Genomic DNA, 112,661 nt, shown 5'->3' with positions numbered 1-112,661 from the left:
ACATGGAGGAATGGGATCCGAACGCGTTGCCACCCACGATAATGACGACGCGCCAGTCGTGCTGATCGACGTGCTGGACGATGCCACACTGCTCGCGGCGGGCCAACTGGTCTGGGAAGGCAAAGGCAGTGGTGTGTTCACGGCATCCTCGTCCGGATTGCAATATGCGCTGACGGCGTACTGGCGTCAGCGCGGCTGGATTCCGCGGCAGACTGCCCTCCCCACCGCCAGGCCCGCATCGGTCATCGCGGTGGTGAGCGGCAGCTGCTCTCCGGTGACGGCTGCACAAATCGAGTGGGCTGCCCGCAATGGTTTTACCACCGAACGCGTGGACCTCTGGAAGATTCTGTGCGCCGAAACGGCGCCAGCGGAAATCGAGCGTGTGGTCGCGTTAGCCTGCAGCAGCGTCCGGCAGGGAATCAGCCCGCTTATCTACACCGCCATGGGACCGGACGACCCCGCCGTCGTCGGCTTCGAAGCGCTCGCACGCGACGCCGGCCGCACCCGGGCCGATGCGGTGCGTTTGGTGGGTACCACGCTGGGCGAGATCATGAAATGCCTGCTGGATCGCACCGAACTCAGGCGAGTCGTTGTGGCCGGTGGCGACAGTTCCGGAGGGGTGGCCAGTATGCTCGGCATCTCGGCACTGGCGGTCGAAGCCGCCATGGCACCGGGCGCCCCCCTTTGCCGCGCTTTTTCGCGTATGCCGCAACGGGACGGCCTGGAGATTGTTCTCAAGGGTGGTCAGATTGGCGACGATGCGTTCTTTGGCAAGGTTTTGACTGGCGGTTGATTCAGCAGCCATCATCCGCCGATCGCCGACGTGCGCCCGCAGACGCTCAAATGGCCGTTCCGCAGTAGAAAGCAGACATTCTCTCGCCAAACACCCTCGCTGCGTGATCGGCCGGCCCGGTCACACCACGCTGGCTGGCATTCGGGCGTTGCTGGTCGGCTTCACCGACAAAAGCGCGGTACTGCTTGGTGCCGCAGTACCAATACTGGGGGCGCGGCCATCATCGCCGACCGCGTCGATCCAGGCGCCCTGGGAATTCCGGGGCCGGCGCGTCCTTGAAAATCCGCAGCGCTTCGCGCGCCCGCTCAAGCTCCGCCGAGAGTTCGTGAGACGTTGTGCTTCGCTTTTCGAGGCCGGAGTCACCGCCTCCCCCGTCACGTCAAACGGCTCGGTCCCGTTGCTGTTTCAGCGAGTGCCTTTGAGGAACATGGTTTGGAGCACTCCCCGCCCGGGGTTACCTGGCGCCGGCGCCCAGTTCGTCTGCCTGGCCGGCGGAGATACTCTCAATCGTCATGAGCCTTGCGGTGTCGACCACGTCATTGAGCGCGTCGGCAGTCGGCGCCGCCGACACTGCCTGGCGGTGCACGTCGTGTGTCACGAAGCCGATGTCCCGGCTTGGAATGGCAAACCAGTCAGGATTGCCGAGCGAGCGGCGGATGTCCTCCAGCCCGCCCTCCCAATGCTCGCCAAGCGTGTCGGTGCTGAACTCATAGTCCTTGTAGTGTCCCTCGAAGGCCCTGTTCTTGTAGATCAGGTGGACCACATTGACCGCACTGCCATCCGCGACTTTCTGTGCCTTGCGCATCAGTGGATGGCTCTGGCGCACTTCCTCGGGAATATGTTCCAGCAGTTGCTTGATGAGACCGGCGTGCTTCTGCTCCGCCTCGAGAAAGGTGGTGATGGCCCGGGTCCGGCTCGAGTACTGGATATCCTTGGTCCGCTCTGAAATGTCAAGGAAGTTGCCCGGCAGCCTGCCACGCGCGCTCCACAGATCCACCTGGAATATCAGTGTGTCCTTGTGCTGCGATTCCCTGACAATTTCAGTGAGCGGCGTGTTCGAGACGAGGCCGCCGTCCCAATAGTATTCGCCATCGATTTCAACTGCGGGAAAACCGGGTGGTAGCGCTCCCGATGCCATGAAGTGCTCCGGCTTCAGGCGCATCTTCGTATTGTCGAAATAGATCAGGTTCCCGGTGCGGACATTGACCGCCCCCACGGAAACCCGAATATCGCCGTCGTTGATACGATCGAAGTCGGTGTACTTGAGCAGCGTGGCGCGCAAGGCGGCCGTATCGTAAAAGCTCACCTGGCTTGGATCTTTAGGTGCCAGCCCCGCGGCATGCAGGAGCGAGCGCGGTGCAAAGAACCCCTTCTGGCCTTCTGTCAGCGCGCGGCTGGCGGCCCACATGCTCGACCACTTGCGCGCAATATCCTTGAAACCCAACGTCGCCGGCCACCAGGCGCCCACGTGACCGATCAGGTCCGCAGGCTGGCAAATGGTGTTCCAGAAGCCGCGCAATGCTTCCACGCCGTCTTCAGGCGCATTGCCTGCGATGATGGCCGTATTCAATGCACCAATCGAAATTCCCGAGATCCAGGTAGGCCTGATGCCAGCTTCGGCCAGACCTTGATAAACGCCTGCCTGATAGGAGCCGAGCGCGCCGCCTCCCTGAAGGACCAATCCGATTTCGTCATAGGGGGGCAACTCTAGCTGATGGTCGCGATTGATTCTGCTGGTTCCGCTGCGGCGCAAGACTGACTCCTTGTATTTATTGCATGAACCAGCCGTGACTCACCACGACCGACTGCCCCGTCAACGCCGCCGACTCGAATCCGGCCAGGAAGGCAACCGTCCTGGCCACGTCAGCCACAGTCGTGAATTCCCCGTCCACGGTCTCCTTGAGCATCACGTTCCTGACGACTTCCGCTTCCGAAATTCCGAGGGCCTTGGCCTGCTCGGGAATTTGCTTGTCGACCAGCGGTGTACGGACAAAGCCCGGACATACCACGTTGGCACGCACGCCGCGCGAGCCGCCTTCCTTGGCGACGACGCGGGCAAGGCCAAGCAGCCCGTGCTTCGCTGTCACATAGGCCGACTTCAGCTTCGATGCCTCATGCGAGTGAACCGAGCCCATGTAAATGATGGAACCGCCCTTGCCTGCCGCATACATATGCCGGATGGCAGCTTTCGTTGTCAGGAAGGCGCCGTCCAGGTGAATGGCCAGCATCTTCTTCCAATCCGAGAATTCGTAGTCTTCAATCGGATTGACAATCTGGATACCGGCATTCGACACCAGCACATCGATGCTGCCGAGCTTGCTGACCGTTTCCTCGATTCCGGCGTTGACCGCGGCTTCGCTCGTCACGTCCATCGACACGGCAATTGCCTTGCCGCCCTCAGCGACGATCGCTTCCGCGACGTTCTGCGCATTCTGCAGATTCAGGTCGGCGATGACGACGGCGGCGCCATCCTGAGCCAGCTGGCGTGCGCATTGTTCACCAATACCACTTGCTGCGCCGGTAACGAGCGCGACTTTTCCTTGCAATGACATGGTTGCTCCTTGCGGGGTTACTGGTTGACGACAAGCCTCGGGGCCTGTGCAGGTGCGACGTAATCAAAGGCGACTTCGCCGATATCGAGGGTGAGATTGGCAATGACATGCCTCGCGCCCACGATCTTCCTGACCGGCAGTTCGGCAACGGGCGCCAGCGCGTGCGGGTGGAGTTCCAGCGCGGCGGGTCCTTCCCAGGCGCCGAGCACCGTCACGTCCTGCAGATAGAAGCGGACCAGCTCGCAGATCCGCGGCGAGCCATCGACGTGCGGGATCACCTTGAGCAGGTAGTTCGGCGTATCCGCCAGCTTCCGGCGTTCGGCCTCGATATCGAGCGGGCGGAATTTATAGCCCATCGTGCCGGTCGCGATCCGCTGCGTCCCATAGTCGAGGGTGCCAAGCAGCGTATCGTTACCATCAATGGCCAGGCGGGGCGAGGCGAGCTTCTTCGGAAACCCCCAGATTTCACGGCCGCCGGCGATCGGTCCTTCATCGTCCAGATACATCGCATGCGTGTAGTTGCCCTTCTGGCCCGATTCATCGATCACGGAAATCACCTGGCCGCTCTCGGTGTAGTCACCGAATCCGGATGAGTCCGGCATGCGGATGAACTCGTAGTGGACCAGAGCTGAATCGACCGTCAAGGGCTCGGGCACGACCGCTCGCAGGGCATCCAGGTCAGTTTCGTAGGTGATGATGAAATATTCGCGATGGAGGAATCGGAAAGGCGGGCGCGGATACGAGGGGCTGTGCAGCGGCATTGCGAAGGCGTTCTTGCGGATGTCATCTATCTTCACGGCAGAGGTCCTGTGAGTTGCGAAATCAGCACAATTCAACGATCTGAGTGCCTCAGGCAAGACGTAGACCGATTCCTGCGTCAGGAATTGCTGATTGGCACGCCTTGCCTGGCTTTGCGTGGCGAGGTTGCCCCAATGAATGTGGCAGATTTGTCGCGGCGCAGCATCAGCTGGACTATCCTACGGGTTTTCCCTTGGCAACAAAAGACGGCAAACATGAAATGGATTGTTTCGCCAGCAGGACAAAGGCGGTGTGCGCCAGGGACCTGGCGAAGGGACACTCCGTTCACCGCGATGCGCCGGCAGATCGTTCGTAAGCACCCAGTGAATCCGTCTTGAAGGAAAGCAAGAGAGCAAGGAGCATCGTGTCCATCCAAGTTCTGGGTGGACACGTGAACACTATCGAGGAGATCGCACCGGCACGACGTCGACGCCGGCACAGCGCCGAGTGCATGGCGGCCCACTGGGCGATTTCATGACAAGGTATTTGCGGAGCAGGACAATAGCTCAGGCGACCAACTTCGCTTCGGTCAGCGCCTGCAACCTCTCGAGCGTCATGCCGTCGACCATTTCAAGCACGCTCAAGCCAGCCGCCGTCACTTCCAGGACAGCCAGGTCCGTATAGATGCGCCTGACCACGCCGCGCGCTGTCAGCGGGAGCCGGCATCGGCGCAGCAGGCGCGGGCGCCCGTCCCGGGTGGTGTGCTCCATCAGCACCCAGATTTCCTGCGCGCCGAACGCCAGGTCCATCGCGCCGCCCACGGCTGGCGGTGTCTGCGGATCGCCCCGGGTCCAGTTGGCCAGGTCGCCGTTCTCGGCCACCTCGTAGGCGCCAAGGATCGCCAGGTTCAGATGGCCCCCGCGCATCATGGCGAAGCTCAGCGCCGAGTCGAAGATGGCCGCGCCCGTCTTCAGACTCACGGGCTGTTTGCTGGCATTGATCAGATCCGCGTCCTCCAGCGCCGCCGGAGGACGCGGGCCGAGGTGCAGGATGCCATTCTCGCTGTGCAGGAACACTTCGCGATCCGCCGGGATCAACTCACCCACCAGCGTTGGCAGGCCAATCCCCAGGTTGACATAGGCACCGGCGCGAATATCGCGTGCCGCGCGTTGCGCAATCTGTTCCCTTGTCAACGGCCCAATACGTCTCCGGTTCTCTTGACGATCCGATCAATAAAGATGCCGGGCGTGATCACGTGTTCCGGCGCGATCACGCCGGCGTCGACCGTGGCGTCGGCTTCGACCACGACAATGCCGGCGGCCGTTGCCATGACGGGATTGAAATTCCGCGCGCTGAGGCGATAGGTGAGGTTCCCGACCCGATCCGCATGCTGTGCGCGGATCAGTGCAAAATCAGCGCGCAAGGGCAGTTCGAGAACATACTCGACACCCGCGATGGTTTGCACGGACTTGCCGGCACCCAATTCCGTGCCTGCGGTGATCGGGCAGAGAAAGCCGCCGAGACCCGCCCCTGCACAGCGAATCCGCTCCACCAGCGTGCCCTGCGGCACCAGTTCCAGCTCGATATCCCGGCGGCGGTACGCGTCGCGGAATGCCGTTGCGCCAGCCGTCAGCGGATAGGAGCAGACGAGCTTGCGCACCCGGCTCTCCGCGATCAGTTGCGCAATGCCATAACCGTCATATCCGGCGTTGTTCGAAATCACCGTCAGGCCGCGCACACCACGCCTGAGCAGGGCCGCGAGCAGCTCGGAAGGAAGTCCTGCGCTGCCGAAACCGCCGACCATCACCGTCGCCCCGTCCTCCAGGCCGGCAAGTGCCTCGGCGCAGTTCCTGACGATCTTGTTCACCGTTTCCATACCGGCACATGCTCCCACTCAGGGCCCGAAGCTTGAGCGCGCCTCGATGCCCCAGCCGTCGTCCTGCAGCGTCATGACGTACATCGAGTCATAGACGCCGATGACGCTGTGGTCCTTGCGAAAGCGCGTATAGCTCAGCAGCACGTGTGCCTTGCGCGCGCTGAACTGCACGACCTCGCGCGATTCCCAGCGGCTGTATGACCAGCCGTCCGCGCGCTCGAGTTGCTGGAACAGATCCATCGGATTGTTGCCTGGCGCCTCGTAAACGGTGGTCTTGCCGTTGGCAAGCCGGGTATGGGGGAAATGCATGCAACGGTCCATGGCGGCGGCGTCGTGGTCGTTCAGCGCCTGCATGAAGGCGTCGAGGACAGCATTGCAGGCGCGCTGGATGTCTTCGCGTGTCAGCGTATTGCCCGTGTGTGGGTTCGGCATGGCGTGGGTATCCGGTTGAGTGTCAGTCCGCGGTGATGTTGGCCTGCCTGATGACGGCGCTCCATTTCCTGTCTTCCGCCGCCAGGAAGCCCGCATAGTCGGCGGGCGAACTGGATACCAGTTCCAGGCCCTGGTCGGCGAACTGCTTGCGGATAGCCGGGGCCCTCGCAAAGTCGACGATCTCCGAGTTCAGCCGGGCGACGACATCCGCCGGGGTCCTGCCGGGCACGAAGATGCCGTACCACGAAAGCATGCTGAAGTTGGCCACGCCAGCTTCGGCAAAAGTCGGCACATCTGGAATCAACGGGTTGCGCGCGGTGGACGTGATGGCCAGCGCGCGCAGTTTGCCGGCCTTGAGATTCGGCAGCGAGGTGATCAGGCTGTCGAACATGAAGCCGGTCTGCCCGCCCAGCAGGTCGTTCATCGCCGGCGACGATCCCTTGTAGGGAATGTGCGTGAACCGCGCGCCCGTGCGCTCGCTGAGCATGGCCGCGGCAAGGTGCGGCGAGGAGCCATTGCCATACGATCCGAAGGTGATCGTCTCGGGCGCCTTCTTCGCGGCGTTAAGCAGGTCGGCAAGGGTCTTGTAAGGGCTCGACGCGTTCACTACCAGCACGTTGGGTCCTTGCGCGATCAGAGAGACCGGCTTGATATCGGCCGCATTGTAGGGCAGCTTCTTGAGCAGGTGCGGGTTCACCACGGCCTGGCCGATTGCCGCCAGCAGAACCGTGTAGCCATCTGGCGCCGACTTTGCCACCGCGTCCGTGCCAATCACCCCACTGCCGCCAGCGCGGTTGTCCACGACCATGGTCTGGCCCATGGCCTGTTGCGCATGGTGGGCCAGGTTTCGGGCCAGGAGGTCAGTGATGCCGCCGGGCGGGAATGGCACCACCAGCCGGATCGGCTTCTCCGGGTAGGCCGCCTGCACCGGCGCCGGGCCGAGTGTCAGGCAGGCGCCGGCCAGCGTGGCGGCAATGCAGAGGATCCTCCTTGCGATCGGAACGTTCATGGCTGCTGTCTCCTTGCCGCTTGGGCTTGATGGAATGGGTAGTCAGTCGGTGGTTGCCGGCGCCGCTCAGCCGGCCGGCACGGCATCGGCCCTGGCAGGCACGGCGGGTGCGCCGAACCGGCCGAGCCCGGCCAGGGCCGCCCGCATCTCGGATTCAATGCGGGCGATGATGTCTTCCAGCGGCTCGATGCGATCCGCGAACGTCACGGCCTGACCGAGCGACAGGGCTCCCACGCTCGCGTCGCCGGTCTCATAGGCCTTGCGGCCGAGCACGCCCGCCACATGGGGGCGCAGCATCTCGAAATCCCCGGCATGGGTGCGCTCCAGTTCCAGCACCTTGTCGGTCGAGGTATTGCGCAGGGCGCGTACGGTGTTGCGCACGCTCTGCATGATCAGCGCGGTATCAGTCTCGCGCAGGCCCACCAGCACTTCCTTGTATTCGCGGCGCGCCCAGATCTCCTCGGCGACCAGGAAGCGGGTGCCGATGACCACGCCGTCGACGCCGAGCGCCAGCGCCGCGATGACCTGCGCACCAAGCCCGATGCCGCCGCCCAGCAAGACCGGAATATGAAGCTGGCTGCCGGCGAGCGCGCCCTGGACCATGCTCCCGACCAGGTCGATTCCGGGGTGCCCGCCGCATTCCGCCCCCACCACCGACACCGCGTCGACGCCGATCGCCTGGGCCTTGAGCGCGTGGCGCAGCGACGGCGCCTTGTGCAAGACCTTGATGCCCGCCGCGTGCAGCATCGGCAGATAGGGCTCAGGGTTGCGCCCCGAGGTTTCGACGAAACGCACGCCGGCGCGGGCCACCATGTCGAAGGTCTCCTCGACACGTTCGCCGGGCGTCGGCGCGGGCAGCATCGACACATTGACGCCAAACGGTCGTCCATCCGCCAGGTCCTGGCAACGTGCGATCTCGTCGCGCAGCGCGCCGACGTCGGGCAAGCTGGCCGCCGTGATAAACCCCATGATCCCGGCACGGGCAGCGGCAGCGACGTAGTTGGCGTCGGCCAGCCATTGCAGGCCGCCGGCGACGATGGGAAGGCGGATACCGAACAGTTCGGTGACCGGGGTGGTGAACGGCTGGGACATCGGGGACCTTTCGCGGCCAAGTGCGCTTAAATGGAACTACTGTTCCATTACAGTTTTGCGTCCTGCGCCATAAAAAGTCAAATCTTCTTTATCGTCAACACTTTGCGCCTTATACGATACTTGCAAAGCAAAAATTCCTTCTTATAATGGATCGAATGTTCCATTTAACAAACCAAGAACATGGCGACGAAGACGGCGACAGCCCCGGACAGCGAAGAGATCGACAAGGATCAGGTATCGGCGCTTGCGCGTGGCTTGATGTTGCTGGACTGCTTCCGCTCCAGTGAACGCTTCCTCGGCATCCAGGAACTGGTGGAGCGCACGGGATTGCCCAAGGCGACGGTTTCCCGGCTCGCCCATACGCTGCTGGCCAACGGCTATCTCGAGTATTCGCAGGCGCAGGCCAGGTTCTACCTGGGCACGCGCGTGGTATCGCTGGGTTTTTCGGTGCTTGGCTCGATGCGGGTCCGCCAGCTGGCGCGACCCCTGATGCGGGAGCTGGCCGACAACTGCTCTGCTTCCGTCGGCATCGGCATGCGCGACCGCCATACGATGATCTATGTCGAAAACGCGGCGAGCGCGGCCAACCAGAACTTCCGCCTCAATATCGGTTCGCGCGTCCCGCTGGCGACCTCGGCGATGGGCCAGGCCTACTACTGCGGGCTGACCGAGAGTGAGCGGGACGGGCTGCTGTCCGAGCTGTCGCAGCGCGCCCGGTCCGAGTTCGGGCAGATCCGCGACTCGCTCGAAGCCGGCCTGGAAACATTCCGGAAGCTGGGTTTTTGCATGTCGATCGGCGAGTGGCAGACCGACGTGAACGCGGTGGGCGTGCCTTACCGCTCGGACGATGGCACCGCCGTGCTGAGCTTCAATTGCTGCGGGCCCTCGTACCAGCTGACGCCGGGCGATCTGCTCGACAAGTGGGGACCGCGCCTGCTGAACCTGGTGCGCAACGTCGAGGCAGCGGTCCTGGCGGCCTAGTCCGCGAGCCCTTCTCTTCGCACTTCCTTTTTTACTACGCGGCAAGGCAATGGCGCCTCGCCGGGGCGGGCTTTCGCCATGTCACGGCACCGCCGAACACTCCAGCCAACCCAGATGCAGAGGATCAAGATGAGACAAGGTTCATTCAGCATTCCCCCGATGGAGCGCGTATTCTTCGGGCGGCCTTTCGTCGACGTGGTCATGGAGGAGGTCGAGCGGCTGGGTGCCAATCGCGTATTCCTGCTGGTCAGCAACACGCTCAACAACAAGACCGACGAGATCAGCAAGCTGCGCGATGCGCTCGGCGCGAAGTTCGCCGCCATCTACGACGATATTCCGGCCCATATCCCTCGCGATGCGGTATTGCGGGCGGCGGCGGTGGCGCGCGCTGCCGATGTTGACCTGATCGTGACCGTGGGCGGAGGCTCGATCACGGACGCGGGCAAGAACGTGCAGCTGTGCCTCGAGCACAATCTCACCGAGCTCGACCAGTTCGAACCGTTCCGGCTCAAGACCGACCCGGTTACCGGCGTGGTCGAAGCACCGGTATTCCGCGGACCCACGGTACGGCAGATCGCGGTGCCTACGACCTTGTCGGGCGGAGAATTCCACCAGAGCGGCGGCTCCAACGACCCCATCAAGAAACTGAAGCAGAGCATCCGCCATCCGCTGATGATCCCGCGCACGGTGGTGTTCGATCCGGAACTGACCCGGCATACGCCGCTGGGGCTGTGGCTGTCCACCGGCATGCGCGCAGTGGATCACGCGGTGGAATCGTTCTGTTCGCCCTATGGCAGTCCTTTCGTGGACGGGACCGCGCTGCAGGCCCTGCGCACGCTGCCCGATGCGCTAAGGCGCACCAGGAAGGATCCCGGCGACATGGAAGCCCGCGCCGACGCGCAGGCCGGCATGTGGCTGTCCCAGATGGGCATGTGGTCACTGGTGCCGATGGGCGCCAGCCACGGCATCGGCCACGTGCTTGCGGGCACGTTCCATGTACCGCATGGCCATTGCACCTGCGTGACCTTGCCGAGCGTGCTGCGCTTCAACAAGCCGGTGACCGAGGCAAAGCAGAAGCTGCTGAGCGAGGCGCTAGGCGACGCCAGCCGTGAAACCGCGGACCTGGTGGCCGAGCTGATCGACGATCTCGAGATGCCGAACCGCCTGCACAAGGTCGGGGTGGAGCGCAAGGATTTCGAACTGATTGCCCGCAATGCCTTGCTGGACCGCTGGACCCACAGCAATGCGCGCAAGTTTAAAGGGCCGGAAGAAATCATTGCGCTGCTCGAACAGGCCGCGTGAACCGGGAGGGCGCGCCGGCCACGACCGGGCAGGTAGTCACCCGGCCCGTTGCCCGTCCGGGCGACTGCCGGATCAATCCGGCTGGTAGTTGATGGACTTCAGCAGCGCGGCCTGTTGCTGGTACGCCTGCTTCAGGTCCGCCATCAACTCTTCCGAGGTGGCGGCACTCCCCTCCTCCATGCCCATGTCCTTGATGTGGTTCTGCACTGCGGGTTGCTTGAAATACGCCAGCGTCACCTCGCGGATCTTTTGCTGGACTGCCGCAGGGACATCCGGGCGCGACCACACGGCGAACCAGCCTGCTTGGGCCAGCTGCGGGTAGCCAAGCTCCTTGAAAGTCGGCACATCAGGCAATGCGGCAATCCGCGTCGGATAGTTCAACGCAATCGCCTTGATCTTTCCCGCCTTGATCAGCGGCAAGGAGGTGGTCACCCCATCGAACATCAGGGGCACGTGGCCGCCCATCAGGTCGTTCAATGCCGGGGGCGAGCCTTTGTAGCCGACATGGCGCAATGGCACGTGCGTGAGTTGCCCGAGCAATATGCCCGAGGTGTGGCCCTTCAATCCCGCTGCGTAAGACGCAAATACGAGTCCGTCCTTCTGCGCTTTGCCGTAGTCCACCAACTCCTTCAGGTTTGAAACGGGCACGTCCTTGTTGGCCACCAGCACCAACCCCGTGCGGCTGATCTGGGCGAGGGGCTTCAGGTCCGCAAAGGGCTTGTAATGAACCTTGTAGGCCAACGGGGCTTCGCTCACGACGCCGCCCTGGATGACCAGGAGGGTATGGCCGTCCTTGCCGTTGGACTGCAAATCGCTGATCGCCAGCGCGCCGGCGGCACCAGGCTTGTTTTCCACGATAACCGGCTTGCCCAGCTTCTTCTGCAGGCCTTCCGCCAGCAGCCGCGCCAACGCGTCGGCACTGCCACCGGCAGGCCCGCCCACCACCAGCCGGACAGGCTTGCTGGGCCAAGCCTCCTGGGCCTGGGCCACAGGCATCGCGCCGCAGACACCAATACCGATCGCCAAGGCGTAACCGCGCCACCAGAAGTTATTGGTTTGCTTCTTCATGTCAGTACTCTTTCGATTGCTTCGCTTTGCGTGTTTGGAAAGCCTTGTCGCCGACGGGATCGATGCGCTGGCTTTGCGGCGCATTTGCCCTTTGTCCATTCTCGGCGCGCACCGGGTCAGCCGGCATGACCGATCACGACACGTTGTTGTCAATTCGCGCAGACCGAGGGAAAACCCTCAGGGATATGGTGAGCACGCTGCCAAAGAGATCAAGTGCCCGTGCGTCAGCGGGCTACTGTCATTAAAGGCCAAGTTCGTGGCGTGCGAGGTAAAGCGGGAAGTCGCGCCAGGCCAGATGATCCGATCCGAGAAGTCCTGGTCGAGGCATCGTCAATGCGCTCTCCGCGCGATGATCAAAAGAAGGCGCCCGGCGATGCAGACGGCCAGCAGGCGGAACTGCTAGTCATGAGTTTCGAGAATCACTGGATGGAGACGGAATTGAACGTGTATACGAGTAACGCGATACCGGCCGAGCCGGTTGCGGCTACCACGGGTGCCCGCGCCTACGCGTGGGTGGTATTCGCATTGATGTTTTGCCTGCTGCTGTCTGACTACATGTCGCGGCAGGCGATCAATGCCTTGTTTCCGCTCCTGAAAGCGCAATGGCAGATATCCGACACACAGCTCGGTTCGATCAGCAGCGTGGTGCCATTGATGGTCGGCGTGCTGACCCTCCCCTTTTCCATCATCGCGGACCGGTGGGGACGTGTCAAAAGCATTGCCCTGATGGTTTCGGTGTGGAGTGTTGCCACGCTCGAATGCGCCATTGCCAGCAGCTACCATGAGATGTTCGTCGCACGCTTGTTCGTTGGTGTCGGCGAGGCTGCGTATGGAAGTGTCGGTTTTGCCATGCTCGTGAGCATCTTTCCAAAGCATATGCGGTCCACGGTCGCCGGCGGCTTTACGTCTGCCGCGGCTTTCGGGTCCGTGCTCGGTGTTTCGCTTTCCGGCATCATTGCGACGCACTTTGGCTGGCGCTGGTCGATGGGTCTGATGGCGATCATTGGCTTTGTGCTGGTGATCATCTATTACTTCGTGGTCACGGAAGAAAAGCTCGCACGTGCGCGGCCGGACCATGCGAGCGGAACTCCGGTGCACGGGCACGTGAAACTGACACCGCGTGCGTTTTTCTCTGGCCTGTTTCCGTCCCGTTCCGTGTTCTGTGCGTACCTCGGCTGCGCCCTGCAGATCTTCGTTCAGGGCACTTTGTTCGTATGGCTGCCCAGCTATCTGAATCGCTACTGGGGCATGCCTGTCAGCGAGGCAGCGGTACTGGCTGCCGGCCTTGTCCTTGTCAGCGGCCTGGGCCAACTCATGTGCGGTGTGATGACCGATCGGATCAGCGGGGATTCGTCGCTCAAGCGGTGGAACATGGCCATCGGCTATTGCTTCGTGCTGGGCACGCTGCTGGCGATCGCCTTCCGCTTGCCACCGGGCAATCTGCAACTCGCTCTCCTTGCGCCCGGTGTGTTCTTCCTTGCCAGTTCATTCGGCACATGCAGCGCGATCATTGCGGGTGCCACACCGCCGGCTATTCATGGCTCGGCATTCGCAACACTGACGTTGTTCAACAACATATTGGGCCTCGCGGCAGGTCCTTTTTTCACCGGCATGGTGGCGGACGCGGTGGGTCTTCAGGCCGCCTTGCGCTGGCTTCCGCTCGCCGCGGCGCTGCCTTTCATCGTGTTCCTTATCGGCAGATGGTGCTGCGTCGCGGAAGCGCGAGGCAGCTGAACCGGGTGGTGAGGCGATGGAGGACAAGCCGCTCTGGCTGCGCCCGCCAGGGCAGGACATCGGGCACTGAGCACTTGACTCAATGAAATGACATCAAGAGAAGAAATGAAGATGAGCAATGGCTTTGACACCGAATTCTTTGCCGCGCGCTTCGGCCTGCGCGGCCTGACGGCAATTGTTACCGGCGCTGGCTCGGGACTCGGGCGGCAGGCGGCAAGGACGCTGGCCGCCACCGGCGCGCATATCGCCCTGCTGGGCAGGCGGCCGGAGCCGCTGCAGGAAACCGCAGAGCTGATCGAACAGGCCGGTGGTACGGCGCGACCTTTTCCCGTCGATGTTGCCGACCAGGAAGCCGTGCGGCTTGTCCTGGATGCAATCCAGCAAAGCATGCCGCCGCTATGGGCGCTTGTGAACAATGCGGGCGTCGGAGGGCGCGCGGCGCTGCTCGACGTGGACGGGAAGATGTTCGACCGGGTATTCGACGTGAATACGAAGGCTGCGCTGCTGATGTCTACCGCGTTCGCACGCCGGCTCATCGACCGGCAGTTGCCTGGCCGCATCATCAACATCTGCTCTCTCGCCGCGCAGACGCACTCGCCGTACCTCGGCATCTACGGGGCCAGCAAGGCGGCGCTGGAGCATCTGACCCGCACGATGGCCCATGAATGGGCGTGCCACGGTATCAACGTCAACGCCATCAGTCCCGGCTTCATCGAGACTGACATCAACCGCGCCATGTTCCAGACCCCCGCGGGCAGGAAGATCGTAGAGAGTCTGCCACGCCAGCGCCTCGGTACGCCCGAGGCGCTCGATGGCGCGTTGCTGACGCTCGCTTCGCCGGCCGGCGCATTCATGACCGGCTCGACGCTCGTCGTGGATGATGGGCAAGGCTTCAGCATTGGCTAGGTCAAGCCCCTCCGGGCATCCCGTGACGCCGAGGTTCAGATTGCAAGAACAATGGTGTTTCGCTCTTGCCAACCGTCGCGCGACCGCGGCGTCTCCCATATTCAGGGAAGAATGCTGGAGGCTGCCAGTAATCCGGCTCTGTCCAGCCCCTTTGCGATGCGGCCCAGGTCCTCATTCCGGAAGGGCATACGGGCGATGTCGCCTGCGAACGAGTAATCCGGGTTGATGGCGATGAGCTCGTCCCAGACGCCGCGCGCTTCGTCGAGATAATCAAGGTTCCCGGGTGCCGCAGCGAGATAGGCCTGGCTCATGTCCGTCTGCGGGACAAGCAGGATGCGCTCTCGCAGGACCGTTATGGCCTTCTCATGGTCGCCGGCAAGGATATGGCGCCACGGTGGTCGAATCTCCGGGCAGCCATGCCGTGTACGAGTCGAAGCCGGCCGCCGTTGCGGCCATCATCGAGAAGGCCGCAACGTCGAAGAACTAGGCGCCTCGCGCAAAGCGCATGACGCCCTTCGAGCCCAGGCTTGAAGGGCGTTTTGCCTGGCGGGTACGATCGCTCCCTCCCCGAAGCCGCTGTCCGCTCATGCCGATGGCGTGGCCGCGGTCTCGGCAGCCTCTGCCCCGCCCGCCTTCAGGAAATCCACGAATGCCCGCAACGGCGCCGGCAGGTGACGACGGCCGGGATAGTAAAGAAACGGCCCCGGGAAGCACTGCCACCAGGGCTCAAGGACGGGCTCCAGCGCACCACTGTCGAGCTGCGGCCGCAGCTTGCCCTCGAACAGATGGATCACGCCTGTCCCCGCCACCGCGGCATCGATCGCCAGGTCGAAAGCGGCTCCAGGGCGGATCAGCAGACGGCTGGGCGGGTCCAGCCGCACGATTTCACCGTCGCGCTCGAATACCCACATTGGCATTGCGCCGCTGGCGAACTGGCCGCGCAGACAGGTGTATGCGAGCAGGTCGCGCGGGTGTGCCGGTCTGCCATGCTGGTCCAGATAGCGGGGTGCCGCCGCCGTAGCGAAGCGCTGCACACGCGGTCCGATCGGGACCGCGACCATATCCTGCTCAAGCCGCTCTTCGTACCGGATACCCGCATCGCAGCCAATGGCAAGCACATCGACGAATCCATCCTCCACCACGACCTCCACGCGGATGTCCGGGTAGGCCGCCAGGAACGACGCAAGGATGTCTGGCAACACCGTCCACGCGGCGCTCGATGGCACGTTCAGTTTCAGCGTGCCGGCGGGCTTGTCCCGAAAGGCGTTCAGTACATCGAGCGCTGACTCCATCTCGCTGAACAAGGGCGTCAGCCGCTCGATCAGGCGCAGACCGGCTTCCGTCGGGGCGACGCTGCGGGTGGTTCGGTTGAGCAAGCGCAGGCCCAGCTTCGATTCAAGGCGGCGCACGGCGATGCTGAGGCTGGACGCAGAGACGCCACTGATTCGTGCCGCATCCCGAAAGCCACCGGCGCGGGCGACCGAAACAAACGCCGCCAGGTCATTGAATTCCATGTCGCTGTTTAATTTTTGCAACAACCCATTCAATCTAGGCCGGATTATCAAACAGTGCAACGCTGACCATACTGGGCCCGAATGTTCGACAAGGGTTCACCAAGGAGAGCGCCATGCCCCAATCCAATCGTCCCACCAGTACCTACCAGCTTGCCGGCCGCACCGTGAAGCGCATTGGCTACGGTGCCATGCAACTAGCCGGACCGGGCGTGTTCGGCCCGCCCAGGGATCGTGATGCAGCGATCGCCGTGCTTCGCGAAGCCGTGTCGTCCGGCGTCAACCACATCGACACGAGTGACTTCTACGGACCCCACATCACCAATCAACTGATCCGCGAAGCCCTTCATCCCTACCCGGATGACCTGGTGATTGTCACCAAGGTAGGCGCCCGTCGCGGCGAAGACGCTTCATGGATCCCGGCCCTTGAGCCTGAGGATATCCGCAGCGGGGTCTACGACAACCTGCGCAATCTCGGCGTTGATACGCTGGACATCGTCAACCTGCGGAGCATGGGCGACATTCACGCGCCTGTGGAAGGGTCCATTGAAGAACAGGTGACCGTGCTCGCCGAGTTGCAGAGGCAGGGGCTTGTCCGCCACATCGGACTGAGCAATGTGACGTCGGCCCAGGTGGCCGAAGCGCAGAAGATCGCCCCGATCGTCTGCGTGCAGAACCAGTACAACCTTGTCCAGCGCGCGGATGACGCGCTGGTCGACGAACTGGCGGCCAAGGGTATCGCCTACGTGCCCTTCTTCCCGCTTGGCGGGTTCACGCCGATCCAGTCGACCGCATTGTCGGACATCGCCAAAACGATTGGTGCGACACCGATGCAGGTGGCGCTCGCCTGGCTGCTGCACCGGGCGCCAAATATCCTGCTGATCCCCGGTACCTCATCACTGCGGCACTTGCGCGAAAACATGCAGGCGGCGGAATGTGTGTTGACGCATGCGTTGCTTGCGGAGCTCGATCGGATGGGGCAAGGCATCAGCGAGCCCTTGCCGGCGGCTGCCAGATAGCCGCAGCCGCCAGGGGCTCGTCATTCAGGCGGGCGCCGCCTTTGCGGCCTGCTGGTCAATCTGCCGCCGCATTTCATCGGCCAGTGGATGCAGCCCGCTGGTGGAAGCGGCGGCGACCAGGCTGTAGCCCAGCCCCTGGTCCGCCCATGAGTATCCCGTAACGCCGGCCTGTTCGTGCGCCCTCATGGGCATGTCCCGTTCGACCTGCATGGGGCGCACCAGCATGGCCAGTCGGGTCCCGTGTCCGTCGTCATACATGAAGAGGCCGGCCGGCCCATGCTCAGTTGCCACCAGGCGCCCACCCATGTAGTGATAGCCAGCCTTGCTGAGATCCGGCAGGGAGACCGGACGCCGCAGGCGCGCGGATACCCAGCTGACCAGCGCAGCGCTGTCATTTGCGCTGATCTCCACCGGCCGGGTAGTGTCGGAGGCAAAAACCTGGTAACTGGCCGTGGCTTCGCGTGCGAGGGCAGCTATGCCGCCGGGCGCCGGCTCGGTCGCCCCGCGCCCGAGCCAGCCGCCCATGCCGCCTATGCAGAGGGCGACCAGGACGGAAGCTGCCATTTGCCAGGGACCGCCGGACCGCGTACGGCGAGCTTCAAGCATGTGGCGCAGGTTCAGCTCCGGCGGGATGGGCTCATGGACGATCGGGCCAAGCGCCGCACGCAACTGTTCGCGCTGCGCGATATAGCCCTTGATGCGACGAGCGACGTCCGGATGATGCCGCAGGTAGGCCTCGATCTCGCGTCGACGTGTGTCGTCCAGGGCGTTGTCCACATAGGCCAGCAGGTCTTCTTCCTGCACGGGCCGATTCTCGCTCATTTGACCCTCCGCAATACCGGCATAGAGGCTGCCGCTGGCACACCGGCGGCCATGATTCTCAGAAGCTTTTCCCGCGCGCGCGACAGGCGCGACATCACGGTGCCAATGGGAATTTCCAGCACGCGGGCAGCATCCGCGTACGACATGTCTTCTACCGAGACCAGCAACAGGACGCTACGCTGCTCCGCCGGAAGGGCGTCGAGTGCGCTCATGAGGTCGCGGTAGTGCAGCGCGTCCTCCTGCGTGGCGCGCACGACCATCTGGGATTCGGCCACCTCGTCAATGGCGACGTGCATGCCCTGGGTGCCGGCATGCTTGCGCAATGCGGTCATTGCCAGATTGTGCAGGATGGCAAAGACCCAGCTACGCGTGTCATCGTTGCTGCGGCGGGTGTTCCAGTAGGTGATGACTCTCTCCAGGCAGTCCTGCACCAGATCATCGGCGGCGGTCGTATCGCGCAACAGTGCGCGCGCATAGCGGCGCAGCGCCGGGATCATCGGCTCGACCTGGAGCAACATGTCCTTCACTGCGAAGTCCTTTTCCGGTACCTGTAGCCAACGGGTGGCAATACGGCGTCCGCGCGTCATACCTTCGCAGGCTGCCGCGCGGACGGTCCTTCGATTACAACCCCTGCACCTGGACCGGCGCCGCGGGCTTGCCGTTCCCGGCCGGGGCGATGACCAGGTAGCGCCGCGAATCGGCGCTTGCAACCCCTTGCACGATCTGCCGGATGGGGCCGATCGCATTGACGATGGCCGAGCCCGCCGGGTTCGTCATGAAGGTGGCGAGGGGCTCGAGCGTGCCGCTACCGTCTGGCCGGCTGCTTAGCGCCAGCACATAAGGTTGTTTAGGCTGCAGTCCGGTAGCGGACGCCTGCAGAACCTGGAGCAGACCCTGATCAAACAGCGTAACATTTGTTGGCGGGTTGTCCGTGACGACTGGCTTGCCATCGGCAACTTGCACCAGCGTCAACTGTGTGGTTTGTCCCGCCACCCCCAACTGCTGAAGACCCTGGGTTCCCGTCCCTTCGGGAACAGCATTGGGAACGTAGGCAATGGCCTGTGGCGCCTGGCCAACCGGGACATTGGCAATCACCTTGTTGGTGGCTGTGTCAATGGCGGCAAGGTTGTCCGCATTCTCAAGGCCGACGTAGACACGGGTCCCGTCGCCGGAGGGCCAGACGCCATGTGGCAGGCTACCTACAGGAATCGTCGCGACCAGCGAGAAATCATCGGTACGGAAGACCTTGACCTGATTCAAGCCACCGATCGTGATGTAGGCAAACGTGCCCGCTGCCGTGTGCGCAAAGTTCACATGGTTGGTAATGGGGCCGGTTTCCAGGGTCTTGATCAGGCGGAACGGGGGCCGGGCTTCAAAGACCTGAGCCTTGCCGATGTCCTTTAGCGTGAACCATACCTGCTTGCCGTCAGGCGTGGCAGCGATATTGGGACAGAACGGACTTTCCTGCTTCACGCGGCCCACGATCTTGTGGTCGGCAACGGTCACAACGGCTGTTTCCGGGTTGAACGACGAACAGATGTAGCCGTACCTGCCATCCGGCGAGAAGATCTGCATGCCCGGACCCGCGGCAACAGTGATGCGAGTCTTCTCCTCAAAGGTCCTGGCGTCAATGACGGAAATGTAGTTCTCGCCGCGAACCGTCACCCAGACTTCCTTGCCGTCCGGCGTGTAGAACGCCTCATGGGGTGAGCGCCCCACATAAGTCACATGCTTGACGGCATTGCTGGCCGTGTCGATAAAGGAAACGGAATTGGACCCGATGGACACAACCGCCAGCGTCCGGTGGTCCGGCGAGTAGCCCATGCCATGGACGAGGACCTGGCCGCGGTAGAGCGGGCTGAAATTGCCAGGCGCGGGGTCGCCCAGGCGGATGACGCCGAGCAGCTTGTTGTCAGCCGGATCCGTGACGGAAACCGTATTTGAGAATTGTTCGGCTGCGTAGATGCGGTCCCGGTGGCTGATGGGCACATCCGGGGCGCTCAATGCGCCAGGCGCCTGCCCGGCGAACGCCGGCCCGGCCACGCCGAGCAGGAGCGTGAGGTACAGGGCTCTTCTGAAAGGGCTTCGATTCATGGATTGGCCTTGCAATTAGTGTGTGTGCGCGGAATGGCCGTGGGAGACCGGTTGCGGGAGGGATTGACCGGGGCCGGTTGCCTGGGTGGGCGCCGGCTCGGAAGGCGGCAGCGGCTGGCCGAGCGCGAGGCGCATCGCAGCGATTTCCTGCAATTGCTCTACGACGATTTCCTGTGCGATGCGTCTGAGTTGCACATTCTTCCCGTAGCGCAACTCAGCCATTGCCATGTCAATGGCACCCTGGTGGTGCGGGATCATCATGGCCGCGAAATCCTCGTCAATGCTCCCACTTGGCTTCACGGTCATGCCATCCATCATCTTTGTCATGGCGGCCTCGTTCTCTGCCATGAACTTCTCTTCGTCTGACCCGGCTTGGGTTGCGGCAGCGACCGATATGGACAGTGGCGCCATCAACACCAGGGCGCCCCAGGCAAGCGCCCGCAATCGGCAAGAGCGGTGGCAGATCGTCATTATTTCCTCGTCGTCCAGAGCCCCGGAATGAGGGCCATTGCAAGGTAGACGAGTCGGGGCCAGGGCTTATTCCGGCGCGGATGAAATTTTCTTCGTGAACTGAAGCGGGAGCCTGCAACGTCCTCGCTAAATAGCGGATTTGAAAAGGGAAATCCATCCAGGGATCGAGCGCCAGCCGGCGCCGGTAGCAAGCATGAGCACATTTGGCATAACAATTTCGTAATTGTCTTAGCGCCCTTTTGTCAGTATCGCTCCCGCATAGTCGTGCCGAATCACTGTTCCGACAACGCTTGCGACCGCCATATCGGGAGGATGCACATGACCGGCCACTACCCTCCCAACCCCCGAGGCAGCCGCTGGCGGCCTGGTTTGCTGGCGCTCATTGCTGTGTCCGGCGTCTGTCATGCGCAAGCCTCAGTCACCGCGAGCGATCCCGCGCTCAGCACGCCACCGCCCTCCCTTGCCAGCTGTGTTTCGTGCCATGGCGTTTCAGGAGCCGGTACGGCAACTGGCGCACCAAGGCTCGCGGGAATGAATCCGGACTATCTTGCGCATGCGCTGTCCATGTTCAAGGCGGGAACCCGTGTGAGTGCTGTCATGCAAAGCGTTGCACACGACCTCTCCGACAGCGAGATACGCAGCCTCGCGGTGTTCTTTTCGGCCCGGCATCCTCCGCGTGTCGAGGGCGCACACCGTCCTCCGCCTGCAATGGTGATAGCCGGCAAGCGACTGGCCGAGTTGGGGGCCGCTCCGGACGTTCCCGCTTGCTTCTCCTGCCATGCGGCCAATGGAAAAGGCAATGGCGCGCGCTACCCTGCCATTGCCGGCGAACCGGCGGCATTTGTCATCAGCCGGCTCCATGCGTTCCAGGCCCGCGCGCAGGCGGGAACGTCAGCGCCGGGAACCATGACGGCCGTGGCGGCCACGCTGAACGAGCGGCAGATAGAGGAGGCTGCGGCCTACCTGTCGGTGATTGATCCGTGAGGCCACGGGCGCGTGTCCGAGGCATCGGCCAGCATCGGGAAGCGCCTTCCACATGTGGTGGAAGGCGCCCCCTCCCCTTGTCAATCGCGCATGAGAGACTTGCCTTACGGCAGGCTAACCGTGCTTGCGCATCCCGGCTTCGGTCAACGCACAAAGGGCAACGGCAGACCAGTCGTGCTCGGCACCAATGCCTTGCGCGCGCACAGCAAGAAAGCGATCGTGCACGAAGCTCGCAAGCGGGAGCGGCACCCCGAGCGCTTCGGCGGCCGCCAGCATCAGGCGGTTGTCCTTCTGGCCGAGCGGCAGTGAAAAGCCAGCCGGCTGGAACTGCTGCGACGCGATCATGGAACCATAGATCTTGTAGGGCGGCGCGTTGAAGTTCGCGTTGGTCAGGAGACTGACGAAGTGCATCGGGTCGATGCCCGCCTTGCCCGCCACCGCGCAGGCTTCGCCCAGCGTCTCGATGATCACGGACAGCATGAAGTTGCCGATCAGCTTCACGAGACTCGCCTGCGCAGGATCGGCGCCGACGATACCGACGGACTGCCCCAACTGTTCCAGCAGAGGCACTGCAATGTTCAGATGCTCGTCCGCGCCCGCGGCCATGATGAAGAGCTTGCGCGCCGCGGCCGCATCGGGCCGGCCAAACACCGGCGCCGAGATGAAGCCCAAGCCAGCTTCTCGATGCCGGACCGTGAGTGCCTGCGCCGTATCCACGCCGATCGTGCTCATCGAGATATGCACCGCCCCTGGTCGGAGTCCCGCGAGAATTCCAGTCTCGCCCAGCGTGACCGATGTCAGCGCGGCATCGTCGGCGACCATTGAGAAAACGACGTCAGCCTGATGCGCAGCCTCGGCCGGGCTCGCCGCCACTGTGGCCCCCGCCTTGCGCAAGGGTTCGGCACGAGCCGGGTTGCGGTTGAACACTTGCACCTGGTGCCCAGACTCGACCAGGTTCATGGCGATCGCGGCGCCCATTGAGCCAAGCCCAATAAATCCGATCTGCATGGTGAAACTCCGAAACGAAAAATGTTGACAAGGCAGCCCCCTGGCAATGCCACGGTGACGGACGAGGTCGCACGATCGCGTCGCCCGTCAGCTGCCACTCTGTAATAGTGTCCTGTTCCGCAAATACCTTGCCATGAAATCGCCCAGTTGGCCGCCACGCGTCGTTGCTCGTCGTTGCCATAGCTACGGCTATGGCGCCTCCTCGCGCCTAGCCTGACGACCAACTGGACGGTTTCATTCTGGCAAGTTATCTACGGAACAGGACACTAGCGCAGCGACGGCGCCATAAATTCCGGTCCGACCGGATCAGTCACATGCTGTGCGAGCAACACGTCGATGTCCGCCATGTCCTGCGCGCTCAGCTTCCATCCGAACGCGTCGCCGATGCCGCCCAACTGGTCCGGGCGACGCGCGCCCCACAGCGCAATCGTCGGGCCCTGGTCGAGGATCCAGCGGATCGCCAATGCCAGCACCGATTTGCCATGGCGCTCGCGGGCGAACGCCGCGAGCGCTTCCACGGCCGCCAGGTACTGCGCGAACCGCGGCTGCCGGAACTTCGGGTCGGCGTTACGCAGGTCATCTCCGTCGAACCTGGTGGATGCGCTCATCCGCCCGGACAGCAGGCCACGGCACAGCGCGCCATAGGCCAGCACGATCAGTCCCTGCTCGCGCGCGTAGGGCAATACGTCGGCTTCGATCGCACGCTCGAACAGGTTGTAAGGGGGCTGGACTGCCGCGAGCCGTGTCGCCACAGAGAACGCATCCATCTGCCGCGGAGAAAAATTGCTGACGCCGACGGCCAGGATCTTCCCTTCGACGCGAAGCTTCTCCAGCTCGGCCGCCGTGTCTTCAAAGGGCACCAGCGTGTCCGGCCAGTGCACCTGATACAGGTCAATGTAGTCGGTGCGCAGGCGGCGCAGCGAGTCCTCGATTTCCTGTCGGATGCGCGCCGGCGTGGCGTTGCGCCGCACGCCGCCATCGCCCCAGTCGAGCGCGACCTTGGTTGCGATCACCGCCTGCTGGCGCCTGCCAGCCAGCGCCTTGCCGACCACTTCTTCGGAATGGCCAAAGCCATACACGGGTGCGGTGTCGATCAGATTGATGCCATGGTCGAGCGCGCTGCAGATCGTCGCCACGGAGGCGTTGTCGTCGGCTCCGCCCCACATCCAGCCGCCTATCGCCCATGTGCCCAGCGCAACGCGCGATACCGCAACCGGGATGCCTTCAATTTGTATCGTCTCGACATTCATGCTCAGTGACTCCAATCGGTAAGTGCCGGCGAGCGTTGGACTGCACGTTCGGACTGCAATCGGCCACCGCTCGAGGCGTACAATCTAGCTCATTTATTGTTGAATTGGATTCAACGAATCATTGAGGCAAGCCACGCCACCTGTCTGCCATGCCCGCTTTTACCCGCACCGAGCTTGCCGATCTCAATGTGTTCATCACCATCTGCCGCCGCCGCAGTTTCCGGCAAGCGGCCGCCGAACTGGGGGTGTCGACGTCCGCGCTAAGCCACGCCATGCGCAATCTCGAAGCCCGCCTGGGCGTGAAGCTGCTCAATCGCACCAGCCGCTCGGTGGTGCCGACGGCGGCCGGCAGCGCGCTGGCGGAACAGCTCGGCAAGGGCTTTGAGACCATCGGCGCGGCGATCGACCAGCTTGACCGCTACCGCACATCGCCGGTCGGCCGCCTGCGTATCAACGTGCCGCGCGACGCGTCGCGCCTGCTGATCGGCCCGATCCTGCCAGCTTTCACCGGCGCATATCCGGAAATCCAGCTCGACATCACCGTCGACGATCGCCTGATCGACATCATTGCCGACGGCTACGACGCCGGCATCCGCTATGGCGACACGGTCGCACACGACATGATCGCAGTGCCGCTGACGCCACCGCTGCGCTGGGTCATTGTGGGTTCCCCCGCATACCTGGCGCGGCACGGACGCCCGACGAAGCCGGACGACCTGATGCGCCACGCGTGCATCCGCATCCGCATCGGCGACAACTCACTGTATCGGTGGGAGCTTGGCAATGGTCGCCGCGCACTCGAACTCGACGTACCTGGCCCGGTAAGCGCCAACGAGACGGACACTGCCGTCGATGCCGCGCTGAACGGCGTCGGGCTCGCATACTGCCTCGAACGCCGCGTGGCAGACGACATCGCTGCCGGCCGCCTTGAAGTGGTTCTGCCGGAATGGGCGGTCGCCGGTCCGCCGATGGTGATGTACTACCCCAGCCGGCGGCAGACCCTGCCCGGCCTGCGGCAACTGATCGACATGATCCGCGCGGCCAACACCTGACCGGCGACGGGCGCATGCGCGCTCCATGGCGCGCTGGATTTTCTCCCTTGACTATTAGTCTAGTTCTGGATAATCTGTCCATATGACGAAACGAACCATGGAGCAGCAAGCGCTGCTCGATCAACTCAAGCAAGTGGCGCAGGGCCTCGGCGAGACCCTGGCGCCGTTTTGCGAGGTCGTGGTCCACGACCTCCTGGATCCCAAGCACGCGATCCTGGCGATCCATAACAACCTGTCGGGTCGACAGCCTGGCGACCCGGCCACGGAACTCGGCCTGGCCCGTATCGCCGACCCGCAATACCAGCAAGTCATCGCCAACTACGCGAACCAGTTCGCCGATGGCCGCCAGGCCAAGAGCACCTCCATCGGCATCAAGGATTCCAGCGGGAAATACATCGCGGCGCTGTGCCTGAATGTCGATCTCTCCCTGTTTCGCGGCTTGCAGACCATGCTGGGACAGTTCGGCACGGTCGGCGCGGCCGCGGGCGTGACGGAGTCGCTCGATCCGGTCGGCGCGGATGCCATCCGGGATCGCATTGACCAGTTCGCGGCGCGGCTCGCCACCACCCCCCGTTCGCTCAAGGCGACGGACCGGCGCGCGCTGATGCGCGAGCTCAAGGAATCGGGTTGCATGGAGGTGCGCCGGGCCATGGAGGTCGTGGCAATGCATCTGGGTGTATCGCGAGCAACGGTGTACAGCGATGCCAAGTGACGCCCGCCTGCTGCTGCTCGACAAGGACGAGGTGCAGTCATTGCTGCTGCGCGACGACGTCCTGGAAGCCGTGCGCGAGGCCTTCGTGCTGCATAGCCAGGGCCAGGGCCGCGTCTTCCCGGTGGTGCGCGAGCCCCTGGTAACCGGCGGCGTCTTCGGCATCAAGTCCGGGGACGTGCAGGCACAAGGCTTGCTGGGCTTCAAGGCCGCGGGATTCTGGCCCGACAACCGTCGGCTTGGCGGTGAGCCGCACCAGGCCACCATCATGCTGATCGATCCCGCGACCGGGCGGCCCGTCTGCCTGCTCGACGGCAATGCGGTCACGACCATGCGCACCGGCGCCGCCGGTGGCCTGGGGCTGCAGCAGCTTGCACGGGCGGACAGCACCCGCTTGTGCGTGTTCGGCACCGGTGTCCAGGCGCGCGTCCAGCTCAGCTTCGCGCTGCGGTTGCTGCCAGCACTTGGCGAGGTCCACTATGCCTCGGTGGACGGCAAGCGCGACACAGATTTCGAGGCGCAGTTCGCGCACCGTTGCGACATCCTGCCTGTGCGCGAGCGCAATGCTGCCGTGTCGGAGAGCGACATCGTGATCACCGCAACCCCAGGAGCGGGCGCCTTGTTCGACACGCAGGCGGTGCGGCCAGGCACACACCTGAATTGTGTCGGCGCCGACACCAAAGGCAAGCGCGAGTTGCCCGAGGGCCTGCTGCAGCGGGTGCGCCTGTTCGTCGACGACCAGGCACAGGCACGCCAGATCGGCGAAACCCAATGGGCCTCCGATACGCCGTGCATCGAACTGGGCGACCTGCTGACGGGCAAGGCCCGTGTGGACCGGCAACCGACGGACATCACGGTATTTGACATGACCGGTCTCGCCCTGCAGGACCTGACCGTCGCCCGCCTGCTCCATCAGAGGGCTGGCGCGGCCGGCGTGGGCTCCAGCATCCCGTGGTCGTGGTAACGCTTTGATCGATGTTTGCATTATGTAGGAGCCGCTTGCTTTTCACGATGTCACCGTAGCCGCCGCGCGGCTTCGGCGCCTTGCCCGCGGCATGCCACTGATGCTACCGGACGGTCAAGGACCTCAATTCCTTCCTTTATGTCCGGAGATGGTTTCATGCGTCTCATCCCTGCCCTCACAGCGCTCGCATTGAGTGCTGCCTGTAGCTTCACTTGCGCCGCCCGGGCGGCCGACAACCCTTGGCCGCAAAAGCCGGTTACCGTTATTGTTGCCTCCGCTGCCGGTGGCTCGGCCGACGTATTGACCCGCGTTGTGCTGGCTCACCTGGCGAAAGAAACCAACGCCAACTTTGTCGTCGACAACCGCCCGGGCGCCGCCGGCAACATTGGCATGGCACAGGTCAAGCGCGCTGCGCCGGACGGGTACACGCTGGGCTATGGCAACATCAACACCCTGGCCATCAATCCGGCCCTGTTCACCAGGCTTCCCTATGATGTGCGGCAGGATTTTGTGCCTGTGGGCCGCATGTTCTCCATCTATAACTTGCTCCTGGTCCGTGCCGACTCCCCGATTAAGAACGTGTCCGAGCTGCTTGCACAGGCCAGGAAATCTCCGGGCAAGCTTTCCTACGCTGCAGCGGGCACTGGCAGCAGCGGCCACATGGGCGGCGAACTGCTCAAGAAGATGGCCGGCATCGACGTGTTGTTCATACCGTATAACGGCGATCCGGCGTCCCTGACCGATCTCGCCGGGGGCCGGCTCGACTACACCATTACCAATGCATCGGTGGCATGGCCGCTGGTCAAGAGCGGGAAGCTGCGCGCACTGGCGATCACCAGCCGCGAACGCGTCGCGCTGTATCCCGGCGTGCCGACGCTCAATGAGTCGGGCCTGAAGGGCTATGAAAATGTCTCGTGGGGTGGCCTGGTGTTTCCCAAGGGCACACCGCAGCCGATCGTCGACAAGCTCGGCACGGCGTTGGAAAAGGTGCTGAAGACCGACAGCCTGCGCCAGGACCTGGCCAATGCCAACGCCGTCGCCGCCACCGGCACCCGCGCAGAGTTCATCCAGTTCATCGCCAGCGAGCAGAAGAAGTGGGCCGACCTGATCATCACCGCGAAGATCCCCAAGCAGAACTGAGCCTGCCGCCGACCATGTCCAATCCACGCATCGCGATTCTCGGCTTTGCCATTGAATCGAACCGCTTTGCTCCAGTGTCCACGCGCGCCGACTTCGTGTCACGCGCCTATCTGGCCGGCAATGCCCTGCTGTCAGATGCCCGCGCCCCGGCGCCCGCCATGACGCCGGAGATCCCCGCCTTTGTCCGCCGCATGGATGCCGGCGGCCAGTGGCAGCCCGTCCCGATCCTGTTTGCCAATGCGGAGTCGGGCGGCCCGGTCGACCACGCCTTCTTCATGGACACGCTCGCCATCTTTGAGCGGGAGTTGCGCGCCGCGCTGCCGCTCGATGCCGTCTACATTTGCGAGCACGGTGCTGCCATCACCACCGAAGAGGATGATCCCGACGGCCTGGTCTTCCAGATGGTGAGGTCCATTGTCGGACCGACGGTGCCGATCGTCGCCACCATCGACCTGCATGCGAATGTGTCCGACCGCATGGTCGACGCGGTGGATACGCTGATCTCCTATCGCCGTAATCCGCATACCGACATGGCCGAGCGCGGCACGGATGCGGCTGACGTACTGATCGAGCTGATGCAAGGTGCGCGGTTCTGCGTCGCACATGTGCGCATGCCGGTTTGCGCACCCCCGACCCAGCTATTGACGGCGCCCGGCACCGGACCATACGCCGACATGATCGAGCAAGCGGAGGCACTGGCCGACGCGCGCATCGTCAATATTTCGGTGGTAGGCGGCTTTGCCTTCGGCGACACCCCGAAGAACGGCATGACGGTCATCGTCACGGCCCGCGATGATGCCGACTTCGCCAGGCAGACCGCCCGCGAGCTGGTGATGCCGGCGTGGACTGGCCGCGCCGCGTTCACGCCCGAGCTGACGTCTCTTGACGAGGCGGTCGCGCTGGCCAAGGCCGCTGGCGATGACCACGAAATGCCGCCCGTGTTGCTGGCCGATGTGGCGGACAACCCCGGCGGCGGCGGGCGCGGCAATACCCCCTTCCTGCTGCAGGCGCTGTTGCGCGCCGGCGTGCGCGATGCCGTGCTCGGTGTGGTCACCGATCCTGAGCTCGGCGCGCAGGCCCATGCCCTCGGCGCGGGCGCGGAGTTTACCGCCCACTTCAATCGCGGCGAGAGCACCGTATACTCCGAAGCCTTCAGCGCACCCGCGACGGTACTGCGGCTGCACGCGGGCCAGGGCGTGGGGCGACGGGGGCAGCTGGCCGGGTGCAGCTTCAACCTGGGTCCATCGGCCCTGCTCCAGGTGGGAGGCGTGAAGGTCGTGGTGATCACCAATCGCCATCAATGCCACGAGCCCGCCTTCTTCGAGATGTTCGGCATCGATATCGCGCAAGCCCGCACGGTGGTGGTGAAATCGCGAGGCCATTTCCGCGCGGCATTCGATGAGTTCTTTGCCCCGGCGCAGATCTACAGCGTCGATGCCCCGGGGCTGACATCGCCAATGTTGTCCCGGTTCGACTTCCAGCGCCTGCCGCGCCCCGTGGTCCCGCTCGATGCCATGACCGACTGGACGCCGCACATCCGGCTGTTGCACAAGCACGGCACGCTCCAGTGAACCCATTGCCAATCCAGCCAGACATGTCCACATCCATCGATACACTCGACTCCCTCGATACCCCGGCGGCCGTCATTGACCTGGCGCGCATGCAACGCAACATCGACCGGATGCAACAGCGCATGAACGCGTTGGGCGTGCGCTTCCGCCCGCACGTCAAGACTTCCAAATGCAGGCCCGTCGTGCGCGCCCAGCTTGCAGCCGGTGCGCAAGGCATCACGGTGTCCACCTTGAAGGAAGCCGAGTATTTCTTTGCCGAAGGCGTGACCGACATCGTCTATGCCGTCGGCATGGCGGCGCATCGGCTGCCGCAGGCGCTCGCGTTGCGGCGGCGCGGGTGCGACCTGAAGGTGCTGACCGACAACGTCGCTTCGGCGCAGGCGATTGCGGATTTCGGCCGCGCCAACGGCGAGGTATTCGATGTGCTGATCGAAGTCGACACGGACGGCCACCGCTCAGGCATCCGGCCCGACGATCCCGCGCTGCTGGAGGTGGGCCATGTGCTGCAAGCGGGCGGCATGCGCCTGGCGGGGGTGCTGACCCATGCCGGTTCCAGCTACGAGCTGAACACGCCCGAGGCACTGACCGCGCTGGCCGAGCAGGAACGCGCCGGCTGCGTGGGCGCCGCCGAGCGATTGCGCGCCGCGGGCCTGCCTTGCCCGGTTGTCAGCGTTGGCTCCACGCCCACAGCGCTTGCCGCCGCGCACCTGGATGGCGTCACCGAAGTGCGCGCAGGCGTGTATGTGTTCTTCGACCTGGTGATGCATAACGTGGGCGTCTGCGCCACCGACGACGTGGCGCTGAGCGTGCTGACCACGGTGATCGGCCATCAGGTCGACAAGGGCTGGGCAATCGTGGACGCGGGCTGGATGGCGATGAGCCGCGATCGCGGTACCCAGAAGCAGCAGCGGGACTATGGCTACGGGCAGGTCTGCAAAATGGACGGCACGGTGCTCCCCGGGTACGTGCTGAGCCAGGCCAACCAGGAGCACGGGATCGTGTCATGCCAGGGCGCGCCGGACCAGGACATTACCGCGAACTTCCCTCTGGGCACGCGGCTGCGCATCCTTCCGAACCATGCCTGTGCCACGGGTGCGCAGTTCCCCGAGTATCGGGCGCTTTCCGGTGACGGACAGCTGGCGGCGTGGGAGCGTTTGTATGGCTGGTAAGGCGAGCCGGTAGTCCCGCGTGGGTCTGCCGGAAGCGTGCACGGTTCTTCTACAATGGCGAGCATCGGTCCGCAGCAACGGACGTCCAGTGAAGAATATCCATGCCAGCAGACAAGAAGAAAGCCGTCAGGAAGCCCGCCGCCAGCATGCCGCAGAATGCGCTGAGCGCCATCGTGACGCGTATCGCCAGCATCCGCGACACGCTGGGGGCCACCGGGCAGCGCATTGTGGACTTCATCGCCAGCCATCCCGAGGAGGTGGTCCATATGTCAGTCAGTGAAGTGGCCGATCGCACCGGCGCCAGCGAGGGGAGTGTGGTAGGCGTATGCAAGACGCTCGGCGCGACCGGGTTTCAGCAGCTGAAGATCGCGCTCGCACAGGAAATCGTGCGGCCGGTACAGCTGATCCACGAAGACCTGGAGCCCGGCGACAATCCGGCCACGGTGGTGCGCAAGATCTTCCAGAGCAACGTGCAGACGCTGCACGAGACGCAGTCGGCCCTCGATGTCGGCGCGCTCGAGCGCGCCGTGCGCATCCTGAAGAAGGCAAAGCGAATCGAGATCTATGGCATCGGCAGCGCAGCCCCGATCGCGGAGGACGCGCACTACCGCATGCTCCGCATCGGCCTCAACGCCAAAGCCGTGGTCGATTCGCATGTGCAGGTCATCAGCGCATCGCTGACCGGGCCGGATGTCGCGGTATTGACGATTTCCCATTCCGGCAGCACGCATGAGACTGTAACGGCGACGCGGCTGGCCAAGGAAGCCGGCGCGCACACCATCTGCATTACCAATTTTGGAAAATCGCCGGTCCAGGCTTTCTCCGACGTGGTGCTGCTGACCATGGCGCGCGAAACGCAGTTCCGCACGGAAGCCATGACCAGCCGCCTGGCGCAGCTGGCGATCATCGATGTGTTGATCGCCTGCCTGTCCCTGACCGACTACGAGCACGCGGTCAAGACGATTCGCCACACCTTCGAGATACTGTCGCTCAAGCGCTATTGAGCCTGGCGTCCAGCGCCTTCCGGCCGGAGCACCATGTACCAAGCAGTTGCGCCGGGGTCTGCGCGTCAGCGCCAGGCCCCGTGCCAAGGAGCAGAAATGACATGCCCAGCGCGACGGCGCCCACGGCATCGGTCGCCGGGTTGTCGCCGATCATCAGCGCCTGCGCCGGTCTTGCCTGCAAGCGCCGCAGTCCTTCCCGGAACAGGACGGCAGAAGGCTTGCCGATGATGCAGTCAGGCCGCACCTGGGCACAGGCCGTCAGCGCAGCCAGCAACGTGCCGGTTTCGGGCACACAGGTGCCGTTGTCGCCGGGATGGCTGAGATCGGGATTCGTGACCACCAGCCGGGCCCCGGCGCGCAGCACATTCGCCGCCAGCGAAAGCTTGTCGTAGTCGAAGCGCGGGTCGCGCGCCAGCAGCACCACGTCAGGGTCTTGCTCGACCAGCCGGCAGCCCACCCGCATCGCATGGCGGCGCAGTGTCTGGCTGCCCAGCAAGAGCACGCGCGCATCGGGCGAGGTGCGCCACAGCCAGTTCACAGTCATTTCGCCGGCGAGCACCAACCGCGCCGGCGCAATCGCCAGACCCATGCGGCGCAGCTTGCGCGACAGGCCCGCTGCCGTGTCGGTCGAATTGTTCGACACGATGGCGTAGCGGCCCCGCAATGCCTCAAGCAGTGCGGCCGCGCCCGGCAATGCCGCACCGTTGCGGATCAGCGTGCCGTCGAGGTCGAGGATGTAACGCCACGGCGCCGCGCGCCAGGGTGGCAGCTCGGGCTCCGGAATGCCGACAACCTCGGCCGCACGTTGGTCGGAAAGGCATTGCCTGTTAATCGTCATGCATAAACCCGATTGCGTTGAACATTGTTCATTCTACAATCACATTTGATTGAGCGTTGTTCATTCAATTGTCATGTGGCGTGACTAGGATTCCTGTTGCTCCACCCCCAACCATGCGACACGGAACCCACCATGAAAACTTTGTGCACAAGATGTCTGGCTGCCATGGCCGGCGTTGTGATGACCATAGCGCTCACCGGCTGCGGCGGCGGCGAGGACTCCGCCTCCACGGCCACGCAAGCGCAGCCCGCATCGGTACAAGCGAATGCCAATGCAAACAAGCCGGCGGACACGCTGCACTGCGCCCCCTGATACCCCGCCTGTCTCTCCCTTCGCCCTCCGCCTACAGGTCAGCCACATGAAATCCAACGACAGACGCAATTTCCTCCGCGCCGCCACCCAGGCCATGGGTGCCACCGCCGCGCTCACCGTGCTTCCGCCCAGCATCCGCCGCGCGCTCGCCGTGCCCGCCGCGGTAGAGACCGGCACCATCAAGGACGTCAAGCACATCGTCATCCTGATGCAGGAAAACCGTGCCTTCAATCACTACTTCGGCACCATGAGCGGGGTACGGGGCTTCGGCGACCGTTTCCCGATTCCGCTCGAAAGCGGCAAACCGGTCTGGTACCAGTCGGACGGCACCAGGGAGATCCCGCCGTTCCACCTGGACAAGCAGACCATGAACGCGCTGCTGATGCCCAGCACGCCGCACTCCTACTCGGACGCGCAGGCTGCCTGGAACCAGGGCAAGTTCGGCATGTGGCCCAAGTACAAGAAGCCGTACTCGATGGGCTACTACAAGCGTGACGACATCCCCTTCCAGTTCGCGCTGGCCGAAGCCTTCACGATCTGTGACGCCTACCATTGCTCGATCACCACCGGCACGGATCCCAACCGCATCGTTTTCTTCTCGGGTTCCAACTTCAATCCGGACCTGCGTGCGCAAGGCATCAATTCCACTGATACGGACAGCGAGCCGAACAACCTGCGCTGCTGGATCAAGGGCGCGCTGCCGACACCGGGCTACACCTATGCCGGCTCGTCCTTCCGCTGGCCAACCATTCCCGATGTCCTGCAACAGGCCGGGATCAGCTGGCGCATCTACCAGAACCCGAACGACAACTGGACCGGTGCCATGCACGGTGGCCTGGCGTTCGACAGTTTCCGCTCGGCGCAGCCGGATTCGCCGATGTACAAGCAGGGCATGAGCCTGTGGACCATCGAGGACCTGCAGCGCGATGTGAAGAACGACACGCTGCCCGAGGTGGTGTGGGTATTGCCGACGCAGTTGCAGTCCGAGCACCCCGGCGCCCCGTCGAGCCCGCAGCACGGCGGCAACTTCACCGCGCAGGTGCTCAATGCGCTGACCTCGAACCCGGAGGTCTGGAGCAAGACCGTCTTTTTCCAGACCTTCGACGAGAACGACGGCTTGTTCGACCACGTCCCGCCGCCCGCCGTGCCCTCCTACAACCTGGACGGCACGCTTGCGGGAAAATCCACGCTGCCGCTGGAGGGCGAGTATTTCTCCGATCCGGCACACAAGTATCTGCACCCCGAGGACACCATCAGCGGCAACGTGCGCCCGTGGGGGCTGGGGCCGCGCGTGCCGATGTACGTGGTATCGCCATGGAGCAAGGGCGGCTGGGTGAATTCGCAGACGTTCGACCATACCTCGGTGGGGCGCTTCCTCGAACAGCGCTTCGGCATCACCATTCCCGGCATCAGCCCATGGCACCGCGCCGTCTCTGGCGACCTCACGTCGGCTTTCAACTTCGCCACGCCTAACGACCCGAAGTTCCCGGCGCTGCCGGACACCAGCGACTACGCGATCATCGAAGCCCAGCAGAAATCCATGCCGGCGCCGATGCCGCCCGCGACGCCGCAGCCGCTGTTCCAGGAAAGCGGAACCCGCTTTTCGCGCGCCCTGCCCTACGAGCTGCACACCAGCGCGCGCGTCGACGGTGGCAGCCGCAGCGTGACGCTGCTGTTCGCCAACAGCGGCGCGCAAGGCGCGGTGTTCCACGTCTACGACAAGCTGCACCTGGCCCGCATTCCGCGGCGCTACACCGTGGAAGCGGACAAGTCCTTGTCGGACGCGTGGGATGTGGTCGCGGACAACGGCAAGTACGACTTGTGGGTGCTCGGGCCGAACGGCTTCGTCCGGCATTTCACCGGGACCGTGGCCGGCGGCGGTGCGCAGCCGGAGTGCCAGGTCTGCTACGACCTGCAGAACGGACAGTTGTACCTGCATATGCGCAACCCCGGCAACGCCGCGTGCACCGTGACGGTAACAGCCAACGCTTACCGGAACGATGGCCCGTGGACGCTGACCGTCCCCCCGGGCGGCGAGGTCGTGGAACAGCGCTGGTCGCTGGAAAGGAGCGCGCGCTGGTACGACTTCAGCGTCGTGCGCACGGACGACGCGAGCTACCTGCGGCGCTTCGCCGGCCGTCTTGAAACCGGCAAGGACAGCGTCAGCGATCCGGCCATGGCCATGCCGGGAGCCTGACCGCTGTCGCTTGGCGGACGCTTGAACGACTGAGCGGGTGGCCTGCACGGATGCAGGCCACTTCGCATTCGCCGCCATCGAAGGCGGCCATGCCACCTACCGAGGGGAAGGACCCTATCATCATGAACCGCAAATTCCGCATCAGCGCCCTGCCGGCAATCGCCATCGCCTGCGCCGGTCTGTTCAGCAGCGCAACCGTGCTGGCCCAGGCGCAGCACGATGGCAGCGCGGCCAGGCCGTTGCGCGTCGTCCTGATTCCGGCCGACGGCGGCACCGAGGATGGCACGAAGAAGGATTTCGAGCCGATCTTCGGCGCCATCAGCCAGGCCACCGGCCTGAAGTTCGATATCAAGATCGGGCAGAGCTATGGCGCGGTCGTCGAAGCCATGTGCAACGGCGCCGCCGATATCGCCTGGTATGGCCCGGCGAGCTATCTGCAGGCGCGCGCGCGCGGCTGTGCGGAGCTGCTCGCGCTGGCCGTGCGCGATGGCGCATCGGTGTACTACTCGGGCATTTTCGCCCGCACCGATGCGGGCATCGACCGGATCACGGACCTGAAGGGCAAGAAGATCGCGCTGGGCGATGTGAACTCGACGTCGAGCTTCAATGTGCCCGTCGCCATGATGCTTGCATCCGGTGTCCGGCCGGCAAGCGACGCTGCCATGATCAGCATGGCCGGCAGCCACGCCAATGTGCTCAAGGCGTTGGCCGAAGGCCTGGTGGATGCGGGCGGTGCCTCGTTCGACTCCTTCGAAAAGGCCGCCAATGCCAAGGCCATCGATCCCGCCCGGGTCAAGGTGGTGGCCAAGAGCGCGCCGATCCCCTATCCCCCGCTGGCCATGCATCCGAAGCTGAGCGATGCGGTGAAGGCCAGGTTGCGCAATGCCTTCGATAACATCAGCAAATTGCCGGGCATCAGCAAGGACCAGATCCGCGGCTACGGCGGCACCAGGGTCGATGGTTACACCTCCAAGGTAAGCGAAGCCGACATGGCCGCCGCCGGCAAGATGTTCGATCTGGTGACCGATCAGGTCAAGACCGACATCATCAGGAAGGCCGGGGCGCGCTGATGATCGAGTTCCATAGCGTATCCAAGGTCTGGCCTGATGGCACGGCGGCCTTGTCCGACGTCAGCCTGTCGGTGCCGCGCGGGCAATTCTGCGTGGTGCTCGGACCTTCGGGCGCGGGCAAATCGACGCTGCTGCGCACCGTCAACGGGCTGATCAGGCCAAGCGCGGGGGGCGTGGCAGTCGACGGCATCGAGCTGACCCGCGCCACCGAGCGCCAGTTGCGCCGCCGGGTTGCCATGATCCATCAGCATTTCAACCTGACCCCGCGCATGAGCGTCGCGCGCAACGTGTTGGCCGGCGTGTTGCCGGAGGTATCGGCGTGGCGAGCGCTGCTGGGCTGGTTTGAGCCCCGGCATCGCGCCCGCGCGTGTGCCCTGCTGGCCGGCGTGGGCCTTGAGCCGGCGCACTTGGCACGCCGCGCCGGCGCACTCTCGGGCGGACAACAGCAGCGCGTGGGCATCGCCCGCGCCTTTATGCTCGACCCGGAAGTCATCCTGGCGGATGAGCCGGTCGCCAGCCTGGACCCTCGCATCTCCCGCGACATCCTGACCCTGATCCGGAGCGCCGCAATGGCCAGCAACAGCGCTGTCCTCTGCAGCCTGCACCAGCTGGATCTGGCGCGCGAGTTCGGCGACCGCATTGTCGGGATGCGCAGCGGCCGCATCGTGTTCGACGGAACACCCGCCGATTTCACGGATGAGGTGGTCGAGCGGTTGTATGGGGGCGTCCGCTGGGAAGAAGCCGCCCCCTCCCCCGAGATCTTGCTACCGCTTGCCGCATGAAGGACTCCGCCTTGAACAAACCTGCCTATCCAGCCATGCCCGGCACGCAAGCCGACTGGAAACTCGACCAACCTTACCGTGTGCGCCATTTGCTGATCGTCCTGGCTTTGCTGGCGGCCCTGCTCTATACCGGCCAGCGCACCGAAATGGACCGCATGGTCGCCATGACCGGGCAAGCCGTGGGCAACCTGCTCGGCTTGAGCCCCGACTCACAGGTGGTGCGCGGCCTGTCGCGCGTGGCCGAGTCGATGTGGCCACCGGCGCTTGGCGAAAAGGAAGAAGTCGCGCGCTTGCCCGGGCTCGATCGCCGGCACCTGCCCGTGCTGTCCCATATCGAAGTCCAGGAGAACCGCGAACAGCATCTGGATCCGCAATCGCTGCAATGGGAAACCAGGCTGGAACGCACCGAGTACCTGGTCAGGCCGATGGGCTATTTGTGGACCGTCCTTGTGAAGATGGCGGAGACCGTGGAGATCGCTATCTGGGGCACCTTGCTGTCTGTCCTGCTGTCGATGCCGCTGGCCTGCCTCGCCGCACGCAACTACACCCCGAACCGGTTCACCTACACGCTGGCGCGCGGCTCGATCAGCCTGTTGCGGTCGGCCCCCGAACTGATCGTCGCACTGTTCCTGGTCCTGGCCTATGGCTTCGGTCCGATCGCCGGCGTGCTGGCGCTGAGCCTGCATGCGGCCGGCTTTCTCGGCAAATTCTACGCGGAGGATATCGAGCACGCCGATCACAAGCCACAGGAGGCGCTGGAGGCCATCGGCGCGGGGAAATTGAAGACGCTGTGGTACGCGGTATTGCCGCAGGTACTGCCGCAATACACCGCCTACACCCTCTACATCCTGGATCGGAACGTGCGCATGGCGACCGTCATCGGACTGGTCGGTGCCGGAGGAATCGGACAGGAACTCAAGGGCCGCTTCGACATGTTCCAGTACGGCCATGTTGCGACCATCCTGATTGCGATCTTCATCGTGGTGTTCCTGCTCGACCAGTTCTCGGCGCGGGTGCGTGCGAGATTGATTTGACATGCTCCCCTCCCTAAAGGGAGGAGAGGAGCGCACCAGAGCGGGCCATCTCTATGAAAACGGAATCTCAGTCATTGCGCGCCAGGCCCGGGGTGGAAGCAGGCATCTTGCGCGCTGTTGCCGTAGGCTGCAGCCCCGTCTGCGCGTTGAATTTCGGCTCGGCCCATCCTCGACAACGTGAGCGCGGCCACGATTGTGCTCACCATTGCCTCGACCGGCGTGCCCGGGCCGAAGATCCCCTGCACGCCGCACTGGCGCAGCAAGCGCCTGTGGCCTGCCGGAACAATGCCGCCGACGAAGACCGGCACATCGAGCGCGCGCTGCCGCAGGGCGTGTAGCAACGCCGGCAGCAGTTCCAGATGTGCGCCGCCCAGCGTGGAGATGCCGATCGCATCGAAGTCGCCATCGCACGCTGAAGACGCAACCGCCTCGGCGGACTGGAACAGCGGTGTCAGTTCGACCACGAACCCGGCATCGGCAAGCCCGGCCGCCACCGCTTTCGCGCCGCGGTCGTGGCCGTCCTGGCCGAGCTTGGCCACGAGGATCCAGGGTGCGCGGCCAAGCCGTTCGCACAGCTCACTGACGCACTCGCAGGCCGCCAGCCATTCCGTGCTGCTGGCGCGAGCCGTGCCATACAGCGCTGCGTGGTAGGACGACCGGGCAGTATGGCGCGGCCAGACCTGGAGCAGCGCCCGGGTACATTCCCCGACGGTCGCGCGGCAGCGCATGGCATGGATTGCACACGCGAGCAGGTTACGGCCGCCGTGCCTGGCCGCGTCAGTCAGCACGGCCAGGGCATGCCTGACCGCGGCGTCATCGCGGCGGCTGCGCAGCACGACGAGGCGCCGTGCCTGTTGCGCGCGGACCTGGGTACCGTCGATCTCCAGGCACTCCTGGCGATCGTCGTCGGCATCGCGATAGCGGTTGACGCCTACCACCACTTCCTCCCTGGCATCGAGCCGCGCCTGTGTCCGCAGCGCATTCTGGTGGATGCGCCGCTGCACCCAGCCCGATTCCAGGGCCGCAACGATGCCACCCTGGGCATCGATCTGCGCCAGCACCGCGCGAACCTCCGTCACCATGCGGCCGGTCAGCGACTCGATCAGGTAGGAACCCGCCCATGGGTCCGCCACCTCGCACAGGCCAAATTCATGCTGGAGGATCAGTTGCGTATCGCGAGCCAGCCGCGAGGCCTGCGCGCCCGGCAATGCCAGCGCCTCGTCAAAGCCGTTGGTATGCAGCGACTGCGTACCGCCGAAGATCGCGGCCATCGCCTCGATCGTGGTGCGCGCGATATTGTTGAGCGGCTGCTGGGCGGCGAGGGTCCAGCCCGAAGTCTGGCAATGCATGCGCATGGCGGTGGCGCGCGCGCTGGTGCCACCCAGTTCGCACACGATGTCGTGCCACAGGAGCCGCGCGGCGCGCAGCTTGGCGATCTCGACGAAGAATGGCTTGCCGACCCCGAAGAAGAAGCTCAGTCCGCCGCAGAACGCGTCGACATCGAGGCCGCGCTCGCGCAGCAGGCCGACATAGGCCCTGGCATTGGCCAGTGTCAGCGCCAGTTCCAGCACCGGATCCGCGCCCGCTTCCTGGAAGTGATAGCCCGAGATCGACATGCCGTTGAACTTCGGCGCATGCGCGGCCAGCCATTCGACCACGTCGGCAGCGATGCGCAGCGACGGCTGCGGCGCATGGATCCAGGTGTTCCGGACCATGAACTCCTTGAGAATGTCGTTCTGGATGGTGCCGCGCAGTTGTTCGAACGGGACGCCCGATTCCTCGGCCGCGACAAGGAACGCCGCCAGTACGGGGAGCACCGCACCACTCATGGTCATCGATACCGACACGCGGTCCAGCGCAATGCCTTCGAACAGACGCCGCATATCTTCGACCGAGTCGATGGCCACGCCGGCCATGCCGACATCGGCCTGCGCCTGAGGGTCGTCGGAATCGTAGCCGCGATGGGTCGGCAGGTCGAAGGCCACCGACAAGCCCTGAGTGCCCTGCTTCAGGGCCTCGCGATAGGCGAGGTTCGACGTTGCGGCGTCACCGTATCCCCCGTACTGGCGGATGGTCCATGGCCTGCCGCGGTACATGGTGGAATAGGGGCCACGAACGAACGGGGCCTCGCCGGGCATGCCGCCCAGGTGGCCAAGGCCAGTCAGGTCGTCGGGCCCGTAGACCGGCTTCAGTTCGAGGGGACCTGCCGGGTCGTCCGGTTTCGCGTTCAACGTTGCCTCCAGCGTTTCTGCGTGACCACATCGGCGATCTTCTCGCCGTCGCGGCTGCGCCGGATCTCGCACCAGTGGCTCAATCCCTCCTCGTCCTCACGCAGCGCGGAGAAGGTCAGCTCCAGCGACTCACCGACATTGACGTTGCCGTGAAAGAACAGATCCCGCGCGAACACCGTGGGCGGATCCGCGTCGCGACGCCATTGCCATTCCGCGCGATCGACCAGGGCCTGGAAGCTGGCGAAGTACAGCAGGTCGGCGCCGTTGAAGTCGTTGTAGGGGCATGGCAGATACTCGGCGGCGTGGCAGACACGATGTCGGGTCTGGTCGAGCCCGAGATGCGTGCCCCAATCCCCGCAGCGAAAACGCCGTGCCAGTTGTGACAGTTCCGCCGCCTGTGACGACGGGCCGGCGCCGGCCCACTGCGCGGCCACGGTCGGCATGGTGCGCACGACCGAGCGGTTGTCCCGCTCACGCGTGCGGCGGATGAAGGTGGACAGCATCGTCACGCTGGCGCGCCGGTCGCCCGGCATGTCGACGGCATGTTCGCTGAGGTGCTTCACGCCACCCGCTGGCACGATGCGCGAACCGATGCTGAACTCGGCGTGCTCGCCGATCGTTTGCGGCGCGGCGTCGCACACGCGGATCGCGGTGAACGCCGCATACACCGGATGGCCCTCGGCATCGCGGAAGTCCGGCACCGCCAGGCCGGCGCCTGTGGCCAGCAGGCGCCAGTGCAGGTCGCCGCAGCGCTTCAGCAGCCAGTTCTCTGACAGGCCGGTGTATGCCAACTGGGGCATGCCGGCGACATGGCGCGAGACGACGGCTTCCATGTCAGGCGGCCAGCGCGGTGTCGCCCCGGCCTGCGGCGACCAGGGCGGCCAGGTACTCGGCGTCGCGCGCGATGCCGGAGAATCGCCCCGATCCCCACGTGTGCAGCCAGGGCAGGCCAAGGAAGTACAGGCCGGCGTGCGCGGTCACGCCGCGTTCGTGGCCTGGATAACCGCGGCCGTTGAACACCGGCACGTCGAGCCAGCTGAAATCCGGTCGGAAGCCGATGCACCAGATGATCGAACCAATGCCGGCTGCCCGGGGATCGAGTTCGGTGCGCTCGGCCGGCGGCGTCCACACGGGCTCATAGACGCTCGGCGGCGGCGCCTCGATGCCTCGCTCCGCGATGAACTTGTCGATGCTCGCGTTAATGCGGTTGTATGTCGCATCGGCATCGTCCAGGTTGCGACGCAGGTCCGGCGCAAAACGCAGTTGGCCGTCGAGGTAGTCGTCGAGCACGCCGTAGAGTTCCATGCCCTCGGTGGCAAACCTGCGCAGATCGATATCGCGCCCGCCGTCGCGGCCGGTGACATAGTGATTGGTGTTGTCGCGCACGCCCTCGCGCAGCGGATGCTCGGTGACCGGCAGGTCGTAGTACTTCATGTCCGCAAGCCAGTCCACGACGTCCCGCCCGCGATAGAAGCGCCCGCAACGCGGCGCCTCGCCGACGGCCAGATACACCTTGCGGCCGGCCAGGTGCAGGTCTTCGGCAATCTGCGCGCCCGACTGGCCCGAGCCGACCACGAGCACGGCACCCTCGGGCAGCGACCCGGGATTCCTGTATTCGGACGATTGCAACTGCCGGATCGACGCCGGCAGGCGCTCGGCCATGCGCGGGACGATCGGCGTGTGATAACCGCCCGAGGCCACCACCACCTGGTCCGCGGTGAATGCACCCTGGCTCGTCATCACGGAAAATCCCCCCTGCGCGCGCGCCCTCACTTGCCGCACCTCGGTATGTTCGAGCATGGGCGCGCCGACCGCCCGGATAAAGCCATCTAGATAGGCGGTGATCTCATCCTTCTTCATGAAGCCGTGCGGATCGTCACCCTGGTAGGGATAGCCTGGCAGTGCGCATTGCCAGTTCGGCGTCACCAGGCAGAACGCATCCCAGCGTTGCGTGCGCCAGGTATGCGTGACGGAGTGCTTCTCGATGACGAGATGATCGATGCCGGCCTGCTTCAGGAAGTAGCTCATCGATAGTCCGGCCTGGCCGCCGCCGACAATGATGACGCCGTGGTGCCTGGGATCCGCGGCCTGGCCCGGATTGGTGTTGATGAAGTGAGACATGTTGAATCCTTTGAGGCGAGGAATTTGCAAATCGGCTAGCTGCCAAAGCCGAGAAACCGGACGGTGGCTTCGTTCTGGCCCTGGAACCGCAGCGCGGCGACCTCCAGGATGCGGAGTTGGTCCATTGCGGAGGAGCAGGCGTAGCCATACGTGGCCCGCACCCGCTCGGAAGCGGCGCCCAGCGCGGTACGCGCGCGCTCGACAAACTCCTCCAGGGGATACGCCGTCCCGGCGACAAAGTGCTCCGTGACGATGGAGGACGGGGAATAGCAGGCCATCTCGGTCTGGTCAGGCCAGCGGATGCGGAAGTGGGTAACCGGCATGGCAGTTCTCAGGTTGGGGAATCAATCGGCGTGGCCAGGCGCGTCGGCAGGATGAACCCCGCCTCGCGGAAATCCCACAACGTGGCCCGCTCGCAGGCATACGTAAGCGTGGCGACGCACGAATCGTCGATGGCGCCGATCTGTGCGCAGGCGATGCCGCGATCGAGGAAGCGGCGCTCGATCGCCGGCGCATCGTCGTCATCGACGGCCAGCAGGAAGCCATAGCTGGGGAACGCCGTCAGCCATCGCTCCAGTGGCACGCCATCGGGCCGGGGAATGCGCTCCAGCGCGATTCTGGCGCCCACCCCGGAGCATTCGAGCAGCATTAGCGCGGTGCCCAGCGCACCCGCCATGCTGATGTCCTTGGCTGCGGCACAAAGGCCGTCTTCGGCCAGCACGGGCAAGAGTTCGAGATCCGCGCGCAGTCGTTCGCCCGGCGCGCCCGTCGAGGCGTTCCAGAACGGGTACGGCTCCGCGAACGCACCGCGCAGGTCCACCGCCATCAACAGGAGCTGGCCGGGACGCGCCGCGAAGCTCGACAGCAGCTTGCGCGCCCGGCCAACGATCGCCACGGCAAGCTGGCTTTGTTCGCTGCGCGCATTGCTGTGGCCGCCGACGATCGGCACGCCATAGGCGGCAGACGCCGCGGCCATGCCCTTGAGCACCTCGGCGGCATCATCAGCGCCGTGACTCCATAGCGCATCGACCACGGCCGTTGGCCTGCCGCCCATCGCATAGATATCGCTGACGTTCGCCATGACCGCGCTGTAGCCGGCGAACCACGGCATGGTACGGATGAAATCGCTGACCAGTCCTTCGATGGCGAACAGCAGGTAGCCGTCGCCATCCCGCCATGCCGCGCAGTCGTCGCCTACGTCCACGGCCATGGCCGCGTTGCGTCCGGCGGCCGCTGCGCCAAGCAGCGGCAGCATGGCCGGGATATCGGTCTTATGCGCAAAACCGCGGCTGCTGCGCAGGGTGTGTACGAGATCGTCGAGGCTCATCGCACGGCCCTGCCTTCGGTAATCAGGCCCGCGTGCGGGGTATGGCAAGGCGGGTAATGGTTCAGGTCTGCCTGCATCAGGTGGTGAGGCCGCCCGAGCAGCGTCTCCTCTGCCAGGACGTGCCAGTGCAAGCGCCTGAACAAGGGCACGTTCTGGCTCTGCACGTGCGCAAGGAAGCGCTGGCAGCCGATTGCGTGGGCGCTGCTCACCGCCAGGCGGATCAGCGTCGCGCCGATCTTGCCCTGGCTTCGGTATGCCGCATCCACCGCAAGCCGCGAGCCGAACCATACGCCCGGCTCGCTTTCGTGGATGCGGACGGTGCCGACCACGGTGCCAGGAAGGCCCGGCAACGCCGGCTCGAACCGCACCGCCACCAGCAATTGCGCCACGTCGTCCACCGCGTCCCGGTCGTCCCCCGCGAAGATGCCCTGCTCCTCGCAGAACACAGCCTGGCGCAGGCGGTAGGCCTGCTCCGACTCCCAGGCGTACTCCGCCCAGCGGATGCGGAACATCGGGATGCCTGGCACCTCGACGCAGAGATCGCTTTTCATGATGGCGCTCCGTCCGTCGCCGGTGCCGCTTCGCGCTCGTAGGTGGCCAGCGACGAGCACGCGCCGCACTTGCCGCAACCCGCCTTGATATCGGACGAGCGCATGCCGGCGGCGCTCAACATGGCGCCAAGCGGCTGCAGGATCGACTCCATGAAGGCCGGCGAGGGAGCCGGGTGGTCCTCCAGCGGCGTACCGGAGATCGGCACGAAAGGCACCACGAACGGATACACCCCGAGTTCGATCAGCTCGCGCGAGATCGACAGGATGGCCTCTGCGGTGTCGCCGAGTCCCGCGAGGATGTACGTGCTGACCTGGCCCCTGCCGAACACGGCAACGGCGGCCTTGAAAGCTTCCATGTAGCGGCTCAGCGGCACCGACGCCTTGCCCGGCATGATGCGCTCGCGCAGCGCCGGCGTGACGACCTCGAGGTGCATGCCGAGCGTGTCGATGCCGGCCGCCTTCATGCGCTCAAACCAGCGGTCGTCGTCGGGCGGCTCGCACTGCGCCTGGATCGGCAGGTCGACCGCCGCCTTGATGGCGAAGGCGCTCTCGCAAAGGACAGCCGCGCCCCGGTCCGGCGTCGGCGGCGTGCCGGTGGTCAGCACCATATGCCTGACGCCGTCGAGCAGCACCGCGGCACGCGCCACTTCGGCCAGTTGCTCCGGCGTCTTGCGCGCGATCGTGCGGCCCGCCGCCAGCGACTGGCCGATCGCGCAGAACTTGCAGGTCTTCCTGCGGCTCTCGTAGCGGATGCAGGTCTGCAGCACGGTGGTGGCCAGCACATCGGCGCCATGCAGCGTGGCGATATGCGAGTACGGGATGCCCTCCAGCGTCTGCAGCGCATGGAAACGCGGCGCCTTCGGAAAGCTGATGCTGGCAATCGGGATGGTGCCGCGCATCAGCGCGCTGCGCCCCGTTCCGTCGGGCGCCTGCGCCACGAACGGCGAGTGCCACGCCGTGCTCGTATGCACCGGCACCATGATGGTTACGCCATCGATGGTGACTGCCTTGTGGTCGGACGGACCCGCCCCGCCGCGGCGGCTGGCCGCGCCGGCATTCGGGTCTTCCAGGCGCAGCCCGACGGACTGCAGCTCAGTCATCAATTGCCGGCTCGAAGCCGGCACGGTCGCGCTGGATGTCATCGCGGATGCTCCCATGGAAGTTGGAGAAGGCGCCTGCCATCGGCACTGCCGTCAGCGCCGGCCGCTCGTTGATGGCCAGGCTGAGCAGTTCCGGGCGCGCGTAGTGGCCCACCGAATCCATCATTCGCTTGCGCTTGGTGATGAGCGACATGTCGAGGTCGGCGACGACCATGCCCTCACCCTCGCGCAACGGGGGCGCCAGGTGCTGGCCCTCCGGCGAGATGATTGCGGTGTTGCAGCCGCCGCGCAGCGCCTTTTGCAGCGCGGGATCGGTGGTCACGGAGGCAATCTGGTCCTCGGTCAGCCAGCCGGTGGCGTTGACGACGAAGCAGCCGGATTCCAGCGCGTGATGCCGGATAGTGACTTCGATCTGCTCGGCAAAGACCGGCCCGACCAGCGAGCCCGGGAACTGGCTGCAGTGGATTTCCTCGTGCTGGGTCATCAGCGCATAGCGGGCCAGCGGGTTGTAGTGCTCCCAGCACGCCAGTGCGCCGACGCGGCCAATCGCGGTGTCCGCGACCTTCAGGCCGGCCGCATCGCCCTGCCCCCAGATCATCCGCTCGTGGAAGGTGGGCGTGATCTTGCGGCGCTTCACCGCGAGGTTGCCCTCGGTGTCGAAGATAAGCTGGGTGTTGTACAGGCTGCCGTGGTCGCGCTCGTTCACGCCAAGCACCACGACCATGCCGTGCCGGCGTGCGCGCCCGCCGACGGCATCGGTGACCGGGCCGGGCACCACCACGGCCTGCTCATATAGCCGCATGTGGTCGCTGCCGGACTGCACCGGCGGCCGTACGAAGGAGAAGTACGGGTAGTACGGCACGAAGGTCTCCGGGAAGACGATCAGCTGCACGCCTTTCCCGGCGGCCTCGTCGATCGCCTCGCAGACCCTGGCCAGCGTGCCTTCGCCGCTCTCGAGGTCGGGCGCGATCTGGACCGCGGCCGCGCGCACAATGCGTTTCTGTGACATGGTGGCACCTGCCCTTTCGCTCAGACCGTCCAGGTGTCGATGATCAGCGCGTTCTCCTTGCGGTGCAGCAGCTTGAGGTCGAGCACATCGAGCGGATTGATCGGGCGGATACCCTCGATCAGCGAGGCCTCGCCGTGGCCGTACAGGGCCTGCAGGGCGAAGCGGCAGGCGTAGACCTTGCCGCCCTCTTCCATGAACTTGGTGAGCTGCTTGTTGAAGTTCATATGGCCGGGGAATGCCTCGTCGCCAAGCGTCGGGAAGCCGCGCTGAACGCCAAGGTTGACGCCGGGGCCGTACAGCAGGATCGAAGTCTCGAAGCCCTTGCGCAGCAGCCGCGTGGCCTGCAGCATGTTGACGAAGCCGATCGAGCCTTCGAAGGCGACGGTGTGGAAGGTCACCAGCGCCTTCTCGCCCGCTTCGGCCTTTACGTCCTCGAATACCTTCTCTTCATAGTCGACCAGGAAATCGCCCTTCTTGTGGGCTGGTTTACTGACAGCAGGCATGTTTCTCTCCGTTGCATTGATGGGCAGTGTGGTCGATCGATCCCTTGCCGATCGACCGTTCGGCGCCGGGCCGAACACGCCAGGATCAGCAACCGATATGCCACTCAATGCCCGCAGTCATGCGATCAATCTCCAATCAAGTCGAAGCCGGCCAAATGATCGGCCCAATGATCGCAACGGCGTTGACCATGGATGCCACCAGAGGTGCACAGCGCACGCCATGCCGGCTTCGCCACAATGCACGTTTTTGAACGGGAACCAGCCGCCTGGTGCGCACGCGTGGTGCATCCGCGCTGATATCGCACCATCATTGAGAACCTCTGATGCAATCGCTTGAGCGGCTTGGTGGGCGATCATTCGGGTGCTACCCTCAGGGCACTGAATGCCATCGCATCGCGCAGCGGGAGACCACGGTGTCCAACCTGACCAGCCATTGGGTAAAACGTATCGCCGGCAGTGCCAAGCCGGCCTATCTGCTGATTCCAGACCTGATCGAGGAGGCACTGGCCGACGGCCAGCTGCGCGCGCGCGACCGGCTGCCGCCGCTGCGCGACCTGGCCGAAGCGCTGCAACTGAACTACACCACCGTGGCGCGCGGCTACAGTGAAGCGAGGAAGCGGGGATTGATCGACACCAAGACAGGAAGTGGCACTTACGTGCGCGGACGTGCGCCCGCGATGCCGCTGCGCGGCGGCACGGGTGCGGAGATGACCATGAACATGCCGCCGGAGCCGCCCGCGATGACAGCGCGGCTTCGTGCCACCATGGCGCAACTGCTGGAGGCTGCCGATCCCTACACGCTGCTGCGCTACCAGGACTTCGGCGGAACCCCGGCCGACCGCTCGGTCGCCACGACATGGCTGCGCCGCCGGGTGCCGGCGTGCAGCGCGGACACCGTGCTGGTCACGCCCGGCATCCACAGCGCGCTGGTCGCACTGCTGTCGCAGCTCGCGCGCCCGGCGCAGACCATCTGTGCCGACACGCTGGCCTACCCCGGCATCAAGGCGATCGCCGCGCAGCTCAATATCCAGCTACAGGCGCTGCCCGGCGACGAAGATGGCCCGTTCGCCCACGCCTTCGAGGCCATGTGCAAGGCACAGAAGCCAGCGGCGCTCTATTGCAACCCGACCATCCAGAACCCGAGCACGCGCACCATGCCGCAGGCACGCCGCGAGCAGCTCGCCGAAGTCGCGCTGCGCTACAGCGTGCCGATCATCGAGGACGATGCCTACGGCATGCTGCCGCTGCGGGCACCGCAGACGTTTGCCGCGCTCGCCCCGGAACTCACGTATTACGTCACCGGCTTGTCCAAATGCCTGGGCGCCGGGCTGCGGATCGCATTCCTGCACGCCCCCACGGCCCGACAGGCGCAGCGCCTGGCGGGCACCCTGCGGGCAACGACGGTGATGGCGAGCCCCATCAATACCCTGCTCGCTACCGCATGGATCAAGGACGGAATGGTGGACGACATGCTTAAGGCCATCCGCGCCGAAAGCGCGGCGCGGCAGCTGATTGCGCGCCATGTGCTCGAGGGCCTGGCCTATGACGCGGACCCGGAAGGCTTTCACCTGTGGCTGCCGATCCCGTCGGCTTCCGCGTGGAGCCCGTCGGAACTGGCGCTGCACCTGCGCTCGCGCGGCATCGGCGCGGTATCGGCCGCCGCCTTCTCCACCGACGGCAACCCGCCCGATGCGCTTCGTGTCTGCCTGGGCGGCCCGGGCGAGCGTGACGAGATCGAGGAGTCGCTGCGGATCATCGCGGAGACGCTCGACAATCCGCATCACTTGCATTCCGCGATGCTGTAGTCGGACACACGGTCCTTGCCGCCGGCAGGAACGAAGCCGGAGGCTATGCGCGATCGGCGGTGCGCCGGCGTGCCTGGCGATTACGCTCGCTCCCGCCGTAGCACCTGGCCGGGCCGCGCGCCGGTGGTCTTGCCATCGCGCCACACGACGCTGCCGTTGACAAGCACGGTATCGATGCCTATGGCCGGCGCAATCGGCCTGGCAAATGACGCTCCCTCGCCAACGGTTTCGGGATCGAGAACGGTCAGGTCTGCGAAGGCCCCCTCCCGCACAACACCGCGGTCGGCGAGCCTGAAATTCCTGGCAGTCAGTCCGGTCATCTTATGGATCGCGGTCTCAAGCGAAAACAGGCCCAGCGACCGGCCGTAGTGGCCAAGCACACGTGGGAAGCTACCCCAAAGACGCGGATGCGGAGATTCGTCGTGGGGCAAGCCGTCCGAGCCGATCATTGTCTGGTCGAAGGCCAGTATGCGCTGCACATCCCGGTCGTCCATCATGTAGTAGATCGCACCGGCGGGGGACAGCCGGTCGACTACCTCTTCCAGTGTGCCACCGAGTTCGGCCATGATGTCGGCCAGATCCTTGCCGGCATACTGGGGCATGGGCTTTGACCAAGTCACGGTCGCCCGGGTCGCATTACGTGCGCGATGCGCGGACAGAATGGTGGACGACGCCGGATAAGGATAGCAGTCGAGGCAAACCTCCTGCTTTTCCATGTGTTCAGCAATGAACTTCAGCGTTTCTGCGGAGCGACCATAATTATTGACGCCGACCAGCTTATGATGCGAGATGACGACCGGTACACCGACTTCGCGACCGATGCGGAAGGTCTCCGTCAGTGATTGAATGATGTGGTCGCCCTCGTTGCGCATATGCGTGCAATAGACTCCGCCGTGCTCGCGTAGCGGCTCGCATATTTCAATGACTTCTTCCGTTGGCGCCGCGATCGAAGGTTCGTAGAACAGCCCGGTTGACACGCCAATCGCGCCGGCGCGCATGGCTTCATCGACCAGCGCGCGCATGGCTGCGATTTCGTCCGGATTTGCCGGCAGGGAAAGATCATTCATCGTCGCGACCCGCAATGTCGTATGGCCGACCAGCATGGCGCAATTCGTTGCAGCGGGCTGAGCGCGCAACGCTTCCAGATACTCCGCAAAGTGCTCGAACTGAAACCACGCCCCGCTATCGTCGAGCAAATTGAGCGGCGGAGTGACCGGATCGGGAATCTGCCGCGGCATCGGCGCCAGCGAAACGCCGCAATTGCCGCCGATCACGGTAGTGATCCCCTGGCTGACCTTGGGAGCCATGTCCCCACCAGAGAGCAGCAAGCGGTCGTCATGCGTGTGCGCATCGATAAAACCAGGCGCCACCACCAGGCCAGCCGCATCGATTTCCGTGGTTGCGCTGGCGCCCCGCAAATCGCCGATGCGCACGATACGGTCAGCTTTGATACCCACCTCGCCTGCATAACGTGGCGCTCCCGTTCCGTCGACAATCGAGGCATTGCGGATCATGACATCGTAACGCTCACTCATCGGGTACTCCCTGGTATCGTGTTCATCAATTGCTCCGGAAGCCTGGCTGTGTGGTGATGCATCGCGTCGCGGGACCAGTGACGCAACGGATGCATGCCAATCGTGGTCGCAGACCATCGGCATGGCAGTCAGAGCAGAGCGCCGCGCGCCGCAATCGGCCATAGCGCTTCGACCCTGCCATCGCGTATGCAGACCAGCGAATCATAAAGATTGACAGTGGGATCGCAATGACCGGGAATGAGCATCAGCTTTTCTCCCAGCTCCAATGAAGCGGGACTGGGGGTAGCAATTACGCCATGTTCGTCTGATGCCTTCAGGTATTTCAGATCGCTGCGTTTCCACACTAGTGGCATGCCGGAATCGACACTGGAGGCCTTCAGGCCTGCATCCACGATAGCCCTCTCGCCGGTGGCCCTGCTCATCACCGAAGTCAGGACAAAGAGCGCATGCTCGAAGGGAATGTCGTCCGGACCACGCGTATTCTCACCGTAATCGCGATCCATGAAGACATAGGAGCCGCACTGAAGCTCGTTATAGACACCGGAGTCGCGTTCGAGGAGGAAGGTGCCGGTGCCTGCGCCAGCGATAATCTCGACTGGAATGCCACGTGCCTCGATGATTTTCTTTGTCCACAGCGCCAGTTCAGCGGCATCGCGAATTGCGGCAGTACGCTCCTGCGGCGTGCGCAGATGCTGGGCCGGCCCGTGATAGCATTGCAGCCCGGCAAAGCGCAGCGGCGAGGAGACAATCAATTCTGCGAGATGCGCTGCTTCTTCACCTGGAGCGATGCCGCAGCGATGGGCGCCGACGTCGATTTCGATATAGACATCCACACTCTTCCCGGATGCTTGTGCGGCGGCCGCCAGGGCCTGTATCTGCGAGGCATGATCGACCAGAACCCCAATGCGGGCGGAGCCGGCAAGTTCCATCAGGTGGTGGATTTTCGCGGCACCGACGATCTCGTTGCTAATGAGGATGTCGGTGACGCCGGCCTGGACAAACACGGCAGCCTCGCTGACCTTCTGGCAGCAAATACCCACAGCGCCCAATGCGATCTGCCGCAAGGCGATCTCCGGACACTTGTGGCTCTTGGCGTGGGCACGCAGACGCACGTTTCGGCCGCGCAATGCGTCAGCCATTCGCTTCAGATTACGCTCGAATGCATCCAGGTCGAGCACGAGCGCGGGTGTATCGATGGCAACGGCGGGGTCGCCGACTTGGGCTGCTTTCCAGGGACTCATGGGGATTTCCTTTAATCGATCCTGGCACCGGAGAATTTCACGATCCCGGCCCACTTGGCTGTCTCGCGGCGGGAGAGGTCCAGGAACTCCTCAGGCGTGCTGGGCGCGATTTCCGCCCCCAGCAGTTTGAATCGCTCCCGCACGGCGGGGCTCGCCAGCGCGATGCGAATTTCGCGGTTGAGGCGGGTAACGATGTCTTTGGGCATGTGGGCCGGGCCGACGATGCCTCCCCACGCCGACACCTCGAACCCGGGCACGGATTCCGCGATCGCAGGAACGTCCGGATATGCAGGCAGACGCTGCGCCGAGGAGACGCCAAGCGCCCGCGCCTTGCCCGCCTTGGCCATCGGTCCGGAAACCGGCGTGTTGATCATCATGAGTTGTATGCCACCGCCGATCAGGTCCGTGACGGCCGAAGTCGCCGCGCGATAGGGCACATGCAGCATCTTGACGCCGGTCATCGCCTTGAAGAGTTCGACGCCCAGATGCGCCGTGGTGCCGTTGCCATCCGATCCAAAGGCCAGCTTGCCCGGATTCTTTTTCGCATAGGCAATCAGTTCGGGAATGGTCCTGACGGGCACACTGTCATTGACGATCATCATGTTGGACAGGCGCAGCGTGTTCGCGATCAGCGTCAGGTCTTTCTCGACGTCGTATGGCACCGACGGCAGCAACGACTTGTTGGTCGCCAGCGAGACGATATTGCCGTAAGCCAGCGTGTAGCCGTCGGGCGCGGACTTCACCAGTTCCATCGTGCCGATCACGTAGGAACCGCCAGGCTTGTTGTCAATCACGATGGACACGCCCAATTGCTGCGCCAGCTGTGGAGCGAGGGCCCGCATCAACGCATCCGGCGCACCGCCGGGGGCCGACGGCACAATCAGCCTGATCGGTTTGTCCGGATAAGCCGCGAATGCGGAAGCCGGCAACGCGGCACACAGCGCTAACACAAGCTTCACCAAAAAACGTCGGAAACTCATTGGGCCATCTCCAGTCTGTGATTCGCGTTTTCGAGTCATTCCATCAGCCCCAGGCAGAGCGCAGCCGCCCTCGAGCCTGCAACGCCTGCGCCGGACACGCGCCAGCGCGCATCGAAGTCCCATGGCTACGGTTTGCGTTCTAGACAAAATATACAGAACTGGATAGAATGTCAACCGAAGCAGGAAGTACGGAACAACTCGCGCCAGCGCCTTGCCCCAGCGCAAGTCGCACCCGGAGGCCAATATGGCTTGCGGCCTGCAGACCGCGGCCCCACGTCGCCAGTTGCTCACTGCGGACACTCAGATCACGCCCCAATAGGAAAGAGGCCCTTACGCATGGATCCGGTAATCCTGGTCGTGGCACTGGGAGCCATTGTTGCTGGCTTCGTACAAGGGCTTTCGGGCTTCGCCTTTGGTCTCACTGCAATGTCGTTCTGGGCGTGGTCGCTGGATCCCAGGCTGGCCGCGTCAATGGCGGTTTTTGGGGCGCTGACCGGGCAGATCATTGCCGTGGTAACCATGCGCCGAGGATTCAAGCTGGGCAGGCTATTGCCTTTCCTGATCGGCGGCCTGGCTGGCATACCCGTTGGCGTCGCGATTCTCCCGGCGCTCGACCTTCAACTCTTCAAGGCCTTCCTCGGTACGTTCCTGGTGCTGTGGTGCCCGACGATGCTTGCCGTACGAAACCTGCCGAAGATCACGGCGGGCGGGAGGTTGGCCGACGGGATCGTGGGCGGCATCGGCGGGATCATGGGTGGCATCGGCGGCTTCACCGGCACGATTCCCACACTGTGGTGCTCGCTGCGGGGATTCGACAAGGATGAACAGCGTGCGATCATTCAGAACTTCAATCTCGCCTTGCTGCTTGTGACCATGGCCATCTACGTGGAAAAGGGAATCGTGACACGTGCCACGCTGCCGATGCTCGCAATCGTCGGCCCGGCGATGCTGATTCCCACTATCCTGGGCGCCCGGTTGTATGTTGGGATTTCGGAAGCGACCTTCCGCAAGATTGTGTTGAGCCTGCTCGCGGCATCCGGGGTCGCGTTGCTGACATCGTCAGTCCCGCATTTGCTTCAGCGTTTGGCGTAGGGCTTCTGTCGCACCAACAGCGAGGCCGTGGAATTCGCGTGCCGGGATTGGTGCCAAGCGAACCTGCAGGCTAACAGTGTCTCGGTCCGCCTCTACCCTATTTCCGATGACGGACTGAACGAAGAACTCGGGTCGAGACAGCACTTCGTCGCACGGATGATGTGAGGCCATATGCTCGATGTAACGCTCATAGTCCGAAATGAATAGCGCCGAAAGGATGTCACGCCGCAGGCCAGTCAAACGGCTACATGCCGGCGCCTGCAGTGCCAGGCCCGGACTGGATCGCGGCCAGTTTGACGTACAACGTGCTCCGCGAAATTCCCAGTGTCCGGGCGGCCATGGACATATTGCCGTGGGAATTCGCGATCGCATCGAGTATCGCTTGTCTTTCCATTTCCTCAAGACGACCGCGCGGGACAGGCGTTGGCGTCGAGGTGGAAACAGAAACTGCGTCCTCTGGCGTCTGCGCGATGCCCGGGGGTAACAGAGACGCGTCGATGATGTGGCCTTCGCTGAGCGCGAACATCACCTCGAAGACATTGTGCAGTTCACGTATGTTGCCCGGCCAGCGATAGCGCAGCAGCGCCTGCCACACGGCGGGTTCAAGCTGCTTGGGCGCACAGCCATACTTGCACGCCAGTTTGCCGTTGAGATGCGCAATGATTGCCTCGATATCGCCGGGCCGGTCGCGCAGCGGCGGCAGCACCAGGCTGACAACGCAAAGACGGTGGTACAGGTCTTCGCGAAAGCGCCCGGCTGCGATCTCTTTCTGCAGATCACGGTTAGTGGCCGCGACAACGCGCACCGCGACGCGCCGCTCGCGGGTATCGCCCAGGCGCACCACAACGCCGTCCTGCAGCACGCGCAACAGGTGGGGCTGCATGTCCAGCGGCATCTCGCCGACCTCGTCCAGGAACAACGTACCGCCGTCGGCCTGCTCGAACTTGCCCGGAAGACCACCGCGGCGGGCACCCGTAAAAGCGCCGTCGGTATAACCGAAGAGTTCGCTGGCTAGCAGCTCACGGGTAAAGGCGCCGCAGTTGACGGCAACGAAAGGACCGTCGGGGCGGTTACCCGCCCGATGCAGCGCACGGGCAAAGAGTTCCTTCCCGGCGCCGGTCTCGCCAAGGAGCAGTACCGGCAGATCGAGAGGAGCGATACGGCGCGCGCGCGCCTTGATCGCCTCCAGCACGTCGCTTGCCCCAATGATCTCGTGGAATGCATCGTTGCCTGCCACTGTCGCCGTGACAGTGGCCGTGGGCAGCGATACAGCGGTTCGGTTCTGGCGCGCCCCGAGCGGGATCACCAGCACCGTACCCAGCATACCGTCATGGTCCTTCACCGGGTGCAGCCATTCGGCGCGCAGCCAGCCCTGCCGTTGGCAGGACCGATCCATCTCGGACAGTGCGAGGTTGAGTCCCGGCACCTGGCTGCCAATTTCCGAGGGCAGCCGCACGTCATAGCTCTCCCGCGCCGCCTGCGCGTTGCCGTTGGTACGGACAATGCGCCCACGGCTGTCGACGAGCACAACGTAGTCGCTCGCGTAACGGATGAAATGATCGATGGCTCGGGTCAGCAGCCGCTCATGCAGGGCAACGTCGCGGCGGGCCAGTTCGCTTTCGATCTGCCTGGCTGCGGTCACCACCAGGCCCAGGGTGTGGCCATGGAACGTTTCCTTGACGCCGGAAACATCCACGACGCCCAGCAGGGTGCGGCTAAAGGGGTCAAGAATGGGCGCCGCGGCGCAGGTCCAGCGCTTGACGTCCAGGCAGAAATGCTCGTCTGCATGGATCTGAACCGGAGTGGCGGTGGCGATCGCGGTGCCGATGGCATTGGTGCCGATGACATCCTCATTCCAGCAGCCGCCGGTGGCCAGGTTGATCCCCTCGCCAACGCTGCGGGCCCTGGTCTCGCCGTTGAGGTGGAGAACGGTGCCGCCCGGGTCGCAGAGCATGATGAGGGTCCCGCATTCGCGCAGGATATCGCGCAGGCTCTCGAGTGCCGGACGCGCGGCATCGCAGAGCTCCCGGTTCTGCCGCTGCAACTGGCGGACACGTTCGGCGGCCGCCCCCGGCGCGGAGTGCCTGGCGGGGTCAACGGCCTCGGAACGGCACCGCTGCCACGACGCCAGGACGACGCTGCGCACACCCGCCACGTCCAGGGGCTGGTCCTGCACAAAACGCTCCCAGGCGGAGGCCACGACGGGTTCGTCGCCTGCGCGGGGGATCAGGGTGCCGCAACGAGAAAACGGCATGGGGCGATCGCTCTCAATTGACTGGAGTAACCGTATCCGCGTGCCCACACCAAGTCAATAAATCTCTTTTCAAATCAATAATTTGTGCTTTGCAGCAAACCGCCCGAAGGTGTCCGGTTTCCGGTCATTGCAGCCGCAGGTGTCCGGAAACCGGACAGTCGCGACAAGCGCGGCAGCAGTAGCCGCGAGCCGCCTGACAACCTTGAACGCGGCAGCCAGCACATCGCTTGCCCGGAATTTCCATACATCGATCTGGTCACTGCGGCTCTCGCCGTATAAGCACCACATACAGAAGTGCTCGCAATTATTGGAAATCAGGCGATAGCGATCCTCGCCGATGCGGGAGTAGGCGCGTTGGACCACTTCCACACCAACGAACCTGGCGCCGGGGCTTTGCCGGAACCAGACCGGATGCCCATGCGCGAACTCCGCGAGCGTGACCTCGTCCACCGGGCCGCGACGCAGCGACCGCGACAGACCCGCGTAATGCACGACCTTGCCGGCCCCCGCGTAGACGCCATGATGCGTGTACCAAAGCCGATCGGTGACGAGATGGGTGCCGATTGCCAGGTCCATGCCGGCAACCGCTTCGATGATCAGGCGCCCTGACCCCACTGAGTTCTTCATGAGCTTCACCACGTTCCGCTGCCATTCGCGTGAAACCAGCGCATAGCGCGTGCCAGCGCCTGGCGCGCTCCGCGTCGGACAACCATCAGGTCTCCAGCGGCCAAATCCCGGGGCTTGCCTGATGCCAATCGCATCGGTCGCTGTCCGGAAAGCGTCCGGATCCCGGACACCGCCGCACAGGGCGTCGGGAATCCGGACAGCGGCGGCAGGCGCCCCGCGGCCTGTGATGTGGCCAGGGAATACCGGCAACTCGTTGATTTCCATCGCGTTGCGGGGCTGCCTCCTGGTGCCGGCCAGGCATGGCACAAGCCTTGCCATGGATGGGTTGTGGGAAATCCCACCATGACTACATCAATGACAGGAGGCAGTATGCAATCGCAGTCCACCGTACAGGTGATGGGCATCGATGCCGGCGGCACGATGACCGACACATTCTTCGTGCGCTCCGATGGCCGCTTCGTGGTCGGCAAGGCGCAGAGCAATCCCGGCGACGAATCCCTTGCCATCTTCAACTCTTCCGAAGACGCCCTTGCCCACTGGGACCGGACCGTTGACGACGTCTATCCGGAGTTGGTGACCTGCGTCTACTCCGGGACGGCCATGCTCAATCGCATTCTCATGCGCAAGGGCCTCGACGTTGGCCTCATCTGCAACCGCGGCTTCGAGCAGATCCATTCGATGGGCCGTGCGCTGCAGAGCTACCTGGGCTATGCGCTGGAGGACCGCATTCACCTGAACACCCACCGCTACGACGAGCCGCTGGTGCCCGTCTCGCGCACGCGGGGCGTCACCGAGCGTACCGACGTGCAGGGGAAGGTCGTCATCCCCCTGCGGGAAGACGAGGTTCGCCAGGCTACCCGGGAACTGGTGGAGGCCGGCTCGCAAGCCATCGTCATTTGCCTGCTGCAATCCCACAAGAATGAATCGAGCGAGCAACGCGCCCGTGATGTGGTAAGGGAAGAACTGCAAAAGCTGAAGGTGGATATCCCCGTCTTCGCCTCGGTGGACTATTACCCGTCGCGCAAGGAAAGCCACCGCATGAATACCACCATCCTTGAGGCCTATGGCGCAGAGCCTTCGCGCCAGACCTTGAAGAAGGTGAGCGACCGGTTCAAGAAGCACGGCGCCAGGTTCGACCTGCGGGTGATGGCCACGCACGGCGGCACCATCAGCTGGAAGGCCAAGGAACTCGCACGCACGATCGTTTCCGGTCCCATCGGCGGCGTCATCGGCTCCAGGCTGCTGGGCGAGTACCTGGGCGACGAGAACATCGCCTGCTCCGACATCGGCGGCACCAGCTTCGACGTGGCCCTGATCACCAAGGGCAATTTCGCCATCAAGTCCGACCCCGACATGGCCCGCCTGGTGCTCTCCCTGCCGCTGGTGGCGATGGATTCGGTCGGCGCCGGCGCCGGCAGCTTCGTGCGCCTCGACCCCTACAGCAAGTCGATCAAGCTCGGCCCCGACAGCGCCGGCTACCGCGTCGGCACCTGCTGGCCGGAAAGCGGGCTCGATACGGTGTCCGTCTCCGACTGCCACGTCGTGCTCGGCTACCTGAACCCGGACAATTTCCTGGGCGGTGCCATCAAGCTCGACGTGCAGCGTGCGCGCGACCACATCAAGGCGCAGATCGCCGACCCGCTCGGCCTGTCGGTCGAGGATGCCGCCGCCGGCGTCATCGAGCTGCTCGATCTCACCCTCTCCGAGTACCTGCGCGCCAACATCAGTGCCAAGGGCTACAACCCGGCGGAATTCACCTGCTTCTCCTACGGCGGCGCCGGCCCGGTGCACACCTACGGCTACACCGGGGGCGTCGGCTTCAAGGATGTCGTCGTGCCCGCCTGGGCGGCCGGTTTCTCGGCCTTCGGCTGCGCCTGCGCCGACTTCGAGTACCGCTACGACAAGTCAGTGGACCTTGGTGTGGCCCAGCACGCCCCCGACGCCAACAAGGAAGGCGCCTGCCAGAGCCTGCAGGAAGCCTGGTCTGAACTGGCCGTCAAGGTCATCGACGAATTCGTCCTCAACGGCTACAAGCCCGAGGACGTGCTGCTGATCCCCGGCTACAAGATGCAGTACATGGGCCAGCTGAATGACCTCGAAATCGTCTCGCCGGTGACCAGCGCCGCCACCGCGGCCGACTGGGACCAGATCGTCGAGGCCTTCGAGAACACCTACGGCCGCGTCTACGCGAGCTCCGCCCGCTCGCCGGAACTGGGCTTCTCGATCACCGGCGCCATCCTGCGCGGCACCGTCGTGACCCAGAAGCCGGTGCTGCCCGAAGACACGGACGCCGGCCCGACGCCGCCCAAAATGGCCTATCTCGGCACCCGTCCCTTCTACCGCCACAAGAGGTGGGTGGACGCCGCACTCTGGAAGATGGAAGCCCTCAAGGCCGGCAACCACATCGTGGGTCCCGCCATCATCGAATCCGACGCCACGACCTTCGTCGTGCCCGACGGCTTCGAAACCACGATCGACAAGCACCGCCTGTTCCATCTCAAGGAAGTGAAGTAAGGAGACCCGCCATGAATATGATGAGCAATAAAGAAATCGGCTTCGCCGACCTGCTGCAGAACGGCCAGACGCTCAAGCAGCACCGCGACGGCATCATCGAGCGCACCAAGGCCACCGGCCACTACAACGGCCTCGAGAAGCTGGAATTCCGTGACAGCGACCCGATCGGCTACGAGAAGCTGTTCTCCAAGCTGCGCGGCGGCCTGGTCCATGCCCGTGAAACCGCCAAGAAGATTGCCGCCAGCCCGATCGTCGAGCAGGAAGGCGAACTCTGCTTCACGCTCTACAACGCTGTGGGCGACTGCGTGCTGACCTCCACCGGCATCATCATCCACGTCGGCACCATGGGCGCCGCAATCAAGTACATGATCGAGAACCAGTGGGAACTCAACCCCGGCATCAATCCGGGGGACATGTTCACCAACAACGACTGCGCCATCGGCAACGTGCACCCCTGCGATATCGCCACCATCGTGCCGATCTTCTGGGAGGGCCGCCTGATCGGCTGGGTGGGCGGCGTCACTCACGTCATCGACACCGGGTCGGTGACGCCGGGTTCCATGTCCACCGGGCAGACCCAGCGCTTCGGCGACGGCTACATGATCACCTGCCGCAAGACCGGCGTGAACGACGAACCGCTGCGCGACTGGCTGCACGAGTCCCAGCGCTCAGTGCGCACGCCCAAGTACTGGATTCTCGACGAAAAGACCCGCATCGCCGGCTGCCACATGATCCGCGACCTGGTGGAGGAGGTGATTCGTGCCGACGGCATCGAGGCTTACGAGCAATTCACCTACGAGGTCATCGAAGAAGGCCGCCGCGGACTGCAGAGCCGTATCAAGGCCATGACCCTGCCGGGCAAGTACCGCAAGGTCTCCTTTGTCGACGTGCCGTACAAGCACGAGGATGTGCAAGTCTCCAACGCCTTCGCCAAGCTCGACTCCATCATGCACTCGCCGGTGGAGATGACCATCAAGCCGGACGGCAAGTGGCGCCTCGACTTCGAAGGCGCAAGCCGCTGGGGCTGGCATACCTTCAACGCCCACCAGGTGGCGTTTACTTCCGGCATCTGGGTGATGATGTGCCAGACCCTGGTGCCCACCCAGCGCATCAACGACGGCGCTTACTTTGCCACCGAATTCCGCCTGCCAAAGGGAACCTGGTGCAACCCGGATGACCGCCGCACCGGCCACGCCTACGCCTGGCACTTCCTGGTTTCCGGCTGGGCGGCCCTGTGGCGCGGTCTTTCACAATCCTATTTCAGCCGCGGCTATCTGGAAGAGGTCAATGCCGGTAACGCCAACACCTCCAACTGGCTGCAAGGTGGCGGCATCAATCAGGATGGCGAGATCCACGCGGTCAACAGCTTCGAGGCCAGCTCCTGCGGTACGGGTGCCTGCGCCGTCAAGGACGGCCTCAACCACGCCGCAGCCATCTGGAACCCGGAAGGCGACATGGGCGACATCGAGATCTGGGAGATGGCCGAGCCACTGCTCTACCTTGGCCGGAACGTCAAGGCCAACTCCGGCGGGTATGGCAAGTACCGTGGCGGTTGCGGCTTCGAGACGCTGCGCATGGTGTGGAACGCCCAGGACTGGACCATGTTCTTCATGGGCAACGGCTTCATGAACAGCGACTGGGGCATGATGGGCGGCTATCCCTCAGCCACCGGCTACCGCTTCGAGGCCCACAAGACGGGGCTTGACCAGCGTATCGCCATCGGCGACTCCCTGCCCCTGGGCGGCGACATCGATCCGGGCAACCCGGACTTCGAGCGCCACATCGATGCCACCGCCGTGGTCAAGCGTGACAAGCAGTGCATCACCACCGAGGACTGCTACGCCAACCACGACCTGTACCTCAACTACCTGCGCGGCGGCCCGGGCTTTGGTGACCCGATCGACCGGGATCCGAAAGCCATCGAGGCGGACCTCAACCAGAAATTCCTGCTGCCGGAATATGCGCAGAAGGTCTATGGCGCCGTCTTCACCCGGGACGCCAGGGGCGTGTTCACCGTGGATGCAGCCAAGACCCAGGCCCGTCGCGCCGAGATTCGCAAGGAGCGCCTCGCCCGAGCCCTGCCGACGCGCGAATGGATGAAGGAAGAGCGCGAACGCATCCTCAACAAGCACGCTTCCCTCCAGGTGCAACACATGTTCGCCACCAGCTTCGGCCTGTCGGAGAAGTTCACGCGGGAATTCAAGGCATTCTGGAATCTCCCCGCGGACTGGCAGTTGCTGGAGGAAGAACTGGGCGTGCCGTCCTACGGTGCCAAGCACCGCATGGACCTCTCCCTGCTGCCCGACGTCACCACCGTCGTCCAGGTCGAAGAGTAATCACCGAATCAAGGAGCTGAACAATGTCTGCCTATACCAATGAACAGGTCGCCCACCTCGTCGAGGGCTCCCTGGACTGGGAAACCACCTTCCGCATGCTCTCGATGCCCAAGGATGACAGCCGGTTCCAGCAGTACCTGGCGGCCCTGCAGGCCAAGGTAAGCTTTCCGGACCGCATCGTGCTGCCGCTCGGCCCGCATATGCATATCGTGCAATCGGCCAGCACCATGAAGTGGGTGGTCAAGTGCGATTGCGGCCACGAGTTCTGCGACTACCGCGAGAACTGGAAACTGCATGCCTCGATCTACGTGCGCGACACCGAGGAGGCGATGACGGAGGTCTATCCCAGGCTCATGGCCCCCGACACCCAGTGGCAGGTATATCGCGAGTATTACTGCCCGGCGTGCGGCACCATGCACGACGTCGAGGCGCCCACCCCGTGGTATCCGGTGATCCACGACTTCGAGCCGGACATCGAGGCCTTCTATAAGGAATGGGTGCACCTGCCGGTTCCGGAGCGCGCCCCGGACTGATCGTAGCGTGAAACGCGGGGGCAGGCACTGCCTGTCCCCTGCAGACAACGACAAAAACGGGAGGCAGCATGAACCCCAACCTTGCGCAAATGCTCGTCCGCACGGCCCGCGCCTATCCCGATCAGCCAGCGCTCTATCTCGGCACCGAGCCGCTATTTACCTTCCGGCAACTCGCCGACCGCGTGGCACGCTGCGCCTGCGGCCTGCGTGACTGGCTCGGGCTGCATGCCGGGGACCAGGTCGCGTTGGTCATGAAGAACTGCCCACAGTATGTCGAGCTTCTGTACGGCATCTGGCACGCGGGCTTGTGTGCCGTACCGATCAACGCCAGGCTGCATCCGCGCGAAATCCAGGGCATCCTGCAGGACAGCGGCGCCCGCCTCAGCTTCGCCGCCGACGCCGAGGCAGTGTCTGGCGCCCGGACCATCGTGGTCGGTTCCACCGACTACCATGCCCTGTTTGCGGCACACGGCATGCCGGTTACCGATGTGTCCGAAGACGCCCTCGCCTGGCTGTTCTACACCAGCGGCACGACCGGCAAGCCCAAAGGGGTCATGCTCTCGCACCGCAATCTAGGCGCCATGTCCCGCGCCTATGCCAGCGCGGTCACCCGCATCCTTCCAGGCGACAGCCTGATTCATGCGGCGCCAATGTCCCATGGGTCGGGACTCTACGTGGTCCCCCACCTTGCCGAAGGTGCGAGTCAGGTGATTCCACCTTCAGGCGGCTTCGACGCCGCCGAACTGGCGGGCCTGATCGCCACGCACCAGCGCCCGAGCTTTTTCGCCGCGCCGACCATGCTCAAGCGCCTGGTCGAATACGCACGCCGGACCCGGGCCGACCTCGCCAATCTCAAGCTCGTGGTCTGCGGCGGTGCGCCCCTCTATGTGGAGGACGAGGTCGCCGCAATCGAATGCCTGGGCCCCCGCATCGCGCAGATCTACGGCCAGGGCGAAAGCCCGATGACCATCACCGCCCATTCGTCCCACGAGATCGGCCGCGCCTACGCCGACGGCAACCTCAAGGCGCTGGCTTCGGTCGGGCGTACCCTGCCCGGCGTGGAGATTCGTATCGCCGACGCCGAGGACCGTGCGCTCCCGGCGGGGGCAATCGGTGAAGTCCTGGTGCGCGGGCCCACGGTGATGCAAGGCTATTGGAATAATCCGGAGGCCAGTGCCGCGACGCTGCGCAATGGCTGGCTGCATACCGGCGATGTCGGGTGCCTGGACGAGCAGGGGCAGCTCACGCTGAAGGACCGCAGCAAGGACACGATTATCAGCGGTGGCTCCAACATCTACCCGCGTGAGGTGGAGGACGCCCTGCTCGCCCATGCCGCTGTGGCTGAAGTCTCCGTGCTCGGTCGCAGCCATCCCGTCTGGGGCGAAGAAGTGGTGGCCGTCGTCGTGCTGAAGGCCGGGATGCGGATGACCCAGTCCGAACTGGATCAGTGGTGCCTGCAACGGATCGCCAGATTCAAGCGGCCGAAAGCCTATCTGTTCGTCAATGCATTGCCGAGGAACAGCAACGGCAAGGTACTCAAGACGGCGCTACGCGAACTGCTGGCCCAAGGTGGCGAACCGGCGAATGCCAGGACCTGGCGCTGGCAGCTTGCATAAAGCGCGCTAGACGTGCTAGCAGCCCCGCTACGTTCAACGCGCAAAGCGCCATGGCCGGCCAGTCGTGCTCGGCCCCGATGCCGAGCAGGAACGTCGCCGAGACTTACAACTCTGTCATCAAGCAGCAATGCATCGGTTGGCATCGGATACCTAGACTGCTTTGCACGGCGCGACGATCCGCACGCCGCACGACTCAACTGGAGAATGTCATGTTGCCTACCCGCCGAATCCTCACTACCGCCCTGCTGCTCACGGTACTTGCGTCCGCCGCGCCCTTTGCCTCAGCGGCTGTCGATCCCTCCAACGGGCCCAACGGGGCGATCGCCGACCAGGTCCACCGCCAGCGCGACCCCTTCACGGACGGCGCCAACAATGGCGCGCGCGACCCTTACCTCGATGGCGCTCACCTGCCTGCCCAAGCCTGAGTCACTGGCCCAGGTCCGCGCGGGCCGGAAAGATCAGCCGGAAGCAGGTCACTTGCCCCGGTGTCGATTCCGCCTGTGCGGTGCCATGGTGCAGATCCATGATGGTCCTGACGATGGCGAGCCCGATGCCTGACGACTCGCCGGAGTTGGCCCGTGCAGGGTCCGCACGGAAAAACCGGTCGAACAGCTTCGGCAGATCCTCTGCCGCAATGCCCGGGCCCGGGTTCGACACCTCGATCCGCACCTGCGCGCCCGCCTCGCGCGCCCACAGGCGCACCTGCGAACCGGTGGGCGCGTACCGGACCGCATTGGAGATCAGGTTGCCGACGGCGCGCCGCAGCAGCGTGGGATCCGCATGGACCTGGCCCCGCGCATCGACGAGAATGGTGATCCCGCGGGCGTCCGCCAGCAGTTCGAAGTAGTCCGCCTGCCGCTCCAGCTCGGTGGCGAGGTCCAGCTCGGCGTAGCGCACCGCCACGCGCGCGTTGTCGGCGCGGGCCAGGAACAGCATGTTCTCGATCATCCGCCCAAGGCGTTCGTATTCCTCCACGTTTGATACCAGCAGCGCCTGGTATTCCTCGACCGGACGGTCGCTGCCAAGCGCCACTTGCGTCTGTCCGAGCAGGTTGTTGATCGGCGTGCGGAAGTCATGCGCCAGGTCTGCCGAGAACTGCGACAAGCGCTCGTAGCGCTCGCGCAGCCGCTCGATCATCTGCTGCAACGCCAGCGCCAGCTCATTGAGTTCCACGGGAAGCAGCGACGGATCGACGGGCAGTGCTCCGCTGGTGAACGTCACGGCCCGGGTGCCGGCCGCCATGCGGCGCAGCGGCGCCATGCCGGCACGCAGCGCGGCATAGCCAAGCGCGCCCGCGGCCAGGGCACCGAGGCACGTCGCCATGACCAGCTTCCAGCGATAGGCGCGCAACAGTGCCATGCGCGATGCAGCAATCTGGTAGACCGTGACCTGCACCGGCAGCCCCTGCGCCCCGGCGTGCGCAAGCATCGAAATGCCGCGCACAGGCAGCCCGTCGGCGCGGCTCCATGTGCGGATCGATGCGAGCTCGATCGGCGCCCCTGGCGGCAGCGCCGCAGCTTCGGGCTGCACGCCCGGCTCTGCTCCCGCCGCCACTACCGGCGTGCCGTCGGGCGCGCTGGCGAGCAGGCCGTACTCGGCATTTCCGGCGACCACGCCGCCGAGCTCGCGCCATCGCTCGGCATCGCTCCCTCGCGTCTCGGCCAGTTCGGTGCGGGCGCGGGCGGCCTTGCGCAGGAGCTCCGCGTCGTCCCGCTCGATGATCTGCATGGCCAGCGCGTGATAGAGGTATAGCCCGACCCCGGCAAAGGCGGCCCCCGCAATCAGCGCAAAGGCCAGCGCAAGCCGCGCGGTGAGCGAACCGGCTGACTTCACGGCTGGCGCGTTTCGAGGACGTAGCCAATGCCCCGCACGCTGTGGATCAGCTTCGGTGCGAAATGGTCATCCATCTTGGCGCGCAGCCGCCGGACGGCAACGTCGACCACGTTGGTGTCGCTGTCGAAGTTCATGTCCCACACGTGCGACGCAATCTGGGTGCGGCTCAGCACCTCGCCATGCCGCCGCGCAAGAAAGTGCAGCAGCGCGAATTCGCGCGGCGTCAGGTCGATGCGCTGCCCGCCACGGGTAACGCGGTGGCGAATCAAGTCGACTTCCAGGTCCGCGATCTCGATCCGGTCGGCCTCGCGCGAGGGCCCTCGCCGCAGCAAGGTGCGCACGCGTGCCAGCAACTCCACGAACGCGAACGGCTTGGCCAGGTAGTCGTCGCCGCCAAGCTCCAGGCCGCGCACGCGGTCTTCCAGGTCGTCGCGGGCGGTCAGGAACAAAACCGGCGTGTCCTTGTGCTCGCGCAGCTGCCTGAGCAGGTCCCAGCCGTTCATCCCGGGGAGCATGACGTCGAGGATGACCAGGTCATAGGCATGCTCCATGGCCTGATGCAGCCCATCGGCGCCCGTCACCGCGACATCCACCACGAAGGCCGATTCCGTCAGGCCTTTGCGCAGGTACGCCGCCGTCTTGGGCTCGTCTTCCACCACCAGGATCTTCATTGCCTTGCGCTCCCTGTCGCCGCGGTCTGGATTGCATGCAGTGATCATATGCCCGGCGCACCCTGCGCGGAATGACAAGACTGTAATCGTTCCGACCGCGTTTGATGCCTTGCCGCATTCCAAAGAAAGTGGATTGTGATGCCCGCGCTGCGGCATCCCGCCGCGATCCCTTCATTAATTCGCCGGCAACTGGAAAAGTGCACATTCAATCTCATGCATGCCATTTCGACGCGCCGGCACCCGTTTGGTCGACCGCATTTATTTGCATCGACTGATTGCCCGCAGATATTGGTCAGGCGTTTAATCTTCAGAAGGTGCGCCGGGGCGAGTGAGGTTGTATGCGCTGCTCGAGCTGCGGATTCGAGAACTCTGCCGGGGCCAGATTCTGCGAGGGGTGTGGCGCCGGGCTGGCACGCGTGTGTTCGCGCTGCGGCCACGAGTCGGGCCCGGCCGCAAAATTCTGCAGTGAATGTGGTGCGCCCCTGGGCGCCTGGCCACAAACGTCGCCCGCCGCCCCGATCCAGTACACCCCTCCCTACCTGGCCGAGCGCATCCTGGCCGAGCAGGCTGCGCTGGAAGCGCGCGGCGGCGACACGTCCGGGGCCGGCGAACGCAAGACCATCACCGTCCTGTTCGCCGACATGGCCGGCTCGACGGCGTTGATACACGATCTCGACCCGGAAGACGTCGACCGCCTGATCGCCCCCGTCGTCGCCCTGATGATGGAGGCCGTGCACCACTACGGGGGCTACGTGGCAAAGTCGCTGGGCGACGGGATCCTGGCCCTGTTCGGCGCCCCCATCGCCCATGAGGACCATCCTCAGCGGGCGCTGTATGCGGCGCTGCGCATGCAGGACGCCATCCAACGCCACAGTGACCGGATGCGCCAGGAGCAAGGCATCCCGCTGCAGATCCGGGTGGGCATCCACACGGGTGAGGTTGTGGTGCGCTGGATCCGCAAGGACGACCTGCACACGGACTACGAGCCGGTTGGGCACACGACCCACATCGCCTCCCGGATGGAGACGATTGCGGCGCCTTCTTCCATCCTGGTGAGCGCGTCGACCCATAAGCTGGCCGAGGGGTATTTCGAGTTCAAGACCCTGGGCGACACCCAGGTCAAAGGCATCCCCGAGCCGCTCACCGTCTACGAGTTGCTTGGCCTGGGGCCATTGCGCACGCGCCTGCAAGTGGCGGAGCGCCGTGGCCTGGCCCGGTTTGTGGGCCGCCAGAGCGAACTGGAGCAGCTGCAGCGGGCGCTGGACCAGGCCAGGGCGGGACACGGGCAGGTCGTCGGGGTGCTGGGGGAAGCCGGGGTCGGAAAATCGCGGCTGTTCCATGAATTCAAAGCGCGCTCCCGGCGAGACTGCCTGGTGCTCGAAGTTTTTTCGATTTCGCACGGCAAGTCCTTTGCCTGCTTGCCCCTGATCGAGCTCTTGAAGAACTATTTCCAGATCACCGCCCAGGACGACGAGCAACGGTGCCGGGAAAAGGTCATGGGCAAGGTGCTGACGCTCGAGCGCAGTCTGGAAGATCTCTTGCCCTACCTGCTGTATCTGCTGGGCATCGGCGATCCGGGTTCGGCGCTGCCGAACATGGACCCGCGCATCCGGCGGCAGCGCACGTTCGAGGCAATCATGCGCCTGCTGGTGCGCGAGAGCGTCAATCAGCCCATCGAGCTCGTGTTCGAGGACCTGCAATGGCTGGACAGCGACACGGAGGCCTTCCTGGCGTTCCTCGTCGACACCGTGACAACTGCCCGGATCCTCGTCCTCGTGAACTACCGGCCCGAGTATCAGCATGGCCTGGGGTGCCATCGCTACTATACCCAGATGCGGCTCGACCCTCTGGGCCCCGTGGAAGCCCAGGACATACTCAGCGTCCTGCTGGGGGACGATCCCGGACTGACGCGCGTCAAGCAGCTCATCCTGGAGAAGACCGAACGCAATCCCTTCTTCATGGAAGAGGTTGTCCAGACCCTGGCCGAGGAGAAAGCGCTGCTCGGCAAGCCCGGAGATTACCGGATCGAGACGACGCCGACCGCGATTCGTATCCCGCCCACCGTGCAGGGCGTGCTCGCGGCTCGCATGGATCGGCTCCCCGGTGAGGAGAAGGGGCTGCTGCAGACTCTTGCCGTGCTCGGCACGGAGTTTTCCTGGAGTCTGATACAGGCGGTCGCCGGGCGGCCTGAAGGCGATCTGCGCCGCCTGCTGTCCCGACTGGAGGCCGGCGAATTCCTCTACGAACGGCCCGCGTTCCCGGAGGTGGAATACACGTTCAAACATGCACTGACGCAGGAGGTTGCCAGGAACTCGATGCTCACGGAACAGCGCAGCGTGCTGCATGAACGCACTGCGCGGGCGATCGAGGCGTTGTACCCTACCCGGCTCAAGGAATACTGCAGCGAACTGGCGCACCATTACAGCCAAAGCGGCAACGTTCCGAAAGCCGTGGCGTATCTGCACTGTGCGGGGCAACAGGCCTTCCAGCGTTCGGCCAGTCTCGAAGCGATCCGGCACCTCGGTTCGGCGCTGGAACTGCTCAAGCGCCTGCCCGACACACCCGAACGCGCTGAGCAGGAGCTCGCACTGCAGCTTGCCATCGGTCCGGCCCTGATGGCCGCCCGGGGTTACGCCGCCCCGGAGGTGGAGGCGACCTACACGCGCGCGCTGGCGCTGTGCGAACAGGCCGGGGAAGCTTCGCAAATGTTCCCGGCGCTGCTGGGACTGCGGACCTATTATCAGTTGCGTGCAGAGTACGCGACCGCGCGCGAACTGGGTGAGCGGCTGCTCCGCATCGCGCGCAATGCGCGGGACCCGGCGTTGCAGGTGGAAGCCCATAGCGCACTGGGAGCGACCCTGTTCTTTCAAGGTGAATTCGCCACCGCCCTGGCCCACCACCAGCAGGTGCTCGCGCTCTACGGGCCCGGGCAGCACCACACTCACGCGCTGGTTTCCAGGCTGGATCCGGGCATACGTAGCCTGACCTTTGTGGCCTGGATCCTGTGGTACCAGGGCCATGCCGGTCAGGCCGGCAAACCGGCCCAGGAGGCGCTTGCCCTGGCCAGGAAGATGTCTCATCCATTTGGTCTGGTCCACTGCCTGGTCTTTGCGGCAGAGCTCCATCAGTTTCAGCGTGACGCACAGCAGGCCCGGGAATTGGCCGAGGCTGCCATGGCGCTCTCAACCGAACAGGGATTTCCGTTCTGGCTGGCGTGGGCGCCGATCCTTCGCGGCTGGGCGCTGGCGGTGCAGGGGCAAAGCGAGGAGGGAATCGCCCAGATCCTCCAGGGTCTTGCCGCCTACCGGGCCACCGGGGCTGAGCGGGAGCGCTCGTATTTCCTGGCCCTGTTGGCCGAATGCTACGGGAACGCGGGGCAGGCGGACGCCGGGCTGAACGTGCTGGACGAGGCGTTGGCCATCGTCAACAGGACGGGGGAGCGCTTCCATGAAGCGGAACTGCACAGGCTCAAAGGGGAGTTGATGCTCCATGCGTACGGCATGGCAGGCGGCCCGTCCACGCATGCCGGAGACGCCGAGGCGTGTTTTCACCAGGCGATCGCAGTCGCCCGCCACCAGGGTGCGAAGTCGCTGGAATTGCGCGCAACACTGAGCCTGGCTCGACTATGGCAGCGACAGGGAAAGGCAGAAGCAGCCCGGCAACACCTGGCGCAGATCTGTGGCGCGTTCACGGAAGGCTTCGACACCAGTGACTTGCCGCTGGCGAAAGCGCTGCTCGACGACCTGCCATAGTGCCGCGCGTCATCGAAATAATTGCAACTGGCGTCGACCGCAATCACCGCCATCGGCAAATAAAAAGCCGGCATTGCGGCCGGCCAAACGTCCTTGCCCCAGTTCGAAGTCAAGGTCGATATGAGCGTTCGTCACTCATCCGGGGAGCGCGGCAGCGCCCACGGCAATACGGATCAGAAGCGGTGACGCATGCCGACCATGGCGCCGGTCTGGTTCTGCCCCGGCAAGGTATTGGCGGTTCCAGTCACGCCGAAGGTCGCATTCCCTTTGTTGGCGACGTATCCGAGCAGTACATAGGCGTCGGTGCGCCTGGACAGGGCATAGTCGGCGTTCACCACAAACATCCATGAATCCTTGTTGTCAGTGCGGGCGTCGGTGTAATAGGCCGCACCGGTCAGGGAGAAGGCCGGCGTGAGCTTGTACAGCGCACCAAGCCAATACAGGTTGTCGTGACGCGCCGTATCCGTGGTGACTTCATCGCGCATCCAGCGATAGCCTGCGAACGCCTTGGCGGCGCCAATGGCATATGAGGCGCCGACCGCGGCGCGCCTGGCAGCGAGGCCCGCCGTGGCAAGGGTACTGCCCTGGTACTGGTCATAGGCGACGCCGACCGAAAACGGTCCGTTCGCGTACGCCAGGCCACCGCCGAAGTTGGTGCCGACCCTGAAGTGGCCCGGAACTTCGCCGCCGAGGCCCGAGGTAACGTCGCGACCGAAGCTGTAGAAGCCCGTTGCCGTCAGCCCCCCGATCTTGCCGGTGTACTTGATGGCATTGTCGGCGCGGCCGTTGAATTGATTGTCGACCGCGTTGAGCGAGTAGACAGGGCCAAGCGCCATCGGGTCGTAGGCAGCGAACAGGTCGTACAGGGCGTTCTGCTGACGACCGAGCGTGACGGCACCGAAGTCGCCCTGCAAGCCAGCATAGGCCTGGCGGCCGAACAGTCTGCCGCTCTGGGCAGATTTGCCGGTGGCGAGATCGAAGCCGCTTTCCAGCACGAAGATGCCCTTCAGGTTATTGCCCAGATCCTCGACCCCACGCAGGCCCCAGCGCGAACTGGACAGGCCACCCGAAGTCACGCCAACTTGCGAGCCGCTCCCGCTGGAGCCGCCACTCACGTGGTTTTGAAAGCTGATGCCGGCATCGGCGACACCGTACAGCGTGACGCTGGTCTGAGCGAACACGCCGAGCGACAACGAGCCAAGTGCCATACCGACAGCAGCGCCTTTAATCTTCCTCATAGGGTCTCCAGTATCCCTTGTTTCCCAAACAATGAATCAACCAACAGCGGGACAAAGTCTAGGATCAGCGGGATTACGCGAGCATTGCAATGCAGTTACATCCACAAGCCCTTGCAACCCTGGAGACAGCAGCTGACGTGACCCAGGCCCTGCTGCCGCGTTCCGGGTATTTGGTTCGCTACCGGAACGCGTAGGGTGCAGCAGCATCGGCGTGTTACGCGCCGTTGTAGAACGAGCTGCGGACGTCATCAATCCTGGGTTGGACGGTCCCTGACGGCAAAGCCGCCTGCATATGCTCGTGTGCCTGCGGTTGCGCACTTGCAGCGGCACCCGTGGCCGCCGCGGCATCCTCCGCCTGCACCCTGGCTTCGGCCGCCTGGATGCCTTCGGGATATGTCGCGTTATCGGTGCCAGGCTTGTAGCCGGCCTGTTCCAGCCGGATCAGATCGGTGCGGACTTCGGCACGGGTGATCGGTGCCTGCACGCTTTGCGCGAACGACAGTGCCGGCGCTGCCAGAGCGCAGGAGATCAGTACAGTTCGAATGAGTGCTTTCATGATGCGTTACCTCTTTCGGTTGGATTGCCTCCGGTAGCGCCGGAGCCGCCGCACCGTCATCCGTATGATGAAGATGCTGCAGTCAGTATTGGCTCCGCCCAGGGACGGCAGCCTGACCAATCCATTACGATCGCATTACATCTGCTCTCAGGCGCGCGCACGCCGAGCCGCGCTAGCCGCCAGCAACGCCGTCAGTCCCACTGCGAACAACGGCGCCGCCTGCGCGGCGGCGACGGCATGCAATGCGCGGATCTCCCAGGCAGCCAGCACCCAGGCCACCACGCCGATGGCCAGCCACCCGTCGTCCACAAACAGTCCCATCACTTCCTCGACCCCCTTCGCCAGGCCGCGGCGAGCGGGCGTATGCGCGCCGGCGGCTGCCTTCGGCCGCGTCCGGGAGGTCCCGCGCAGTCGCCTGCAGAGGTGAACCATTGCCAGCGCGACGACAACAAAGACGCCGATCAGAGCCAGGATCGCCCAGTCGTCACCCGGCCACAACAGGCCGATGCCCTCGCCTGCCCAGAACGTGCCGAAGGCGGCAAGCATGACACCGACGCCGAACTTGAGTGAGTTCTCCGGAACATTCGCCAACGGTCGATGCAGCCATACGCCGAGTGCCACTACCACAAGCAATGCCAGGCCGGCACCAATGGACGCAGGCAGGATCAAGCGCCCGCTCGCGCCGATGGCAATGACGATAAACACCACCTCAATGCCTTCAAGCATCACGATCTTGAAGGCGGTCGCGAATGCCACCGCATCGATCGACTTGTCGGATGGCCCGGCTTGCCGGCGCAAGGCTTCGGTTTGCGTGGTGAACGCCTGAGCTTCATCGTGCATCGGCAAGATGCCCGCCGCCCGCAGCACCGCCTTGCGCAGCCAGCGCATGCCGAACAGCAGCAACAGCGTGCCAACGACCAGCTGGGCCACCGGCAGCGGAATCCTGGCGAGTGCAGGGCCAGCTACTGCCACCAGCAGCATCAGGGCGGCCAGCGAAGCTGCCGTCCCCAGCAGCGCCGAGCGCCAGCCGCGGACGGCACCAACCGCCAGCACGATGGTGAGTGCCTCCACGAACTCGACCAGCGAGGCCATGAACGCTGCAAGCACGGAAGGTCCTGCCGAAGTCCATTCATGCATGTCCCGCTCCAGTTTTCCAGGGTGAAAGGGTTCGCTCGCCGAGGCGAGCTCCGGCCGGCGTCGTTCGCGTACGACGGCGTGGATTCTAGTTAGTGCGGGGGCCTGTAACGCTGTCAATTGGATTACGGATTTGTCATTCGTCATTCGCCGCGTTCCCCGCACATTAACAACTGTTAATGAACCGCCAACCCAGCCTTCATCCGCGATCGCGCAGAGTGCAACCACCCGCCCTTCACAACCCACCGGGATGGAGCCTTGTTGATGAATTCGCACAAAACACTTCGGCGCAGTGCCGGTCTGGCCGTCACGCTGGCTGTTCTCGCGCTCGCGGGCTGCGGTCCCGCAATACCAGCGAGTCCAAAGTCAGCGGCGCCGGAAGTCACGGTGGTCACGGTCAGACGGACCAGTGTTCCGGTCTCGGTGGAACTCCCCGGCCGCACTTCGGCCTACCTCATTGCACAGGTCAGGGCCCGGGTTGACGGCATCGTGCAAAAACGCAGCTTCCAGGAAGGCGCGGACGTCAAGGCGAACCAGACGCTGTACCAGATCGATCCGGCACAGTATCGCGCCGCCTTGAACAGTGCGTCGGCGGCACTGCAGAAGGCGGAAGCGAATCTCGCCACCACCACCGCCCAGGCGGAGCGTTACCAGACCCTCATCGCCGGCAACGCGATCAGCAAACAGGCTTATGACAACGCCGTCGCGGCGCGCAAGCAGGCCGCCGCCGATGTTGCCGCCAGCAAGGCCGCCGTCGAGATGGCAAGGCTCAACCTGGGATACACCGATGTCGTGGCGCCGATTGCGGGACGCAGCGGTATTTCGCAGGTCACCCAGGGCGCCTACGTGCAGGGCAGCGCGGCGACGCTGCTGACCACGATCCAGCAGATCGATCCGATCTACGTGAACCTCAACCAGGCAAGCGTCGCCGGCTTGCAGCTTCGGCGCGAGGTCGCCAGCGGGCAGGTAAAGCCGCACGGCCTGGACCAGGCCCGGGTGACGCTCACGCTGGAGGACGGTACGCAGTATCCGCTGGCCGGCAAGCTTGAATTCAGCGGTGTTACGGTCGATCCGGCCACTGGCTCGGTAACAGTGCGCGCGATATTCCCGAATCCGAACAATGTCCTGCTCCCCGGCATGTTCGTGCGCGCCCGCCTCGAGCAAGGGGTCAATGACAACGCATACCTGGTGCCTGTCCCTGCCGTCGGCCATAACCCGCAGGGGCAGGCGACCGCGCTGGTGGTGGGCCCCGACAGCAAGGTCGTTCAACGAACCATCCAGGCACAAAGCACGCTCGGCGACAAGTGGATTGTCACCGGCGGCCTGAACGATGGCGAGCGAATCGTCGTGGCCGGCGGCCAGAAAGTGCAACCCGGGATGCTGGTACAGGCAGTGGAAGCGCCAGGCCGGGCGGCGCAGGCTGCGGCCAAGGCAGACACCGGCGGCGCGTCCGCGATGCGACAGCCACCTGTGCTTGCGCAGGCTAGCTAAGGACGGACCCAGACATGGCACGCTTCTTCATCGACCGCCCCATCTTCGCGATCGTCCTCTCCCTGCTCATCATGCTGGCGGGAGGACTGGCTATCCAGTCCCTGCCGATCGAGCAGTTTCCGCCAGTAGCGCCGCCCTCGGTGCAGATCAGCACCACGTACCCCGGGGCTTCCGCGACGACCGTGCAAAACACCGTGGTCCAGGTGATCGAACAGCAGATGAGCGGGGTTGACAACCTGCTCTACATGTCGTCGACCAGCGACGATACCGGCCAGTCGACCACGACGCTCACGTTTGCCAGCGGCACCGACCCCAATATCGCCCAGGTGCAGGTGCAGAACAAGCTGCAGCTCGCCGTGCCGTTGCTGCCGGCCCAGGTCCAGCAGTCGGGTGTGCGCGTCACCAAATCCACCAACGCGTTTCTCATGGTGATCGGCTTTGTGTCGGCTGACAACAGCATGAACAAGTTCGACATCGCCAACTACGTGGTCTCGAACGTCCAGGACCCGATCAGCCGGATCAACGGCGTCGGCAACATGAACGTGTTCGGTACGCAGTACGCGATGCGGATCTGGATCGACCCGAACAAGCTCAATAGCTACGCCCTCGGCCCCAATGACGTCACCGCGGCGCTGCAAAGCCAGAACGTGCAGATTTCCGGCGGCCAGCTTGGTGGAACGCCGGCCGTGCAGGGCCAGCAACTGAGCGCGACCATCACTGAATCGACGCTGCTGCGCACCAGCGAGGACTTCGGCAATGTACTGCTCAAGGTGCTGCCGGACGGCTCGCAGGTAAGGCTGCGTGACGTCGCGCGCATCAATCTCGGTGCGGAGAGCTTCAATGTCGACAACAAGTACAGTGGCCAGCCCGCCTCCGGCATCGGCATCCAGCTCGCGCCCGGCGGCAACGCGCTGGTCACCGCCGCCGCGATACGCGCCCGCGTCAAGGAACTGGAACCGTATTTTCCGCATGGACTGAAGGTGGTCTACCCGAACGACGTCACGCCGTTCGTCAAGATCTCGATCGAAGAAGTGATCAAGACCCTGCTGGAGGGCATCGTCCTGGTGTTCCTGGTGATGTACCTGTTCCTGCAGAGTTTGCGCGCCACACTGATCCCCTCGATCACGGTGCCGGTGGTCCTGCTGGGAACGTTCGGCGTGATGTCGGCGCTAGGCTTCACCATCAATACGCTGTCGATGTTCGGCCTGGTGCTGGCCATCGGCCTGCTGGTGGACGATGCCATCGTGGTGGTCGAAAACGTCGAGCGCGTAATGCACGAGGAAGGACTGTCTCCGCTTGAGGCGACCCGCAAGGCGATGGGGCAGATCAGCAGCGCCCTGATTGGCGTGGCGATGGTGCTGTGCGCGGTATTCGTGCCGGTGGCGTTCTCCAGCGGCACGGTCGGCGGGATCTACCGCCAGTTCTCGCTCACCATTGTTTCATCGATGCTGCTGTCGGTGTTCGTTGCGCTCTCGCTCACGCCCGCCTTGTGCGCCATGCTGTTGAAGCCACCGCGCGAGGACCATGCCGAGAAGAAGGGATTCTTTGGCTGGTTCAACCGCACTTTCGACAAGGGCCGGGACCAGTATGTGCACGGCGTGCGGCACGTCGCGGCCCGCTCCGGTCGCTGGCTGATCATCTATGCGGCCATCGTGGCTGCCGTGGGCATCATGTTTGTCAAGCTGCCGACATCGTTCCTGCCGAACGAGGACCAGGGCTTCATGTTCGTGCAGGTCCAGACGCCGCCTGGGGCCACGCAGGCGCGCACCGGCGCGGTCCTCGACGAGGTCAGCAATTACCTGCTGAAGGATGAGGGGGCGATGGTCGACGCCACCTTCATGGTCAATGGCATCAACAATGCCGGCCGCGGCCAGAGCCAGGGCCAGTTGTTCGTCCGCTTCAAGGACTGGAGCCAGCGCAACAGTCCCGACCTGACCGCCAAGGCCCTTTCCGAGCGCATCATCAAGCGCTATGCCACCTACAAGGATGCCGTCGTCTTCCCCGTCAGCCCACCGCCGATCCGCGGCCTGGGCGTCGCAGCCGGCTTTGACTTCGAGCTCGAGGATCGCGGCGGACTCGGCCATGACGCGCTCGCCAGGGCGCGCGACCAGCTCCTCGCGCTGGCCAGGCAGGATCCTGACCTTGCACAGGTGCGCTTCAACGGGCAACTGGACAACCCGACCTTCAAGGTCAATATCGATCGCGAGAAAGCCGCCGCGCTCGGCGTCAGCCTCAGCGACGTCGACCAGGCTTTCTCGACTGCCTGGGGCTCGCGCTATGTCAACAACTTCCTCGATACCGACGGACGCATCAAGAAGGTATATGTGCAGGCCGACGCGCCCTATCGCATGAATCCCGACGACATCAGCCTGCTCTATGTACGCAACAGCGGCGGCACCATGGTGCCCTTCTCCACGTTCGCGACGACTGCATGGACCTACGGCCCACCCGTCCTGCAGCGCTATAACGGCGTCGAAGCAATGGAGATCCAGGGCCAGGCCGCGCCGGGCAAGAGCTCCGGGCAGGCAATGCTGGCGATGGAACGGCTGGCGAAACAACTCCCTGCGGGAATCGGCTTCGAGTGGACGGGCACCTCGCTGGAGCAGAAGCAATCGAGTTCGCAGGCTCCCCTGCTCTACGGCCTGTCGATCCTGGTGGTGTTCCTGAGCCTGGCCGCCCTGTATGAGAGCTGGTCGATCCCGGTCTCCGTCATCATGGTGGTGCCGCTCGGCATCCTGGGCGCACTCGGCGCAACGTCACTGATGGGCTTGTCCAACGACGTGTACTTCCAGGTCGGGCTGCTGACCACCATTGGCCTGTCGGCAAAGAACGCCATCCTGGTCGTCGAATTCGCACGCGAGCGTCACGCCCAGGGCCTCACGGCGCTGCAGGCGGCCATTGAAGCGGCGCATATGCGCATGCGGCCAATCGTGATGACCTCGATGGCGTTCATGCTGGGCGTGCTGCCGCTCGCGCTGGCAAGCGGAGCAGGCTCCGCCAGCCAGAACGCCATCGGCACCGGGGTGATCGGCGGGATGCTGACCGCCACCTTTGTTGCCACCTTCCTGATCCCGATGTTCTATGTCGTGGTCAGCAGCAAGCTTGGCAGGAAGAAGCCGGCCGGGCCGGCAGCATCGACGATGGCCGCGGCCGGCCAGGGTACCGGAGATCACTGACATGAAGCGATACAGATGCATCGCCAGCGCACTGCTCGTAACCCTTGTCGCAGGCTGCTCGCTGCAGCCCGTCTACCAGCGACCGGGAGCGCCGGTGTCGGCCGCGTTTCCCGCGGGCGAGGCCTACCAGACCGCTGCAGCCAGGACAGCCAGTGCAACGCTGCCTGCCGCGGACATCGGCTGGCGCGACTTCCTTGCCGATCCCCGCCTGCAGCGGCTGGTTGAACTCGCGCTGCGCAACAACCGGGATCTGCGTGTCGCGGCGCTGAACGTCGAAAAAGTCCAGGCGCAATACCGCATCCAGCACGCGGCAATGTTTCCGCAGGTGGACGCCGGCGCGAGCGCGTCGGCCACGGGCACTTCGACCAGCCGTTCCGGCACCGGCGCGAACACCTCCCGCAACTATTCGGTGGCGGTTTCAGCGTCCTGGGAGATTGACTTCTTCGGGCGCGTGCGCAGCCTCTCGGATGCGGCGTTCGAGCAATACCTGGCAAGCGCCTATGCGCGCAAGGCGGCAGAGATCCTGCTGGTGTCCGAGATCGCGGACCAGTACCTGACCACGCTTGCTTACGACGAGCAGCTCGCGGTGACCCGGAGCACGCTGGAGACCGCGCAGGCAGCATACAAGATCGTGAAACTGCAATTCGACACCGGCATTGCGTCCGAACTGGACCTGCGCCTGTCGGAGACCACCGTTGAGCAGGCACAGGCAAATTACGCCGCCCAGGTCCGGTTGCGCGCGCAGGCCGAGAATGCGCTGGTTCTGCTGATCGGCCAGCCGCTGCCGCCCGACCTGCCTCCCCCCGTCAGGCTCGGCGCCCAGCAAATCCTCACCGACATTCCCGCCGGCATGCCCTCGGACCTGCTGCAACGCCGCCCCGATATCCTGCAGGCCGAAGCGTCCCTGCGCTCGGAGAATGCGAACATCGGCGCCGCGCGTGCGGCATTCTTTCCGCGCATCTCGCTGACGGGCACCTTTGGCACGGCCAGCGCGGCACTCGGTGGCTTGTTTGCGGCCGGGTCCAGCGCATGGTCCTTCGTTCCCTCGCTGGCCATGCCGATCTTTACCGCTGGCGCGAACCAGGCCAACCTGGATGTAGCGACGGTCCAGAAGGACATCGGCATCGCGCAATACGAGAAGGCTGTCCAGACCGCCTTCCGCGAGGTTGCCGACGGGCTGGCGGCGCGCGGCACCTATGACAACCAGCTGGCGGCGCAGCAGCGCTACACCGATACCCAGCAGCGCCGCCTGGAGCTGGCCAACATGCTGTACACGAGCGGCACCGACAGTTACCTGAGTGTGCTGACCGCGCAGACCGACTTGTACAACGCGCAACTGGCGCTGGTCACGACGCGCCTGAACCGCCTGACCAGTCTTGTCGACCTGTACCGCTCGCTCGGCGGAGGCTGGATCCAGCGCAGCGGCGATGCGCCGCGGCCGGCGCAAAGTGTCTCATAATCCCGGAATTGCAAGGATGGACGGACGGATCGCCAGCGAGCTGGCAACCGGATCGCGCTGTGCCTAATATTTCACCAGGGCATGCCTGGAGACCAGCGATTGCGCGGGCGAGGTCCCTCGCATTCACAATGGCGAAGCCGGACTTATCATGAAGCTACTGATCGTCGAGGACAACGAGCGCGTCGCCCAGTTCCTCAGGAAGGGACTGAGCGAAGCGGGACACACCACGGATCACGCCGACAACGGCCGCGACGGCATGTTCCTCGCCGCAAGCGAGCCCTATGACGCGATCATCATGGACCGGATGTTGCCAGGCGGCATTGATGGCCTGGCGATCATCGAGGCGTTGCGCAGGACCGGAAGCAAGGTCCCGATCCTGATCCTGAGCGCCCTTGCCGATGTGGATGATCGCATCCGGGGCCTCAAGAGCGGCGGGGACGACTACCTTGTCAAGCCCTTCGCGTTTGGCGAACTACTGGCGCGGCTTGACGCCCTGCTGCGGCGTTCGCAGGAGGGCCGGGCCGAGACCACGCTCACGCTGGGCGACCTCACCATGGACCTGCTCGCCCATAAGGTCACGCGGGCGGGCAAGGCCGTCGCGCTCCAGCCGCGTGAATTCAAGCTGCTCGAATACCTGATGCGCCACGCAAACCAGGTCGTGACACGGACCATGCTGCTTGAAAACGTCTGGGACTATCATTTCGACCCGCAGACCAATGTCATCGACGTGCACGTCAGCAAGCTGCGGCAGAAGATCGATGACGGCAGCGGACGGCAACTGCTGCGGACCATTCGCAATGCCGGCTACATGCTGACGGCAGATGATTAAGCGCTTGCGCTTTTCGGCGCTGAACGTCGGGCTTGGCTACGTTGCCGTGAGCCTGGTCGTACTCACCCTGTTCGCCACGCCGCTGCTGTACGCCTGGCACAACACCATCGAGCAAAGCCGGACCGAGGTGCTGCAGGCCGATGCACAGAATATGGCGGACCTCTTTGCCAGGCACGGACCCGATGCCCTGGCATCGGCAATTGGAACGCGAGTCGGTGGGCAACTCGAGGACGTGGAAAACACCATCATCCTGTTCGCCGATCCGGCGCTGGCCAAGCTTGCCGGCAATCTGCCGGCGTGGCCCCGCGGGGTACCGGCATCGGCAGGCGTGCACGCAGCATCGATCGACGTGCGCAACCGGGTGGCAAGAGTCGTGCTGATACACAAGTTCCTTCCCGGCGGGTATCACCTCCTGCTGGGGCGGGACGTCAGCCGGTTTGAAAAGCTGGAAACGCTGTTCCTGTCCGCACTGGCAGGCGCGGGCTGCATGGTCCTGGTGCTCGGCGTAGCGGGCGGGTTGCTGGTCCGGCGCACGCTGCTCGCCAAGGTGCACGACATCAACCAGGCATCCGCGGCCATCATGCAGGGAGATCTCGCACATCGCTTGCCTGCCTATGGCGGCGAAAGCGAACTCAATACGCTGGTGGAGACCCAGAACCGCATGCTCGACCAGATCGAGCACCTGGTCGATGGCGTCCGGAACGTGTCCAATGCGATTGCGCACGATCTGCGCACGCCGCTGGCGGAATTGCGTTCGCGCCTGGAAGAGTTGTCGGTGACCCGGCCGCGCCCGGAACAGACCTTTGCCGAGATCGACAGCGCCATCGCCGACGTAGATCGCGTCATGGGCATCTTCAACGCGCTGCTGCGCCTGGCGGAGATTGACTCCGGCACGCGCCGCTCCGGATTCATCGAAGTCGATGCCGCCGCCGTGGCAGGCGAGGCCGCCGAATTCTATCAACCCGTGGCGGAACTGCAGGGCGTTGCACTGTCGTTCGCGTCCTCCGGGCCGCTCCCGCTGGCTGGCGATCCCCTGTTGCTGGCGCAGGCGGTCGGGAATCTTATCGACAACGCGCTCAAGTATGCCCAGAAGCGCGGGACGATCTCCGTCGAGGCGTCACGCCGCGCCGACGGAGCGGTTGCAATCTCCGTATCGGATGATGGGCCGGGCATCCCCGATGGCGAGAAGCAGAAGGTTCTCGAACGCTTCTACCGCGGCGACGCCAGCCGCAGTACCCCGGGCGTGGGATTGGGACTCAGCCTCGTGGCCGCCGTTGCAAGGCTGCATGGCGGCGCCATTGAGCTGACCGACAATCACCCGGGGTTGAGGGCAACACTGGTCCTTTCGTCCTAGGGCCTGTTCACATATAAAACGTGCGCGCACGTTTTATATGTGAACAGGCCCCTAGGTATCAGCATTTCTGGAAGAGTTGGTGGCTCCTGGCCCGGAAGACGAGGCTGAAGGCCGTCCTCACGCGCCGCATCGGCGCCAACATGCCGCCGCACTGCGCGTGGCCGCTGAGCTTGCACGCAAACTCACACCTCGAACGAGCCGCATCGGCAGCGAGGGCGGCGCTAGACACCCCTGCGAGGGGTAGCCATTCTCGCCCGCGAAGACCTGGGAAGACTGGCTGAATTCCAGCGATTCAGAAGCCGACGGAATCCTCCATCGCCGGACCTCAGCCGTGTCGTCCTGCGACAACTCAGCCTGCGACGTAGGCCGTTTTCACCGTCGTGTAGAACTCGGCCGCGTAGCTGCCTTGCTCGCGCGGACCCAGGCTGGAGCCCTTGCGCCCCCCGAATGGCACGTGGTAATCAACGCCCGCGGTGGGCACGTTGACCATCACCATGCCGGCCTGCGCATGCCGCTTGAAGTGCTGCACGTGCTTGAGCGAGGTGGAACAGATGCCAGTGGCAAGACCGAACTCGGTGTCGTTGGCAAGCTCGAGAGCATGCTCATAGTCTCTGGCCGGGATCACGGCAGCGACCGGTCCAAAGATCTCTTCGCGGCAGATGCGCATCTCGTTGCTGCAATCCGCAAAGATTGCCGGCGTCAGATAGTGTCCCGGCGTGGCACGCGTCACCGTCTCGCCGCCGCACACCAGGCGGGCGCCTTCCTGCTGCCCGATGGCGAGATAGCGCAAGTCCTGCTCGAACTGCTCGGCGCTGGCCACAGGGCCGATATCGGTGCCGGCGGTGAGTGCATGGTCGATCCTGAGCGCCGCGGTGCGCTCCTGCATGCGCTTGATAAAGCGCGCGTAAATGCCCTCCTCCACGATGAGCCGGCTCGATGCCGTACAGCGCTGGCCGGTGGAAAAGAACGCACTCTGCACCGCGCATTCCACTGCCACGTCCAGGTCTGCGTCATTGAGCACTACCATCGGGTTCTTGCCGCCCATCTCGAGCTGGATCTTGGCCAGGCGCTGCGCGGCAGCCTGGGCCACGCGGGTGCCGGTGGCAACGGAGCCGGTGAACGAGATCGCGTCGATGCGCCGGTCGTCAAGCATGGCCTGGCCGACTTGCGAGCCGCGGCCCATCAGCAGGTTGAACGTACCCGCCGGCAACCCCGCACGACTGATGATTTCCGCCAGCGCCCAGGCACAGCCGGGCACCAGCTCCGCCGGCTTGAACACCACTGCGTTGCCAAACGCCAGCGCGGGGGCGATCTTCCAGGCCGGGATGGCCATCGGAAAGTTCCACGGCGCGATGATCCCGACCGTGCCCACCGGCTCGCGCGTGACCTCGATCTCCACCCCGGGGCGTACCGAGGCCAGCTTGTCGCCACGCTGGCGCAACGCTTCGCCGGCAAAGAACTTGAAGATGTTGCCCGCGCGCGTGACCTCGCCGATGCCCTCCGGCAAGGTTTTGCCTTCCTCGCGCGAGAGCAGCGCGCCGAGTTCTTCGCGGCGCGCCAGGATCTCGCTGCCGATCTTGTCGAGCGCGTCGGCGCGCTGCTGTGGCGTGCTGCGCGCCCACAGCGGCGCGGCCGCATGGGCGGCCGCGATGGCTTCGTCCGCCTGGGCGGCATCAGCGTGGGCATAGTAGTCGATCACGTCGGCGGTGTCGGACGGATTGATATTGGCGACGCTGGCTGCGCCCTCCAGCCATTGGCCGGCGATATAGTTGTGCTTCATTAGAATATTTTCACTGTTTCGGATGGATGGATCGGACGAAAACCCTCCCCTCTCCCGCATGCGCGGGAAAGGTGATGACAAGCTATCGGACTGGATTGGCGTGCCGGATTGAGGTCCGCTGGTCAGGTATCGAGCAAGGACAACTCCACCTGCTTCAGCCGGTGCACGATGCCTCTGACGAACTCATGGGTGACGTTGGACAGCGCGCGCTGGTTCGGTATGACGATGCCAACTCTGAGCGCGTTGATATTGGGCTCGTCGAACGGACGCCATACCACTTCGCCCTTTTCGATTTCGTCGAGAAAGGCCAGCTTCGAGAAGAACGAAATGCCGCGCCCCGAGGCCACCAGCCGCTTGAGCAAGGTGGTCGAATTGCAGGTGACGCTGGGCGTCAGCATCTCCCAGAACTCGGCAAACCTGGGCGACACCACGCCCTGCATCGGCGAGCGTCCCTCCAGGCGCAGGAAGGCATGGTTGCGGCAGTCGGCAAAGTTCAGGCGCTCCAGCTTGGCCAGGGGATGCGATGAGGCCATCACCACGCCAGGAGGCAACGCCACTTGCGCCACCACGTCCAGTCCCGCGGGCAGCTTGGCGATGAAGGTGACGCCGACATCGTATTCGCCGCCCAGCACCTTGGGCGCCACGTCCCACGGCGTGACCGCTGCGATAGCGTATGTCACGGCCGGGTAAAGCTCCGAGAAATCCTCGACCGCCGCGGGCAGGAAATCGACAAACAGCGAATCCATCGCCGCCACCGACACGTGACCCTTGCGCTCGTCCTTGAGTTCGTCGAGCTCGCTGCGCATCAGGTGGAAGTCGTTCAGCGTCGCGCGGATATGCTGCAGCATCCGCTCTCCCGCAGCATTCAGGCGGATGCCGTTGGGCAGGCGGTCGAACAGGTCAGTGCCCATTTCGGCTTCGAGCTTGAGGATCTGCCGGTTGACTGCGCTCGACGCCACGAAAAGATTCTGCGCAGCCTTGCGGATCGACCCGCAGCGGGCGACCTCGACAAAGTACTTCAGAATACTGGCGTGCATGTCCTGTTCTCTCGAATTACGCTGCCGGCGCGATTGGCTTACCCGCCCGTCCTGGCCGGATACGCCGCCACCAGCGGATGGTCACAAGCCAGCGGGCCGACATAGTCGGCGCCGCCGGGCGAGCCGATGCCGCTCACCCCGCTGGCAAAGAAGCCGCGGTTGATGTCGGCAAATGCCGCTTCGGCCGGCGGCAGTTCCACATCTTCATAGATCGCTTCGGTCGGGCACACCGACACGCACACCCCGCAACTGATGCATTCGTCCGGGTGGATATAGAGGGTGCGCCCGCCTTCATAGATGCAATCGACCGGACAGCATTTTACGCAGGCGCCGTCCTTGACGTCGATGCAGCCCGAGGCAATGACGTAGGCCATCAGCAACCCCGCCACTGTGGCTTGCGCTTTTGCTGGAAGGCCAGCACGCCTTCGTGCGCGTCCTCGGACTGCAGCGCGGCTACCAGCGCCGGCAGGCGCAGCGCCTGGGCGTCGGCGGGCGACAGCGTCGAGGTGCGCCGCACTACCTGCTTGATCGCCTGCTGCGACAGCGGCGCGCAGGCCAGCAGCGCATCGATCCAGCGCTGCACCGCCGCATCCAGCCCGGCACGCGGCACCACCTCGTTGATCAGGCCGATCTCGGCGGCTTCGCGTGCCGGCATGCGCTGTCCCGTCAGCAGCATCGCCATCGCCTTGCGGAAGGGGATCTGGCGTTGCAGCAGGGTCATGCCGCCGTCCAGCGGCATGCGCCCGACCAGGGCTTCCGGCAGGCCGAAGCTGGCCTCCTCGCAGGCCACCACGATATCGCAGCCCAGCACCATCTCGAAGCCGCCGCCAAGCGCAAAGCCGTTCACACGGGCGATCACCGGCACGTTCAGCGACTCGCGCAGGGCAATGCCGCCGAAGCCGCCGGGTCGCGCCGCGCCCCAGTACTCCAGGCCGGTGGTGGACGGATTCTTCAGGTCGGCACCGACGCAGAAGGCACGCTCGCCTTCACCGGTCAGCACCACCACGCGCACGTCGCGGCGGCCCTCCAGCTCGGTCCAGATACGCTGCAGCTCGGCCTCGGTGGCGAGGTCGATCGCGTTGAGCACATCGGGGCGCGACAGGGTCACCGAGGCAACATAGTTCTCGACTTGCAGATGGACGCTCATGCTGCCTCCACCTTTGCGCTGGCCAGTTCGCCCAGAACTTCGTCATTGTGCTGGCCCAGGCGCGGCGGCGCCCGGCGCAGGCTGACGCGCGCGCGCGACATGCTGATCGGGCTGCCGATGAACCGGACCGCCCGCCCTTCGCCCTGGCCTTCCAGCAGGATCTGGTTGTGCAGCGTCTGCGGGTCCACCAGCGCCTCGCGCAGGTCGCGCACCGGCGCGCACAGGATGTCCTGCGTTTCCAGGCGCGCCAGCCAGTGCTCGCGCGTATTGGCGGCAAAGCGTTCGCGCAGCATGGCCTGCAAGGTGGCCTTGTTGCGGAACTGCTGGTTCAGGTCGCAGTAGCGCGGATCGGCCGACAAGTCTTCGAGCTCGAGTGCGGCGCAGATGTCGCGCAGCGGATTCTCCTTGAAGGCGCCGACCATGACCAGCGGCCCGCTCCGGGTGTCGAACACGCCGGACAGCGGCATGGCGGCCCAGTTGACCTCTGAATCCTCCATCATGATCATGGCCGCTTCCTGCATCTGCATGGCCAGCATGGAGTTGTACAGCGACACGCTGATCTTCTGCCCCTCGCCGGTGCGGGCGCGGTGCAGCAGGGCCAGCAGCACGCCCTGCACCATATGCATGCCGGCCGAGTAGTCGGCCAGTGCCGTCGGGTAGACCGAGACCGGCACCGACTCGTCGGCGCGGCGCGCCATGACGCCGCTGACGGCTTGCGCCAGCACATCCTGCCCGCCCTTGTGCGCGTAAGGCCCGCTCTCGCCGAAGCCGGTGCCGACGGCGTAGATGATGCGCGGGTTGAGTTCACGGCAGGCCTCGTAGCCCAGGCCCATGCGCTCCATCACGCCAGCACGGAAATTGTTGACGACCACGTCCGCACCGGCGATCAGCGTTTTCACCTGCGCCATCGCGGCCGGATCGCGCAGGTCAAGCGCAAGGCTGCGCTTGTTGCGGTTCAGGCTGCAGAAAATCGGGTTATCGGTGCCCGCCACCGGCTCGAAGGTCGAGCGGCTCAGATCGCCCGCGCCCTTGCGCTCGATCTTGATCACATCGGCGCCGTAGTCGGCCAGCGTCTGCGTGCACACCGGGCCCATCATGACCTGGGTGAAATCGATCACCCGGATACCCGTCAGCGGCATGTCTTGCTGCATAGTTCCTGTCTCCATCTCGTTCATGCTGCCTGTGCCTGCGGGATATAGGCGGCCAGCGCCGGAATATCGGCGTTGCGGCCTGCCTGGTTGCCGGGATCGGCACCCTGGGCGCGCAGGGCCTTCTGCACGCTGCCCACGTCCACGTTGCGCACCGACACACCGGCGTTGAGCGCCAGCGCCGCGGCCACACCGGCGGCTTCGCCCATCGCCATGCACGGCGGGATCTCGCGCGAGATCTTCTGCGCCTGCGAGGTGGCCGAGTAGTGGCGACCGGCTACCAGCAGGTTGTCGACCTGTTTGGGCAGCAGCACGCGATAAGGCATATAGTAGTCACGGCCGCGTGCGATGCTGTCGTCAAAGCGCAAGCGCTGCGCCACGTCCTCCTTGCTCATCACATACTCGCCTTCGAGCAGGCGGGTCTGGCGCACGCCCGTCTGCGGCGCGACGTCGATCACAAAGCAATGCTCGAAGCCGGGCAGCTTGTCGCGCACGAACTCGACCACGGCGTGGATGTGCTGGCGCCCCTGGATCTCGGCGCGGGTCAGGTCCTCCGCCTTGAGGCCGTCGATGCCGGCCATGTGCGGGCAGTTGCACCACACCACGCCGGGAAGCGGCGTCTTGAGCCACCACAGGCCCCACGAGCCGCCGAGAATACGCTTGATCTGGCGGTCGAGCTGGGCGTAGGCCTCCGGCTCTTCCTGCTCGAAGCGTTCAGCGGCTTCGGTATCGACTCCGCCCAGGCGGAACACGGTGGTGGTGATATAGCTGCCGCCGATGTGCGGCGCGCCGGCCGATGCGGCCACGTCCAGGTCGCCGGTGGCATCGATCACCACGTCGGCCAGGATGGCTTCGCGCCCGCTCTTGGTTTCGCAGATCACGCCCTTGACCTGCCCGTCCTCGACCAGGGTCTGCGAGAACCAGGAGTGCAGCCGCAGCTGGATGCCGGCTTGCTGCACCATGTCGAGCGCAACGCGCTTGTAGGCGTCGGGATCGAAGGCCGCGGCAAAGCAGACCGGATGCGGCGTCTTCTGGCTGTGGAAGTCGAAGGTGCCCCAGCGGCCCCAGCGCCGGTATGCGGCGGGGTCCTCGCCCCACTCGTTGGCGCGCGGGAACCTTGCCAGGCCCAGCGCGGCCATGCGCTCGATCATGGTCAGGCAGTTGCCGCGCACCGAGATTTCCTGCAGGTGGCTGTCCCACATATCGTCCAGCACCAGCACCATGCCGCCCGAGGCCAGGCCGCCCAGGTGGTTGTAGCGCTCGAGCAGGATGGTCTCGGCACCGTTGCGCGCGGCCGCCAGCGCGGCCGACAGGCCCGCCGGGCCGCCGCCCACCACCACCACATTGGCCTTGGCCGCGACACGCACGTCTTGGGCCGGCTGGCGGATCCAGTCACTGATCTTGGTCATTGCTATCCTCGAAATTGTTGTTGTAGTGCCGTGCTCAATGGGCGTTCTCGGGTTGCCACTTGATGAGCCAGCGCTCGGTCGCCGCGATCGCCAGGAAGAAGGTCCCGGACATCACCGCGCACATGACGATTGCCGCGTACAGCAGGGCTGAGTCGAACGCATAGGTGGCCTGGATGATCATGGCGCCGATGCCTTCGGTGGCGCCGACCCATTCACCGACCACCGCGCCGATCACCGACATCGACGCGGCGATGCGCAGCGCGGAAAACAGATAGGGAAGCGAGTTGAACAGGCGCAGCTTGAAGAAAATCTCGCGCTTGCTGGCCGACAACACCTGCATCAGCTCCAGCGACTGCGGATTGACGGCCTCCAGCCCGCGCACCATGTTCACCAGCGTGGGGAAGAAGCACACGATGGCGGCGATGGTGATCTTCGGCTCGATGCCGTTGCCCATGATCAGCACCAGGATCGGCGCCTTGGCCACCACCGGGATGGAATTGATTATGACCGCGACCGGGTAGAAGATCTCCTGCAGCGTCTTGTTGTGGACAAAGACCGTTGCCAGCAGGATGGCAAGCAGATTGCCCAGCAGGAAGCCGCCGGCCGCTTCGATCGCGGTGGGAATCAGGTTGTGCAGCAGCACGTCGCGCTTGTCGAACAAGGTCTGCAGCACCAGGCCGGGAGATGGCGCGATAAAGGGCTTGATGCCAAAGCCCACCACCACCGCCCACCAGGCGAACAGCAGTCCGGCAATGCCCAACGCGGGCATTGCACGCGCGCGCCAGATACGGCGGCGGCGGCTGGCGAACCAGGCGTCGGCTTCGGTGTCCGGGCCTACGCCTGGCAAGTCAAGCTTCATTTCCGATGTACTCATCAGCAGGTCTCCAGCACGCGCCGCAGATGCGCGCTAAGTTGTACGAATTCAGGCGTCTCGCGGATATCGAGGGTGCGGTCCTCGGGCAGGGTGACCGGCACGATCTCCCTGACCCGGCCCGGATTGGCCGCCAGCAGCAGCACGCGCTGGCCGAGGAACGCGGCCTCGTGGATACTGTGGGTCACGAACAGGATGGTCAGCCCCATTTCCCGCCAGACCCGGCGCAGTTCCTCGTTGAGCCGGTCGCGCGTAATCTCGTCGAGCGCGCCGAACGGCTCGTCCATCAGCAGCACTTTCGGATCGCTGACCAACGCCCGGGCAATCGCCACGCGCTGCCGCATGCCGCCCGACATTTCGTGCGGGAAGGCATCCTCGCGCCCCTTCAGGCCGACCAGTTCCAGCAGCTCGCGCGGTGTCGCGCGGCCGGCGCGCGCGCGGCCGTTGGCAACCTCGAGCGGCAACTCGACGTTCTGCAGCGCGGTGCGCCATGGCAGCAGTGCGGCGTCCTGGAACACAAAGCCGATGTCGCGTCGCGCCCGCGCCACCTGCGGCGCCGCGTCGAGCACGCGGATCTCGCCACGGCTGGGCTTGACCAGGTCGGCCACCACGCGCAGGAAAGTGGACTTGCCGCAGCCCGAAGGGCCGAGCAGCGTGAGGAACTCTCCGCTGGCCACGTCGAGGCTCAGGCCCGCAATGGCGGTGGTGCTGCGGCGGTCGGTGAAGAAGCGGACGTTGATATCGCGGCAACTGATCGACAGCGGCACGCGCTCGGAATTGGATTGAGTAGCTAGCATGGTTTACACCGTCAGTCGGGCGGACTTGGTGGCCTGCAGGATGTCCAGCGTCATGACATCCTCCAGCCTGGGCGCGCGCGCACGGAACTGCCCGAGCTGCGCGTACAGCGAGATCTGCTCCTGCCATACGGCCGGGTCCATGGCGCCCCAGCCTTGGGTGCCGCTTTCCTTGTTGAAGGCATAGCCCATCAGCGAATCAATGGAGGCACGCTCGTCCGCGTGGTTCAGGCTGGGGTAATCCTTGAGCAGCAGCTCGACCGCCTGGTCACGGTTCTTGTTGGCGTAGAGCCAACCGCGCGCGGTCGCGCGCAGGAAGCGCTGCAGCACCTCCGGATGGTTGCGCAGGGTGTTGGTGTGCGCGTAATAGGGGAGCGCATAGAGGCGCACGCCCGAGTCCCACAGGCTCAGGTCGACGCGGTCCGCACCCAGCGCCTTGAGCGCCGAAATGTTGGTCTGCCAGCCGGTCACCGCATCGACCCGTCCGCTCAGCAGCGGCATCATGTCGGCACCGATCGGCACGATGTTGACCTGGCTCTCGGTGATCTTGTGCTTGGCCAGCAGGGCCTTGAGCAGCACCAGGCCGGTAGCCTGGATGCCGATGCGCTTGCCGATCATGTCTTGCGGAGAACGGATCGGCGTCTTCTTGAGCGAGAAGAAAGCATAGGGGTGCTGCTGCAGGCCGACCGCGAAGCATTTGACCGGCAGCCCTTCCGACACCGCCAGCATCACCGAAGGGCTGGAAGATATCTGCCCGACCTCGCCGCGCCCCGAGGCCACGATGGCTACTCCATCGATATTGGGGCCGCCGGGCTGGATCTTGAAGTCGATGCCCTCCTGCTCGTAGTAGCCGAGGCGCTTGGCCACCACCTCGCCCACCTGATTGCCGCCGGGCACCCAGCCCAGCTGCATGCTGACCGCGGCGCGCTCGGTGGCGAGCGCGCGCACCGACAGCAACGCACCGGAGGCAGCCAGCCCGCCCGCCAACAAGGACGTTTGCAGCACACGGCGGCGACCAGGATTCTCTAATCGTGGCATCTCCATCTCCTTTAATAGCTGTCTCATTGCGCTGGCCTGGCAGTGCCAGCGGGATCTCGTGTTGAGGCTATTTTGAGGTTGAGGTGGTGCTCTAACAAGAACTGATTTTAGAGCGCAAGCGATGCCAAAATTAGAGCGCTATTTCCGTGCACGCCCTGCACCAGAAGCGCTCCGTGCCACGCCATCATGGTGCACAAAGCTGAGCACTACAGGTCACGCCGAGCGAATAATTCGCTCGGCGGTGACAAAAATCGGTGCTTCCTGCGGCGGTTCTTCTGCGTGGAGAATGCTCTTCAAATCTCACCAATAAAGAGATTCGAGAGGAAGAAACATGACAAGAGCATTTCGCCGCACGGCCCCGCCGTTTCATGGATTGATCCGCCCATAGCGGGCACGCCCCTCTCCCCCAATCCAGCTCCCGTCTCTACCTGATCCCCTGTGCACCCGATGCACACGGGGAGGGCTGCGCTTATTCATCACTCGACAGGAAAGTCACCATGAAGCGATGTGTCATAGCCGCCACCGCCACGCTACTGGCGTGCCCGGCATCTCATGCAGAAAGCGGCGTGAATCTGTATGGCCTGATTTCGACTGGCATCCTGTATGCCAATAACCAGAACGGCCATTCCCAGGTGCAGTTGGCGAACGGCCCAATGCAGACGCCGCGCTGGGGCCTGCGGGGAACGGAAGAGCTGGGGGGCGGGAACACTGCCTTCTATACGCTGGAGGGTGGCTTCGCCATCGACACCGGTACCTTGTCGCAAGGCGGCCGCCTGTTTGGCCGGCAGGCATTCGTCGGCATGTCGTCGCCGACCCTTGGCGCCATCAGCCTGGGCCGGCAGTATGACCTGCCCGCGGCGACATTGTGGTCCTATGAATCGGCTACGCAGTTCGCCGCGTTCGGCACGCACATCGGCGACAGCGACAACGTCTTCAATACCTTCCGCGTCAACAACACGATCGCCTACAAGAGCCCTTCCTACGGCGGCCTGCAATTCGCCGGCATGATGAGTCTCGGCGAAAAGCCGGACGACTTCCGCTCCAACAACGCGTACAGCCTCGGGGTTTCCTACAAGCGCAATGATCTTTCGCTGGGCATTGCCTACGAGGAGCTGAACACGCCCAACAGCGCGAGCAACCAGTCGGGCGCGGTGGTTGGCGACTATGGCTTCACTTCTCCGTTCGTGACGAGCAAAGCCAGCGGGGCCAAGGTCGACCATCAGCGCATCTTCGGCGCTGGAGGCGCCTACCAGTTTGGCAAGGTGGGGGTATCGGCGCTGTATACCAATGTGCGCTTCGACTACCTGGACAATACAAGGCTGACGGTCAACAACGGCGAGATCTCCGTGACCGACTACATCACGCCCAACCTGCTGCTGGGTGCCGCCTATATCTACACCTGGGGCGAGTACCAGCCCGGCGGCAGCCAGCCGAAATGGCACCAGGTCAACCTTGGCGCGGACTACTTCCTGTCCAAGCGTACTGACCTGTTCCTGGTCGGGATCTATCAGCGGGCGGCGGGAGACGCGACCTACGCGCAGATCTATACGCTCTCGCCGTCGTCCACCAAGTCGCAGGTAACTGCAGTGGCAGGGATCCGGCATAAGTTCTGACCGACTGAGACTGCTCAGGGCAAACAGTGAGCGCAATTGCTGCGTGCCCTTTACCCTTCCACGATGGCGCACCCCCATATGGCCGAACCGGGGCTTGTTGACGCGAGGCATGTGCTCACCTAGGCGGCGCCCGCGAGTCATCCCGGGCGCCGGCACATCGTGTTAGTTGCAGATCCGAAACGGCAGTGGCCGCATCGCCATGGCGCGCTCAACCCGCAGCGGTCTGGTAACGGCTGGCCGCGATGGTTTCCGCCTCGTTCAGGGCGTCCTGCAGCACAAAGTCAAAGCGAACCCGGCTGAACGGTCCCGTCACGCCGAGCGATGCATAGTCGGTCGAACGCTCCACCTTTTCCAGTGACACGATCAGGCCGTCACGGGTAGCGAAGGCAAAATCGTCGTCCAGGAAGGTATCGCCGGGGATATTGACCTGCGTCGTCAGTGCCCGCTTGCCACGGCCCGAGACCAGGAAATGGATGTGGGCGGGCCGGTTGCCATGCCTGCCCAGCAGCGCGAACAGCTCGGACACCGGGCTGTCCGGCGGAATCGCGTAGCCCGGCGGCAGGAAGCTGCGGAAGCGGTAGTTGCCCTCGGCATCCGTTTCGATGCAGCGGCGCAGGTTGTAGTCGGGCTGGCTCGGGTCGAAGTGAGAATAGCGACCCAGCTCGTTGCAATGCCAGACATCGACCATCGCGTACGGCACTGGCTGGCCGTCCAGTCCGAGCACGCGGCCTTCCATCACCAGCAGCTCGCCCTTGCCTTCGTTACCTTCATCCAGTCGCACTTCGCGCTGGGATACCGGTGCGCCCGCAACATAAAGCGGACCTTCGATGGCGCGCGGCGTGCCTTGCGAGCGTGCGGCCGCCTGGTCAGCCTCCTCCTCGAGAATGTCAAGGAGGCGATCGAAGCCGAGGCCGGCGGTAATCAAGCCCACCATGTCGGCCTGGCCCAGGCGGGTCAGCCACTTCATGGCAGACCAGAATTCGTCGGGCCTCACCTCAAATGCCTCGATGGTCCGGAACAGGTCGGCAACAATGCGGGCCGTAATGGCGCGCACACGCTCATCGCCAGCGCTGACCTGGCTGGAATTGACCAGCGCCAGAAGTTCGGAAGGGGTGTATTCAGCCATGATGTTTAATCTCCTCAGGTGTTGGAACTTGCAGGGTTTCGCGGGGCATCGGCCATCCTGGCGGTGCCTGCGGCTTTGCCCGGCCCGGCGGCCGCCGAGGCGGACCGGCCGTGGTCAATCATCAGCACCGCCACCGCCGCGACCAGCCCGGGCACGGCGATGGCAATGAAGTTCTGCGCAAGCGGCAAGCCCATCGCAACCAGGATGCCAATCACGATCGGCGCCAGGATGGCACCGCCCCGGCCCATGCCAAGGGTCCAGCCGATACCCGTGGCGCGGATGCCGTTGGGATAGAACTGGCCGGCGTATGCACATCCGACGATCTGCGTGCCGATGGTGGAGGCTCCGGCAAGGCCGACCAGCAGATACAGCCAACCGGTCGACACGGGATGCCCCAGCAGCGTGATCGACACCGCGGCGAGTACGTACATGCCGATCAGCACGTACTTGATATGGAATCTGTCCGCCAGCCAGCCGCCCCCAATGGCACCGATCATGCCGCCGAGATTGAGCACCAGCACAAACGTCAACGCGGATCCCAGGCTATAGCCGGCGCTGGCCATCAGCTTGGTCAACCAGGAGCTGAGCGCGTAGACCATGAACAGGCACATGAAGCAAGACAGCCAGAACATCAGCGTGCTTAACGCGCGCCCTTGCTGGAAGAGCTGGTTGATGGGCGCCGCGGGTGCCGCGCCCGCCACGTCGGCGTCGACGGCAACGAAGCGGTCGCTGGCGTCGGCCCGATAAGCCGGGTCGATGCTGGCCGCGAGGCGCTTGAGCTCGTCAGTGCGGCCGCGCCGGATCAGGTATGGCACGGATTCCGGCATGGATTTCAGGACCAGCGGAATCAGCAGCAGCGGCAAGCCGGCGGCCAGGAACACCGACTGCCAGCCGTAGCGTTCGATCAGGTTCTTGCCGAGCACCGCCGCCAGCATGCCGCCGACCGAGTAGCCGCTGAACATCAGCGTGACCATCGTGCTGCGCACGCGCTGCGGCGCGTATTCCGTCATCTGTGCAATCACGTTCGGCATGACGCCGCCGATGCCGACGCCGGCCAGGAAGCGCGCCGCGCCGAACAACAGCGGGTTGCTGCAGAGACCCGCGGCGGCGGTGAACACGCTGAACAGCGCGATGCAGACGGCAATGGCCCAGCGCCGGCCGATCCGGTCGGCAATGGTGCCGAGCAGGATATTGCCGAACATCATGCCGAACAGCGCGGTACTTACCAGCAAGCCAGCCTGCCCCGGCCGGATCTCCATTTCCTTCATGATCGACGGCAAGGCAATGCCGGCTACGGCCAGATCATAGCCGTCGAAAATGATGATGAGCGCGCACCAGCCCAGCACGCCATAGTGAAAGGCATTGAGCCTGGCCTCGCTGGCCATTCGTTGGATGTCGATCTGTCTCATGGTCTCCTCGTTTTTTTCTGAGTATCTGACTGCGTGACCGAATGCGGCCCGGCGGGCACCCTCAGAGCTTTGCCAGGGACACGCCCGGATCGGCGAGGTCCTGCGCCGTGACCGGCGTTCGCTTCTCGATCAGGCGGCGCGCGAAGCGCAGGTCGCGCGCGGCGTTGCCTCCCAGCGCAGCCATCACCCGCTCGCCCTCGAGATAGAAGAAGACAAAGCTGCCGGTCGCCGGATCACCGCGCACCACCACCTGGTGCGAGGGCAACGGCACGCCGTAGATCTGAAGATTGGTGCCATGCTGGTCGGACCAGAACCAGGGCAGCGGGTCGTAATGGATATCGCGCCCCAGCGCGGATCTGGCAGCGGCAATGCCTTGCTCCTGGGCGTTCTGCCAGGATTCAAGCCGCAATCTGCGCCCGGCCCAGCTGTTGCGCGCGACGGCGACGTCGCCGGCGGCGAAGATATCGGGGTCGGACGTACGGCATTGCGCGTCGACCAGAACGCCGCCTTCGCAGTCCAGCCCGGCGCCGCGCGCCAGTTCGTCGTTGGGCACCAGGCCAATGCCGACCACCGCGGCGTCGCAGCCGATCGCGCGGCCATCGGACAGCATGACATCGAGCCCGCCAGCCGCGCCAGGGGCAAAGCTCGCCACCGCTGCGCCCAGCAGCACTTCCACGCCCTGAGCGGCATGCAGCGCCTGCAGGTGCGCAGACAAGGCCTCCGGCACGCTGCGCTCGCACAGCCTGCCCATGGTCTCGATCACGGTGACGACGGCGCCGCGCTGGCTCGCAGTTGCCGCCACTTCCAGCCCGATCCAGCCGCCGCCCACGACGGCCACGCGCGCACCGCGCCGCAGCGCGGGCCCCAGCCGTTGCGCGTCGTCGATGGTGCGCAGCGTATGCACGCCCGGCAGGCTGGCGCCAGGCACGTCAAGCGCACGCGCCCTGCCGCCGGTACAAAGAATCAGCTTGTCATAGCGGATTGCGCCACCGTCGGCCAGCAGCACCCGCCGGTCCGTCCGGTCCAGCCGCACCACCTGTGTGTTTGGCTGCCATTCGATCGACAAGGCGGCCAGCGCCGTGGCATCGAGCAGGTGCAGGCTTTCAGGTGCGGCCTCACCGGCCAGCACCGCCTTGGAAAGTGGCGGACGCTCGTAGGGCGGGTGCGGCTCGTCGCCAATCAGCAGCAAGCGGCCATCGAAGCCCTCGTCGCGCAGCGTGCGCGCCGCCCAGGCGCCAGCCTGGCCGGCACCGATGATGATAATGGTCGTCGGTTCCTTATGCATGACGGTCCTCCGCCCTCAGGACAAGGCAACCACGGGCGGCAGCACCTGGATCAGCACCCTGCCCTCTGCCACCTGCACCGGATAGGTCTGGACCGGCGTCACGCAGGGGGCCTTGCGCGCCGCGCCGGTGCGAAGGTCGAACAGGCCCTGGTGCAGCGGGCACTCAACGCAGCCATCCTCGACAAAGCCTTCGGACAAGGGCACTCGCTCATGGGTGCACAGGTCGTGCAGCGCAAACAGCTCGTCCCCGACGCGGAACACGGCAATCGATATGCCCGCCGCCTCGACCGCGCGCGGCTCTTCGTCTATGAATTCGTCGGTCCCGCCGACGTCATGCCAGTTGCTCATGGTGATGCGCTCCTAGATCGGCGTAGCCAGAAGGGTCTGGACTCGCGAGGTGTCGTAGATGACCCGCTTTTCCCGGTAGCGCCATGCGCCGTCCTGCCTGACGACGATGTCGCGGTAGACCCCGGCCTGGTACACGGTAGAATCGCCCGCCGCACCGGTGTTGACGACGATATAGCTCGATACCGTGCGGATCTCGTCGTCGGTCGCGGATTCGATCACCAGCCCGCCCAGCGCATGCCGGTAGCCGTGCGCTTCATAGATGTTGGCGTGACGCAGCGCCACCACGCGGTCGCGCATCATCTTCTGGTTGCGGCAATGAATGATGGGCGCGGGCAGGCCCCGGTCCGCGTTCTCGCGCGAAATGATGGTGTACGTGCCGTCCTCGGTGAAGAAGGCTGGCCAGGTCTCCAGCAGGTCGTTGTCAATGGCGTGAACGTAGCGGTGTTGCAGCGCGCTCAGTTCCGCCCATAGCTGCAGGTTGTTTTCCATCTCAGTACCCCATTGCACGCTGATAGCCGGCCCAGAAGCGGCGAATCAGGTTTTCCGTGATATTGCTGTTGGTCTGCTCGGGCGCATCCAGGCCCATGCCCATGTAGGAGGTCTTGTCACCATCCCGCACGGTGCCCCGCTGCACCAGTTCGGTGGCTTCGGTGTCCTCCATCGAGATGTAGCCTGCCGGCCCCACCAGGTTGGCCTGCAGCAGGCGCAGCTCGCGCAGCTCGGGGGTGTCGTCCTCGTAGCCGAAGAAGTGGAACACCAGCTCGAAACTGTTGGGACCCTTGGGCAGCAGCTGGCGTGCCACCAGCGTGTTGTGGATCTGCTGGATAACCAGTTGCGGAAAGATCGGCTGAATGTGGTTGGTGCAGTCTTCCTCGAACTCCGGGACCTGTGCCAGTACGTACGGGTCCTCCAGCGCGAAGCCGTCCTGCATCGAGCGGATCTTCTGGTCGGTATAGGCTGCCGCGGTGTCGGCGTCGACCTTCGGCTTGGTCACCGTGATCAGGCTATGCAGGCCATGCGCGGCATCCGGGATGGAGCGAGCGCTCATGCCGACCCGGAAGATGTTGAAGGTGGTGTGGAAGAGGTGCAGCAGGCTGGCGTGGTACGGGTCCTTGACGTTCTCGAAGTAGAGCTTCCAGTTCGACTTCGAGTACTGGCGCGTGCAGCCCAGGTAGACGACAGGCTTGTGAAAGACACGGTCGACCCACGGACGCATCTCGGGGCCGATGTAGTCGGCCAGCGGGGGTGCCTCGTCGCTGAACGTGGCGAACAGCAGCCCCCGGTATTCTTCCACGCGCAGTTTCTGCAGTCCGTGCCGCGACGCATCGAAGGCCTTGGCCATCCCGGCGAGGGTGATGGTGCCCTGCTTCTGTCCGCGGCGGAATGGCACGCCCTGCAGGTCGCCCTCGCAGGAGTAATTCCACTGATGGTAGACACAGGTATGCGACTCGGCGTTGCCATGCTTCTCGCGGCATACCATCGCACCGCGGTGCGCGCAGCGGTTGACCCAGCAAGCGAAACCGCTTGCCGTGCGCGTGACCACCACGGGCGTGTCGCCGACAAAGGTGCTCTTGAAGTCGTTGAGATTGGGAATCTCGCTGGCCAGGGCCACAAAGCTCCAGTACGGCCCGCGATAGATTCGCTCCTGCTCCCGCTCGTAGACCTCCTGCGAGCTGAACACACTGTAGGGGACGCACGAGCCGTCTGGCTGCGGGAACGAAACCTTCCGGCTGCTAGCGCATCCGGCCACCTGGGAGGAATCTGACATGGCTGTCTCCGCGAATTGATGGGTGTTGGGGGATGGGCTGAGTGTAGGAAGCCACTGCCCGCCGGCCTATCCGGAATCGGTGAACTTTCGCGGCTGCGCGGTCCGTTTCTGGCGGCCGCCACGCGGCCTGTCCGGAAATGGCATGCAATGCGCCGCCGGCAGTCCGATTCAGGCAGGATTGGCAAGTCGGTCACCGGGCGGCGCTACCCATGCCGCCGGCGCTATGGCAAGATGCGATGCATAAAACGGGGCAGTCGACCCCTGCAGACCATTCCGGGCTTCACGGCGGTTTCAGCGCAGTGGCGTATGTGCTACTTCGACACTGCCGCAAAGCCGGAATACGGGGACAGAACATGCCACTTTCACCGCGGACCCCCGCCCTTGCCGCGCTTTACAGCAATCCGCTGTTTCAATCGGATTTGCGCGTAGAGGCGCACGACCACGTCGCCCGCGAACTCACCGACCACGTGCTGCGCTGGAAGTCCGGCGCGCCTGACGCGGCCATGTTCAAGGGCGAGCTCGACCGGCTGAGAATCTATGCGCTCCGCTACGGCCCCGAGGTCGAGGTGTCCGCGCGACCGTTCGAACAATTCTCCCTGGTGCATACCTCGCTCGGCGCCGGTGCGGAGATCGAGTGTGACGGTGAACGGCTGTGGGTCGCGGAAGGCCGCACAGCAGTGCTCTCCCCGAAAGACCGTATCCGGCTGCGCTGGAGTCCTGGCAATCAGCAGTTCATTGTCAGGGTCCCGCACAGCCTGCTGGTCGAGGCCAGCGGCGGTGAAACCGATAAAACCCCGTTACTCGCATCCGGATTCCTCCTGCCGCGTGCGCTGGAAGCCCAGTGGGAACTGATCGCGCATGCGCTGCTGAACCTGCTGTCGTGCGGGGGGGATTCGCCGATCCACGCCAACTGGGTGGGACACCTGGAACGCAACCTTGCCCTGTTTCTGCTCTTGCACCAGCCGGCCGGCGCCTCGTCGCTCCCCCTGCCGCTGCAGGCGGCACTCCACGGCCAGCCGGCGCCAGGACAGGAGCACGCCCGCGGCACCCGCCAGATGGACGCGCTGGTCGCTTACATTGAATCGCACCTGGGCGCGCCGGTCTCGCTCGAAGACCTGGCGCGTGCCGCGGGCATCAGCGGGCGCACGCTGAACGGGTTGTGCCACCGCTACTTCGGCATATCGCCGATGGAGTTGCTGCGCAATGCGCGACTGGACGCGGTGCGCGCCCGCCTGCTGCTCGACCCTGCCGCCAGCGTCACGGAAACCGCCCTGGAGCTCGGCTTTGGCCACCTGGGCCGCTTTGCCGGCTACTACGCGGCACGTTTCAACGAGCTGCCGAGCGATACGCAGAAGCGTCAGGCATAGCGACGCACAAGCGCGGCCGCGGCTGGCGAACTCGCGGGTGGCCTTTGCCACGCCCGCAAGGCATTGGGTGAAGCGGATAGCCACCGGGGCCACGCAGCCTCGTCTGCTTGGCAACAATCGAGCGCGTTCCAGAACCGCAACATGGTTTTCAATCCGCCGTGCCTTGCTCAGCCAGAGAACATTGCATCATTGTGGGACGTGTGCGAGCCAGCGGAATTTGCTCGCGCAACGACAATGGATAACCGCCAGGAGACACAATGAATGCCGAAACCATCGCCCAGTTGCCCACCGCCGCGCGCGGGGCGGCCTCTCGCGTCAGATGGCTTGTATTGCTGGTTGCGTGGGCCGCCCTGGTCCTGTCAACCGTCTGTCGGCTGGCGTGGGGAACGCTGGCAATTCCCCTGGGCCAGTCGCTATCCCTGCCGCTCGCGGCGCTTGGCATGTTCGTGACGGCATTCTATGTCGGGTACGTACTCTCCAACTTCGTCTGCGGTTTCGCCACGGACCGCCTTGGCGGCCGCGTCGCGCTCTCTGCATCGCTGGTTGGCCTTGCCGTCGCAACGTACGCCTTCTCCTATACCCCGACCCTGACGGTTGGCCTGATCTTGCAGGCGCTGATGGGCCTGACCGCTGGCGCGGACTATGCTGCAGGCGTCAAGCTGGTGACTACGTGGTTCGAGAAAAAAGAGCGCGGCAGGGCTGTGGGTCTTCTCATGAGCGCGTCGTCGGTTGCCGTCATCGCAACCAACGCCATCCTGCCAACGCTGGTGGAGACCTATGGCTGGCGCACGAGCTATCGCCTCCTGGGCATCCTTGCCGTGGTTCTGGCAGTGGGCTGCGCCTTGATTCTTCGTGACCGCGAGCAGCCCGGCGATGCGGTGCAGCCCGGCGCGACCGGCGCCAGCGCACAGAACTCCCACAGCGGGTTCCGTGCAGGCGCGGGTGCCCTGATGACGCGAAACTTCCTGTTGCTGGCGCTGGCAGGATGTGGCGCGTTCTGGGGAACCCTCGGATTTACCTCCTGGGCTATCCCGCTGATGGGGAAGGCACATCATATTTCGCCGGTACAGGCAGGCTATATCCTGGCGGTCGCCGGGATCGCCGGCCTCATCTCAAAGCCCACCATTGGGTGGCTCTCCGATTACTTTGGCGCCCGGCGCAAGACGCTGGCAATCATCTCTCTCGTTTTCTTCTGCCTGGTACTGCTGGCCTTCGGGCAACTCAGCGATTTGCCCGCCTTCCGCCTCGCCGCACCCTTCATTGGTGTCGGCGCATTTATCTATAGCCCGCTACTGGTCACGATGGCGGCCGAGCACGCCGGACCGTCGAATGCGGGATCGGCCGCCGGCGTCGCAAACGCTGTATGGCAGATCGGATCGGCACTGTCCCCGGCGCTGGTTGGCCTGGTATATCAGGCCCAGCATTCGTTCTCGCTGGCATTCGCCGTGCTTGCCGCCGGGCCACTCTTCGGGGCGATCTGCCTGGCATTTATCAAGGAGGGCCAGCGCCAATGACTGGTGCGGCCCGCAAGTGCTACTTCTGCAAGACATCGAAGGAATCTGGACACCATGAAACACATCACTCACATCACTGACACGCCGTGGATTCCGCATCAGATCGAAGGATCCAGGGGGTTCGAGTTCATCTTCAATATTCTGGGTGGGGAGTACACCGATGCGTATTCCATGGACATCGTCCGGGTAGCCGAGGGGGGCTACTCGCCTCAGCACATTGACCCGGACAACCATGCGTTCTACATCCTCAGCGGAGAAGCCGATATCGACATCGCAGACTCGTGCCATCGCGTGCAGCCCGGCGCGATCGTGCGAATTCCTCGCGGCGTCGTACATGCCGTTCGCAACGTGGGGGATGGCGAGCTGGTGCTGTTGACGATCTACGACCCGCCGCGGGTACGCAAAGCCAGGGATGGCATCGTACTTCCCGTGGACCATGTCGATGCAATTTGAGCACACGTCGTCCGGCTTCCACCCGCTTGATTGCACTCGGGTGGAAACACAACGGCGCCCACTCCGGTTATTCCGGGGGGCGCCGTTGAATATCGAAAGACTATCTGCATAGCCAGCGTCGAGCGCGCCGGCGTCGCTAACCCAGCCTCCCGGAACGACCCATTCCGGGGGGCTTGGGGACTACCGCCGTCAAGTCACGGTTGCCGCCGCGGGCTTGTCCGAGTGCACGACACTCTCCCAGCGCTCGGCGCGATGCGAACCATCGCAATATGGCTTGCAGGCGGACAATCCACAGCGGCACAGCGAAAAGATCCCCTTGTGGGGGTAATGGTTGCCGTCGGCGTCGACGAGATTGAACTCCCCGGTCACATGGAGGGGGCCTGAGTTCATAACGCGGATTTTGGTAGTGGACATAGGGACTCCGGGGCGCTGTATCGCCCTTAACCAATGGACGCCGTGGCCGGCGCACGCGGGCAGCTGCGGAAGCCGGCCTCGCTGTGGGATGCATCGCAAAACGGCGGGCGCTGCGTGTGTCCGCAACGGCAAAGCCAGAGTGACTTGCGCCGGCGAAATGGCATCCCGGCGTCATCAACCATCTCGAAATCGCCGCTGACCTCGAGCGGGCCATCGTCTTTCAGGGTAATCGTGGTAGTCATGCTTCAATCGTCCGTGAAGGGAAAGGACAGGCCTCAGGCCGTCGCGGTCTGGCTCAGGGTATCCGGGTGTACCACTTCGACCTTTTCGCCAAGGACGTGGAACTCCCCCCGGCTGCAAACCAGAGGGCGGTCGTCGGTCCGCTGAATCTTCAGCGCCTCACCAACCAGGATGGTATGGTCCCCGCCATCATAGGCAGCCCAGCGTCGGCACACGAACCAGCCCATCGTCCCGACCAGCACGGGTGCTCCTTCGTGCCATTCGTAGCTGGGATTCCACCTCTCGGTCATACGGTTTGCAAAGTAATGACCGTGGAACGCCTGGCGCTCTCCCAGGATGTTGATCGCATAGGGACCCTCGGCAGACAGGAGCGCGTGGGACTTGGCCGTCTTTGCGACGCTCACTGCGACAAGCTGCGGCTCAATGGATACGGCGGCAAAAGAGCTCGCGGTCATCGCGTGCATGCCGCCATGGCCGTCGTCCATGGAAACGACTGTCACGCCGGTCGTGAACGCGCGCAGGCCCTTGCGAAACTCTTCCGGATCAATATGTAGTGATCGCGTCATGTCTCCTCCTTGTGTCTTTCCGATTTGAAATACCTGGGTCTATCGTCGCAAGACGCGGGTGACCAGACAAGACACGGCCATGGAAAGCGACGTTCCGATGCGGGAACAACATCCCGCTGCTTCTGGTCCGGATACTGCGTCATGGCAAACACTGGTTGACGCTTCTTTTGGAGGCCGTTATAGACAGAGAAGCGTTTGCCTTGAAGCTGCGGCGCCATGGGCATGACGCTGGCCTCCACCCCGTAGCCAAGGCAGCAAGGACCTCCAACAGACGCCCCTTATTTATGATGGAAATTGTCGACATCAGAGTATTTGCAAAGATCAGTGAGCTGATGAGCCTCAGCGCGGCGGCGAATGTTCTCGGCATGCCAAAATCGTCGGTAAGCCGCAGCCTGACGCGATTGGAAAAGCATCTCGGCGTTGCATTGCTGTATCGCTCAAACCGGAAGCTTGCACTGACAGAAACGGGCCTGCTGTTCGCCGAGGACGCACGCCGGATCCTCTCCGATGTTGAGGAGGCAGAACAGAAGGTAGGCCAGATCAGGCATACGCCGCAGGGGCTCCTGCGCGTCAGTGCGCCCGTTACGCCGGGTCAGTGGATGATCGCCCCGCTGGTTCCCGACTACCTGGCGCGCTACCCCGAAATGAAGGTCGAACTGACGCTGACAAGCCACAAGGTCGAGCCCATGGCCGAAGAAATCGACGTGGTGATCCGCACCGGCAGCCTTGAAGACAGCCGGCTCGCAGCGAGGCGGTTGGGGACCGTGGCCCTGAAGCTGGTGGCGACACCATCCTATCTGGCCACCCGTGGCACCCCCGCGGTACCGGCGGACCTTGCCGGGCACGCGCTCCTCGATATTTTTGCAGGCAGCGTGGAATGGCGACTGTACAGAGGCTCGGAGGTCGAGACGGTCCACGTGCATATGCGTTTCTCGGCCAATGACACCAGCACAATCCGCACGGTGTTGCTGGGCGGAACGGGCATTGGCTGGCTTCCTGATTATCTTTGCCGGACGGACCTCGAATCCGGAGCCCTGGTGCATGTGCTGCCGCAGTGGGGCCGCGGCGACCGCGATATCCACGCCGTGTTCCCGCAGCACCGGACGGTTTCCCCTAAGGTCCGGTCTTTCGTGGATTTTTTATGCGAGCGCTTCGAGAGCTCTGCCACCCCTCGCTAGCCTTCCGTCGCGGCACGGCTCCGAGCATCAGTCCAGGCTGATTCCGCGCGTCCGGATCAGCAACTTCCAGCGGGCAACATCATCCTGGACGGTCCTGGCAAACGATTCCGGCGTCGAAGCGACCACCTCCATGAACTGGGTGCGCAGCTTCTCGCGTGTCTCAGCCTGAGATAGCACCTGCGCAATCTCGCTTCGCAAGCGTTTGATGACTGGTGCCGGGGTTCCCGCGGGCGCGATGACACCCATCCAGGAGTTTGCTTCGATACCGGGCATCCCGAGCTCCCCCAGCGTCGGAACATCGGCCAGCACAAGCGAACGCTTTGCCGAAGCCACCGCAAGCGCACGGAGCTTTCCTGCCCGGACCTGGGCAGCCACGGCTTGCTCGGGAAGGCAGCCCATATCGACCTCCCCACTAATTATCGCCAACATGGCCTGGGGCGTACCTGCGTAGCTGACTCGCGTAATGCTGGTGGCACTTTGCTGAGCAACGAGCTCCATGCAGAGACGGTTGATGGAACCGGCACCGATGGCTGCATACGTGTACTTTCCTGGCTGCCTCGCCAGCATCGGCACCAGCTGGGCCATATCTTTCACATTGAGCGCGCTACGGACGACCAGGACATTGGCTTGCGTCACCGCCAGCGTCACCATGGCCAGGTCCCGGGCAGGGTCATAAGGAAGGCGCTTCTGCAGCAGTGTGTCGGCACCGATCGGACCGGGAGGCGTAATCCCGAACGTATAACCATCGGGGGATGCCTTGGCGACGAAATTCGCTGCGACCGCGCCTCCGGCACCTGGCTTATTGTCCACCACGATGGTCCCGCCAATTCTCGCATGCAGCGCATCGGCCAGGATGCGGGCAAAGATATCGGGCGTCGAGCCTGCCGTGGACGGAACCACCAGCTTGATCGGCCGACTTGGCCAGTCCTCGGCATATGCCATCAGGCAAGCGCATAGTGCTGCCATCCCAACCGCGGCTTGCCGCCCCAAGTTTCGCCACCCACGCTTGCTCATCATCGCTCCATCGTCCCTGGTTCATCACCCCGCTCCGGGGGCCGCGCGTGTCGAATCAGCTTCTCTTGCGACGCCGGGGCGGATCGTAGATCGCGAGAAACTCCAGTGGCGTACCGCCATGGTTGCGCAATTCATGCAAGGACCCTTGCGGCACCTTCACGATATCGCCCCGCTGGAAATTGAATGCCTGGCCGTCGATGACCATGCAGCCCTGCCCCTCGAGAATGGCAAAGGCATGCCTGCCATGGTCCGTATGCGCAGCGGAAAACCCTCCCTCAGCCACGCGCATCAGATCTACGCTATACGCATTGGTAAGCTCGTCACCGAGAATCATGGGCTTCAGTTCATACCCTTCCACGCCTTCGGCTTCAAAGGCCTTCCAGGCAAGGGCTGCGGTTGCCACGACTTCGGCAGCCTTCCCGCATTCCCCTCCCGATCGCGGCCGGGCCGACTCCAGTCGTGCACTGGCCCCAGCAGCGCCAGCCTCCAGCTCCAGCGGCGGGTCATGAATCGTGAGGAGCCACATGGGCACCGCGCCGGTATTGCGTAGTTCGTGGAGAACACCACTTGGAATCTTGATGATTGAACCCCGGCAAACGTCGCTGTCTTCTGCGTCGAGCGAGGCAATGCCTTCCCCATCGATCACGAAGAGCGCCTGGTTACGCACGCTGACGGCGGCTGGTGTTCGCCCACCCGGATCGACACGGGCCAGCCCAAGGGAATACGCGTCGGTGTACTCCTGTCCGATCAGTCCGGAACGGATTGCGTAGCCTGCCGAAATCGTCGTAGACGGCGACCAGTAGAAATTGGATATTGCTGTAATGACATGCATTGAACTTGACTCTTTCAAATCGCCAGCCTCCCAATGGGTAAGAGCCCTTGGGTGGCACACTGCTTGTGTCGCCCAGGCATCAGAACACGTGTTTGATGCCTATGCCGCCTGCCGTCGAACGGGGATTGCCGGGGCCCACGGAATTGGCAACCTGCTGCACACCACCACTGCCCAATGCGTACATCGATCCGTTTCGGTTATCAATCGTGCCAACGGATCCATATAGCGTGGTACGCCGGGACAGTGAATACTCGGCGCCCACGGCGAACCACGTAGCATTTCTGCTTCCCGGATTCACTTGATAGGTCGAGTGGTCGTTAACCCGGACCACTTGCGCAATCGCGGTAAAGCGTCCGATAGGAACACGGACACCCAGGTTGGTCAGCCTGAACTCGCTCACCGAAGCCCTGAAGCTGTCTGCGGCACGGGCCAGCGAACCTGTACAAGTGGTACAGGAATTCTTTTCATCAGTGAAGCCGAGATAGACCTTGGCAAGCCGAAAGTCGTAGCTCCCGCCCAGGGAATATGAGGTGATATGGCCTGTGGCACCGTTTCCGCCGTCCTGGCGCCCCCAACCCGCATTCAGGTCCCACGCCCCCTGGAGGTAGCGCGCCGATAGTCCGTAGGTGCTGCCAAGTTGGGGAGACTTCTCTCCCGGCGCATACAACGCCGAGAACGACAGCGCTTTCCACTCTTCAGGCGAGTAGTACTTGATGGCGTTATCGGCGCGCGCGGAAACGACCTGGGGGAGAACTTGCTGGGCCGCCGTCGCACCGCTACGGGTCAGTGAGATCAGGGCGCCGCTGCCCATCCAGTAAAAGGCATCAACAAATGAGTTTGTCAGCGAAACAGGGGTTGGCTGCCGCCCCAGCAGGAGACTCCCGGCATCTCGCCTGACCAGGCCGACCGCCGCCTCCCGGCCGAACAGACGTCCGCCCTGCCCCATCTGGCCGTCGTCCGCACTGAATCCGCCGACGAGACGGAAAGTGGCGCTGAGCCCCTGACCGAGTTCTTCCGTCCCATCGATCCCCCACCGGCTGCCGGCGGCCCCGCCGGAGATCACCCGAGTCTGAGTGCCCTTGCCCGCACTGCTGACTTCCACACCCGCATCGACAAGGCCAAACACGCGGACACCTGATTCGGCATGCGCCTCGCTGAGGCTGACAGCGGCAAGAAGCATCGCATACCGAAAAAACCATCGCACCCTAGTTCTTTCCAAAATCCGCGCCTCCCCTTCACCTGGTTTCGTTAGTTCCGAGAATCTGAACAGCGCCGGCCGCCATCGGAGGCTTTATGAATCCGCGGGGCACTATCTGTTCTGATTGAACGAGCAAAGTCTAGGTTGCAACGATTGGCCCAAACAAGGGTGCGCCATGGGCCATCGTGTTCCCGCCTGGGAACGGGATATCTCGTTTACACGGATTGATATCGCCACAACAGAACCAGGAGCGGCCATTTCACGGCATGCCTCTCCCCATGGAGAGGCATGCTCCACAGGGCCGCGTCAGGCGGCAGCGCGTTCCTCGTGGAATGGATAGTCGACGTAGCCGACGTCCGTACCGCCGAAGAAGGTGTCGCGGTCGTAGGCGTTCAGCGGCAGCCTGCGGCGCAGCCGTTCAGGCAGGTCAGGGTTGGCAATGAAGTCCCGGCCGAAAGCCACCAGGTCGGCGTCGCCCGCGGCGATGATCGCCTCGGCGCTCTCGCCCTTGAAGCCACCTGCGGCGATGATGGTGCCGCGGTAGAACTTGCGGATCAGTTGCGAGGCCACCGGGTCGGGGTTCCGGCTCTCGTCCTCGACATTCCCCCGCACACGCGGCTCGATCAGGTGCAGGTAGGCGAGATCGAGCTTGCCCAGTTCGGCGGCCACGTAGGTGAACAGGCCTTCCGGATCGCGGTCGGACATGTCTCCAAACGAACCGCTCGGGCCCAGGCGCACCGCGACCCGGTTGCTGCCCCAGACAGAGATCACCGCCCGGGTGGCTTCGAGCAGGAAGCGCGCGCGGTTCTCGAACGAACCGCCGTAGCGGTCGGTGCGCTTGTTGCTGCCGTCCTGGAGGAACTGGTCGAACAGGTAGCCATTGGCGGCGTGCAACTCGACACCGTCGAATCCGGCTTCGAGGCCACGCTCGGCGGCACGGCGGAAGCTTTCAACAAGCTCCGCGATCTCTTCGATCGCCAGTGCGCGATTCGGCGTGTTGGGCACCCAGCCCGACCTCGTATAGGCTACGCCGCCGTGCGGGATCTCCGACGGCCCCACCGGTTGGCTGCCCGGCGGCTGGACTTCCGCATTCGACTGGCGCCCCGCGTGGTAGAGCTGCAGGAAGATCCGGCCGCCCCTTGCATGCACGGCATCGGTGACCAGGCGCCAGCCCGCGATCTGGCTGTCGTCATAAAGGCCGGGTGCGCCAAGGTAGCCGTTGCCATTGGGCGCGGCGATGGTGGCTTCACTGATCAGCAGTGCACCGGGCGAGGTGCGCTGAGCATAGTACTCGGCCATCAGCGGACCGGGGATTGCACCGTCCCCGGCGCGCATGCGCGTAAGGGGCGCCAGCACGACACGGTGCTTGAACTCGTAGGCACCGACCTGGATGGGTGTGAACAGACTGGACATCGATAACTCCTGCTTGTGATGGAACTGGCGTGCGTGCCAGGGGCACGCGACAAGGACAATGTAAGGAAGGATGTGGCGCCGAAAGCCGCGGACCGGCTCCGGACGTTCCGGGCTTCCGTGTCCGCAATCAGGATGCGGATCAGCCCGGAACAATGGTGAGCAATCAGCCGACGGTGGCCATCATGCGGGCGTGCCTGACGCCACGACCCTGGCGTTGCGGGCCAGGATCGCCAACGTCACCGCTACGGATGCCAGCTCAAAGAATCCGCCGACCAGCCCCAGATTGGCGACCTGACTCCGGGCCATCGTCATGCCGCCCACCGCCGCGCCGACGGAGAAGCCGATATACATGAACGAAGCATTGAGCGACAGCACGATCGACGCGACCTTGACGCCGGCCAGGTCTATCAGGCGTGCCTGCTGGGCGGGGTAGAACGCCCAGGCGCACACGCCCCAGACGATCAGCGCGACAAGCACCGGGCCCATCGCATGTTCCGGCTGCACCAGCCGAGCGATAAGGGAAAAGCCCAGGAAGGCCAGTCCCATGATCGCGACGGCCGGCACGATCACGCGCGGCGGCCCCAGCCTGTCGCTCAGGCTGCCGCCAAGGAACACGCCCACGGCGGCCGCGATGCCCCATGTCAGCATCACCAGGCTGATCTGCGTATCGGGCACGGTGGTCAGCCTGGTGACCAGCGGCGACAGGTACGTGTAGACCGTGTACGAGCCGGTCGCCCACAGCGTGGTAGCCAGCAGCGTTCCCAGCACGACTGGCCGGACGGCGACCGAGACGCGCTCGCGCAATGTCGCCGTGGCAATGCCTTGCCCGATCTCGCGCGGCACGCCGGCATATACCCCGATCGCCGCAATCGTCGACAGAACCGCGACACCGGCGAACGTCATGCGCCAGCCAAACGCGTGGCCGATGACGGCGCCCATCGGTACGCCGAGCGTCAGCGCCACCGTGATGCCGGCATTGACGAGAGCGATCGCACGGCCGCGCAACGCTGGGTGGACCACCGCACCCGCCAGCGCGTTCGCGCCCGGCACGAACAGCCCGGCCGAAAGCGCCAGCAGTACGCGCGCACCCATCAGCCACCAGAACCCGGGGGCAAAGCAGGCAAGCAGGTTGGACAGCGCGAAGACGACCATGCTCGCCAGCAGCAGCGTGCGGCGCCTGACGTTTCCGGTGGCAGCCGTGAGCACCGGTGAGCTGATGCCGTAGGCCAGCGCGAATACGGAAACGAGTTGCCCCGCCTGCTCGATGGACACGCCAAAATCGGCGGCCAGGCCCGGGAGCAGCGGGGAAATCATGAAGCCTTCGGTGCCGATGGCGAAGGCGCCGAGAGCGAGCAGGTAGACAGCGTTCGGAATCTTGCTTGCGGTAGCCATGTCGAGGTCCTTGGTGCGTACTGCCGGGGTTGGCGCCTCAACCGGCAGCCATGGAATCGTTGAACTCGTTGACCCAGGCGTGCTCGTTTGGTCCCGGATTGGCGCGCATGTCCACCGCGGGCCCCACCAGTATTTCGTTGGCGTCCGTGCCCAGTTGTTCGATCGCGCCCGCGATGAATGCCTCGAGCGGCATCGCGCGCTCCTCCTCGCTGCTGTTCAGCAGCTCGGTGCGGACCCAGGGTGGCGCGATCTCGATGACCGAGACCTTGCTGTCCTTAAGCAGATAGCGTTGGGAGAGCGTGTACGAATGCAGCGCCGCCTTGCTCGCGCTGTACACGGCTGTGAAGGCCAGGGGCACAAAGCCGAGTACCGAGCTGACATTGGCCACGACCGCGCCCTCTTGCGTCTTCAGGTGCTCGATCAGCGCCGAGGTCATGCGTATCGGCCCGAGCAGATTGGTTTCGACGGTGGACGTCAGCAGGTCGTCGTCGACCGGGCCGCCGGCGCCATCGGGCAGCATGATGCCCGCGTTGTTGATCAGCACGTTGAGCCCGGGATGATCGGCAATCAACCTGGCGGCGACCCTGGCGATATCCGCCGGATCGGTGATGTCGAGCGATACCGCCTGCATGCCGGGGTTCGCTTCGATCGTCGCCTGCAGACGCTCCGCGCGTCGGCCCGAGATGATGACCTGGTTGCCAAGCTTGTGCAGCGCTTCAGCGAGGCCGCGGCCAATGCCCGAACCGCCGCCGGTGATGAATACGGTGTTGCCTGCGAGTTTCATGATGTCTCCGACAGAGATAAGTGCTGGAAGCAGGGAATCAGCGCGGAAAGCTGTTCCCGAACATGGGCAGGCCGCTTTTCGACTCGGCCGCGGTGGCCTCGTCCTGCAGCACGTCCCAATGCTCGGCGAACACGCCATCGGCAATCCGCAGGATGTCGGCGGCAATCCAGGCCGCGGGGCGGCCATGGCCGGAGAAGCGTCCGTGGATGATCACGTAGTCGCCATCCGCCACGATCACGCCGGGCTCATACCGCAAGGTCGGCGGCAGGGCCTTGATGAGGTTGAACAGGCCGTCGCGGCCCGGCTCGATATGCGCGCTGTGCTGGATGTAGCCGGGCGACCAGAATCGTTCGGCGGCGGCGTAGTTGCGTTGATTGAAGAGCGTGTCGAATGCTTCAAGCACAAGCGCCTTATTGGCGGCTTCGGTGGTGGTGGTCAAGTGGATGCTCCTTGGGGTTGGCGTGGTTGGCTTGAGCAAGGCCTGGTGACGTTCGATGTACATGTGGGCCCCTGTGGTCTTCGTTCACCCAAACACGATGGTGATTGACATTGAGTTTTCGCGATCGCGCAGGAAAAGTCAAGGTCGATCACCATTGTCCTTGTCAGGCCGTCTATACTTGGGGTGACAACCGCACAAAGGAGCACTGAGCGATGGGCGTTTCAAAGCAGCAGGCGGCCGAGAACCGCAAAGCCATCATTGCGGCTTCGGAGAAGCTGTTCCGCGAGCACGGAATCGATGGAGTCGGCCTGAGCGCGCTGATGAAGGCTGCCGGCTTTACCCAGGGCGGCTTCTACAACCACTTCGAATCGAAGGAGGCGCTGGCGGCCGAAGTCGTGGCGACTGCGATGGACAAAGCCAACCACGATCTGCAGGAAGCCATTGCAGCGCCAATTGCGCCAGGCGGCAGCCGTTTGCGGCGACAGATCGACTATTACCTGTCCGGCACGCATTGCGGCGATATCGAGCAGGGATGCGCGGTAGCCGGCCTTACCGCGGACGTGCGCCGGCTAGGCCACGAGGCGCAAGCGCGCTTTGCCCGGGGCTTGCAGGAGATGATTGAAATCCTGACGGCGCTCGTCGCAGAGCAGCACGCCGAAGGCATGGACAGCCAGCAAGCGCGCCGGGAGGCAATCGCGTTCTACAACGAGATGGTAGGGGCGATCATGCTCGCGCGCGCGGTAGCCAGCGCCAACCCCCGGCTTGGGGAGGAAATACTTGGCGCCAGCCGGCTGTCGCTTCTGAAGGAATTCGCACTGGAAGAGGCAGAGGACAAGCGGTAATCGGAGCATGTCCCGAGCGGATTGCGGCGGAAGACTCGCCATCCCGATACCTGGCAAGTAGCAGTGATGCCCTTTCTCGGAACTTCAGCGCATTCACCATAAAGACCAGGGACGATCCTGGTCCGCCCGCAGGCTCAGTGACCAAGACCGCTCCTGGCGATCTGCTGCTCCACGAACTGGGCGAAGAGCGCATGCATACGTGTCGTCGGATGAAGGTTGTCGGCAAACATGTATGTCTGATCGGCATTGGCCGTCACGTAGGTAGCCGGCGAGCACAGCAATGCCGTCGCATGCGGGGTTTTCGCCGGGTCGCAGGCGACGCTGGTGTTTGACACGGCGAAGCCATTGGCCTGAAAGTTCGCGACAATCTGAGTCACCCATGTATAAGAATCGACCTGGATGACGCTGCCTTGCGGCGCATTGGCCGGCAAGGCAGTGTTCAGTCTGTCGTTGAAGATTTGCGATAACTGGGACAGGTTTGCCCCGCCGTCGGCCGAGCTGACGCCTTTGGGCGATAGGCCGACATTCGGCACATTGATCAACACAACATGCGTGGCGCCATGCTGGACGATCTGCCCGACCAGCTGAGCGAGGATGGTTGCCGCCGTCTGCACCGTCTGCGCCGCGGCCGGAAGTGCCCCGGCGCGAAGCACGTCGTTGGAACCAGCCCAGACCAGCACCAGTTGGTTGGAACCGAAGCTGCCATGCGCGGACAGGTAGCTCGAAACCTGCTGGCTGACGGGCATTTCGATATTGCCGATCACGTCGGTGAGAAAGTCGTTCATGTTTGCCGGGGTCGCCACCGTGGCGCCGCCCTCCGCATAGCCGAGTCCGCCTTGCGCAGTCAGGCCATGCGTGAAGTCGATGGTAAACGCCGCGTTCAGCGTATCGCCGTAGTATTGCGCGACATCCTGAGTCCACACTTGCCCCGGGTTGGTCGTGAAACGTCCGCCGCCCACCGCGCTCGCGATCGGCGCATAGGTCCCGACGTCGGACAGGCTGTCGCCGAACGAGACAACCTGAAGATGAATGCCACCTGGCGGGGTAGCCACGCCGCTGTCGTGACTCGCCTCCCCGCCATCCCCACCGCATGCGGCAAGCAATGAAAGCGCCACGGCAAGCATTGCTGCGCGAATCTTGTCATTGAATCCTTGCATGGTTCCTCCCTCGCCGGCCGGCTGGGCAGTTGCGCTCACATGGCGGGCTCATCCTACTTGCGTTGACTAAGCATAGGACGCGCTGCCTTCGCCTTGCCATGGCGTCTCTCAGTCAGCAGCCGGCCTGATTTCCGACTACACCATGATGAGGCCGTGCCGCATGCCTTGCATGACGGCCTCGGTGCGGCTGCTTGCGCCGAGCTTGCCGAAAATGGACGAGAGGTGGAACTTCACCGTGTTTTCCGACAGGTCGAGCTGGCGCGCGATCTCCTTGTTGCCAAGCCCTTCGGCGAGCATGGTCAGCACTTCAATCTCGCGTGGCGTGAGCATTTCGACAAGCGCCGCGGATGCCACCTCGCGAGGCCCCTTGCGCTCCGCCAGCAGCCTGGCAAGGACCTCCGGAGACAGCACGTAAAGGCCCGCCGCCACGGCTTCGATCGCGGCGATGATTTCGTCGGGCGTCGCGCTGCGCGGCAGCAACGCCGTGGCGCCGCCTGTGCCTGCCAATGCCTCACGGATCCAGGCACTGTCCGCCTCGTCTGTGAGCAGAACCAGCGCCGGCGTTGCAGGATCGCGGTTCGCCCCCGGCGCCGGCAAGTCGCCGGCCTGCGGCTCCAGGTCGACCAGGACCACATCCGGCAGTTCACCGGCAAAGGGTTCGGCGATCACCGCGGCGTCGGCCGCGCTGCCGGCGAAATCGAGCGTCGGCGCCGCCTCGACAAGCGCCTGCAGG

At 64.3% G+C, this 112,661-nt stretch carries 102 protein-coding genes and 1 pseudogene (2 of these 103 cut by a window edge); 37 read left to right on the top strand and 66 right to left on the bottom strand.

Annotation, left to right across the window (positions count from 1 at the left end):
- Positions 1-793, top strand: the 3' portion of a protein-coding gene (gene oiaK, locus ACZ5MJ_RS32075) for a 3-oxo-isoapionate kinase OiaK (RefSeq protein WP_464225116.1). The gene continues 581 nt to the left of window position 1, outside the view; only the last 793 of its 1,374 coding nucleotides appear in the window; the start codon falls outside the window, past its left edge; its stop codon occupies positions 791-793.
- 454 nt (positions 794-1,247) lie between these two features.
- Here oiaK and ACZ5MJ_RS32070 read toward each other — a convergent pair whose 3' ends face one another.
- The 8 genes from ACZ5MJ_RS32070 to ACZ5MJ_RS32035 all read right to left on the bottom strand — a co-directional run bounded on the left by ACZ5MJ_RS32070 (position 1,248) and on the right by ACZ5MJ_RS32035 (position 8,492).
- Positions 1,248-2,546: a DUF3734 domain-containing protein gene (locus tag ACZ5MJ_RS32070; protein ID WP_464225115.1), complete on the bottom strand. Its 1,299-nt coding sequence runs from the start codon at positions 2,544-2,546 to the stop codon at positions 1,248-1,250.
- A gap of 16 nt (positions 2,547-2,562) precedes the next feature.
- Entirely contained in the window at positions 2,563-3,345 is a 783-nt protein-coding gene (locus ACZ5MJ_RS32065; RefSeq protein ID WP_464225114.1) for a 3-hydroxybutyrate dehydrogenase, read from the bottom strand.
- A 17-nt stretch (positions 3,346-3,362) separates the two neighbouring features.
- Positions 3,363-4,142 (bottom strand): acetoacetate decarboxylase, encoded by a 780-nt coding sequence (locus tag ACZ5MJ_RS32060; RefSeq protein ID WP_464225113.1) that lies wholly within the window; start codon positions 4,140-4,142, stop codon positions 3,363-3,365.
- Positions 4,143-4,649: 507 nt separating this feature from the next.
- Positions 4,650-5,285, bottom strand: a complete 636-nt coding sequence (locus ACZ5MJ_RS32055) for a 3-oxoacid CoA-transferase subunit B (protein WP_464226666.1) — start codon at positions 5,283-5,285, stop codon at positions 4,650-4,652.
- A complete protein-coding gene (locus tag ACZ5MJ_RS32050) occupies positions 5,273-5,959 on the bottom strand; it encodes a CoA transferase subunit A (RefSeq protein ID WP_464225112.1) in 687 nt (228 codons plus the stop codon). Before ACZ5MJ_RS32050 ends, ACZ5MJ_RS32055 begins: the two co-directional genes overlap by 13 nt.
- A gap of 18 nt (positions 5,960-5,977) precedes the next feature.
- The gene (locus tag ACZ5MJ_RS32045) at positions 5,978-6,391 is read right to left on the bottom strand and encodes a hypothetical protein (protein ID WP_464225111.1); all 414 of its coding nucleotides are present in this window, start codon (positions 6,389-6,391) and stop codon (positions 5,978-5,980) included.
- Between the two features lie 22 nt (positions 6,392-6,413).
- On the bottom strand, positions 6,414-7,400 hold the full coding sequence (locus ACZ5MJ_RS32040; protein WP_464225110.1) for a Bug family tripartite tricarboxylate transporter substrate binding protein: 987 nt from the start codon (positions 7,398-7,400) through the stop codon (positions 6,414-6,416).
- Between the two features lie 66 nt (positions 7,401-7,466).
- Complete coding sequence (locus tag ACZ5MJ_RS32035; protein WP_464225108.1) at positions 7,467-8,492, bottom strand: NAD(P)H-dependent flavin oxidoreductase; 1,026 nt, start codon at positions 8,490-8,492, stop codon at positions 7,467-7,469.
- Positions 8,493-8,672: 180 nt separating this feature from the next.
- On the opposite strand from ACZ5MJ_RS32035, the gene ACZ5MJ_RS32030 reads away from it, so the two are divergent.
- The gene (locus ACZ5MJ_RS32030; RefSeq protein ID WP_464225107.1) at positions 8,673-9,473 is read left to right on the top strand and encodes an IclR family transcriptional regulator; all 801 of its coding nucleotides are present in this window, start codon (positions 8,673-8,675) and stop codon (positions 9,471-9,473) included.
- 129 nt (positions 9,474-9,602) lie between these two features.
- Positions 9,603-10,775 (top strand): iron-containing alcohol dehydrogenase, encoded by a 1,173-nt coding sequence (locus ACZ5MJ_RS32025; protein WP_464225104.1) that lies wholly within the window; start codon positions 9,603-9,605, stop codon positions 10,773-10,775.
- A 72-nt stretch (positions 10,776-10,847) separates the two neighbouring features.
- Here ACZ5MJ_RS32025 and ACZ5MJ_RS32020 read toward each other — a convergent pair whose 3' ends face one another.
- The gene (locus tag ACZ5MJ_RS32020) at positions 10,848-11,843 is read right to left on the bottom strand and encodes a Bug family tripartite tricarboxylate transporter substrate binding protein (RefSeq protein ID WP_464225103.1); all 996 of its coding nucleotides are present in this window, start codon (positions 11,841-11,843) and stop codon (positions 10,848-10,850) included.
- A 333-nt stretch (positions 11,844-12,176) separates the two neighbouring features.
- Between ACZ5MJ_RS32020 and ACZ5MJ_RS32015 the strand changes: the two genes are divergently transcribed.
- A complete protein-coding gene (locus tag ACZ5MJ_RS32015; RefSeq protein ID WP_464225102.1) occupies positions 12,177-13,577 on the top strand; it encodes an MFS transporter in 1,401 nt (466 codons plus the stop codon).
- Between the two features lie 111 nt (positions 13,578-13,688).
- The gene (locus ACZ5MJ_RS32010) at positions 13,689-14,483 is read left to right on the top strand and encodes an SDR family NAD(P)-dependent oxidoreductase (RefSeq protein ID WP_464225101.1); all 795 of its coding nucleotides are present in this window, start codon (positions 13,689-13,691) and stop codon (positions 14,481-14,483) included.
- A 101-nt stretch (positions 14,484-14,584) separates the two neighbouring features.
- Here the strand turns inward: ACZ5MJ_RS32010 and ACZ5MJ_RS32005 are convergent, their stop codons facing one another.
- Entirely contained in the window at positions 14,585-14,794 is a 210-nt protein-coding gene (locus tag ACZ5MJ_RS32005) for a hypothetical protein (protein ID WP_464225100.1), read from the bottom strand.
- A 273-nt stretch (positions 14,795-15,067) separates the two neighbouring features.
- Positions 15,068-15,997 carry a LysR family transcriptional regulator gene (locus ACZ5MJ_RS32000; RefSeq protein ID WP_464226665.1) on the bottom strand — a complete coding sequence of 310 codons (930 nt, stop codon included), beginning with the start codon at positions 15,995-15,997 and terminating at the stop codon, positions 15,068-15,070.
- 113 nt (positions 15,998-16,110) lie between these two features.
- On the opposite strand from ACZ5MJ_RS32000, the gene ACZ5MJ_RS31995 reads away from it, so the two are divergent.
- On the top strand, positions 16,111-17,013 hold the full coding sequence (locus ACZ5MJ_RS31995) for an aldo/keto reductase family oxidoreductase (protein ID WP_464225099.1): 903 nt from the start codon (positions 16,111-16,113) through the stop codon (positions 17,011-17,013).
- 24 nt (positions 17,014-17,037) lie between these two features.
- Here the strand turns inward: ACZ5MJ_RS31995 and ACZ5MJ_RS31990 are convergent, their stop codons facing one another.
- The 4 genes from ACZ5MJ_RS31990 to ACZ5MJ_RS31975 form a co-directional block, all read right to left on the bottom strand.
- Positions 17,038-17,835, bottom strand: a complete 798-nt coding sequence (locus ACZ5MJ_RS31990) for an anti-sigma factor family protein (RefSeq protein ID WP_464225098.1) — start codon at positions 17,833-17,835, stop codon at positions 17,038-17,040.
- Positions 17,832-18,353, bottom strand: a complete 522-nt coding sequence (locus ACZ5MJ_RS31985) for a sigma-70 family RNA polymerase sigma factor (RefSeq protein WP_464226664.1) — start codon at positions 18,351-18,353, stop codon at positions 17,832-17,834. The genes ACZ5MJ_RS31990 and ACZ5MJ_RS31985 overlap by 4 nt, the downstream gene beginning before the upstream one ends.
- A gap of 103 nt (positions 18,354-18,456) precedes the next feature.
- The gene (locus ACZ5MJ_RS31980; protein ID WP_464225097.1) at positions 18,457-19,929 is read right to left on the bottom strand and encodes a YncE family protein; all 1,473 of its coding nucleotides are present in this window, start codon (positions 19,927-19,929) and stop codon (positions 18,457-18,459) included.
- Positions 19,930-19,944: 15 nt separating this feature from the next.
- Positions 19,945-20,400 carry a DUF305 domain-containing protein gene (locus ACZ5MJ_RS31975; RefSeq protein WP_464225096.1) on the bottom strand — a complete coding sequence of 152 codons (456 nt, stop codon included), beginning with the start codon at positions 20,398-20,400 and terminating at the stop codon, positions 19,945-19,947.
- A gap of 312 nt (positions 20,401-20,712) precedes the next feature.
- On the opposite strand from ACZ5MJ_RS31975, the gene ACZ5MJ_RS31970 reads away from it, so the two are divergent.
- Positions 20,713-21,384 (top strand): c-type cytochrome, encoded by a 672-nt coding sequence (locus tag ACZ5MJ_RS31970; RefSeq protein ID WP_464225095.1) that lies wholly within the window; start codon positions 20,713-20,715, stop codon positions 21,382-21,384.
- A gap of 114 nt (positions 21,385-21,498) precedes the next feature.
- On the opposite strand, the gene ACZ5MJ_RS31965 is transcribed toward ACZ5MJ_RS31970, so the two are convergent.
- Together ACZ5MJ_RS31965 and ACZ5MJ_RS31960 are read right to left on the bottom strand one after the other, a co-directional pair.
- Positions 21,499-22,392 (bottom strand): NAD(P)-dependent oxidoreductase, encoded by an 894-nt coding sequence (locus ACZ5MJ_RS31965; protein ID WP_464225094.1) that lies wholly within the window; start codon positions 22,390-22,392, stop codon positions 21,499-21,501.
- A 266-nt stretch (positions 22,393-22,658) separates the two neighbouring features.
- The gene (locus ACZ5MJ_RS31960; protein WP_464225093.1) at positions 22,659-23,642 is read right to left on the bottom strand and encodes an aldo/keto reductase; all 984 of its coding nucleotides are present in this window, start codon (positions 23,640-23,642) and stop codon (positions 22,659-22,661) included.
- A gap of 188 nt (positions 23,643-23,830) precedes the next feature.
- On the opposite strand from ACZ5MJ_RS31960, the gene ACZ5MJ_RS31955 reads away from it, so the two are divergent.
- From ACZ5MJ_RS31955 to ACZ5MJ_RS31925, 7 genes are all read left to right on the top strand, one after another.
- Complete coding sequence (locus tag ACZ5MJ_RS31955; RefSeq protein ID WP_464225092.1) at positions 23,831-24,694, top strand: LysR family transcriptional regulator; 864 nt, start codon at positions 23,831-23,833, stop codon at positions 24,692-24,694.
- An 82-nt stretch (positions 24,695-24,776) separates the two neighbouring features.
- Positions 24,777-25,406: a helix-turn-helix transcriptional regulator gene (locus tag ACZ5MJ_RS31950; RefSeq protein ID WP_464225091.1), complete on the top strand. Its 630-nt coding sequence runs from the start codon at positions 24,777-24,779 to the stop codon at positions 25,404-25,406.
- Positions 25,396-26,367: an ornithine cyclodeaminase family protein gene (locus tag ACZ5MJ_RS31945; protein WP_464225090.1), complete on the top strand. Its 972-nt coding sequence runs from the start codon at positions 25,396-25,398 to the stop codon at positions 26,365-26,367. Before ACZ5MJ_RS31950 ends, ACZ5MJ_RS31945 begins: the two co-directional genes overlap by 11 nt.
- A 138-nt stretch (positions 26,368-26,505) precedes the next feature.
- Positions 26,506-27,507 (top strand): Bug family tripartite tricarboxylate transporter substrate binding protein, encoded by a 1,002-nt coding sequence (locus tag ACZ5MJ_RS31940; protein ID WP_464225089.1) that lies wholly within the window; start codon positions 26,506-26,508, stop codon positions 27,505-27,507.
- Positions 27,508-27,521: 14 nt separating this feature from the next.
- On the top strand, positions 27,522-29,078 hold the full coding sequence (locus tag ACZ5MJ_RS31935; RefSeq protein ID WP_464225088.1) for a M81 family metallopeptidase: 1,557 nt from the start codon (positions 27,522-27,524) through the stop codon (positions 29,076-29,078).
- Between the two features lie 23 nt (positions 29,079-29,101).
- Positions 29,102-30,247, top strand: coding sequence for a DSD1 family PLP-dependent enzyme (locus ACZ5MJ_RS31930; protein WP_464225087.1), 1,146 nt, complete (start codon positions 29,102-29,104; stop codon positions 30,245-30,247).
- 101 nt (positions 30,248-30,348) lie between these two features.
- Positions 30,349-31,251, top strand: a complete 903-nt coding sequence (locus ACZ5MJ_RS31925) for a MurR/RpiR family transcriptional regulator (RefSeq protein WP_464225086.1) — start codon at positions 30,349-30,351, stop codon at positions 31,249-31,251.
- On the opposite strand, the gene ACZ5MJ_RS31920 is transcribed toward ACZ5MJ_RS31925, so the two are convergent.
- The gene (locus ACZ5MJ_RS31920; protein ID WP_464225084.1) at positions 31,238-32,089 is read right to left on the bottom strand and encodes an HAD-IIA family hydrolase; all 852 of its coding nucleotides are present in this window, start codon (positions 32,087-32,089) and stop codon (positions 31,238-31,240) included. The two genes, ACZ5MJ_RS31925 and ACZ5MJ_RS31920, sit on opposite strands and share 14 nt — an antisense overlap.
- A 358-nt stretch (positions 32,090-32,447) precedes the next feature.
- Between ACZ5MJ_RS31920 and ACZ5MJ_RS31915 the strand changes: the two genes are divergently transcribed.
- From ACZ5MJ_RS31915 to phnE, 4 genes are all read left to right on the top strand, one after another.
- On the top strand, positions 32,448-34,598 hold the full coding sequence (locus ACZ5MJ_RS31915) for a phosphocholine-specific phospholipase C (RefSeq protein WP_464225083.1): 2,151 nt from the start codon (positions 32,448-32,450) through the stop codon (positions 34,596-34,598).
- A 119-nt stretch (positions 34,599-34,717) separates the two neighbouring features.
- Positions 34,718-35,668 carry a phosphate/phosphite/phosphonate ABC transporter substrate-binding protein gene (locus tag ACZ5MJ_RS31910; protein ID WP_464226663.1) on the top strand — a complete coding sequence of 317 codons (951 nt, stop codon included), beginning with the start codon at positions 34,718-34,720 and terminating at the stop codon, positions 35,666-35,668.
- Between the two features lie 50 nt (positions 35,669-35,718).
- Positions 35,719-36,450 carry a phosphonate ABC transporter ATP-binding protein gene (locus tag ACZ5MJ_RS31905; RefSeq protein WP_464225082.1) on the top strand — a complete coding sequence of 244 codons (732 nt, stop codon included), beginning with the start codon at positions 35,719-35,721 and terminating at the stop codon, positions 36,448-36,450.
- Positions 36,451-36,461: 11 nt separating this feature from the next.
- Positions 36,462-37,484, top strand: coding sequence for a phosphonate ABC transporter, permease protein PhnE (gene phnE, locus ACZ5MJ_RS31900; protein WP_464225081.1), 1,023 nt, complete (start codon positions 36,462-36,464; stop codon positions 37,482-37,484).
- A gap of 71 nt (positions 37,485-37,555) precedes the next feature.
- On the opposite strand, the gene scpA is transcribed toward phnE, so the two are convergent.
- The 9 genes from scpA to ACZ5MJ_RS31855 are packed head-to-tail and all read right to left on the bottom strand — an operon-like array spanning position 37,556 to position 46,326.
- Positions 37,556-39,715, bottom strand: a complete 2,160-nt coding sequence (gene scpA, locus ACZ5MJ_RS31895; RefSeq protein ID WP_464225080.1) for a methylmalonyl-CoA mutase — start codon at positions 39,713-39,715, stop codon at positions 37,556-37,558.
- Positions 39,712-40,548, bottom strand: coding sequence for a Pnap_2097 family protein (locus ACZ5MJ_RS31890; RefSeq protein ID WP_464225078.1), 837 nt, complete (start codon positions 40,546-40,548; stop codon positions 39,712-39,714). The genes scpA and ACZ5MJ_RS31890 overlap by 4 nt, the downstream gene beginning before the upstream one ends.
- A 1-nt stretch (position 40,549) precedes the next feature.
- Entirely contained in the window at positions 40,550-41,836 is a 1,287-nt protein-coding gene (locus ACZ5MJ_RS31885) for an MSMEG_0569 family flavin-dependent oxidoreductase (RefSeq protein WP_464225077.1), read from the bottom strand.
- A 35-nt stretch (positions 41,837-41,871) separates the two neighbouring features.
- A complete protein-coding gene (locus ACZ5MJ_RS31880; protein ID WP_464225076.1) occupies positions 41,872-42,159 on the bottom strand; it encodes an MSMEG_0570 family nitrogen starvation response protein in 288 nt (95 codons plus the stop codon).
- 8 nt (positions 42,160-42,167) lie between these two features.
- Positions 42,168-43,163, bottom strand: coding sequence for a sll0787 family AIR synthase-like protein (locus ACZ5MJ_RS31875; protein WP_464225075.1), 996 nt, complete (start codon positions 43,161-43,163; stop codon positions 42,168-42,170).
- The gene (locus ACZ5MJ_RS31870) at positions 43,160-43,714 is read right to left on the bottom strand and encodes an MSMEG_0567/Sll0786 family nitrogen starvation N-acetyltransferase (RefSeq protein ID WP_464225074.1); all 555 of its coding nucleotides are present in this window, start codon (positions 43,712-43,714) and stop codon (positions 43,160-43,162) included. Before ACZ5MJ_RS31870 ends, ACZ5MJ_RS31875 begins: the two co-directional genes overlap by 4 nt.
- Entirely contained in the window at positions 43,711-44,814 is a 1,104-nt protein-coding gene (locus ACZ5MJ_RS31865; RefSeq protein WP_464226662.1) for an MSMEG_0568 family radical SAM protein, read from the bottom strand. Before ACZ5MJ_RS31865 ends, ACZ5MJ_RS31870 begins: the two co-directional genes overlap by 4 nt.
- On the bottom strand, positions 44,807-45,823 hold the full coding sequence (locus tag ACZ5MJ_RS31860) for a Nit6803 family nitrilase (RefSeq protein ID WP_464225073.1): 1,017 nt from the start codon (positions 45,821-45,823) through the stop codon (positions 44,807-44,809). Before ACZ5MJ_RS31860 ends, ACZ5MJ_RS31865 begins: the two co-directional genes overlap by 8 nt.
- Positions 45,824-45,843: 20 nt before the next feature.
- Positions 45,844-46,326 (bottom strand): MSMEG_0572/Sll0783 family nitrogen starvation response protein, encoded by a 483-nt coding sequence (locus tag ACZ5MJ_RS31855; RefSeq protein WP_022537350.1) that lies wholly within the window; start codon positions 46,324-46,326, stop codon positions 45,844-45,846.
- Between the two features lie 413 nt (positions 46,327-46,739).
- Between ACZ5MJ_RS31855 and ACZ5MJ_RS31850 the strand changes: the two genes are divergently transcribed.
- Positions 46,740-48,131, top strand: a complete 1,392-nt coding sequence (locus ACZ5MJ_RS31850; RefSeq protein ID WP_464225072.1) for an aminotransferase-like domain-containing protein — start codon at positions 46,740-46,742, stop codon at positions 48,129-48,131.
- Between the two features lie 80 nt (positions 48,132-48,211).
- Here the strand turns inward: ACZ5MJ_RS31850 and ACZ5MJ_RS31845 are convergent, their stop codons facing one another.
- From ACZ5MJ_RS31845 to ACZ5MJ_RS31835, 3 genes are all read right to left on the bottom strand, one after another.
- Entirely contained in the window at positions 48,212-49,666 is a 1,455-nt protein-coding gene (locus tag ACZ5MJ_RS31845; protein ID WP_464225071.1) for an N-acyl-D-amino-acid deacylase family protein, read from the bottom strand.
- A gap of 128 nt (positions 49,667-49,794) precedes the next feature.
- Positions 49,795-50,907 (bottom strand): DSD1 family PLP-dependent enzyme, encoded by a 1,113-nt coding sequence (locus tag ACZ5MJ_RS31840; protein WP_464225070.1) that lies wholly within the window; start codon positions 50,905-50,907, stop codon positions 49,795-49,797.
- A gap of 11 nt (positions 50,908-50,918) precedes the next feature.
- A complete protein-coding gene (locus ACZ5MJ_RS31835) occupies positions 50,919-51,887 on the bottom strand; it encodes a Bug family tripartite tricarboxylate transporter substrate binding protein (RefSeq protein WP_464225069.1) in 969 nt (322 codons plus the stop codon).
- 336 nt (positions 51,888-52,223) lie between these two features.
- On the opposite strand from ACZ5MJ_RS31835, the gene ACZ5MJ_RS31830 reads away from it, so the two are divergent.
- Entirely contained in the window at positions 52,224-52,979 is a 756-nt protein-coding gene (locus ACZ5MJ_RS31830) for a sulfite exporter TauE/SafE family protein (protein WP_464225068.1), read from the top strand.
- On the opposite strand, the gene ACZ5MJ_RS31825 is transcribed toward ACZ5MJ_RS31830, so the two are convergent.
- The 3 genes from ACZ5MJ_RS31825 to ACZ5MJ_RS31815 form a co-directional block, all read right to left on the bottom strand.
- Positions 52,947-53,150 (bottom strand): hypothetical protein, encoded by a 204-nt coding sequence (locus ACZ5MJ_RS31825; protein WP_464226661.1) that lies wholly within the window; start codon positions 53,148-53,150, stop codon positions 52,947-52,949. The genes ACZ5MJ_RS31830 and ACZ5MJ_RS31825 overlap by 33 nt on opposite strands.
- A gap of 73 nt (positions 53,151-53,223) precedes the next feature.
- Positions 53,224-55,233, bottom strand: coding sequence for a sigma-54-dependent Fis family transcriptional regulator (locus ACZ5MJ_RS31820; RefSeq protein WP_464225067.1), 2,010 nt, complete (start codon positions 55,231-55,233; stop codon positions 53,224-53,226).
- 69 nt (positions 55,234-55,302) lie between these two features.
- Complete coding sequence (locus ACZ5MJ_RS31815) at positions 55,303-56,124, bottom strand: lecithin retinol acyltransferase family protein (protein ID WP_464225066.1); 822 nt, start codon at positions 56,122-56,124, stop codon at positions 55,303-55,305.
- Between the two features lie 105 nt (positions 56,125-56,229).
- Here ACZ5MJ_RS31815 and ACZ5MJ_RS31810 point away from each other — a divergent pair, with 105 nt between their 5' ends.
- The 5 genes from ACZ5MJ_RS31810 (at position 56,230) to ACZ5MJ_RS31790 (ending at position 63,284) form a co-directional block, all read left to right on the top strand.
- Positions 56,230-58,374 (top strand): hydantoinase/oxoprolinase family protein, encoded by a 2,145-nt coding sequence (locus ACZ5MJ_RS31810; protein WP_464225065.1) that lies wholly within the window; start codon positions 56,230-56,232, stop codon positions 58,372-58,374.
- Between the two features lie 11 nt (positions 58,375-58,385).
- Positions 58,386-60,710: a hydantoinase B/oxoprolinase family protein gene (locus ACZ5MJ_RS31805; RefSeq protein ID WP_464225064.1), complete on the top strand. Its 2,325-nt coding sequence runs from the start codon at positions 58,386-58,388 to the stop codon at positions 60,708-60,710.
- 23 nt (positions 60,711-60,733) lie between these two features.
- Entirely contained in the window at positions 60,734-61,243 is a 510-nt protein-coding gene (locus ACZ5MJ_RS31800) for an acetone carboxylase subunit gamma (protein WP_035824914.1), read from the top strand.
- Between the two features lie 68 nt (positions 61,244-61,311).
- A complete protein-coding gene (locus ACZ5MJ_RS31795) occupies positions 61,312-62,859 on the top strand; it encodes a class I adenylate-forming enzyme family protein (protein ID WP_464225063.1) in 1,548 nt (515 codons plus the stop codon).
- 209 nt (positions 62,860-63,068) lie between these two features.
- Entirely contained in the window at positions 63,069-63,284 is a 216-nt protein-coding gene (locus ACZ5MJ_RS31790) for a hypothetical protein (protein WP_464225062.1), read from the top strand.
- A 1-nt stretch (position 63,285) separates the two neighbouring features.
- Here the strand turns inward: ACZ5MJ_RS31790 and ACZ5MJ_RS31785 are convergent, their stop codons facing one another.
- Together ACZ5MJ_RS31785 and ACZ5MJ_RS31780 are read right to left on the bottom strand one after the other, a co-directional pair.
- Positions 63,286-64,692, bottom strand: coding sequence for a heavy metal sensor histidine kinase (locus tag ACZ5MJ_RS31785; protein ID WP_464225061.1), 1,407 nt, complete (start codon positions 64,690-64,692; stop codon positions 63,286-63,288).
- A complete protein-coding gene (locus ACZ5MJ_RS31780; RefSeq protein WP_464225060.1) occupies positions 64,689-65,363 on the bottom strand; it encodes a heavy metal response regulator transcription factor in 675 nt (224 codons plus the stop codon). Before ACZ5MJ_RS31780 ends, ACZ5MJ_RS31785 begins: the two co-directional genes overlap by 4 nt.
- A gap of 338 nt (positions 65,364-65,701) precedes the next feature.
- Between ACZ5MJ_RS31780 and ACZ5MJ_RS31775 the strand changes: the two genes are divergently transcribed.
- A complete protein-coding gene (locus ACZ5MJ_RS31775) occupies positions 65,702-69,115 on the top strand; it encodes an adenylate/guanylate cyclase domain-containing protein (protein WP_464225059.1) in 3,414 nt (1,137 codons plus the stop codon).
- Between the two features lie 173 nt (positions 69,116-69,288).
- On the opposite strand, the gene ACZ5MJ_RS31770 is transcribed toward ACZ5MJ_RS31775, so the two are convergent.
- The 3 genes from ACZ5MJ_RS31770 to ACZ5MJ_RS31760 form a co-directional block, all read right to left on the bottom strand.
- A complete protein-coding gene (locus tag ACZ5MJ_RS31770; RefSeq protein ID WP_464225058.1) occupies positions 69,289-70,353 on the bottom strand; it encodes a porin in 1,065 nt (354 codons plus the stop codon).
- A gap of 214 nt (positions 70,354-70,567) precedes the next feature.
- Complete coding sequence (locus ACZ5MJ_RS31765) at positions 70,568-70,909, bottom strand: DUF4148 domain-containing protein (RefSeq protein ID WP_464225057.1); 342 nt, start codon at positions 70,907-70,909, stop codon at positions 70,568-70,570.
- Positions 70,910-71,056: 147 nt separating this feature from the next.
- Complete coding sequence (locus ACZ5MJ_RS31760) at positions 71,057-72,190, bottom strand: COG4280 domain-containing protein (RefSeq protein ID WP_464225055.1); 1,134 nt, start codon at positions 72,188-72,190, stop codon at positions 71,057-71,059.
- Positions 72,191-72,307: 117 nt separating this feature from the next.
- Between ACZ5MJ_RS31760 and ACZ5MJ_RS31755 the strand changes: the two genes are divergently transcribed.
- The 5 genes from ACZ5MJ_RS31755 (at position 72,308) to ACZ5MJ_RS31735 (ending at position 80,352) form a co-directional block, all read left to right on the top strand.
- A complete protein-coding gene (locus tag ACZ5MJ_RS31755; protein ID WP_464225054.1) occupies positions 72,308-73,534 on the top strand; it encodes an efflux RND transporter periplasmic adaptor subunit in 1,227 nt (408 codons plus the stop codon).
- A 14-nt stretch (positions 73,535-73,548) separates the two neighbouring features.
- The gene (locus ACZ5MJ_RS31750) at positions 73,549-76,710 is read left to right on the top strand and encodes an efflux RND transporter permease subunit (protein ID WP_464225053.1); all 3,162 of its coding nucleotides are present in this window, start codon (positions 73,549-73,551) and stop codon (positions 76,708-76,710) included.
- A gap of 1 nt (position 76,711) precedes the next feature.
- The gene (locus tag ACZ5MJ_RS31745; protein ID WP_464225052.1) at positions 76,712-78,169 is read left to right on the top strand and encodes an efflux transporter outer membrane subunit; all 1,458 of its coding nucleotides are present in this window, start codon (positions 76,712-76,714) and stop codon (positions 78,167-78,169) included.
- Positions 78,170-78,317: 148 nt separating this feature from the next.
- The gene (locus ACZ5MJ_RS31740) at positions 78,318-78,998 is read left to right on the top strand and encodes a winged helix-turn-helix domain-containing protein (protein WP_464225050.1); all 681 of its coding nucleotides are present in this window, start codon (positions 78,318-78,320) and stop codon (positions 78,996-78,998) included.
- Complete coding sequence (locus tag ACZ5MJ_RS31735) at positions 78,991-80,352, top strand: sensor histidine kinase (RefSeq protein WP_464225049.1); 1,362 nt, start codon at positions 78,991-78,993, stop codon at positions 80,350-80,352. The genes ACZ5MJ_RS31740 and ACZ5MJ_RS31735 overlap by 8 nt, the downstream gene beginning before the upstream one ends.
- A gap of 349 nt (positions 80,353-80,701) precedes the next feature.
- Here the strand turns inward: ACZ5MJ_RS31735 and ACZ5MJ_RS31730 are convergent, their stop codons facing one another.
- The 9 genes from ACZ5MJ_RS31730 to ACZ5MJ_RS31690 form a co-directional block, all read right to left on the bottom strand.
- Positions 80,702-82,132, bottom strand: a complete 1,431-nt coding sequence (locus ACZ5MJ_RS31730; protein WP_464225048.1) for an aldehyde dehydrogenase family protein — start codon at positions 82,130-82,132, stop codon at positions 80,702-80,704.
- Between the two features lie 122 nt (positions 82,133-82,254).
- Positions 82,255-83,169, bottom strand: coding sequence for a LysR family transcriptional regulator (locus ACZ5MJ_RS31725; RefSeq protein ID WP_464225047.1), 915 nt, complete (start codon positions 83,167-83,169; stop codon positions 82,255-82,257).
- A gap of 38 nt (positions 83,170-83,207) precedes the next feature.
- On the bottom strand, positions 83,208-83,543 hold the full coding sequence (gene fdxA / locus ACZ5MJ_RS31720) for a ferredoxin (RefSeq protein WP_464225045.1): 336 nt from the start codon (positions 83,541-83,543) through the stop codon (positions 83,208-83,210).
- A complete protein-coding gene (locus tag ACZ5MJ_RS31715; RefSeq protein ID WP_464225044.1) occupies positions 83,543-84,316 on the bottom strand; it encodes an enoyl-CoA hydratase-related protein in 774 nt (257 codons plus the stop codon). The genes fdxA and ACZ5MJ_RS31715 overlap by 1 nt, the downstream gene beginning before the upstream one ends.
- Positions 84,313-85,482 carry a CaiB/BaiF CoA transferase family protein gene (locus ACZ5MJ_RS31710; protein WP_464225043.1) on the bottom strand — a complete coding sequence of 390 codons (1,170 nt, stop codon included), beginning with the start codon at positions 85,480-85,482 and terminating at the stop codon, positions 84,313-84,315. The genes ACZ5MJ_RS31715 and ACZ5MJ_RS31710 overlap by 4 nt, the downstream gene beginning before the upstream one ends.
- Positions 85,483-85,487: 5 nt before the next feature.
- A complete protein-coding gene (locus ACZ5MJ_RS31705; RefSeq protein WP_464225042.1) occupies positions 85,488-86,873 on the bottom strand; it encodes an FAD-dependent oxidoreductase in 1,386 nt (461 codons plus the stop codon).
- 34 nt (positions 86,874-86,907) lie between these two features.
- The gene (locus tag ACZ5MJ_RS31700; RefSeq protein ID WP_464225041.1) at positions 86,908-87,747 is read right to left on the bottom strand and encodes an ABC transporter permease; all 840 of its coding nucleotides are present in this window, start codon (positions 87,745-87,747) and stop codon (positions 86,908-86,910) included.
- Positions 87,747-88,541: an ABC transporter ATP-binding protein gene (locus ACZ5MJ_RS31695; protein ID WP_464225040.1), complete on the bottom strand. Its 795-nt coding sequence runs from the start codon at positions 88,539-88,541 to the stop codon at positions 87,747-87,749. The genes ACZ5MJ_RS31700 and ACZ5MJ_RS31695 overlap by 1 nt, the downstream gene beginning before the upstream one ends.
- A gap of 3 nt (positions 88,542-88,544) precedes the next feature.
- Complete coding sequence (locus ACZ5MJ_RS31690) at positions 88,545-89,576, bottom strand: ABC transporter substrate-binding protein (RefSeq protein WP_464225039.1); 1,032 nt, start codon at positions 89,574-89,576, stop codon at positions 88,545-88,547.
- Between the two features lie 497 nt (positions 89,577-90,073).
- Here ACZ5MJ_RS31690 and ACZ5MJ_RS31685 point away from each other — a divergent pair, with 497 nt between their 5' ends.
- Positions 90,074-91,189: a porin gene (locus ACZ5MJ_RS31685; protein WP_464225038.1), complete on the top strand. Its 1,116-nt coding sequence runs from the start codon at positions 90,074-90,076 to the stop codon at positions 91,187-91,189.
- 6 nt (positions 91,190-91,195) lie between these two features.
- Here ACZ5MJ_RS31685 and ACZ5MJ_RS31680 read toward each other — a convergent pair.
- The 7 genes and pseudogenes from ACZ5MJ_RS31680 to andAc all read right to left on the bottom strand — a co-directional run.
- Positions 91,196-91,306 (bottom strand): annotated as a pseudogene (locus tag ACZ5MJ_RS31680) (IS5/IS1182 family transposase); the annotation flags it as partial.
- A 91-nt stretch (positions 91,307-91,397) separates the two neighbouring features.
- Complete coding sequence (locus ACZ5MJ_RS31675; RefSeq protein WP_464225037.1) at positions 91,398-92,315, bottom strand: dioxygenase family protein; 918 nt, start codon at positions 92,313-92,315, stop codon at positions 91,398-91,400.
- A gap of 14 nt (positions 92,316-92,329) precedes the next feature.
- The gene (locus tag ACZ5MJ_RS31670; RefSeq protein ID WP_464225036.1) at positions 92,330-93,724 is read right to left on the bottom strand and encodes an MFS transporter; all 1,395 of its coding nucleotides are present in this window, start codon (positions 93,722-93,724) and stop codon (positions 92,330-92,332) included.
- Positions 93,725-93,785: 61 nt separating this feature from the next.
- Positions 93,786-95,009, bottom strand: coding sequence for an NAD(P)/FAD-dependent oxidoreductase (locus ACZ5MJ_RS31665; RefSeq protein ID WP_464225035.1), 1,224 nt, complete (start codon positions 95,007-95,009; stop codon positions 93,786-93,788).
- Positions 95,010-95,024: 15 nt separating this feature from the next.
- Positions 95,025-95,357, bottom strand: coding sequence for an anthranilate 1,2-dioxygenase ferredoxin subunit AndAb (andAb, locus tag ACZ5MJ_RS31660; protein ID WP_464225034.1), 333 nt, complete (start codon positions 95,355-95,357; stop codon positions 95,025-95,027).
- Between the two features lie 12 nt (positions 95,358-95,369).
- The gene (andAd, locus tag ACZ5MJ_RS31655) at positions 95,370-95,846 is read right to left on the bottom strand and encodes an anthranilate 1,2-dioxygenase small subunit AndAd (RefSeq protein ID WP_464225033.1); all 477 of its coding nucleotides are present in this window, start codon (positions 95,844-95,846) and stop codon (positions 95,370-95,372) included.
- Position 95,847: 1 nt separating this feature from the next.
- Positions 95,848-97,125, bottom strand: coding sequence for an anthranilate 1,2-dioxygenase large subunit AndAc (andAc, locus tag ACZ5MJ_RS31650; protein WP_464225032.1), 1,278 nt, complete (start codon positions 97,123-97,125; stop codon positions 95,848-95,850).
- A 353-nt stretch (positions 97,126-97,478) separates the two neighbouring features.
- Between andAc and ACZ5MJ_RS31645 the strand changes: the two genes are divergently transcribed.
- The 3 genes from ACZ5MJ_RS31645 to ACZ5MJ_RS31635 all read left to right on the top strand — a co-directional run bounded on the left by ACZ5MJ_RS31645 (position 97,479) and on the right by ACZ5MJ_RS31635 (position 100,459).
- Positions 97,479-98,492: an AraC family transcriptional regulator gene (locus tag ACZ5MJ_RS31645; RefSeq protein WP_464225030.1), complete on the top strand. Its 1,014-nt coding sequence runs from the start codon at positions 97,479-97,481 to the stop codon at positions 98,490-98,492.
- 257 nt (positions 98,493-98,749) lie between these two features.
- Positions 98,750-100,006 (top strand): MFS transporter, encoded by a 1,257-nt coding sequence (locus tag ACZ5MJ_RS31640; RefSeq protein WP_464225029.1) that lies wholly within the window; start codon positions 98,750-98,752, stop codon positions 100,004-100,006.
- Between the two features lie 54 nt (positions 100,007-100,060).
- The gene (locus ACZ5MJ_RS31635) at positions 100,061-100,459 is read left to right on the top strand and encodes a cupin domain-containing protein (protein WP_464225028.1); all 399 of its coding nucleotides are present in this window, start codon (positions 100,061-100,063) and stop codon (positions 100,457-100,459) included.
- Positions 100,460-100,648: 189 nt separating this feature from the next.
- Here the strand turns inward: ACZ5MJ_RS31635 and ACZ5MJ_RS31630 are convergent, their stop codons facing one another.
- Genes ACZ5MJ_RS31630 through ACZ5MJ_RS31620 form a run of 3 tightly spaced genes read right to left on the bottom strand, consistent with a single transcriptional unit; the run spans position 100,649 to position 101,679 of the window.
- The gene (locus ACZ5MJ_RS31630; RefSeq protein WP_464225027.1) at positions 100,649-100,873 is read right to left on the bottom strand and encodes a CDGSH iron-sulfur domain-containing protein; all 225 of its coding nucleotides are present in this window, start codon (positions 100,871-100,873) and stop codon (positions 100,649-100,651) included.
- Between the two features lie 26 nt (positions 100,874-100,899).
- Positions 100,900-101,115 carry a CDGSH iron-sulfur domain-containing protein gene (locus tag ACZ5MJ_RS31625; RefSeq protein WP_464225026.1) on the bottom strand — a complete coding sequence of 72 codons (216 nt, stop codon included), beginning with the start codon at positions 101,113-101,115 and terminating at the stop codon, positions 100,900-100,902.
- 33 nt (positions 101,116-101,148) lie between these two features.
- Positions 101,149-101,679: a flavin reductase family protein gene (locus tag ACZ5MJ_RS31620; RefSeq protein WP_464225024.1), complete on the bottom strand. Its 531-nt coding sequence runs from the start codon at positions 101,677-101,679 to the stop codon at positions 101,149-101,151.
- A gap of 284 nt (positions 101,680-101,963) precedes the next feature.
- On the opposite strand from ACZ5MJ_RS31620, the gene ACZ5MJ_RS31615 reads away from it, so the two are divergent.
- Positions 101,964-102,857 carry a LysR family transcriptional regulator gene (locus ACZ5MJ_RS31615; RefSeq protein WP_464225023.1) on the top strand — a complete coding sequence of 298 codons (894 nt, stop codon included), beginning with the start codon at positions 101,964-101,966 and terminating at the stop codon, positions 102,855-102,857.
- A 27-nt stretch (positions 102,858-102,884) separates the two neighbouring features.
- Here the strand turns inward: ACZ5MJ_RS31615 and ACZ5MJ_RS31610 are convergent, their stop codons facing one another.
- The 7 genes from ACZ5MJ_RS31610 to ACZ5MJ_RS31580 all read right to left on the bottom strand — a co-directional run bounded on the left by ACZ5MJ_RS31610 (position 102,885) and on the right by ACZ5MJ_RS31580 (position 109,929).
- On the bottom strand, positions 102,885-103,799 hold the full coding sequence (locus ACZ5MJ_RS31610; protein WP_464225022.1) for a Bug family tripartite tricarboxylate transporter substrate binding protein: 915 nt from the start codon (positions 103,797-103,799) through the stop codon (positions 102,885-102,887).
- Between the two features lie 127 nt (positions 103,800-103,926).
- Entirely contained in the window at positions 103,927-104,703 is a 777-nt protein-coding gene (locus tag ACZ5MJ_RS31605; protein ID WP_464225021.1) for a cupin domain-containing protein, read from the bottom strand.
- Positions 104,704-104,782: 79 nt separating this feature from the next.
- Positions 104,783-105,907 carry a porin gene (locus ACZ5MJ_RS31600; protein WP_464225019.1) on the bottom strand — a complete coding sequence of 375 codons (1,125 nt, stop codon included), beginning with the start codon at positions 105,905-105,907 and terminating at the stop codon, positions 104,783-104,785.
- A gap of 300 nt (positions 105,908-106,207) precedes the next feature.
- Positions 106,208-107,314: an alkene reductase gene (locus tag ACZ5MJ_RS31595; protein WP_464225018.1), complete on the bottom strand. Its 1,107-nt coding sequence runs from the start codon at positions 107,312-107,314 to the stop codon at positions 106,208-106,210.
- Positions 107,315-107,494: 180 nt separating this feature from the next.
- The gene (locus ACZ5MJ_RS31590) at positions 107,495-108,706 is read right to left on the bottom strand and encodes an MFS transporter (RefSeq protein ID WP_464225017.1); all 1,212 of its coding nucleotides are present in this window, start codon (positions 108,704-108,706) and stop codon (positions 107,495-107,497) included.
- A 37-nt stretch (positions 108,707-108,743) separates the two neighbouring features.
- Complete coding sequence (locus ACZ5MJ_RS31585; protein ID WP_464225016.1) at positions 108,744-109,490, bottom strand: SDR family oxidoreductase; 747 nt, start codon at positions 109,488-109,490, stop codon at positions 108,744-108,746.
- Between the two features lie 37 nt (positions 109,491-109,527).
- Positions 109,528-109,929, bottom strand: coding sequence for a nuclear transport factor 2 family protein (locus ACZ5MJ_RS31580; RefSeq protein WP_464225015.1), 402 nt, complete (start codon positions 109,927-109,929; stop codon positions 109,528-109,530).
- A gap of 212 nt (positions 109,930-110,141) precedes the next feature.
- On the opposite strand from ACZ5MJ_RS31580, the gene ACZ5MJ_RS31575 reads away from it, so the two are divergent.
- On the top strand, positions 110,142-110,771 hold the full coding sequence (locus tag ACZ5MJ_RS31575) for a TetR/AcrR family transcriptional regulator (protein WP_464225014.1): 630 nt from the start codon (positions 110,142-110,144) through the stop codon (positions 110,769-110,771).
- Between the two features lie 134 nt (positions 110,772-110,905).
- On the opposite strand, the gene ACZ5MJ_RS31570 is transcribed toward ACZ5MJ_RS31575, so the two are convergent.
- Complete coding sequence (locus tag ACZ5MJ_RS31570; RefSeq protein ID WP_464225013.1) at positions 110,906-111,928, bottom strand: SGNH/GDSL hydrolase family protein; 1,023 nt, start codon at positions 111,926-111,928, stop codon at positions 110,906-110,908.
- 135 nt (positions 111,929-112,063) lie between these two features.
- Positions 112,064-112,661 carry the 3' portion of a LuxR C-terminal-related transcriptional regulator gene (locus ACZ5MJ_RS31565; RefSeq protein ID WP_464225012.1) on the bottom strand. It continues 77 nt past the right edge of the window, so 598 of the gene's 675 nt are visible here — the last part of the coding sequence; the start codon falls outside the window, past its right edge — the gene reads right to left on this strand; the stop codon is at positions 112,064-112,066.

It is taken from the genome of Cupriavidus sp. LA-1, assembly GCF_055385985.1.
Note: the sequence above shows the minus strand (reverse complement) of the source record. Positions and strands in the feature narration are given on the sequence as shown.

Bases quoted from the DNA above. Each gene is read 5' to 3' on its own strand.
- ACZ5MJ_RS31875 (WP_464225075.1), bottom strand. From the start codon at position 43,163: ATGAGCCTCGACGATCTCGTACACACCCTGCGCAGCAGCCGCGGTTTT.
- ACZ5MJ_RS32010 (WP_464225101.1), top strand. From the start codon at position 13,689: ATGAGCAATGGCTTTGACACCGAATTCTTTGCCGCGCGCTTCGGCCTG.
- ACZ5MJ_RS31800 (WP_035824914.1), top strand. From the start codon at position 60,734: ATGTCTGCCTATACCAATGAACAGGTCGCCCACCTCGTCGAGGGCTCC.
- ACZ5MJ_RS31885 (WP_464225077.1), bottom strand. From the start codon at position 41,836: ATGTCTCACTTCATCAACACCAATCCGGGCCAGGCCGCGGATCCCAGG.
- ACZ5MJ_RS31965 (WP_464225094.1), bottom strand. From the start codon at position 22,392: ATGCAGATCGGATTTATTGGGCTTGGCTCAATGGGCGCCGCGATCGCC.
- ACZ5MJ_RS31570 (WP_464225013.1), bottom strand. From the start codon at position 111,928: ATGCAAGGATTCAATGACAAGATTCGCGCAGCAATGCTTGCCGTGGCG.
- andAc (WP_464225032.1), bottom strand. From the start codon at position 97,125: ATGTCAGATTCCTCCCAGGTGGCCGGATGCGCTAGCAGCCGGAAGGTT.
- ACZ5MJ_RS31715 (WP_464225044.1), bottom strand. From the start codon at position 84,316: ATGAGCGTCCATCTGCAAGTCGAGAACTATGTTGCCTCGGTGACCCTG.
- ACZ5MJ_RS31790 (WP_464225062.1), top strand. From the start codon at position 63,069: ATGTTGCCTACCCGCCGAATCCTCACTACCGCCCTGCTGCTCACGGTA.
- ACZ5MJ_RS31855 (WP_022537350.1), bottom strand. From the start codon at position 46,326: ATGCCTGCTGTCAGTAAACCAGCCCACAAGAAGGGCGATTTCCTGGTC.
- ACZ5MJ_RS31815 (WP_464225066.1), bottom strand. From the start codon at position 56,124: ATGGAAATCAACGAGTTGCCGGTATTCCCTGGCCACATCACAGGCCGC.
- ACZ5MJ_RS31930 (WP_464225087.1), top strand. From the start codon at position 29,102: ATGTCCACATCCATCGATACACTCGACTCCCTCGATACCCCGGCGGCC.
- ACZ5MJ_RS31635 (WP_464225028.1), top strand. From the start codon at position 100,061: ATGAAACACATCACTCACATCACTGACACGCCGTGGATTCCGCATCAG.
- ACZ5MJ_RS32015 (WP_464225102.1), top strand. From the start codon at position 12,177: ATGCGCTCTCCGCGCGATGATCAAAAGAAGGCGCCCGGCGATGCAGAC.
- ACZ5MJ_RS32040 (WP_464225110.1), bottom strand. From the start codon at position 7,400: ATGAACGTTCCGATCGCAAGGAGGATCCTCTGCATTGCCGCCACGCTG.
- ACZ5MJ_RS31765 (WP_464225057.1), bottom strand. From the start codon at position 70,909: ATGAAAGCACTCATTCGAACTGTACTGATCTCCTGCGCTCTGGCAGCG.
- ACZ5MJ_RS31685 (WP_464225038.1), top strand. From the start codon at position 90,074: ATGAAGCGATGTGTCATAGCCGCCACCGCCACGCTACTGGCGTGCCCG.
- ACZ5MJ_RS31690 (WP_464225039.1), bottom strand. From the start codon at position 89,576: ATGCCACGATTAGAGAATCCTGGTCGCCGCCGTGTGCTGCAAACGTCC.
- ACZ5MJ_RS31750 (WP_464225053.1), top strand. From the start codon at position 73,549: ATGGCACGCTTCTTCATCGACCGCCCCATCTTCGCGATCGTCCTCTCC.
- ACZ5MJ_RS31960 (WP_464225093.1), bottom strand. From the start codon at position 23,642: ATGAATGTCGAGACGATACAAATTGAAGGCATCCCGGTTGCGGTATCG.
- ACZ5MJ_RS31625 (WP_464225026.1), bottom strand. From the start codon at position 101,115: ATGACTACCACGATTACCCTGAAAGACGATGGCCCGCTCGAGGTCAGC.
- ACZ5MJ_RS31915 (WP_464225083.1), top strand. From the start codon at position 32,448: ATGAAATCCAACGACAGACGCAATTTCCTCCGCGCCGCCACCCAGGCC.
- ACZ5MJ_RS31975 (WP_464225096.1), bottom strand. From the start codon at position 20,400: ATGACGATCTGCCACCGCTCTTGCCGATTGCGGGCGCTTGCCTGGGGC.
- ACZ5MJ_RS31645 (WP_464225030.1), top strand. From the start codon at position 97,479: ATGCCACTTTCACCGCGGACCCCCGCCCTTGCCGCGCTTTACAGCAAT.
- ACZ5MJ_RS31770 (WP_464225058.1), bottom strand. From the start codon at position 70,353: ATGAGGAAGATTAAAGGCGCTGCTGTCGGTATGGCACTTGGCTCGTTG.
- ACZ5MJ_RS31585 (WP_464225016.1), bottom strand. From the start codon at position 109,490: ATGAAACTCGCAGGCAACACCGTATTCATCACCGGCGGCGGTTCGGGC.
- ACZ5MJ_RS31805 (WP_464225064.1), top strand. From the start codon at position 58,386: ATGAATATGATGAGCAATAAAGAAATCGGCTTCGCCGACCTGCTGCAG.
- ACZ5MJ_RS31990 (WP_464225098.1), bottom strand. From the start codon at position 17,835: ATGAGCGAGAATCGGCCCGTGCAGGAAGAAGACCTGCTGGCCTATGTG.
- fdxA (WP_464225045.1), bottom strand. From the start codon at position 83,543: ATGGCCTACGTCATTGCCTCGGGCTGCATCGACGTCAAGGACGGCGCC.
- ACZ5MJ_RS31980 (WP_464225097.1), bottom strand. From the start codon at position 19,929: ATGAATCGAAGCCCTTTCAGAAGAGCCCTGTACCTCACGCTCCTGCTC.
- ACZ5MJ_RS31590 (WP_464225017.1), bottom strand. From the start codon at position 108,706: ATGGCTACCGCAAGCAAGATTCCGAACGCTGTCTACCTGCTCGCTCTC.
- andAb (WP_464225034.1), bottom strand. From the start codon at position 95,357: ATGAGCAACTGGCATGACGTCGGCGGGACCGACGAATTCATAGACGAA.
- ACZ5MJ_RS31840 (WP_464225070.1), bottom strand. From the start codon at position 50,907: ATGAGTCCCTGGAAAGCAGCCCAAGTCGGCGACCCCGCCGTTGCCATC.
- ACZ5MJ_RS31890 (WP_464225078.1), bottom strand. From the start codon at position 40,548: ATGGAAGCCGTCGTCTCGCGCCATGTCGCCGGCATGCCCCAGTTGGCA.
- ACZ5MJ_RS31835 (WP_464225069.1), bottom strand. From the start codon at position 51,887: ATGAGTTTCCGACGTTTTTTGGTGAAGCTTGTGTTAGCGCTGTGTGCC.
- ACZ5MJ_RS31705 (WP_464225042.1), bottom strand. From the start codon at position 86,873: ATGACCAAGATCAGTGACTGGATCCGCCAGCCGGCCCAAGACGTGCGT.
- ACZ5MJ_RS31725 (WP_464225047.1), bottom strand. From the start codon at position 83,169: ATGCACGCCAGTATTCTGAAGTACTTTGTCGAGGTCGCCCGCTGCGGG.
- ACZ5MJ_RS31985 (WP_464226664.1), bottom strand. From the start codon at position 18,353: ATGTTGCTCCAGGTCGAGCCGATGATCCCGGCGCTGCGCCGCTATGCG.
- ACZ5MJ_RS31830 (WP_464225068.1), top strand. From the start codon at position 52,224: ATGGATCCGGTAATCCTGGTCGTGGCACTGGGAGCCATTGTTGCTGGC.
- ACZ5MJ_RS31920 (WP_464225084.1), bottom strand. From the start codon at position 32,089: ATGACGATTAACAGGCAATGCCTTTCCGACCAACGTGCGGCCGAGGTT.
- andAd (WP_464225033.1), bottom strand. From the start codon at position 95,846: ATGGAAAACAACCTGCAGCTATGGGCGGAACTGAGCGCGCTGCAACAC.
- ACZ5MJ_RS31615 (WP_464225023.1), top strand. From the start codon at position 101,964: ATGATGGAAATTGTCGACATCAGAGTATTTGCAAAGATCAGTGAGCTG.
- ACZ5MJ_RS31605 (WP_464225021.1), bottom strand. From the start codon at position 104,703: ATGCATGTCATTACAGCAATATCCAATTTCTACTGGTCGCCGTCTACG.
- ACZ5MJ_RS31825 (WP_464226661.1), bottom strand. From the start codon at position 53,150: ATGGCCTCACATCATCCGTGCGACGAAGTGCTGTCTCGACCCGAGTTC.
- ACZ5MJ_RS31735 (WP_464225049.1), top strand. From the start codon at position 78,991: ATGATTAAGCGCTTGCGCTTTTCGGCGCTGAACGTCGGGCTTGGCTAC.
- ACZ5MJ_RS31630 (WP_464225027.1), bottom strand. From the start codon at position 100,873: ATGTCCACTACCAAAATCCGCGTTATGAACTCAGGCCCCCTCCATGTG.
- ACZ5MJ_RS31950 (WP_464225091.1), top strand. From the start codon at position 24,777: ATGACGAAACGAACCATGGAGCAGCAAGCGCTGCTCGATCAACTCAAG.
- ACZ5MJ_RS31865 (WP_464226662.1), bottom strand. From the start codon at position 44,814: ATGACTGAGCTGCAGTCCGTCGGGCTGCGCCTGGAAGACCCGAATGCC.
- ACZ5MJ_RS31755 (WP_464225054.1), top strand. From the start codon at position 72,308: ATGAATTCGCACAAAACACTTCGGCGCAGTGCCGGTCTGGCCGTCACG.
- ACZ5MJ_RS31745 (WP_464225052.1), top strand. From the start codon at position 76,712: ATGAAGCGATACAGATGCATCGCCAGCGCACTGCTCGTAACCCTTGTC.
- ACZ5MJ_RS31695 (WP_464225040.1), bottom strand. From the start codon at position 88,541: ATGCTAGCTACTCAATCCAATTCCGAGCGCGTGCCGCTGTCGATCAGT.
- ACZ5MJ_RS32050 (WP_464225112.1), bottom strand. From the start codon at position 5,959: ATGGAAACGGTGAACAAGATCGTCAGGAACTGCGCCGAGGCACTTGCC.
- ACZ5MJ_RS31845 (WP_464225071.1), bottom strand. From the start codon at position 49,666: ATGAGTGAGCGTTACGATGTCATGATCCGCAATGCCTCGATTGTCGAC.
- ACZ5MJ_RS31795 (WP_464225063.1), top strand. From the start codon at position 61,312: ATGAACCCCAACCTTGCGCAAATGCTCGTCCGCACGGCCCGCGCCTAT.
- ACZ5MJ_RS32030 (WP_464225107.1), top strand. From the start codon at position 8,673: ATGGCGACGAAGACGGCGACAGCCCCGGACAGCGAAGAGATCGACAAG.
- ACZ5MJ_RS31675 (WP_464225037.1), bottom strand. From the start codon at position 92,315: ATGGCTGAATACACCCCTTCCGAACTTCTGGCGCTGGTCAATTCCAGC.
- ACZ5MJ_RS31945 (WP_464225090.1), top strand. From the start codon at position 25,396: ATGCCAAGTGACGCCCGCCTGCTGCTGCTCGACAAGGACGAGGTGCAG.
- ACZ5MJ_RS31860 (WP_464225073.1), bottom strand. From the start codon at position 45,823: ATGTCACAGAAACGCATTGTGCGCGCGGCCGCGGTCCAGATCGCGCCC.
- ACZ5MJ_RS31730 (WP_464225048.1), bottom strand. From the start codon at position 82,132: ATGAAGCACAACTATATCGCCGGCCAATGGCTGGAGGGCGCAGCCAGC.
- ACZ5MJ_RS31775 (WP_464225059.1), top strand. From the start codon at position 65,702: ATGCGCTGCTCGAGCTGCGGATTCGAGAACTCTGCCGGGGCCAGATTC.
- ACZ5MJ_RS31640 (WP_464225029.1), top strand. From the start codon at position 98,750: ATGAATGCCGAAACCATCGCCCAGTTGCCCACCGCCGCGCGCGGGGCG.
- ACZ5MJ_RS31620 (WP_464225024.1), bottom strand. From the start codon at position 101,679: ATGACGCGATCACTACATATTGATCCGGAAGAGTTTCGCAAGGGCCTG.
- ACZ5MJ_RS31880 (WP_464225076.1), bottom strand. From the start codon at position 42,159: ATGCCGGTTACCCACTTCCGCATCCGCTGGCCTGACCAGACCGAGATG.
- ACZ5MJ_RS31820 (WP_464225067.1), bottom strand. From the start codon at position 55,233: ATGCCGTTTTCTCGTTGCGGCACCCTGATCCCCCGCGCAGGCGACGAA.
- ACZ5MJ_RS32065 (WP_464225114.1), bottom strand. From the start codon at position 3,345: ATGTCATTGCAAGGAAAAGTCGCGCTCGTTACCGGCGCAGCAAGTGGT.
- ACZ5MJ_RS31935 (WP_464225088.1), top strand. From the start codon at position 27,522: ATGTCCAATCCACGCATCGCGATTCTCGGCTTTGCCATTGAATCGAAC.
- ACZ5MJ_RS31670 (WP_464225036.1), bottom strand. From the start codon at position 93,724: ATGAGACAGATCGACATCCAACGAATGGCCAGCGAGGCCAGGCTCAAT.
- ACZ5MJ_RS31595 (WP_464225018.1), bottom strand. From the start codon at position 107,314: ATGTCCAGTCTGTTCACACCCATCCAGGTCGGTGCCTACGAGTTCAAG.
- ACZ5MJ_RS31575 (WP_464225014.1), top strand. From the start codon at position 110,142: ATGGGCGTTTCAAAGCAGCAGGCGGCCGAGAACCGCAAAGCCATCATT.
- ACZ5MJ_RS31940 (WP_464225089.1), top strand. From the start codon at position 26,506: ATGTCCGGAGATGGTTTCATGCGTCTCATCCCTGCCCTCACAGCGCTC.
- ACZ5MJ_RS31665 (WP_464225035.1), bottom strand. From the start codon at position 95,009: ATGCATAAGGAACCGACGACCATTATCATCATCGGTGCCGGCCAGGCT.
- ACZ5MJ_RS32035 (WP_464225108.1), bottom strand. From the start codon at position 8,492: ATGTCCCAGCCGTTCACCACCCCGGTCACCGAACTGTTCGGTATCCGC.
- ACZ5MJ_RS31970 (WP_464225095.1), top strand. From the start codon at position 20,713: ATGCACATGACCGGCCACTACCCTCCCAACCCCCGAGGCAGCCGCTGG.
- ACZ5MJ_RS31925 (WP_464225086.1), top strand. From the start codon at position 30,349: ATGCCAGCAGACAAGAAGAAAGCCGTCAGGAAGCCCGCCGCCAGCATG.
- ACZ5MJ_RS31870 (WP_464225074.1), bottom strand. From the start codon at position 43,714: ATGAAAAGCGATCTCTGCGTCGAGGTGCCAGGCATCCCGATGTTCCGC.
- ACZ5MJ_RS31780 (WP_464225060.1), bottom strand. From the start codon at position 65,363: ATGAAGATCCTGGTGGTGGAAGACGAGCCCAAGACGGCGGCGTACCTG.
- ACZ5MJ_RS31700 (WP_464225041.1), bottom strand. From the start codon at position 87,747: ATGAGTACATCGGAAATGAAGCTTGACTTGCCAGGCGTAGGCCCGGAC.
- ACZ5MJ_RS31610 (WP_464225022.1), bottom strand. From the start codon at position 103,799: ATGGCATATGCCGAGGACTGGCCAAGTCGGCCGATCAAGCTGGTGGTT.
- ACZ5MJ_RS32020 (WP_464225103.1), bottom strand. From the start codon at position 11,843: ATGAAGAAGCAAACCAATAACTTCTGGTGGCGCGGTTACGCCTTGGCG.
- ACZ5MJ_RS31760 (WP_464225055.1), bottom strand. From the start codon at position 72,190: ATGACGAATGACAAATCCGTAATCCAATTGACAGCGTTACAGGCCCCC.
- ACZ5MJ_RS32045 (WP_464225111.1), bottom strand. From the start codon at position 6,391: ATGCCGAACCCACACACGGGCAATACGCTGACACGCGAAGACATCCAG.
- ACZ5MJ_RS31710 (WP_464225043.1), bottom strand. From the start codon at position 85,482: ATGGAGACAGGAACTATGCAGCAAGACATGCCGCTGACGGGTATCCGG.
- ACZ5MJ_RS31810 (WP_464225065.1), top strand. From the start codon at position 56,230: ATGCAATCGCAGTCCACCGTACAGGTGATGGGCATCGATGCCGGCGGC.
- ACZ5MJ_RS32000 (WP_464226665.1), bottom strand. From the start codon at position 15,997: ATGGAATTCAATGACCTGGCGGCGTTTGTTTCGGTCGCCCGCGCCGGT.
- ACZ5MJ_RS31740 (WP_464225050.1), top strand. From the start codon at position 78,318: ATGAAGCTACTGATCGTCGAGGACAACGAGCGCGTCGCCCAGTTCCTC.
- ACZ5MJ_RS31995 (WP_464225099.1), top strand. From the start codon at position 16,111: ATGCCCCAATCCAATCGTCCCACCAGTACCTACCAGCTTGCCGGCCGC.
- ACZ5MJ_RS32005 (WP_464225100.1), bottom strand. From the start codon at position 14,794: ATGAGCCAGGCCTATCTCGCTGCGGCACCCGGGAACCTTGATTATCTC.
- ACZ5MJ_RS32025 (WP_464225104.1), top strand. From the start codon at position 9,603: ATGAGACAAGGTTCATTCAGCATTCCCCCGATGGAGCGCGTATTCTTC.